Source organism: Fibrella aestuarina BUZ 2 (genome assembly GCF_000331105.1).
GTDB lineage: Bacteria > Bacteroidota > Bacteroidia > Cytophagales > Spirosomataceae > Fibrella > Fibrella aestuarina.
The window spans coordinates 3,090,137-3,205,479 of sequence record NC_020054.1; the positions used below are offsets into that span (position 1 = coordinate 3,090,137).

The window sequence follows — 115,343 nt, forward strand, 5'->3', positions numbered from 1 at the left end:
TGCAGGAAATCGAGCAGGTCAAGAAAGCCATCAACCCCTCGGAAACGCTGTTTGTGGTCGACTCGATGACGGGGCAGGATGCCGTCAATACGGCCAAAACATTCAACGACCGCCTCGACTTCGACGGTGTGGTGCTGACCAAGCTCGACGGCGATGCCCGCGGTGGGGCGGCGCTCTCGATTCGGGCGGTGGTGAGCAAGCCAATCAAGTTTATGAGCACGGGCGAGAAAATGGAAGCCCTCGACGTGTTCTACCCTGATCGGATGGCCAGCCGGATTCTGGGTATGGGCGACGTGATCTCGCTGGTTGAACGGGCGCAACAGGCGTTCGACGACGATGAAGCGCGCCGCATCAACGCCAAGATGCGGAAGAACCAGTTCGACTTCAACGACTTCCTGAGCCAGTTGCAGCAGATCAAGAAGATGGGGAACATCAAAGATCTGCTCGGCATGATCCCCGGCATGGGCAAGATGGTGAAAGACCTCGATCTGGACAACGCCTCGTTTGCGCCCATCGAAGCCATCATCAGCTCAATGACGCCCAAAGAGCGCGAACGCCCCGACATGATCGACAAGAGCCGTAAGCGCCGTATCGCGCTGGGTTCAGGTACGTCGGAGCAGCAGGTGACGAATCTGCTGAAGCAGTTCGATGAGATGCGCAAGATGATGAAGAAAATGAACCAGATGCAGGCGTCGGGCAAGCTGGCCAAAATGATGAAATAACGCGAACAGAGACTGTGAGCCAAACAGAGGCGCTGCCAGCTCGACAGAATCGGGCATTCGCAATGCCCCTGTTCGGCTCACAGTCTTTGTGCCTAACTCTTCTTCCATGAAACACCTTTTCTTTTTGGCCATGCTTGTCCTGCCGATGACGGCTTTTTCGCAGGCTTCCGTGGCGTACTATCCGTTCAACAGCTTCGGTTTATTTACGGTGAGTACCAACCCAAACAACCCCGTTTGGCTCGATGCCCGCCTGCAAACCAACTCGATCTTCGAGCAACTCAGCACTACGTTTTGTCCAATGGTCAACGTGAAGCGCACCGAGCGGGTCAATTACTACGTAGGTCCGGGCATTCGGATCAACGCGTTGAACGCCGTCAATGGGGATAAGGTCCTGGAAAATTACTCGCTGCACGTGGGGGTACGGGCTGCCCCGGTCGAAAGCCTGCCCAATCTGCGGGTCGCGTTCGAAATCTCTCCGTCAGCCGCGGCCAATTTCAAGTCGGGTGTTTTTTATACGTACCTGGGTTTTGCCTGGCAGTTCAACAAGAAAGAGTGAAACCATACTAACCTATAAGGACCAGGCGTCCCCGTCTCAAACCGTATAGGGTTATCGGTAACTACCATCTTTTAATTTATTTTTAGCCCGCTCGATGCCACGTTGAGCGGGCTTTTTGCGTTCTATTAACACCTCTATACAACAAACACTTATGCTCTGTAAAACGCGTTCGGTTCGCGCTTTGGCTATCGTGGCAACGGCCACTACGGCTCTCCTAAGTTCCTGCAAAAAAGACCCCGTCGAGGTTAACCCAACCGGTACGACCAGCACCGCCAGCACCAGTTACATCAACAACTGGATTCTGGCCAACATGCGGGATGCCTATTACTGGAACGACAAGATTCCGGCTAACCCTAATCTGGCGCTGGCCCCTGCCGACTTTTTCAAGTCGCTGCTCAATACGTATAATGCAACGACAAATCCGCAGGGAGACCGGTTTTCCTGGATCCAGGAAAGCGCCGCTGAACTGACGGCCTCGCTGAACGGCGAGACTAAAACCACAGGCATGGATTTTACGCTCATCCTGACCGCGCAGGGGTCGACCGATGTAGTGGGCGTGGTGACCTACGTACTGCCCGGCTCGCCCGCTGATCTGGCGGGAATCAAACGCAATGACCTGTTCTATTCCGTCAACGGGATTGCGCTGACGACCGATCAGGCCACGCTGAACAAAGCCTTTGCCGACGAGAGTGTGCCGCAGACGTATGGCTTTGCCGCCATACAGAACGGCGCCGTCGTGCGTACGACCACTACTAAAACCGTAACGCCCGTTGTGTTTCAGGAGAATCCGATTCTAAAAGATTCGGTCTACACTGTTGGTACTCGTAAGATCGGTTACTTGCTATATAACCAGTTTGTGCCTGGCCCTAATGGCTCAACGGCGGCTGCTTATGATAATCAGTTCAAAGCCATCTTCGGCAAGTTCAAGACGCAGGGGGTGAACGAGTTGATTCTCGATTTGCGCTACAATGGGGGTGGGTACGTTAGCTCATCCATCGAATTGGCCAGTTTGATTGCCAAGGGTATCAGCGGGCAATCGAAGGCCTTATACTACCGACAGGAAATGAACCCGACGCTTATGGCCCAACTCCAGAAAGACGCAGGCGGGCTGGAATCGCTCAATAAGTACTTTACCCCTCAGGCCAATAATATTGGTAATCAGCTAAACCGGGTTTACATCATTACGACGCATCGGACAGCATCGGCCAGCGAATTGGTTATCAACGGCCTACGGCCATACATGACGGTCAATACCATCGGGTCCACGTCTTACGGTAAGAATGTGGGCTCGATCACGATCAGTGACAAAACGAATACCCAGAACAAGTGGGGATTGCAGCCCATCGTGTTCCGGTCGTTCAACAAGAACAACGAATCGGATTACTGGACGGGCTTTACGCCGACGGTGGCGGTCAACGAGCCATACGGTGCACTGGTACCGCTGGGCGACCTTCGTGATCCCCTGCTGGCTACGGCGATCAACCACATGAACGGCCTCACAACGGGTGGTCGGCAGGCCGCTACCCCTGACCTGACGGTTGGGTCGTCGGATGATTTCAAGCCTGGTGCTAACAACATGTTTATCACTGACCCGATCCGGTAATCAGCGAATAACCAGTCGCCTCGTAAGGCGGTGTGTTGCATTGCTGACGGTGAGCAGATAAACGCCCGATGGCAGGGGATGTTGCGGTAGCAGCGTCGTCTCGCCATCGGGCGTTTGCTGTTGTTGGCAGGGAATAAATTGCCCTGAGAGGTTGGTCAGTAGGTACGTTGGGTTATCGAGCCCCTGGGTACGTACCTGAATAAGGCCGTCGGTGACTGGATTAGTAAGGAGCGTAAGCGTAGGTTGATTTGGCTCGTACCGAACCTCGATCGGTCGGCTCCACATCGCGGCGTTACCCGGACCGGTCTGGCGCAGACGGTAATAGTTCAGGCCGGGCAGCGGATGGGCATCGATAAATGAGTAGGTACGTTGCTCGCTGGGTACGTCGGTGACAGGCAACGTACCCAGCTCGACAAAAGCCCCCGATTCGGTGCGGCGCTCGACGGTCAGTGCATCGAGACCGAGCGGGTTTGGCGTTTGCCAGGTCAACAGAATCTGGTCATGGTGGGCCTCGCCCCGAAATTGAGTAAGCGTCAATGGTAAAGCCCCGCTGATGTCACGAATCAGGAAATTATCGAACTGAAAAATAGCGGCATAAATGTCGTCGTCGATGCGCAGTTTAAAATCGGTCATCGTCTGCGTGGGCGTGAGCACGGGTTGGTCGCTGAACACGCGGGTGCCCCCAACCCATAGATCATACTGGTCGTTGAGCAGTTGTTTGGTGCCACCGCCCGGTTGCAGGTACGTGACTGTATAGCCAGTGTTATTGAGCACAAACGTCAGTTGCTGCTTTCCCGTGAATGTCGCCGAATTGGTACCGCCACCCCCACTGGGGATGTTTCGTACGGCAAAGGCTTGCCCGGCCCCAGTGAAGCTGATGCCGAATCGAGCATACGTCTCGGCATTGGATGGGTTCCCTACGCCGTTGCTGAACGCCGTTCCCACATAGAACACCAGCGCGCTATTGCCAGCGACGGTGGTTGTTGATACCACTTCGAAATCGAACTGGATATAGAGCGATGTGGGAGTAGGCGAAAAGTCGGTCGTGCGCGAGAAATGGCCGGTCGTGCCGTTGACTAGCCGATCAAATTGAAGCGCTCCGTTTACGATTGAAACTGCTCCGTTCGGGCCATTAATGCCGTTAAACTGGTTGGCGTTTGGCGTGCTGCTCACGTAGTTGGTGGGTGTGCCGCCTGCGTTAAAATCTTGTTGAAACAGGACCGACTGACCGAACGTTTCATTGGCCAACGAGGCCACGAAGGCACAAAAAAGCAGTAGTTTCATGGTGGAACGGTAGAATTACGTGTCACCAAACTACTGCTTTTTAGCTAGTTGTCAATTGCTTAGTATGTAAACGTACCGAATTCGCTGGTTACTGTGACTTGTTTGGTAGAGGCCGCTTCGACGTGGCCAATTACCTGAGCATCGATACCAAATGAACGGGCGATGTCGATAACCGTCTGCGCGTGTTCAGGGGCAAGGTACACTTCCAGTCGGTGGCCCATATTGAAGACCTTGTACATCTCCTGCCAGGGCGTTTGGCTCTCCTGCTGAATCAACCGGAACAGCGGCGGAGCCGGGAAGAGGTTGTCTTTTATCACGTGCAGGTTGTCGATAAAGTGCAGCACCTTGGTTTGGGCGCCACCTGAGCAGTGCACCATGCCGTGAATTTGACCGCGCAGTTGGTCGATCAGCGTTTTTACCACGGGTGCGTAGGTCCGGGTTGGCGACAGAATCAGCTTCCCGGCCGGTACGTGCTGCCCGTTCCCGACGTCCACTAAATCCGTTAGTTGCTTACTGCCGCTATAGATCAGTGACTGGTCGACGGCCGGGTCGAAGCTTTCGGGATATCGGTCGGCGAGGTTATGTGCCAGCACGTCGTGGCGGGCCGAGGTCAGGCCGTTGCTGCCCATACCCCCGTTGTACTCGGTTTCGTAGGTCGCCTGCCCAAAAGAGGCCAGCCCCACAATCACGTCGCCGGGCCGTATCTGATCGTTGCTGATGACATCGGCGCGGGGCATGCGGGCAATAACCGTGCTGTCGACGATAATGGTGCGGACCAGATCGCCTACGTCGGCTGTCTCGCCGCCAGTGCTGTAGATGTCGATGCCGTGGTCGCGCAGCAATTGCAGCACTTCTTCGGTGCCGTTGATGATGGCGGCGATTACCTCGCCCGGAATAAGGTTTTTGTTGCGCCCGATGGTGCTTGAGAGCAGCATGGGACCCAGCGCGCCCACGCACAGCAGGTCGTCGGTATTCATCACGACGGCGTCCTGCGCAATGCCTTTCCAGACGCTCAGGTCACCGGTTTCGCGCCAGTAGAGGTAAGCCAGCGACGATTTAGTGCCGGCCCCGTCGGCATGCATGATGGTGCAGTAGGCGGGGTCGTTGGCCAGTATATCGGGGACGATTTTGCAGAACGCTTTCGGAAAGAGCCCTTTGTCGAGGCGGGCAATGGCGTTGTGGACGTCTTCTTTGTCGGCAGAAACGCCCCGTTGCGCATAACGGTCGGTCATGCCCGCAAAGATAGGGCGCGGGGCTACAAGCAGGCAACCAAAGTGGGGAATAAGCCAAAAGCCCATTCGATCATAACGACGAATGGGCTTTCAGGGCTGTGTATGAATGGATGGTGGTGATATAGTACAGAAAGCTAGTCGACTTTGGCGGCTTTCTTCGTGACTTCCTTGGCGTTGGCTTTCATGGTTTTGGCCACCGCCTTGCGTTCCTTCTTTACGGCTTTGTCCTCCTTACGTTCGGCATCTTTCATCCGCGTTTTAGGGTCTGACACACCAGCGATTTCGAGGCCTTTACCCGTACGGGCTTCCATGCGCTTCTCTTTCGCTTTGGCCATTTTCTTTTCGGCCTTCATCTCTTTTTTCGCCGCTTTTCCTTCCTGGATGGCCTGCGAAAAGCCCACCTGCGAAAGCATCAGCATGAACCCAGCGGCTGCGATCATTCCTTTTTTCATGGTAGTTGGTTGTTTGTTAATAAGTAGTTATTAACCAGCGAAATTGGTTTGCTTAACTGAACCGAATGGCGGTTATAAGGTTCAATGTATTCATAATGAGCATATTAAAATCTATAAAATTTATAGGATTAGTAATATAAGTATAACAGGCTGTTTGCCAGGGAGCTGAGGAAAAATCGTGGCTAGTTCCCTTTTTAATGCGACTTATTCAATGGTCCACTATTTGGTGGAGGGGCGCCTATCGACAAAGGGGATGGGCATGATACCGGCCAGCCGGGCTTCGGCGATGGGCGTGGCCGAATAATCACCTGTACCCGACTCGATGGCAATCCGGTTATCCGCAAAAAGCCGGTTGCCGGTCTGGATGGCGACCACAAACTGGTCAACGGCCGTCTGATCGGCGGCGGTGAGGCTGGGTACGTAGGATAGCAAGAGTTGAGTCAGGTCGGTAGGGGCGGCGGCAATCGAACCGGCCGGGGCGTTGAGCAGGGTTGTCTCCAGGTAGGCCTGCTCGCTGCTTTCGTCGTCCAGATCAAAGCCGACAAACATATGCCCCGGTATGGTTACCAGAATGGGTTCAATACCAACTTTACGCAGCACCGACGCGAGCAAAACCGAGCCATCCGTGCAGTTGGCCTGCGTGTGGGAGAGGCTTTCATCGACGAGCCGCACGTGTTGGCTCGCCACCTGATCCGGATCGGCCACGGTGGTGGTGCTGTTGCTGTAGCGAAGGCCACGATCCTGCAACACCCGCCAGATCGCCAGCACCTGTCGGTATACGTCGGCGGGGCCGCTTTGGTAGCCTACGAAAGCATCGACATAGTTTTTCTGAAGCGCTTCCTGCAAAATCCGGTCGAGTTGCGGGTGGTCTTCGTTCACGTAGGCGGCAAACAGGAAGGCATACGAGGTGTACTGCCCAGCATCGTCGCGCACCCCAAACGGGCAGACGTTGACTGACTGCACCCGCAGGGTTTCGGTGCGCGGCGGCTGCGCCTTGCCGTCGATGGTCACAGCGTACGTGATAAATACCGTCTGCACCTGCCGAATGCTGGCCAGCCGCGCCTGATTGAACGGAATGGTCGGGGTGATAATGTAGTCTTCCCGGGCGCGCGGCACGGTCACGTCGATGGTTGCCGAGTCGAACAGGGCCGGGCCGCCGGTACAGGTGAGCGTCAGCTGCACGCGGGCATTACGGCGCGGCACCTGTACGGAAATGCCTAACAGGCCGTTCAGATCGCCCAGATCGTGCGAATGATCTTCGGTGGGGTCATTGACGAAGTAAGTCATGGCCAGCGCCATCGACGGGTACAGGTCGGGCAGGGCGCTGTAGGGCGCCCATACCTGCGCCATCGCCCTTACTGATAGGGCAACAACACAAACGATTAAAAGGCAGTGGCGAAGCATGGACATAAACCGTTCGTCGAGAAAGTTAACACCGAACCTGCTAACGACGGTTACCCGCTGCTTCGCCAACTACTGAACTGCCGGTGCGCGTTATTCGTATACGATACCCGCTGCCCGGCGCACATCGTCGAGCAGGGTCATCAGGTTACGGCTGTCGGCATGGCTCCACAGCGGGCTTTCGGTGAGGCCTTCGTTGAGGCAGTCCATCACGTGCTGCGCTTCGTAATTGTAGCCATGCGTCTGCCGATCGAAGGTGATCGTCTGCAGTTCCTGGTCGGGTTTTTCGAGCGTAACCGCCGTCGACTCGTGGAATCGGCTATGGATGCGGATGGTGCCTTCGGTGCCGTAGATCAGCGCCGTGTTTTCGGTCGCAGCCAGCAATGTGCTGTTCAGGATGGCCATGGCGCCGTTGGGGTACGTCAGCACCATGCCGCATTGTTCGTCGGCGCCAGTAGGGGCGAGGGTGGCCGCCGCCTGCACGGTGGCGGGAACGCCGTTGATAAGGTAGCTGATAAACAGCGGATAAATGCCAATGTCGAGCAGGGAGCCCCCGCCGAGCGCTTTGTTGAACAACCGGTTGCCGGGATCATAATCGGCTTTGAAGCCGAAATCGGCCCGGATGGTGAGCACCTGCCCGATAGCCCCGTCGTCGAGCCACGTTTTGGCCTGCCGAACCGTGGGCATAAACCGGCTCCAGAGTGCCTCCATCAGAAACGTCTGCCGCGCTTCGGCCACATCGAGCATCTGGTTGACCTCGCCGATGTCCATCCCGAACGGTTTTTCGCAGAGCACCGCCAGCCCGCCGTTCAGGCACAGCAATGTGTTGGCGCGGTGGTAGACGTGCCGGGTGGCAATGTATACCACGTCGATCTGATCGGCCAGCTCAAGCAACCCTTCATACGTACCCAGCGCCTTGGGCAGCGATCCGTCGGGATGCGGGTAGCTGGCGGCAAAGTCGTTGGCCCGGGTTTGGTCGGTCGAGGCGACCGCAACGAGCTTGGCGTTGGGGAGGATGAGTAGGTCCTGGGCAAATTTGTGGGCAATTCGGCCACAGCCAAGAATGGCCCAGCGGGTAGGAGGTGTCGTATTCACTGGAGGTTTTGCTTTTCGCAAAGAACGGAAGGGTTTTTTAACGCAGAGCCACGGAGGGAGGGATTTTAGCGTCCCGATGGATGGAACCGCCGGTCGTTTGGTTGTTGTTGCCTTCGCTATTTATAAATGATGCCGAAATTTGGGCATGAAACGCTTTCTTTTCGCGGTTCTGCTGCTGGGTACGTTACCGGCACTGAGCCAAACTACAGAACAAACAGACCCGTTACGTCCCTCGGTGCCCGACAGCGCGCAGGTTGCTGCCGACAGCACCAAACGTGCCATCGACTCCACGGCAAGGGGACCAGCGGCAACGCGCGCCCGCCGATTCGACTTCAAGCCGGAATTACGCTACCGCCTCACCGTCGACGGCACCTTCACGACGGGCAACGTCAATCGCTCATTATTGCAGATGGCGGGGGCTTTTGATGTGAGTGTGAGTAAGCTGGCCAAGCTGTCGACCAACCCCTCGTTTGTTTACGGACGCCAGAACAGCCTGCTCAACGAACGCGAATACTTCGCCGACACCCGGCTGACGATGTTTTACGAAGAGCGACTCTATTACCTGGGCTTCGGCTCGTATGAACGGAGCAATCTGCGGCAGATTCTGAACCGCTACACGGCCGCCGCGGGGATTGGCTACAAACTGCTGAATCAAAAACGGGCCTACATCTCGCTCACCAATGTGGTGCTGCGCGAATTTACCGACTACGCCGAACTGGCCGATATCAATACCTGGCGGAACTCGGCCCGGCTGTTTGGTGAATATACATTTGGCAAAGACCGCTGGAGCATCGCGCATACGGTTTTCTACCAACCCGCTATCTTTCAGCCCGAAGGTGCCGCCCGCAACGTGCGCTGGAATGGCAGCGCCAGTGTGCAGTACAAGTTCAGCGCCAACCTCAGCTTTCGGGCTACCTTCGCCAATTCGTACGAGAGCATCGTGGTGCCGGGCCGCGTCAACAACGATACCCGCCTCACGCTAGGCATGACCTACGAACGCAAGTAGCGTCTGGGCGCGACCGCAGCGGACCGTGCTGGTGCGGTGATCCGTTGCGTCTCATCGATAATTCTTAAATACCTCATACCCTTGCATGATTAGACCAGACAACCCATCCAGGCAGGCCAAACCAGGCTGGCGCGGCCGGGCGGCACGGTGGTGCGGTCTGGTGGGGTTGCTGTTGGTATCGTTCGTGGCGCCGGCGCAGGATTTTGTCTGGACGCCCAATCTACAGCAAGCCTTTTCGGAACTGACCAAAGGCCGGCTCCAACCGGCCCGGCAGTTGCTGGCCGCTGAGCCCGATCGCCCCAACGGAATCCACATTTTTCTGGACGATTACGCGGATATGGTGACCCTGCTCGCCTCCGATGACGACCGGCTGTTTGCCCAACTGGCCCCCCGCGAAGCTACCCGCCTCGACCAACTTGATGCCCTCGACGACGGCTCGCCCTACCAGCGGATGTTACTGGCCGAAGTGCGGCTGCACTGGGCGTTTGTGAAACTGAAATTTGGCAAAGAGGTGGCGGCGAGCTGGCAGGTGATCAAGGCGTATAAACTGCTGGCCGAGAATCAGCGGCGTTTTCCCGGTTTTCTGCCGACCTACAAATCGTTGGGTGTGCTGCGGGTGATGATCGGTTCGGTGCCCGACAGCTATGCCTGGGTGGCGCGGTTGCTGGGGCTGCGGGGTGATATACAACAGGGGATCGCCGACCTGCAACGCGCGCAGCAAGACCCCACGTTTCGCACCGAAGCCCGCCTGGCCGAACTGCTGATTCGGGCCTATGTGCTGCGTTTTACGGCCGCCGACGAGGCTGCCCTGCGCCGCTTTGTGGAGGAAGGTCCTGACAACCTGCTGGTTCGTTTCTTCGCGGCTACTACCGCCATGAAAAATGCCCAGTCGGAGCAGGCGCTGGCCTGGCTCACCACGCGCCCTGCCGGCACGGCCTACGTGGCATTGCCGGTGATCGACAACCTGCTGGGCGATATTTACCTGCAAAAAGGCCACTACCCAACCGCGCTGACTCACTACCAGCATTTTCTGACGACTTACCGGGGCCAGAATTTCGTCAAAGACACGCACTATAAGCGGTTTCTGTGTCATTGGCTGGCGGGCGACGAGGCATTGGCCCGTACTGAGCTTCCTCGAGTGCTGGCGGCTGGCCGAACCACCGTAGAGGCCGACAAAGCCGCTCAGAAAATGGCCGAAACGTACCTGAAGACGTACCCAAACGCCCGGCAGCGCGTGCTGATGCAGGCTCGGCTGGCGTCGGATGGCGGCTTTCTGGAACAAGCCCTTGCTCAACTGAAACCGTATACGGAAGCCAGTTTCCAGACCGTGGCCGAACGCGCCGAATACCAGTATCGGCTGGGGCGCATCGTCCAGAAGCAGAATAACCTGCCCGCCGCCATCGCTGCTTTCGAGCGGGCCATTGCGCTTAGCCAGCCCGATCAGCTATCGTTTGGGGCCACGGCGGCGTTGCAACTTGGTTACGTCTACCAGCAACTCCGCAACGTACCCAAAGCCCGGCAGGCGTTCGAGCTAGCCCTGAGCTACAAACGCCACGAGTACAAAAACAGTGTCGACAACAAAGCCCGCGCCGCGCTGAGCAGTTTGTAGTTTTTGAGTTTCGAGTTTGGGAGTTTTCAGTTGGCTATCACTCAACACCTACGTATGCGCCAGCCAACTTTAAAACTGAAAACTCGAAACGCTATTAATACCCCTCGCGGCTTTTTTCGACGATCTCGCGGGCTTCTTCCAGATCATCACCTTCGGGTTCAGGGATATCGTCGGCCCGTTTGGGGTCGGGGTTATACGTCAGGCCAAGCAGAATGGGGAAATGGTCGGAGCCGCAGGCGGGCAGGCGGCGAAGAGTGCGCAGCCGGAAATGATGCGAGACAAAGACGTGGTCGAGGGGCCAGCGCAAAAAGAAATACTCGGCGTGAAACGTGCTGTATAGCCCGCGACCCACGCGCGGATCGAGCAGACCGCTGATGCGCTGGAACAGGCGGGTGGTGTGCGACCAGGCCACGTCGTTCAGATCGCCTGCTACCAGTACGGGGCCGGTCTGTTTGCGCGCCTCCCGACCAACCAGCACCAGTTCGGCGTCGCGCTCGGTCGACCGGTAATGTTCAGTTGGGCTGGGTGGCTGCGGGTGAACACCGTAAAAGTGCAGAATATGCCCCGAGCGCAGTTCCAGATCCACCCGGATCGACGGAATGTCATCTTCGACCAAAAACCGCAGTTCATGGTCTTTAAACGGCAGTTTGGAATAGAACAGCATGCCGTAGGTGTTTTCCAGCGGGCACAAAATGCGGTAGGGGTAATCGGCCTCCAGCGGCTCCAGCTGACGCTTCCAGGTCTCGTTGGTTTCCAGGAGCATAATCAGATCGGGTTTATGCTCGCGGGCCAGCGCCAGTACTTTTGGGCATTGCGTGTTGGTCATCAGCACGTTGGCCGTCATCAGCAGCAATGAGTTTGGGTCATCCTTCACAGGCTGACTCCCTTTGGGGTAGCGCTGCCGGATCACCTGCCGCCGGTGAAAGGGCGTATACGGCCAGAACAACCACGCCTGATAGAGCATTGCCGCCGTCACGCCTGCCGGTGCCAGCCAATGCGGCCAACGGTAGTCATGCACGAAAAAGAGCCAGCCGCTCAGCCCAATGGCTGCCAGGGCGGCGAGCTGCGTGTGTGGGAAATCCCAGATACGTACCCACCAATAGTCGATACGAAGCAGGTGAATGAAGGAGATGGTGGTGATGAGCAGGCAGTAGAGTAGCCAGCCCCATTCCGTGGTTGTCATAGTGGATGTAACTCACTTATTGGTCGGAAGGTTGAAAAGTAACAAAAGGTGATCAATGGGTTGCAAACCGAACGGCCAATACCGCCGAAGCCCGCTAAAAGTGCCGTTTAGGCGAACGGAGGGCTATTTCGCTTTTTCGTATGCTGATTTCAGCGTTCTATGCTGTTATTTCGCGTATAATGAAAGTAGGAATTATCATGGGAAGCCTCTCTGACCAACCGGTTATGCAGGAGGCCGCCGACGCGCTCACCGAACTGGGCGTCGAGTGGGAAATGGATGTTGTATCGGCGCACCGCACGCCCGAAAAAATGGTCGAGTACGCCAAAACCGCCCGCAGCCGGGGGCTTTGTGCCGTGGTAGCTGGCGCGGGCGGCGCGGCGCACCTGCCCGGTATGGTAGCCTCGCTGACGAGCCTGCCCGTCATTGGCGTCCCCGTCAAATCGAGCAACTCCATCGACGGCTGGGATTCGGTCCTGTCGATTCTGCAAATGCCGGCGGGCGTTCCCGTGGCGACGGTTGCCCTTAACGGCGCCAAAAATGCCGGTATCCTGGCCGCCCAGATTGCCGCCACCGCCGACCCCGCGCTGGCCGCCCGGCTCGACGCCTACAAAGAAGGGTTGAAAGAGAAGGTGGTGGTGATGAGCCAAGAGCTGAAGAAACGCTCGCAGTAAGCCTCCCCAAAAAATGGCCCGGTTCATGCATAAGCATGCGCAAACCCCGTATTTATTGAACCCCACTTGAGCGTTACTACCTAATGGAGGATTCTACGAAAAACCCCCGCCCAACGGCCAATACGTCGCTGCCCCTTATTACGCTGCTGGTGCTGGTGGGCCTCATTGGTGCGTTGTTGTACATTGGCTACGACAGCCTGGCCGACGATACCGGCAATGCCAAAGAACTGACCAACGTGCCGCTGGATACGACCGACCTGGCGTTAACGGGCCAAACCGATAACCCCGAAGACCTGCTACCCGATACCAGCAACACCCCCGCCCCCGTGGATCTGTCGCAGGCCCCGGCGCCCGTAGATAGCAGCGTGGCCGACCGCTCGGCGGGCAACGTACCTGATAACGACGAAGGCGATGCCGTCGACGAAGCTAAGCCCGAAAAGAAACCCGAGGCCCCGGCCAAGCCCAAAGGACCCACGTCGAACTACACGGTGGGTGATGGCGAAACGTTTTACGGCGTAGCCAACCGAATGAACATGAAAGTGGCCACGCTGAAAGCCCTGAATCCGGGCGTGTCGGAAAACGATATCAAATCGGGCGTCACGAAACTGAAGGTACGGGTAAAGGCCATCCACACGGTCGGGCCGGGCGACGTACTGCGCGTGGTTGCCGAGAAGTACGGTGTCAGCAAGGAAGCGATCATGAAGGCCAACCGCAAAACGAAGGACTTTGCCGCCCGGGGCGAAAAGCTCATCATCCCCCTACCCGAAAAAGAGTAGGCAACTCACCCCCCTTCGGTCAAACCGGCAGCCCCGTCATTGTCCATCGTACATTATACACTGTACATTAGAACGGGTAACCGATGCCGAAGTTGAGCACCACCGGATTCGGCCCCGAAGCGAGGTTCCCGAATGAAAACTTGGGCAGGATGAACCGCTCATCGACCAGCCTCCCATCGGAAGCTACGTAGCGGCGGGCCGGATCATACACTTTGACGGCCGCATCGAGGCGGAGAATAACGAAGCTGAAGTCGAACCGGATACCCACGCCCGTGCCTACGGCGAGCTGTTCCAGGAACGTACCTGGCTGGAAAACACCCCGGTCCAGGTTGGTGCTGGCCGTACTGCTGCTTTGACGGCGCAATAGCCAGACATTACCGACGTCGACAAAGGCGGCGCCGTCGAGGTTGAGGGCGCTGCCAAACTTGATTAGCCGCCCCCGTAACTCGGCCGACCCTTCGAGCAGTACATCGCCCGGTCGCTCAAACCGGTAATCAAAGGCACCGCCTTCCTCTTCGCGGAAGAGAGGAGTATCCTGCGTACCCGATTGCGGGTAGGCCGCTCCCCAGCCCAACCGCCGGGGCAACCACGCCCGCACGCTGTTGGCACCGCCCGCGAAAAAGCGTTTTTCATAGGGAGCCGTTCGGTCGGGGCCGTAGCCGACTACAAGACCTCCGTTAGCCCGAAACGCCAGCACCGAGTTGACGCCAACCGGGAGGTAGTGCCGGTAGTCGATGTTGGTGCGCAGGTATTTGAAATACCGCAGACCTGTCTGATCGGCAAGCCTTTCGATGGCTCTATTACTTATCAGGTTGAGCGTTGTTCCACCTGACTCGCCCGTGACTCGTAAAAAGTTGGCCCGTCTATTCTGGCCCACAACGTTGGTATTGTAGGTATACCCCGCGTTGATGCTGGAAAAGAAGGCGCTCTGAAAGCTGGTGCGAATGGGGTTACCTTGGGCATCCTGTTGTTTCAGGAATTCTTCGAACGTCGAAGCGATCCGACTGGCACGGAGGTAATTGATGTCGGCAGGGCTGAGCGTGAACTGTTGGGCCTGATTTTTTTGCCACAGGTACGTCATGGCCAGCCGCAGGTTCTGGCGGGAGTACTCAGGTCGACTGATACTGGTATAGCCCAGCGATACCTGGGTACGTGGGTTGAGTTCATTGAACCGAAACCGGAGCCGCCCCGGAAACAGAATTTGTGGGAAGGTGAGCGAATTTGTTAGGCCGAACTCGCGGGAGCTGTATACACTATCGATCTGAATGAAACCCGTCTGCGCCTCGATCCCGAACCGAACCGACGTTTCAAACGTCTCCAGCCCACCAAACAGGTTGCGCACCCGTAGCGACAGGTTGCCAAACCCGCCGGGGTACAGGCTTTGAGTCTGGTACAGGCCCGTAGCGCCGCCTTCCACCGTGGCGTCGTATTTGTCGAGTGGTGTGGCTGTAATCACCGTGCGCAGTCGCCGGTTGGTCGTGTCGGTGAAGTTGACGTTGGAAAACCGGAACTGGTTGAGCAGGAAGAGTTGCCGCTGTGTAGCGTTATAGGCGTTCTGCCGGTACAGGTCGCCGGGCCGCAGCGAAATTTTGGTATCGAGCAGCCGGGGGCGATACAGCCCCCGCTCCAGCAGGTAGGTAATCCTGTTGTAGGCTATCGTATCAAGGGGCTGCTTCGTGTCGCGCGCTACGGTCATCTGCACGTCGCCGATGCGATAGATCGGGTGGGCCGTCTGCCCCGGCGGGTTAGCTAGTTGCACCGTCAGGTCGACGGGCTGAGAGCCCACGAACGCCGAGTCGATAAAGGCCGAATCGCGGGCCACTTCGTAGCGGATATACTGGCGACTGAACCCGTAGTAGCCATTGTTGCGCAGGAGTTCTTCGATCCGAATTCGCTCGTTCTCGAGGTTATCGGCGTCGTAGCGAGCCCCCACCTTCAGCAAGGAGTTGGCCAGCGAATACCCAACCAGTGAGTCGATGCGGCGGTCGGGTATCTGGTAGCGGACTGTGGCGTAGGTGTACGGGAGGTCTTCCGTAATCAGGTAGTTGACCCGCACCCGCCGGTCAAGGAGCGTATCGACGCTGAAGCCCGTTTTGGCCCGAAAAAAACCTTTACTCTGCAAATACCGCTGCATTTTGAGCGTGTTGCTCTGCGCATCGGCGGCGGCGTAATAGACGGGCGGCTCGCCAAAGTTCCGCATGACCCAGTTGCCGCCTTCGATGTAACGTTGCAGGTGGCGGGCCTGTCGGCTGAAGCGACGGTTCAGTTTACGAAGTGCCTTGGGGTTGTTAATCAGGTTCTGGCTTTCCTGCTCAAACCGGGCCGTGCGCACTTCCAGCTCGCGCCGGGCCGAGTCGGGGCGGTAGTTGCCCGAGAAGGCCTGATAGATCCACAGGCTGATGGTAAACGGACTTTGCAAAAAGCGCTTGTTGGGCCGTTGTGGAATTAGTTCGAGCAGTTCGTCATCTTCGATAAGCTCGTTGCCTTTGACCGTCTGCGTATAGAGCAGGTACTGGTTGTCGGGCAGTCGGCGCGACGACAGACAGCTCGTCAGTAGCGTACAGTGTACAATGAAGCAAGCCCAATGGATGAATCGCCGGCGTAAATGGTGAACTTTGCCCCACCGACGGGTAACCCGCTGAACCCACGGGTCCGTCGTACATCGTACATCGTACATTCGTTCGTCAATTATGCTCTCCAAATCACTCGCCCAGTTGGTTCGTTCCCTGCATCAGAAAAAATACCGTCAACAGGAGCAGTTGTTTCTAGTCGAAAACGGGAAGAGTGTGCAGGAAGTACTGGCCTCTGATTTTCGGGTCGACCTGCTGCTTTGTACCGAGGCTTTCTACAAAGAAAACGCCGGGGGGGCAGACCGCCAACGTTGCCGCGTCGAAATGGTGACCGCCGACGAACTGACCCGCGTGGGAACGCTCGAAAGCAATAACGCCGCCATTGCCGTTGTGCGTATGCGTCCCAACGTACCCAGCCCAACTCCGCTATCCCGTTCGGCCAACTGGACGCTCGTGCTCGACGACGTGCGCGACCCCGGCAATCTGGGCACCATCCTGCGCATCGCCGATTGGTACGGGATCGACACGATTTTGTGCTCCGAAACGACCGCCGATGTCTATAACCCCAAGGTAATCTCGGCCAGCAAAGGCTCATTCACGCGCATCCAATGGTGGTACGGCGACGTGGTTACGGTGCTGAAGCCCACCAAGCTGCCCATCCTGGGTGCGTTTCTGGATGGGGATGACGTGCACACGCTCCCGGCTAGTCAGCTACCGGCTGGGTATGTAGTGATGGGCAATGAAGCCAACGGCATCGGCCCGGCGCTCGAACCCCTCGTAACCCAGCGCATTACCATTCCGCGCTACGGCGCTGCCGAGTCGCTCAACGTCGGCATTGCCACGGCCGTGATTCTGGATAACCTACGCCGGATTCAACCACCCCCCGGCTTTCTTCTTGCTAAGGAGGGGGTGTAGCCACCCGTAGAAATCGATTAGTGCAAGCTATGATTGCATGCCTATTACTCCCCCTCCTTGCCAAGGAGGGGGCCGGGGGGTGGTTGAAAATGCGCCAGAATCGTAGCCCGTACAGCGAGCCAGTTGTGCAGGATGGCCTCATTAGAGAAGCGCAATACACGAATGCCCAGGGTTTCGATGGCAGCCTGCCGCTCAAGGTCGTAGTCCCGAACGGCAGGGTGTGAATGGATGCCGCCGTCTAGTTCGATGGCGAGGCGTTCGGATGGGCAGTAGAAATCAAGAATGAAGTGCCCAACGCTATGTTGTCGTCGGAATTTCCGGCCCGCGAGCTGACTGCCTTTGCTATACTGCCAAAAACGCTGCTCGGCTTTCGTAGCCCCGTTGCGCAATGCCTGGCGGGCTTCTTTCAGGTAGGCGACGTTGTTTAATTCCGTCATGGGTGAGCGGAGCGGACGGGTTGCTACATAAAGCTCGACATCGCCGATTCGTTGGCCAGTTCTTCGGCGTGTTCTTTGCCCAAATACCGGTCGATCAGCGTGTGAGCGAGGTAGAGGAGGGGCGTCAGCAAAATGGCCGTGGTGGCTTTATAGAGGTAGTTTATGATGCCCACCGCAATCACCTGCCCCAGTGACCAGTTGCCAAACACGTAGAAGGCAATGCCCAGCACCACAAACGAGTCGATCAACTGGGAAACGAGCGTCGAACCCGTCGCCCGCAACCAGATTTTGCGGCTGCCCGTGATGCGGCGCAGGTACTGGAACACCGAGGCGTCGAGGATCTGCCCGATCAGGAAGGCCGTGAGCGAGCCGATAATGATGCCCAGCCCCTGCCGGAAAATCATCTGGAAGGCATTGTTGATGTTGATCGGGTTACCCGCGCCGTCTTTGCTGTTGACATCGAGCCAGAACTGGGCGGGTGGCAGCGTCGTAACGGCGTAGATGATCAGGAAGCTATAGGCTACGAAACCCGCCGTCAGGAAAGAGATCCGGCGCACGCCCGCTTTGCCAAAATACTCGTTGATGATGTCGGACGTGATAAAGACAAACGGCCAGATGACCGCCCCCGCCGTGAGGTTGAAATCGAGAATGAAGTCGCCGAAGAGGTGAATCTGGGCGGGTTTGAGCCCCAGCGTGGTTTCGCCCGAAAAGATTTTGACGCCGATGATTTCGGCAATAATGGCATTGACCAGAAAGACCGCACTCAGAAAGATATAGAGGTTTGTGCGCTTGTTGGTAAAGGTATACGAAGGCATTGGTGACCAGATTACAGGATGAACGGGATTCAAGCCCCGAACAAACTAAATAAATCCTGTTTATCCTGTAATCGGGCCGTAACTATTTACTCCGCGCGCTGCTCTGGCGACAATTCAAAGGAAAAACGTGTAGAGTACGGCCGCGAGGACCAGAAAATGGACCGCCGCTAGGATGAAGTACGTGTTATCGCGGCTGAAGCCCCAGACCACGTTGAGTACGGCCAGTATGAGAACGATACACGTGAAGGCCAGCAGAATCAGGTCACCAAGGCCGGGGCCGCCATCCTGCGCCGATGGCCCAAATTTCATGCCCACTACGGTGATGATCGTAGCGATGACATAGAAGAGAGCGGTGAGCGTGTACTTATCCATTGGTCAGGTCGTTGTACAGCGCGACGAAACGGCTTGTTTCCTCATCGGTCAGAAAGGCTAATTCGTGCTTGATGATGGCGGCGGCGCTGTCGTATTCGCCAAGCAATATATCTTCGGTCCGAATCGTCAGTTCATACCAGAAGTCATCCTTTTCGGGGTCGGCGTCAAGCACATACTTGCCGTGCAGGTACGTATAGTCGTCCTCGCTGATGAGGCGCCCTTCGTCAAGAACGAGTTTTCCGCAGGCGTCATCGTTTTCGCAGTCATACGCCACATCGACCCGAACGCCATACTGTGCGGAGAGCTTCAGGAAGAAACCTCCGGGCAGGCCCTTAAGCGTCTGGAAATTGCCGATGAGTTCGGTAGGCGAGTACAGACTGTAGTCGCAGCCCTGTTTGCTAACATCCTTCGACGAGCCGTAGAAAGTCATTGGGCTACTACCAGTTGGGGGAGCGCCAACCAAAGCCCCAAAAACGTCCTCTTTAGGTTTGAGGGCATTGAGCAGTGCGTGGAGGTGAGCAATGGTTCGCGGGGTGCCCGTGAGGCTGAATGCGCAATCATACAGATTCGTCATGGGATAGCTTGGGGTCTTCGCTTTTGGGTAAACCTATTGCGTTGCGCCCTGCAGCAGGGTCCGGGTGATTTTATCGCTCCAGCCGGGTACTTCCACGTAAGGCGAGGTGGTGATGGTAACGGCGCTGAAATCCGAATTCCACCGGGCGCCCAGATCTGCCTCTTTCGTGCCGGAGTTGATGGTAATGGCCAGGGTTTTGGCTTTTGGTTTCCAGCCCTTGCCGGTGCTCTGCATGTATTTGGACCCGTTGAGAAACTCATTGACCGTAGTCAGCATCACAAACAGCAACTTGTAGCTGTCCTCAGTCAGCCTGGTTTTTCCCGAGTTGAGCGTGATGCTTAGTTTGCCCCGATTTTCCCGAATCTGATCGTCGCAAAGCGGTTTGTTGCTGTTGAGCGTGGTGCCGTTGACGCCCAATCCACACATCTTGTTGAGCGTCGTTCCGGCGGTATTATCCAGGTATTCTGCGATGGCCATGCCCGTCCGATTGAGCGTTTTGACGCCCATTGGCCGGTCGGTTTCCTTCATCAGTTTGTCCCAAAACTCGTTGGAGAGATTGGTGGTGACGAAGGTTTGTACTAGTACACTGGGTAGCCACGAGTGCTTGGCGGCAATGGTTTCCGCCAGTTCGTTTTTATCGTTCTGGGCGACTGCCTGTCCCAACAGACAAAGCGTTAAAAGAAAGGGGAGTGCGTATGGCTTCATGTGGTTGTTCTTGTTTGGCGTATATATGTGACATAGTTACACCAAAAAGCGATACTGGTATTTTGGTAAGTTAGGTAGCGGTAGGCGTCGCTCGGCCTGATTCGCCCGTAGCCAGACGGCGCCTCAAACCGACAGCGCTCATCAACGAAAAGAGGCTGCCCGGCCTAGCGCCAGACAGCCTCGTCGGAAAACTCGTTGACCAGATCAGGTACGTTACTCGGCGCGCAGTACTTCCAGCGGGGGGCGGGTCAGCACGTCGCGGCTGTTGAGCAGGCCAATCAGCATGGTTAGTGTCGTGACCACCACCACGACGATCAGCATCGGCCAGCCACTTGGCGCGTAGGGCATCTCGAACACATACCTGGCCAGCCCCCACGTACCCAGCACCGATAACGCGATGCCCGACAGCGACGCCAGCCCGCCTAGCAGGCCGTATTCGATGAGGGTGATGTAAAGAATCTGCTGCCGGTTGGCCCCCAGCGTGCGCAGCAACACGCTTTCCTGCATCCGCTGGTACTTGCTGATCACCACCGAACTGCCCAGCACCACCAGCCCCGTGACGATGCTGAAGAGGGCCATGAACTGAATAACGAACGAAATTTTGTCCAGAATGTCGTCCAGCGTTTTCAGGATGAGCCCAAGGTCGATAGCCGACACGTTGGGAAACTGACTCACCAGTGCCCGCTGAAACCGCGCCGACGTTTGGGTATCGGGCACGCGCGTCATGAGTACGCTAAACTGAGGAGCCTGCTCCAGCACCCCATTCGGGAACACAACCAGAAAATTGGTCTGGACCCGGTTCCAGTCGACGGTGCGGGTGCCACCCACGACAGTTTCGACCGGCGCGCCCTGCACGTTGAATACCAGTTTATCGCCCAGTTTCAGGTGCAGCCGTTTCATGAAATCGTCTTCAAAGGTCACGGCGGGCATACCGTTGGCCAGCGCCTGTGGCTTGCCCGAACTCAACTTTTCCGACTCGATGAGCGAGTCGCGGTACGTAACGCGGTATTCGCGGTTCAGCGCCCATTCGGGAATGTGCAGGGCCGTATCTTTCCGAATCTGAGCCAGCCCGCGCCCGTTGATGCTTTCCAGCCGCATGGTCACGATGGGCACCTGCTGCACCACCGGCAACCCCGACTGTTGCACCAACTGGCGGACGCCCGCTGTTTGTTCGCGCTGAATATCGAACAGCACCATATTGGGCCGGGGTGCGCCGCCCTCCCCGCCGCTAGCCGAAAACTGCACCCGGCCCAGCAACAGCGTTTGGGTGAGGTAAAGTGTTGTGATCAGAAACGCGCCCAGCCCAATGGAAATGAGCAGGATCAGCGTCTGGTTCTGGGGCCGGTACAGGTTGGCCAGGCTCTGCCGCCACACGAAACTCCAGCCCGTCGGGAAGAAGCGCCGCACCGCGGCCATCAGTAATTGCCCCATACCCGCCAGAATACCAAAGCTAAGGGCAATGCCGCCTGCGAAGCCAAGCGCCAGTTTCCAGTCGTGCGTTTGCCACCAGGCAAAACCCGTCACGAACACACCGATCAGCACCACCACGACGGCCTGCAACGGGTCGCGCCCACTGATGTCGGCGTCGTACGATGAACGCAGCGTGCGCAACGGCGACACGTTGCGGATCAGCAGCAGGGGCAGGGCGGCAAACAGCAGCGCGATCAGCAACCCCGTGGCTACGCCCTGTAGGATGGACGACCACGACAGGGTAGTGGTGACCGCAACGGGCAGAAACGAGCCGAACACGACGGGTAGTAGCCACTGCACCACCGAGCCGACGGCCGCCCCCAACACGGCCCCAAACAAGCCCATCAGGGCCGTCTGGGTTAGGAAAATCAGAAACGACTGCCAGCCACTCGCACCGAGCGTACGCAAAATGGCGACCGACGTGATCTTCTCCCGCACGTAGAGCTGCACCGCACTGGCCACGCCCACGCAGCCGAGCAGCAACGCAATGAAGGCTACCAGATTCAGGAAGCGGTTGAGGTCGGTGAAGGCCCGGCCCGTCTGCCGTTTGCGTTCGGCGACGGTATCGGTGGTCAGGCCGGCTTTGTCGAGGGTGGGTTCGAGCCGTTTGATGAGGGCTGGTACGTCGGTGCCTTTGGCGAATTTGTAGTAAAACTTGTAGTTGACGCGGCTGCCTTTCTGCAACAGGTTGGTTTGGTTCAGGTACGTTGCCGGCACGAACACGGTAGGGGCAACGGCGGCGGTAGCGGCGGTCGCACCGGGCGTTTTCAGCACCCGACCCGCTACCAGAAACGACACCTCACCCACCCGGACCGAGTCGCCCACGTTGGCCCCAAACTGCACCAGCAGGGCATCGTCGACCAGCGCCACGCGTGGTGTGTTTGTCTGCCGAAACTGCGCCACGGCCGCGGCCGGTTCGACCTCCCAGGTGCCGTAGTAGGGAAAGCGGCCTTCGAGGGCTTTCACCTGCGCCAGCCGCACTCCGCCCGAGCGCGGAAACAGCACCATCGAGGCAAACGCCGTTTCGCTGCTGCGCTCATTGCCAATGCCCTGTAGCAGATTCAGCGTTTTTTGGGTAGGCCGCTGATTGGCCGTAACCGTGAGGTCGGCTCCGAGCAGTTCCTGCGCTTGCTCGTCGATGCTGCGGGCGAGGTTATCGCCAAACGAGTTGATGGCCACCAGCGCCGCGATGCCCAGCACAATGGCTGAGATAAATAGCAACAGCCGTTGCCGACTGCGCCGACTATCGCGCCAGGCCATGTTTAAGATGAATGACATAAGATGAAAAGGGTTGGGGGCATTAAGCTTCGCGTCATTGGTGGTCATTCGTAGTCATTGATAGGCATTGGTTGTTTTACAATGAATCACAACCAATGACAATGAATGACGCCGTAGGCAAATGACCATTAATGACAACGAATGACCACTAATGACCACTAATTGAATACCGTATCTTCCACAACGTGCCCGCCCCGGATGCGGATCATGCGGCCGGTTTTGGCGGCCAGCTCCAGGTCGTGCGTGACCACGACGAGGGTCGTGCCGGCTTCGCGGTTCAGCTCGAAGAGTAAGTTCTCGACGGTGGCGCTCGTGTCTTCGTCGAGGTTGCCGGTGGGTTCATCGGCAAATAGAATGGCAGGCCGGTTGGAGAACGCCCGGGCGAGCGACACCCGCTGCTGCTCCCCGCCGCTCAGTTGCAGCGGGTAGTGGTGGCTCCGGTTGCCCAGCCCCACGCGGTCGAGCAAATCGCGGGCGATGCGCTCGGCCCCGCGCTGCCCGCGTAGCTCAAGCGGTACCATCACGTTTTCGAGCGCCGTTAGGGTAGGCAGTAGCTGGAAATTCTGAAAAATAAAGCCGACATGCTGGTTACGCACCGCCGCCCGCTGATCCTCGTTGAGGGTATCGAGTTGCACGCCATTGAGCCAGACGCTGCCCGATGTGGCCCGGTCGAGGCCCGCGCAGAGGCCCAATAGAGTGGTTTTGCCGCTACCGCTGGGACCAACGATGGCAAACGTATCGCCCGGCTGTAAACTGAAACTAACGTCGTGTAGAACGGTAAGCGTCTGACCGGCACTCTGATAGGTCTTGGTCAGGTTATCAACGCGTAAACTCATAAGTCAGGTTGTCTGGAAACACAGCGCCTACTGCCCGGTGTTGTTTGGGTATAACTGTATTGACTTTATTTTCGTCGCGGCCAACCCACAGAATTGGGCTGATCGGTCAGAATGCGGTACAAACTGCTTCGCAGAAGCGGCAAACCCGTGTTTACGCGCCCAATCCACAATACGTACTGCTTATGCATGAAACCGTACTCTTGGCCCTGGGCCTGCTGCTCACCATGTCGTTGCTAGCGACGTTGGCACACCGGCTGCGGGTGCCCACCCCCATTTTTCTGGTCGTGGGTGGGCTACTTATCAGTCTGCTGCCCGGCGTTCCGCGCATTGTGCTCGAACCAGACCTGATCTTTCTGGTCTTTCTACCGCCACTGCTTTACGAAGCCGCCTGGTTTGCTTCGTGGCGCGAACTCTGGCGCTGGCGCCGTATCGTGCTGGTGCTGGCGTTTGGGCTGGTGATACTGACGGCAACGGCTGTGGCCTATACGGCCGTCTGGGTTATTCCCGGCTTTACGCTGGCGCTGGGTTTTCTGCTGGGGGGCATTATTTCGCCGCCCGATGCGGTGGCGGCTACCTCCGTGCTCCGCGACGTCGACGTACCCAAAAGCAGCGTTAGTATCCTCGAAGGGGAAAGCCTCATCAACGACGCGGCCAGCCTGATCGTGTTCCGGTTTGCGCTGAGTGGCGTCGAGACCGGCACCTTCGACTGGCAGGCGATTGCGCTTTCGTTTGTCTCGGTTACGCTAATCGGCGTGGCAGTCGGGCTGGGTGTGGCTGGTGTATTCTACTGTTTGTACCGCTGGCTTAACCTGCAACTGCGCATTAGCATCTTGTTTACGTTTATTGCGCCCTATATCATGTACCTGCTTGCCGAAGAGTTGCACGGGTCGGGCGTCATTGCCGTGGTGAGCGGGGGGCTTTTTCTGTCTACACAGAGCCATCAGTTGTTCAACCACTCGATGCGGCTGCAAAACTCATCCATGTGGGCCACCATTATTTTCGTGATCAATGGCATTGTCTTTACGCTCATTGGCCTGGAGCTCCCCGTCATTCTCGACGAACTGAAGCAATACAGCTACCCGTTGTCTACGTCGCTCGGATACGGCCTGCTGATGGCCGCTCTGGTTATTGTCGTGCGGCTGGTGTTTTCGCTCTTCGCGTCCGTTTTTACCGACATCGCCGGACGGTTTATCACCGTGGCGGTACGTAACGTGGGCTGGCGGGGACCAATTGTGCTGGGCTGGGCAGGCATGCGGGGCGTGGTGTCGCTGGCGGCGGCCCTGTCGGTGCCGTTGACGCTGCCCAACGGAGTCGATTTTCCGCAACGGCCCCTGCTGTTGCTCATCACGTTTGTCGTGATCCTGGTCACGCTGGTGTTGCAGGGCCTGACGCTGCCGATGCTCGCCCGCTGGGTACGTCCCCAGGAACTCATCGACCGCCTGCCCGAAGACGTACAGGAAAAACTGATCAAACAGCAATTGCAGGAAGCTGCCCTTCGGGAGCTGAACCAGCACTACCAGGATAAGGTAGCAGATAACCCGCTGATGGCCGATCTGAAACGCCGCCTGGAGACCTTTTTGTTTGCGGCGAAGCTGACCAACTCGCCCGAAGACCGGCAGTTGCTCACTACTTACAAAGAGGCCACGGAGCGGCTGCATCAGGCCAAACGGGCGGAACTGACGCGGTTGGGGAAGGAGCAAAAAATGGATAAGGAAGTGCTGATGAAAGCGGAAGCCCAGCTTGATCTGGAGGAAGAAAAACGCGATCATCCGATTCGCTAGCGTTTCCGTTTGCCTGAGTCGATCAAGCTCGGACGGTCGCACGCAAACGGAAACGCGTATTCGTGGGTTAACTAAAGCGAAACGGTCGTTTGCCCTTCGACCAACCTGAATCTATGCAAGTCATTACCCGCGTTACGGCGCTACTCCTGCTGGCTGGCTTTTTGAGCTGCCAGACCAAAACCGATACGGCTACCCAAACCACCACGGCCACCGATTCTACGGGGACCACCGCCTCAACGGCTTCGACCAAAAAAGTAATTGTTTTCTTCGGGAACAGCCTGGCTGCCGGGTATGGCCTCGACAACACCGCCGACGCCTTCCCGAACCGGATTGGCGCGCGGATCGACTCGTTGGGCTTGCCCTACCGGGTGGTCAACGCCGGACTAAGCGGCGAAACCACCGCCGGTGGCCGTAGCCGCGTAGGCTGGATTCTGCGGCAGGCCGGACGTGGCACCGCCGTCGACGTTTTCGTGCTCGAACTGGGCGGCAACGATGGCCTGCGCGGCATTCCGCTCAAGTCGTCGCGGGAGAACTTGCAGGCCATTATCGATACCGTCCGGCTACAAAACCCGCAGGCCCGGGTCGTGATTGCCGGGATGCAGATTCCGCCCAACCTGGGCCGTACCTACACCACCGAATTCCGCGAGCTGTTCAAAGAGCTGGCGACCAAAAACAAGGCCGTGCTGATTCCCTTTCTGCTCGAAGGAGTGGGCGGTAACCCCAAACTGAATCAGCCCGATGGTATTCACCCCAACGTACAGGGCCACCGCATCGTGGCTGAAACCGTCTGGCAGGTGATTGGCCCCATGCTCCAGGCGAGCTAAGGAAATTGGGAGCCGTGGCGTAGGGCTAATGCCCTGCCCGTCGACTTGGCGTCAGCTATACGCCCGCATTTATAATGCGCATGGCTAGTGATGCTCGCTTCACAATAAAATGAGGGAAAAACAGTACCCTTATTAGTATCCCTTCGGTCCTCATGCAAAAGCTATTCATTACCCTACTCGGCCTGTTTGTGGGCGGGCAAGCCGTATTGGCTCAGTCTACGTCGCCCGATTACCGGCCGCAGTACCATTTTACACCGCCTCAAAACTGGATCAACGACCCCAATGGCTTGGTCTATTACGACGGCGAATACCATTTGTTTTACCAACATAACCCGTTCGGCAACGAATGGGGACATATGAGCTGGGGGCATGCCGTCAGTCCCGATCTGCTGCACTGGGAGCACCTGCCCGTAGCGATTCCCGAGTTTACCAACCCCGACACCAAAGCGCAGACGGCCATTTTTTCGGGCAGTTCGATGATTGATAAAGGTAACAAAAACGGCCTCTGCCCAACCGGCACCAAAGACTGCATGATCGCGGTGTATACCGGCAATGTGACGAAGGGCGATCAGCAACTGGCGCAGTACCAGAATCTGGCCTACAGCGCCGACAAGGGACGTACCTGGACGCAGTACGCCAAGAACCCCATCGTCGACATTGGCAGCAAGGAGTTTCGTGACCCAAACGTGTTCTGGTATGCGCCGCAGCAGAAATGGGTGATGGCCACCGTGAAGGCCACCGAGCACCGGGTCGCGCTGTACGAGTCGAAAGACCTGAAAAACTGGCAGTTCATGAGCCATTTCGGGAACGTGGGCGATACCACCAAGGTATGGGAATGCCCCGCGCTGATGCCGGTACCCATTCAGAACGAAAAAGGCAAAAGCCGCTGGGTGCTGTTCATCTCGGCGGGCCATCCGCAGGCCGATTACGTGGGCATGCAATACTTTGTGGGTACGTTCAACGGCAAAGAGTTCAAGCTCGACCCGGCTAACCCCCGGCCCATTGCGCCCAGCGTCATGAACGTGGTCGATTGGGGAAAAGACTATTACGCAGCGATTCAATACAACAACCTGCCGACCGAACAACGCGGCCCGGTGATGATTGGCTGGCTCAACAACTGGGCCTACGCTAACCACCTGCCCACTACGCCGTTCAAGGGAGCGATGTCGCTGCCCCGGCAAATCAGCCTGAAGCGAACCCGGACGGGCCTTCAACTGATTCAGCAGCCCATCGAGGGCGTGACGCGCCTGCGCGGCGACCGGCGGATTCAGAAGATTCTGCGCCTGACCAACCAGAGCCAGCCGCTCGATCAAACGACGAGCAATGCCTACGAACTGGAACTGGAAATTGTACCCGGCGCGGCCAAAACCGTGGGGCTGAAACTGGCCAAAGGGCCCAAGTCAGAAACCATCCTGCAATACACCGACGGTCTGTTGCAACTGGATCGCCGCCGCTCGGGTAACGTGTCGTTCGATAAACGATTCCCAAGCATTGAAGAAGCCCCGGTCGCCTTGCAGAATGGTGTGCTTAAGCTGCGCATCTTCATCGACAAGTCGATCATCGAAGTGTTTGCCAACAACGGCGAACGCGTCATTACGGATCAGATTTTCCCCAATCCGGCCACCGGCGACACACCCTCGGGCGGCATTGAGCTCTTTGTCGATGGGGGCAGCGCCGTGTTCAGAAACATCACCCGTTGGACGTACAAGAAGCCGTGAAGTAGTCCAATGTTCAAGGTCCAATGTCCAAGTCTTAACGTTGGACCTTGAACATTGGACTACAAACTAACCTCCTGCTTGCCGGGTACCAGGTTCAGGCTGCGGCCCTGCCAGCGGAGGGTGCCGCGCAGACCGGGCGGGAGGGTTACGTTGCCTCGTAGCGTGCCGGTCGGGGTTTTCTCAAATCGGACCGAAATATCGCCGCTGGGGTGGGGGAGGGTGCCTTCGGCGCTCGCCAACGTACCCAGATAGGGCTCAATCTTCACCGACCGGAAACCAGGCTCGGCGGGATTGATCCCGCAGACCGTCGACAGGAATTCGTAAACGGGCGAGGCACTCCAGGCGTGGCAGTCGGAGCGGGTCGGTTCGGGGTTCTCGGCGAAGGTGGTCAGGCCGTTGGCGATCATCGTGTGCCAGGGCTGTAGCTGCGGGATAAACTCGTCGCCCAGGCCGTTCTTCTTCAGCGCCTGAAACAGGTAGAATTTGAAGTAATAAGTGGCGGGTCGGAGGCTATCTGTGGGGGCGCTGGCGAGTACTTTCTTCAGTACGTCGCGCTGTTGGCCCGCCGGAATGGCGTTGGTCAGTACGGCGAAAATGTTGGCGTGCTGGCTGAATTTGGTCTTCGCGGGCGTATCGGCCAACAACCCTTTGGCGGGTACCCAACACCGATCCATCACGGCTTTGTTGAGGCGGCGGGCCAGTTCGCGGTAATGCTCGGCGCGTTCGTTGCGGCCGTAATGGGCAAACAGATCGGCGGCGCGCAGGTACGTATACGCCTGTTGCAGGGTCAGCACGCTCGACCCGCCAAACTTGGCTCCGTCGGGTACGCCACCCAGTCGCTCGCTTTCGTTCCAGGGCCACGACCAATCGACGAAATTCCACCACATCAGCGGCCCATTGAGGCTGGTCTGGCGGTCGAGGCGGTTTTCGTGCCAGGTCATAACGGCCTCAATGCCCGCCAGCCGTTCGCTCACGAAGGCGTCGTCGCGGCGGTGCATCCAGTAGTCGTGCACCATGCACACCCAGAACAGTGAGAACGTCGGAATCACCTGCGGATCGGCGCAGGGGTAGCGGCTTTGGGTGAGACCGTCGGCGATGCGGCTCTGATCGTAGTCCAGAATGGCGTTGCGCATGAGCCGGTCGTCGCCCGCTACGTAGAGCGAAATCAAGGCCTGAATGCGGGTGTCACCCACGTATTGCAACTGTTCGTAGTAGGGGCAGTCGTAGTAGGTTTCGCCCGCGCAGAGCCGCGCCGTGCGCCAGCCCACCTCCCAAACGCGGGCGAGGCTGCTGTCGGACGAGGCGAAGCGACCTTTCTGCTCGAACGGATAGCCCGTGAAATCGCCCTGTAGGTTATTGATCGTCAGCGGTTCGTCTTTGGTATCAATAGTTAGTTGCAGGTAGCGGTACGTCCGGAACCAGAGCGGCCGGAACAATCGCCGCGCTCCGCCATCGGTGATGAACACGTCTTCAATGCCTGCAATCTGCTTGCCCTCGACCTCGTTACGGTTGCCCTTTTGCCGGTTGGCATCGAACAGCCCTTCGGCATAGGTCAGCGTCAACGAGGCGCCTTTTCCGGCCGATACCGTCAGCTCGGGGTAGGCGTTGGTCAATGTTTTCTGGTCGAACAGAAGCACCGCTCGCGTGTTAGCTGGCACTGTCAGTTCGCTTTTACCCTGCACAAACCCGTCCGGTACGGTCACGCCGGTGGCCCGCCGCACGGCGTTGAGCCGAATGGGCTGGCTTTCCATCGCGGGAATGGTGCGCGGTAGTAGCGCCCAGTTGCCGTCGGTGCCCATACCCCGCGGTTTGGCCGGAAACCCATAGGGTTTGGCGGCGGGCCATCGGCTGTCGTCGAAAGTCGGCTGTTCCCAGCCCCACGGATACTGGCCCGCATCGACCCGCTCGCCATCGCCCACAACGATGTACGTTCTGAGTTTAGCGCCGTCGACTTTGACGGGCGCGTAGGCGGCATTCTGCATCACTTTCCAGCTCGCGTTCGTATTGACAGCCGCTTCGGCTGGACTGTCGCCCTGCACCACAAATCCCAGTTGGTAGCTCATCTGCGCCAGCGGGGCCGACTCGGCCAGGTGCCAGACCTGCGCAGCCAGCGTGTTGTTGCCTGCCTGCAGAAACGGGGCCAGATCGAGCGTTTCGTAGTGCCAGTGCTGCGTATCGCCACGGGCCGGACCCATCGCTACGTACCGACCGTTGACATACAGCCGGTAGCGGTTATCGGCCGAAACGTGCACAATAAACCGGCCTGGTTTCTGGGGCAGGCTGATGGTCTTGCGGAAATGATAAACGCCGTACTGCCGGGCCAGGGCCGTGGGGTGCGTGAGCCATTTGGCCTCCCACGGAATCGTTTGCCACGTACCCGGCGATTCGGCTGGCTGCGACGACTGATAGACCGGTTGGGCGTGAAGCGACACACCGGTAAGGAACAGGAGTAGGAATACGAGACGCATGGACCAAAGATAACAGTCGGTCGGATGCGTTGCTGTTTGTTGGTGTCGGTGTGCCCGGCCCTAGCTGCTTTTCAGTAACCCTTCGGGGACACTGAGCTCGCCGGTTTGGGGGTCGATGAGGCCGTTGCGTTCGTCTTCGATATCGGTGGCCTGCGTGTAGATGTCGCCGGCAATGGGTCGGGCGCGGAGTTCCTGCTTAAACTGCCGGATGCGATCCGTGCGGCTGGCCGAGTCGTCCGGGCCACCATAGTTAGCAAAGCCGAAACCGCCCCACTCACTCACGATCAGTGGCACCTGCTTGCGGAAGAAAAACGGGTCGCCCACCACCAGCGGAAAGGCCGCCGTGGCCTCAAGTTCACCGTTCACCAGCCGGTCCAGCACATACCGCCAGTGGCCGAGGTCGGGCGTATAAAGGTGGGCCGTGAGCAGATCCGATTTCAGGCGTCCTTCCTGCGAAATATGGTGCCAGCCATCGTTGTCGACCACCAGGAACTGCGGATGATGAATCTGCATGTAATGGTAGGTGTCGGTGATATACTGCCGGGTTTCGGGGTTGGTGGCGATGTCTTCGGCCCCCCAGTCTTCGTTGTACAAACTCCAGATAATCACCGACGGGTGCGTTTCGATCAGCGCCAACATCCGATCCAACTCGGCGCGGTGGTTCTGTCGGCTTTTTTTGTTGGAACGGTGCGGGCTCGGCACTTCCACCCAAAGCAGCAGCCCCAACTCATCGGCGAGGTTGTAAATGCGTGGATCAATACCGGCGATGTGTACCCGCACGAGGTTGCAGCCTACGGCCTGCATGGCGTAGAAGTGGCGCTTCATCTCCTCGTAGGTGGCCTGCCCCGGCTGGTAGAGAATCCCATCCAGGTACGTTGCCTGCCCATTGAGGTACACGCAGCAGCCCCGTGCTTCGGCTTTTCGCAGGCCAAAATGGGCTTCAATCTGCGCTTTGTTACCCTGGCTGTCGATCAGTTGCGCCGTGAGTCGGTACAGGTGCGGATCCTGCGGCGCCCAGAGCCGGGCGTTGGGCAATTCAGCCACGACGCGCTGGTTTTTCTGGCCAAATTCGAGGTGCAGCGGAAATTCTTCAACGGCGAGCGGGGCGGTGTTGCTGCCATCCTGCTCGTCGATTTGAAGCCGGATCACATAGTCGCCGGGGTCGTGGATACGCGTAGTCAGGTTGAACCGAACCAGGTTGTCTTCGATGATGCTCACTACCCCCACCCGCGACCGCAGCCGGTTTCGTTCGACGGTTTCGAGCCATACGCTACGGACCGCGCCGGTGTAGGTCTGGTACCAGATGCCGCCCCGTTTATAGACGCTCGACTCCTGCTTGCCGCGCGGAATGTCGGCGTCCATGGTGTCGGCAATCCGCACCGTGAGGCGGTTGGTGGGCTGAAGCAGTTTTTCGCCCAGCTCATACGAAAATGAGGTGTATTCGCCGTAGTGAATCGCTTCGCCCTCGATGGTCTGGAGGCGTTTGCCGTTGAGCCACACCTGCGTTTCGTAGCCGCAGGCCCCAAAGGTGAGCTGAAACATCGGCAGGGGCGCGTCGCCCTGGGTACGTTCGGGCAACTGAAACTCACGCTCATACCAGACGACCACCTTATCCTGCCAGCCCAGCGCGGGCCAGCTGGGTACGTTGCCGCCCTCATGCGCCCGCGCAATGTGCTCTTCAACCGAGCCGGGCCAGTGGGCTATCTGCGAATAGGTGTGGCCCGCCTGCCAGTTCTGCGCCAGCCCTTCGTCGGCCAGGTCCCACTCGAAATGCCAGTCGCCGTCGAGTAGCAGGTAATTATTGGAACGCAGGACCGCCCGCGGCAGCGGGTTGATCGGGATGGGCGTTTGAGCAGGGGTGGGGTGGCTTTCGGTGGCGTTGCGGTTGGCAAAGGCTGGTTGCATCAGTAGAGAGGGGTTACCTCTGCCTAACCCCGTAGCCCCTAATGCGTTTGTGAATATGAGCGTAAGGGCGGGGGAGGGGCCGGGATGGCCGGGTTAACGGTGAGCGCTCCCGGCTAACCCGCAACCCCGGCCTCTCCCTGCCCCAGCCCCGCGCCTTACTTCATTTCCCGCAGGCAAAAGCCGTACATCACGGCGAAGAGGACGCTGAAAAACGCGCCGAACGAGGTGTTGAAACCGGCCAGGCCGACAAAGTAGAGGGGGAGCGCGATGCCCAGCACGACGCCCGCTACGTAGATGTAGAAACCCACTTTGCGCAGCCGAAACATGAGCACCACACCCACGAGCGTAATGAGTGAATACACCAGCTGCGACAGGCTAAGCTGCCGCACGACGCTCGGGTTTTCGGGCGTGGGGTTGTCGGCGTTGGCGCCCCGGTCCTCGTAAAATGCTTTGGGGTCGGCGCGATCGGCAGCGGGGGCGCTGGCGGGCTGGCGGGAGGTCTGTACCGTATTGGCTACCCGCTCGGGGTCGGCCAGGGCAATACCGCTTTCGATCAGGCCCCACCCGCAGCTCAGGAAGGAAAACACGCAAAGAATGGTCAGGAACTGAGAACGCATGAAGCAGATGAGGTTGATGGCGAATGACAAGAAGGCGGGGCAATTGGTTTAACAACCAGCTGACGTTGGACTTTGATCGTTTGATCTTGGACTTTGCCCGTTGACGCTTAGCTTTACCCCCAAACAAACGACAATATTAACCACAGTTTTGACCCGATTATGACACTTCAGGAACTGACCGACAACATCCGCTCGCGCGTGGCTAACGCCGACTCACTCGATGCCACTGCCAAACTCGTTACGGATCAGGGGGTTGTTTTCATCAACGCCAAACAGTCGCCGGCTACGGTCTCCAACGACGACGCCCCCGCCGACTGCGAAATGCACGTGAGTGTGAACGACCTCGAAAAAATGGGAACGGGCGATCTGAACCCCATGATGGCCTTCATGACCGGCAAGCTCAAAGTAAAAGGCGACATGGGCGTAGCCATGAAGCTGGGGCAGGTGATGGGGTAGATTGCGGCCCGAACGAGTGAATAAACCAAAGAGTGATTATCTTGTACAGGGAAAAAGTGCATTACTGTCGCTTTGGTAAGGTACTTGGTCCCGCCCCCACTCGCTGGCTTATTCACTCATTCACGCTTCAGAACCCTTGACCTCTCGCAGAACCTTTATCAAATCGGGCGCGCTGGCGGCCGCCGCTTTCAGCATTGTGCCCCGGCACGTGCTGGGGAAAGGCTACATCGCGCCCTCCGACAAGCTGAATATTGCCGCCGTTGGCTGTGGCGGAAAAGCCGATTACAATATTCAGCAGGCATACAACGGCGGTACCGACAATATTGTAGCCCTCTGCGATGTCGATGACCGGCAGGCTAAAAAATACCGCGAAAAGTTTTCGTCGGCCCCCTATTTCCGCGACTACCGCGAGATGCTCGATAAGGTGGGTAAAACCATCGATGCGGTGATCGTAACGACGCCCGACCACATGCACGCCCCGATCGCGATGGCGGCCATGAACCTGGGCAAACACGTCTACGTCGAAAAACCCCTCACACACGACATCTACGAAGCCCGGATGCTCACCGAGGCCGCCCGGCGCAACAAAGTAGTTACGCAGATGGGCAATCAGGGCAGCAGCGGCGACGCCACCCGCTACGTTGAAGCCCTCATTCAGAACAAGGTAATCGGCCACGTGCACACGGTCTACTGCTGGACCAACCGCCCCACCTGGCCGCAGGGCGTACAGTCGCCCAAAGACAAGAACGAATCGCAGCCTGTGCCGAGTGAAGTCGACTGGAACAAATGGCTGGGAACAGCACCCTACCGCGACTATCACCCGGCCTACATGCCCTTCCGCTGGCGGGGCTACTGGGACTTCGGCACCGGCGCCCTGGGCGACATGGGTTGTCACTTCATCGACGTGCCGTTCCGGGCGCTCAAGCTCAAATACCCTGCCTCGGTGGAGTGTAGCGTCGGCTCAGTCTATGCCGATTTCTTTCAGGAAGCCTTCTTCGACGATGTGTGCCCGCCTTCGTCGACGGTGCACATGACGTTTCCGTCGGAAGACCGCAAGGTGAAGGATATCAAATTTTCGTGGTTTGATGGTGGCATCCGGCCCCCGCTGCCCGACGGCGTCACCTACGAACAGGTCTTTTCCGACATCGACGGCGGCATGCTGTTCATGGGCACCAAAGGCATGCTGTCAGCGGGGTTGTTCGGCAATAACTACAAGCTGCTGCCTGTCGAAAAATTCGAGGGGCAGGCTATGCCCGCCCCCATCCGGCCGCTGGTCGACGGCAAAACGGAGGGGCATCAGCAGCAGTGGGTCAACGCCTGCAAGCAGGGGTTTGGTGCCTATACCTCGTCGGGCTTCGATTCGGCCGGGCCACTCACCGAAATGGTGCTGATGGGAAACCTCGCCACGCGCAGCTACATGGCGCGGGAGGGCAATCAATTTCCAGGCCGAAAAAAGCTGCTGTGGGATGGTGATTCGATGCGAGTTACCAATTTCGATTATGCGAACCAATTTGTAAAACGAACCTACGCAAACGGATACACTTTATAGCATAAAACTACGTCTACTTAAGTAGAAAGAGGCGGTAAAAACCTGTGGTTTTTACCGCCTCTTTCTTTTTCGAAAAAAAGTGTGCTGAAACGGGCCTTTTAGTGTGGCCAAATCAGCCTCACACAGTCTTTAGTGTTACCTAAAAGTCAGTCGATAAATTTTAGGCTAATTTTTAATAGAAAGTTTTGTACTAAATGGTGAATTTATAATGAGCGATGCTTACTAAACATAGTACACTTTTGACATGTATTTGATTGATTGTCAAGGCGAAGAAATAGCCGATTTTCCGTATAAATACGTATGTCAGCTTGAGCGAGTCGACATGGCTGGTGACTTACAATGGCGCTCAATGAACAGCATTTAGGCGTAATTTTTGTCTGAATTTGTACACTTATGAGAACACTTTTATCCATCTATGTTTATCTACTGTTCGTGTCCTTTTGTAAGGCACAAACGCCGCCGTCCAACCGCTACACGATAAGTGGCTATGTTCGGGAAATGGGCAGCCATGAAGCCCTGCTTGGTGCTACCGTCCGCGTCGCCGATAAACAACTGGGCACTCAGTCCAATACGTTTGGCTTTTATTCAATAACCTTGCCCGAAGCTGACTCGGTTTCGCTCATTTTTTCGCTCGTAGGTTACCAGCCTCAGGTACGTACCGTTTCGTTGCATGAAGCGCAGACGTTCACCGTTGAGCTGATGGCGGGCGAACAACTGCGGGAGGTGGTTGTGAGCGGTGAAAAACAGCATGAACGGGTGAGCGAAACGGCGCAGATGAGCCAGATCGAGCTGCCCATCGCCCAGATCAAGAAGGTGCCCGCCCTGCTGGGGGAGAAAGACGTGCTCAAGGTGCTGCAACTGATGCCCGGAGTGCAGAAAGGCTCCGAGGGGCAGAGTGGGTTGTATGTGCGGGGGGGCGGCCCCGACCAGAACCTGATCGTGCTGGATGATGCGGTGGTGTACAACGCCAGCCACTTGTTTGGTTTTTTCTCGGTCTTCAACGGGGATGCCCTGAAGAGTGTGGAGCTGACCAAGGGTGGTTTCCCGGCCCGGTACGGGGGTCGGCTCTCCTCGGTCATTGACCTGACGATGAAAGACGGGGCCCGCGATCAACTGCATGGCGAGGTAGGCGTTGGCATCATTGCGGCCCGGGCGACCCTGGAAGGGCCCTTGCTGTCGCCCAAAAATGGCAAACGGGCACCGGCTTCCTTCATTATCTCGGCCCGCCGAACGTACCTGGATGCACTGGCGGCCCCCCTCATCAAACGGCAGACCAACGGCGAAAGCAGCGCTGGCTACTTTTTCTACGACCTGAACGCCAAGCTTAATTTTGACCTTGGCCCTCGTGATAAAATCTATGTAAGTGGCTATTTCGGCCGCGACAAGTTCAACTCGGCCAACAACGTCGAGAAGACAAGCATTGGCCTGGGCTGGGGCAACGCTACGGCAACCATGCGCTGGAACCACCAGTTCAGCCAAAAACTATTCGCCAATACATCGCTGATTTTCAGTGATTACGGTTTCCATATCGACGCCGACCAACTGGTGGGCGACCAGAGCCGGTTTATTCTGAACTACTCGTCGGGTATTCGGGATTATGGGTTCAAACACGACCTCGACTATTACCCCCTGCCCAACCACGCCATGCGGTTCGGGTTGCAGGTGACCGACCACCAGTTTACGCCCAGTGCCATTGTGCTCGAAAACCAGGCGCTGGCGTCGATCAAGCGGGAAGTGGAACGGATCGACGTGCTGGAAGCGGGTGTCTACGCCGAAGATACCTGGCAGCCGGGGCGGCACTGGCGGTTCAATGGCGGGTTACGGTTAAGCTCGTTCAGTACAAAAAACGTCCGCTACATACAGCCTGAGCCGCGCCTGTCAACTGCCTACTCATTTGGCGCCAACTGGGCCGCCAAGGCTTCGTATGCGCTTATGAACCAGTATGTGCATCTGCTCAGCAACACCGGCGTTGGGCTGCCCACCGACCTGTGGGTGCCTACTACGGATCGGGTGAAACCGCAGCAGTCGCAGCAGTGGGCGGTGGGTCTGGCCAAGGATGTCCCGAAGGCTGACCTGGCGATCACGGTTGAAGGCTACTATAAGCGGATGAACAACATCATCAACTACAAGGAAGGCGCCAGTTTCCTGCTGATCAACGATCCGGGTTCGGCTCAGCAGGTCCGTTGGGAAGACAATGTGACGGCGGGCCGGGGCTGGAGCTACGGCGGCGAGGTGTTGCTGCAAAAGAAAGAGGGGCGGTTTAGCGGCTGGGTAGGCTACACACTGTCCTGGACGCAATGGCAGTTTGCCGACCTGAACAATGGGCAGCCGTTCTTCCCCCGCTACGATCGGCGCCACGACATATCGGTAGTCGGCATGTATGATTTTACGCCCAACCTCACGGTATCGGCTACCTGGGTGTATGGCACCGGGCAGGCCCTGACGATCCCCAACTCGCGTTACCGGTCGTTCGGGCTGGGTAATAGTTTCGACTATATCCGCGACAGTCAGGGTACGATTACGGGTCTCAAACCCCGGCCCTTTGAGAATGACCTGGGCGTGCGTGATTTTGGCGAAAGCAAAAACACATTCCGGGCCGAACCGTACCATCGCCTCGACGTGAGTGTGCAGCTGCGCCGTCGTCGTCGGCAACATCAGAGCACCTGGGAGTTCAGCGCCTATAACGCCTACAATCGCCAGAATCCGTTCTTCTACAACATCGAAAGTGTGCGGGCCGCCCCCGATAAACCCAGCACCAGCGTACTTTATAAATACTCGGTGTTCCCGGTTGTACCGTCGATCAACTACACCTATAAGTTTTAAACGTGTTAAACGTGGTGCACTTGCTCATTCGTTAACACCATCAACAACCAATCGTGACTCTAGTTTATTCAACCTTGAGACTGCTGTTTGCCGGTTCGCTCGCGGCTGTTGCGTTGAGTGCCTGCACAAACCTGCGCACCGAAATTGACCCGTCTGAACTACCCGGCGAGCCCGAAAAAATAGTGGTGTACGGCTATATTTCGCCGCAGGACACCATTCTGTCGGTGCGGGTGGGCCGGTCGAAACCCGTATTGGGTGATGGGGCCGAAGCCGTTCCTTTCAACATCAACAACGCCACCGTATCCATTAACAACGGCACCCAAACGGTCAGACTGACCTATAATTCGACCGACCAGGTGTATCGGGTCAAGGCAAGCACCCTGCCTATTCGCGCTGGACAAACCTACACACTCGACGTAAGCACCCCCGATGGCAAGCGCGTAACTGCTCAAGCCAACGTACCCAAGCCAATTGCCATCCAGTCGGTGCGTATCGATTCCTCCATCGTCGATGCGGGAACGGCCTGGAAGAAGTCGTATCTGATGACCATCAGCTGGCAGGATCCCGTCGGAGAGGAGAATTTTTATCGCTATGGCGGCACGTTCAACTGGAACCCCAACCAGGCGTACCCGATCAATGGGCAACCGAAGCCCTCGCCCGTGACCCTGCGAACCATTCCGTTCCAGCGCGAAAACACAACGGGTAATCTGGTTACCGACAAGAACCAGGATGGAGTGGTACTCAGCAGCCAGTCGTCGAGCGAGATTGTGAATGTGAGCCTGGATGATAAAGTGCCCAACGCACAAACGCAGGTCGCGAAAATTCGCCTCGGAAGTGTTTATCCGGGAGCTACCGTCACGGCCCAACTGCTGCACCTCGACAAACTCTATTACCGCTACGCCAATGCGGTTATCAATCAGCGTCGTAACCGCGACAATCCCTTTGCCGAACCTGTGCTCATTCCTACTAACATAGTAGGTGGTTTAGGCTGTTTTGTTGGCTATAATCGCACCGATAAGGCCATTCTGTTGCGTTGAGCCGTATTGTTTGTCTAATAAATAAGCGGATGTATTGAATTAGATGGTGTTATTTTCGTGAATGAGTCAACGGTACACAACGAACAGTTGCCAAATGGGCTCATTCACGAAAACACTGTTTGATGAAAACACGCCTACTTGTCGCCTGGCTGGGTTGCCTTTGGGTATCCGGTGCTTACAGTCAGTCGAAATCAACACTCAACGTACCCACCGTCACGATCAGCGGCTACGTCCGCGAAGCGGGCTCGCAGGAAGCCCTTATCGGGGTTAATGTCTACCAGTCGAACGACCCAACCGACCGATCGCGGCCCGACCGATCGCGGCCCGACCGAACGCGGCCCGGAACGACAACCAACACCTACGGCTTTTATTCGTTGACCGTACCCGCGCAGGATAGCCTGCAACTGACCTATTCGATGGTGGGTTATGCGGTCGAGCAGCCGCGCATCGGTGCGCAGAAAAGCCAGACCGTCAACGTGTTTCTGGTTGCCGGTAAGCAATTGAGCGAAGTGGTCGTGCGCTCATCACGGGCCGATGAGAAAGTAAGCGAAACGGCGCAGATGAGCCAGATTGAGCTGCCCATCGCCCAGATCAAGAAAGTGCCCGCCCTGCTGGGGGAGAAAGACGTGCTCAAGGTGCTGCAACTGATGCCCGGGGTGCAGAAAGGCTCCGAGGGGCAGAGCGGGCTGTATGTGCGGGGGGGCGGTCCCGACCAGAACCTGATCGTGCTCGACGATGCGGTGGTGTACAACGCCAGCCATTTGTTTGGCTTCTTTTCGGTCTTCAACGGGGATGCCCTGAAGAGTGTGGAGCTGACCAAGGGCGGTTTTCCGGCGCGGTATGGGGGGCGGCTCTCCTCGGTCATCGATCTGAACATGAAAGATGGCAACAAGGAAAAGCTGCACGGTGAAGGTGGCATTGGGCTGATTGCCAGCCGACTGACGCTGGAAGGGCCGCTGACCAAAAAGAAATCGGGGCCGGGCTCTACTTCATTTCTGTTATCAGGTCGGCGAACGTACCTGGACGTAATTGCCGCGCCGCTTATCGCCGCCGAAAGCAACGGGCGCAATACCGCCGGCTATTATTTCTACGACCTCAACGCCAAAGTCAATACCGAGCTAGGCCCCAAAGACAAACTGTACCTGAGCGGCTACTTCGGGCGGGATAAATTCTACGCCATCGATAAGTCGAGTAACAGCAACAGCAAAAGCGACATCGGCCTGGGTTGGGGCAATGCCACCGGTACGCTGCGCTGGAATCACCTGTTCTCCGACAAAGTGTTCGGCAATGCGTCGTTCATCTACAGCAATTATGATTTCTCGATCAGTTCCGATGAAACCACCACGTCGCAACAGTCGGTCGATGAGTTTTCGCTCCGATACACCTCGGGTATTCGTGATCTGGGCGCGAAATATGATCTGGACATCTACCCCAATCCGCAGCATTCAATCCGGGTTGGTGTGCAGGCAACGGCGCATCAGTTTACGCCCAGTGCTATCGTCGTCAAGAATACGGATATAAAGGAAAACCGGCGCGATGTAGAAACAATCGATGTAACGGAGGCAGGGGTGTACGCCGAAGATACCTGGAAACCCACTGACGCCTGGCGCGTCAATGCAGGGCTGCGTCTGAGTGCGTTTGTTCATAAAGCGGTAACGTACCTACGACCCGAACCCCGCTTGTCGGTCGCTTACATTATCAAACCCGACCTGTCGGTGAAAGCCTCCTATGCGCTGATGAACCAGTATGTGCATCTGTTGAGCAACACGGGCATCGGGTTGCCGACCGACCTGTGGGTGCCCACCACGGACCGCATCCGACCGCAGCAATCGCAGCAGTGGGCGGTGGGGTTGGCCAAAGATTTCTCCGAACGGGGCCTCACACTGACCATTGAAGGCTATTACAAGCGGATGGACAACATCGTCAACTACAAGGAGGGCGCTAGCTTTCTGCTCATCGAAGATCCTACCCGCGCCGATCGAGTCCGTTGGGAAGACAACGTAACGGCGGGCCGGGGCTGGAGTTATGGGGCTGAAGTGCTGCTGCAAAAGAAAGTGGGGCGCTTCAGCGGTTGGATTGGCTACACCTGGTCGCGCACGGAATGGCAGTTTGCCGATCTGAATAACGGGGAGCCGTTTTTTCCCCGGTACGACCGCCGCCACGACGCCTCGCTGGTGGGTATTTACGAACTCAGCCCCCGAGTTACGCTGGCTGGCACCTGGGTCTATGGCACTGGTCAGGCGCTAACGTTACCGCAGATCAGTTACAACGCGTTTGAGCAGGGCAATCCTTATTTAACCAACCTTGGCTATAACAACAACCTGCCCCTGATCAACCAGTTGTTTGGGTTCCCCCGGCAGGTCGACGAGTATGGGCCGAAAAACAGTTTCCGCGCCGAAGCCTACCATCGGTTCGATGTAAGCGTCCAGTTTCACAAGAAAAAGAAGCGCCACGAACGTACCTGGGAATTCAGTGCCTACAATGCCTACAACCGACGAAATCCGTTTTTCTACACCCTGACCAGCCGTCCGGTTGACGGGCCGTCCAACACATCGGAGACTGTCTTGCAGCGATACTCGGTCTTCCCCATCGTGCCTTCCGTAAGCTATAATTTTAAATTCTGATGAAAGCGATTTTCCTCTCTGGAGTCGGCCTGTTCGTAATGCTCCTGACGCTGACGGGCTGTGATAGCCTGGTGCAGGACGTCGACTCGAAAAACCTGCCGGTTGTAAGCCGTAAATTAGTGGTTCACAGCTATATATCACCTCAGGATACGGTTTTGACGGTCATCGTCACCGAACCGCGTGCTGTGTTGGGTGGTCAGGCGTCCCAGGATTATTATGGCACGCCAGTCACTAACGCTACCGTCGAGCTGTCGGATGGCACTCGCCCGGTGCGGCTTGTGTATAGTGCCTATGATCGGTTGTACCGGGCTACTCCACAGGCGCTGCCCATCCGGGCGGGGACTACCTACACACTAACTATTGCGGCGCCCGGATACCCAACGGCCACCTCGCAGTGTACGGTCCCGGCTGTTGTGCTGCCAAGCCAGATCAGTGCAGATTCAGTAACCGAAACGAACTTTTACGATCGGCTGCTCTATCGGGCCCGGCTCGACTGGCAAGACCCGGCCGGACAAACCAACTATTACCGTGTCTCGGGTGTAGGCCTGGCGCTTGTCAAAGTTAGCTATGCGCCTCGTCCCAACGCGCCCCTGCGTGACACCTCGTATGTGGTCAGCACCAGCCTGGGCTTTGCGTCGACAACGCTTTTGAGCGATGACAATCGGGATGGCGGTGCATTTAGTTCGGTCAGGGGGACGGTGTGGAAAGGGGCTTTCCCCTATACACCGCAGACCATCGATATGCGGCTCGACCTGAACCATATCGATGTGAACTATTACCGGTATCAGGAGGCGCTGGAACGGCAGCGGTCTGTAGGCGATAATCCATTTGCGGAGCCTGTGCTCATCCCATCGAACATTCAAAATGGACTCGGCTGTTTTGGGGCTTACACTAAGTCGTCGTTAACCGTCAAGATCAAGTAAGGAGGGACGTAACGCCGGGCCGGGATTCGCGACGAAGCGGAAAGCCCGGCTCGATCAAAGCGATTTGACCACTTTGGCGGGAATACCGGCTACCACCGTGTTTGGGGGAACGTCGCGGCTCACTACCGCCCCAGCGGCGACCACCGCGTTCTCGCCGATGGTAACGCCCGGCAAAATGGTGGCTCCAGCCCCAATCCAGGCGTTGCGTTTGATTACAATGGGCCGGGGAATCAGGGTTTGCCGGTCGGCCGGGTCTAGTGGGTGATTCTCGGAAGTGAGGTTGACACGTGGACCAATCTGAACGTCGTCGTCGATAGTGATGCCACCAATGTCCAGAAACGAGCAGGCGTGGTTGATAAACACGTTCTTGCCGAGCCGGATATGCCGTCCGAAGTTGGTATGAAACGGCGGAAAAACGACGGTCGTCGGGGCGATCTCCATCCCGATGATGGCGCTGAGTTGGGAACGTACCTGATCGACGCTGGTGGCCGTGGCGTTCATTTCGACACAGAGGCGGATGGTGCGCGCTACGACCTCGCCAAACCGGTCATACTCTGGGTCATCCTTGCGCAGGAACTCACCCGCCTGTAGTCGTTGAAAAATGGTCGTTGGGGATTGATCGGGAGACATACGTTCACTTTCACTCAATTGGTTTTAGTCAAGTAGGGCCGGGCATATCATTTGCCCGGCCCTACGTTTCTATCTGATAATAGTGACTAGGCTAGTTTCTGCATAACCTTATCCGGCGTAATGGGTAGATCACGTACCCGCTGCCCGGTAGCGTTAAAGACCGCGTTGGCTACCGCACCGGCGAAGCCGATCAGGGCAATTTCGCCCATACCTTTAGCGCCCATCGGGTTAATGATCGGGTCGGGTTTGTCGATCATGATCGTTTCGATGGCTGGTACGTCGGCGTGAACAGCCACGTGGTAATCGCCGAGGTTGTTGTTCACGAATCGCCCAAACCGGTGGTCGATGAGGGCCTCTTCCGTCAGCGCCATGCCGATACCACCCGCTACGCCACCAATCATCTGGCTCGCCGCCGTCTTGGGACTCACAATCCGGCCTGAATCGGCCACGCTCACGGCTTTGGCTACGCGCACCACCCCCGTCAGCGGGTTGACACGTACCTGCACGAAATGCACCGAAAACGAGTACATCGAATACTTGCCCAGTTCAGGCCCGCCTTTCGAGTCGGCGCTCTTGTCGATCACCGTCAGGTTATTAGCGCGCAGCAAGTCGCTCAGGGCCACTTTTCTGCGGGGCTCCTTTTCCACCGACAGCATACCGTCCGCGATGGCTAGTTCATCGTCCTGCCGCCCCGCCAGTGGCCCCCCAGCTTTAGTCGCCAACTCGATCAGTTGTTTTTTGATCGTCGTGCAGGCGTCGAACACAGCCGACCCCACCGCCGATACAATGGCCGAGCCGCCCTGCGTGGGGGCTTTCGGCAGCGACGTATCGCCGTATTCGACCTTGATCTGGTTGAGTGGTACGCCCAGTACGTTGTGCGCAATCATCGTCAGCGCCGTGCCGGTGCCCGGCCCGATGTCGGTCACGGCGCTTTGGATCGTCAGGGAGCCATCGGCTTTCAGTAAAGCGCGGGCCGACGCCTCCCAGCGGAAGGCGTTGAACGTACCTGTGCTCATGCCGTAGCCGATGAGCCAGTCGCCGTCGCGTTGGCTGCCCGGCTCGTTGGTGCGTTTGTTCCAGCCAATGGCCTCGGCGCCGCGCTGATAGGCTTCCCGCAGGTGTTTGCTCGAATAAGGCCGGTTATGCTCGGGGTCGGTTTCAGTGTAGTTGCGCAGGCGGAACTCGATGGGGTCGAGGTTCAGCTTGTGCGCCATTTCGTCCATCGCCGATTCGAGCGCAAAAGCACCCGTGGCCTCACCGGGTCCGCGCATCCAGATGGGCACGCTCCGGTCGAGCCGCACGATGCGGTAGCGCGTGCTGACGTTCGGGCAGTCGTACATGAACTTGGTCATGTTGACGGTCGCTTCCGTAAAATCTTCGTAGCTCGCCGTTTCGGCCGTAGCCGCGTGCGCAATGCCAATCAGCTTGCCGTTGGTGTCGGCGCCCATGTTGATGGTCTGCACCGTGTAGGGGCGGTGGCCCACCAGCGTAAACATCTGCGAACGCGTCACCACCAGTTTCAGCGGCCGGCCGATCTTCCGGGCCACCGCCACCACCGCCGTTTCCTGCGGCCAGGTACGTAGGCCCATGCCAAAGCCACCGCCCATGAATTCGGTATGCACGTGCACCTTCTTCGGGTCGATTTTGAACGCCTGTGCCATCGCCTGCTGCGTCGCGTTGACACCCTGCGTTTTGGCGTATAACATCAGCGTATCAGTGCCCGTCCAGTGCGCCAGAATCCCGTGCAGTTCCATCGGGTTGTGCACCTCGATGGGGATGGTATAGTTGGCTTCCAGCGTAACGGGCGCCGACTGATAGCCATCGGCCTTACCCCGCAGGTAGTCGCTTGAGCCGGGTCTGCCGGGAGCAATGCCATCGGCCAGGTGTTTTTCCACCTCGGTCCGGGCGGTTTGTTTGGCATACGTTGCCTTCACCAGCGAGGCCGCGTAGGTAGCCCGCTCGAAACTGTCGGCTACGACCAACGCAATGGGTTGCCCGTCGAACAGGATTTTGGGGCTGCTCAGAATCCGGTACGTCTCCTCGGTTTTTGGCTTGGGGGCCGGTCCGTCGGCTTCGCCACCTACGGGGGCGTCCCAACCCGGAATCGGGGGCATGTTCTGGTGCGTAAATACGCCGAGTACCCCTGGTGCTCCCTGCGCTTTTTTAGTATCCAGGTTCGTAATCGTGCCCCGGCCAATCTCACTGCCAACCAGCACGCAATAAGCCATGTTGGGCAGTTCAAAATCGGCGAAGTACTGAGCCGCGCCCGTTACCTTCATCCGTCCGTCAACCCGATCAATGGGTGGGTTGGTCAATTGCTTTTCCATGATCAGGCGGTTTTGGTAGCGGTTTTGAGCGCGTCAATAATCGAGTTGGGCGCGAGCGTGAGTTTAAAATCGTTTTCGCCGTAGCCCTTGGCACCGTTCATGGCGAGCTGGGCAGCCTGCCTGAAATTGGCTTCCGTGGCGGGTTTGCCGCGCAGGAACTGCTCGGCTTCGGTCAGCCGCCAGGGTTTGTGCGCCACGCCGCCCATCGCCAGCCGGATCTCCTGGATGGTACCCCGTTTCATGTCGGCTGCAACGCCCACCGATACCAGCGCAAAGGCATACGACGCCCGGTCGCGCACTTTCAGGTAGTGCGAATGATCGGCAAAGGGGTTCGTGGGTACGTCGACCGACAGGATCAGTTCGCCGGGCAGCAGCGTGTTGTCTTTCTGGGGCGAATCGCCGGGCAGCCGGTGAAAATCACCGAACGGAATTTTACGGTCGCCCTTGGGTCCCGACACGTTCACCGTGGCATCCAGCGCCGCCAGCGCAATGCACATGTCGCTGGGATGCACGGCAATGCACTTGTTCGAGGCACCAAAAATGGCGTGCATCCGGTTAATACCGCCGATAGCACCGCAGCCCGCCGGTCCGTTGGGTTGCCCTTTGTCGGGACCGGCCTGCACCGGACTCCGTTTGTTGCAGGGCATGGATGGGTCGTAGAAGTAGGGGCAGCGGGTACGTTGCATCATATTGCCGCCCACCGTCGCCATGTTCCGAAGCTGCGCCGACGCCCCCGCGTTGAGGGCCATGGCCAGCAGCGGAAAATGCTTCTTCACCAGCGCATGATCGGCCACGGCCGAGTTTTTGGCCATCGCCCCGATGCGCAGGCCGGTGGCCGTTTTTTCGATGGTGGCCAGCGGTAGTTTGTTAATGTCGATCAGCCGCTCGGGCACCACGACTTCGCGCTTCATCAGGTCGATGAGGTTGGTGCCGCCCGCCAGAAAGTACGCACCACTTTCCTGGCTCAGCGCCATGACGGCCGCTTTGGGGGTTGTTACCCGCGTGTAGTGAAACTGGTTCATACCCTGGCTCCCGATTGTTTTACGTCCATAATTGCGTCGACAATGTTGGCGTAAGCGCCGCACCGGCAGATATTGCCGCTCATGTACTCCCGAACTTCGTCGGGGCTGCTGGCGTGCCCTTCCCGAATGCAGGCCACCGCCGACATGATCTGGCCGGGCGTGCAGTAGCCGCACTGAAAGCCGTCGTGTTTAACGAAGGCTTCCTGCATAGGGTGCAGGTTATCTCCGCTGGCCAGCCCTTCGATGGTCGTGATTTTACTGCCTTCGGTGGTCATTGCCAAGGTGAGGCAGGCGTTAACCCGTTGCCCGTCGATGTGCACGGTGCAGGCGCCGCATTGGCCGTGGTCGCAGCCTTTTTTGGTGCCGGTCAGGTGAAGTTGTTCGCGGAGCAGGTCGAGCAGGGTAACGCGCGGTTCGATGGCGAGTTTGCGCACCGTTCCGTTGATCTCGACCTGAAGCGGCATCTGCTCGATGGCGGCGGCTACTTTTTCATCCAGTCCGTTGTCGATGGCCGCGCTGGCAGCGGCAGGCGTGAGGGCCAACGCAGCCAGGGCGGAGGATTGCTTTAAGAAAGTCCGCCGCGAGGAGTCCGTTTTGTCAAACTCGTCGTCAAGGTGTTCATGATCAGTCATATAGATCTGTTTAGTCGCGTTGAGAAGCGATGTTGCCGACGTACCCAGTGCCCGACTCACTTGCGTTCGAAAGTGACTGTAGCGCTGCCCGAACCCAGCGCCGCCGCCAGGCCCGCCGGATTATCGACACGCCCCAGCTTGGTATAACTGTAGGACGTTGGAAACGTTTTATAGAACAGCACCAGTGTGGTCGAACCGTACAGCATCAGGTCCCCTTGCCGGATCGTGCCGGGGCTCGAAGCGTTGGTGGGCAAGCTGGCAGGCAACTGGGCAAACGTCTCGTTGCCATTCAGTTCCTGCATGGATAAGGTCAGGGGCAACCGGGCCTTGAAGGCCGTTGCGGCCGCATTGTCGAGCAGCGTGGCCGCCAACGAAACCGAGCCAACCTTGACGGTAATCGCCCCGCCACTTGGCGGCAAGCTGCTGGTGTCTCCGCCAATCGGAGGCGTTGTTGGCGTATCCATAGTGCAGGCCGTGATACCAATAAAAAGGAGGCTAAGTGGGAGCAAGGCGCTGAACGAGTTTGTCATAAACGCACGGGTTTAGTGCGCCGCCCGATAGTCTTCCTCCGTTACGGCCTGTAACCAGTTGACGGCCCCGCCCTTGCTCACATTCGGGTTGATGGCGATGTGCGTAAACGAACCGCCCGGTCCGGCACCGTGCCAGTGTTCAACCATCGGCGGAACGGTCACCGACTCGCCTTCCCGAATCACCCGCGCAGGCTTTCCCTTTTCCTGATAATAGCCAACGCCCCGCGTCACCACCAGCAGTTGCCCATTGGGGTGCGTGTGCCAGAACGTGCGCGCCTTGGCGTCAAAAGCGACGCTGCTCACGATACAGTCGGTTTCGGTGTTGGGGCCAACCAGCGTAGTCACCCAGACGGTGCCGCTAAAGCTGGTGGCGGGTCCCCGGGTTGGTGCGGGTGAGCCAGTTGGTATTGTTTGCTGAGCCATGATCGACGGTGCTGCTCCCAGAACAAGCCCGCCCCAAAGAATACAGGTAAGCCGCCAGGTTCGCGTGTTGATAGGGAGTTTCATAAGGGATGCGTTTTACTGCAAACGTACCTGGAATACCCCCTCGACTTTATAGCAAAAGCAGTGTACTTTTTATGAAAATCACGGATTGTGCGAAAACATAGCTTTTTACTCTTTTCCAGTAGGTCTATTGTGTATTGCCGGTATATTGTTGACTGTTAGCCCTTTAATGAGATTTTCTGCCGCCATCTGTTCTCGACGACACTTTTCTCCAGAAGACGTTGTCTATAGCCATTATGAAAACACGCCAGACCCGTACCAGCGAAGCGCAGCCGATTACGATGGTATACGACATGCCATCCGTGTTACCCCCCGGCACGACGCCCGTAAGCCGGCTCTACTATGAAGATTGGAATATCAAGGTGGTCGATCGGGAAAAAACCGGTTGTGACAACTACCTGACGCCTAACCGCCGTGACTTTTACAAGATCATGTTCATGACCAGCGGCACGGGGGTTAAGACCATGGGTAAGAACAACTATTACATCGACGAGCGCACGATTCTGTTTCTGCACCCCAACGAAATCGTCTGCTGGCGCAATACCTCGCCGAAGGCGGGTGGGGGTATCTTCTGCATGTTCAAGAAGCGCTACCTGGACCAACACCCCTCGCTGAAACTCATCATTGACCGCTACAAATTTTTTACGGAAAAAAAGATTCTTCGCCTCTCGGAGGAATCGGCCCGGATGGTGCACAGTCTGTTAACCCAGATGAAAGCGGAAGCCACGACGGGCAACCCGTTGGCCGAGGAGGCCATGCAGGCCTATGTGCAACTCATTTTGATCGAAAGCCTGAAAGGTACCGATTATGCCCCCGTGGGCGAGATCACCAACGACTACCGGCATGTCTACGATTTCTTTGAGCTGCTGGAAAAAGAAACCAATCTGGCCAACCCGGATAACCCGATCCGGATGCGCACGGCGAAAGAGTATGCGGAAAAACTGAACCTGAACCCGAATTACCTGAATGGACTGGTGAAGAAGCATACCGGGCAACCCGTCAGCACGCTGATCAAGAATCGGTTGCTGGAGGAAAGTAAAGCCCTGCTCGTGCAGACTAATTGGACGCTTCAGGAAATCAGTCAGATCATCGGTTTTGCCGACCAGCCGAATTTCAGCCAGTTTTTCAAACGCTACGTGGGCGTTACACCCAACGACTTCCGGCGATCGCCCATCTCGCCCGATTATGAAGGTTAGGGCTAGTCAGGAACAGCGTACCTACAATAGACGAAGGCCGCTCAACACCAGGTGTCGAACGGCCTTCGTCTATTGTAGGTACGTTATGCGCTTAAGCGACCGGCGTGTTGTTCATCACCTCGGTTTGCTTGCGAATCGACTCCATGTGGATGATCTTGTAGATCTCTTCCACCAGTTCGGGGTACAGGTTCAGCTTGGTGCTGAGCTGCTTGCGTGATTCCAGAATCTCCTTCCAGCGGTCGGGCTGGAACAGCGATACGTTGTTGTCGCGCTTGTATTCGGCCAGTTTTTCGACCAGTGACATCCGGGCGGCGAGCATTTCCACGATCTGCCGGTCGACGCTGTCGATGTTGTTCCGAAGCTGCTCCATCGCGCCCTTGAAGGTCACGTCCGACGAAGCCAGCTGCCGGATTTGCAGGTGGTCGAGCATCTCACCGAAGGCGGCGGGCGTCAGCTGCTGGGCGGCATCGCTCCACGCTTTGTCGGGGTCGATGTGCGACTCCACGATCAGCCCGTCGTACTTGAGGTCCATCGCCATCTGCGCCAGCTCATTGAGGTAGGCGCGCTTGCCGGCCATGTGGCTGGGGTCGCCGATGATGGGCAACTGCGGGAACATCGTACGAAGTTCGATCGCCATCTGCCACATCGGAATGTTGCGGTATTTGCTGGCTTCACCCGTCGAGAAACCCCGGTGGATGGCACCCAGCTTGGTGATGCCGGCTCCGGCGATGCGTTCAAACGCACCTACCCACAGGGCCAGATCCGGGTTGACGGGGTTCTTCACCAGTACAGGTACGTCGACACCCTTCAGCGCATCGGCAATTTCCTGCACGTTGAAGGGGTTCACCGTGGTGCGGGCGCCAACCCACAGAACGTCGACGCCATATTTCAGGGCCAGTTCGATGTGTTGGGGGGTGGCTACTTCGACGGCAAAAGGCAGGCCGGTTTCGGCCTTGGCGCGCTGAATCCAGGGCAGGGCCGTTTCGCCCATTCCTTCAAACGAGCCGGGACGGGTGCGAGGTTTCCAAACACCAGCCCGAATGACGTGTACAGACCCTAATTGGGCCAGCTGACGGGCAGTTTCTACAAGTTGTTCCTCGGTCTCGGCACTGCAAGGCCCGGCGATAATCAGCGGCTTGCCGTCGGTCTTAATCCACGAATCGAGCGGCTCTACGGCTAAATCTGGTTTCATGATCGGTACGCGTATTCAGGTGAAAAATGATCCTTGTGGGATAAAAAGCAATCGTGCAAAATGACAGTACTGTTGGGTTTGCGTGTTAACCCCCTGATTATGAGAAGTGTAATTACCGATGCTGAAACAATACTGAAACACTTTCTTGTATCGCCCTGTAAAATTAAGCAAAAAAAATGGCCCCTGCCGATAAGTATTGGGGCCATCGTCAAAACAGTTTCAGTTGATCATCAGAAGGATTCAGTTCTTCGTGGCGCTTCCTAGCCCGCTAGTGATCGGCAAGTACCCACCACTCGCTGCCATCAGCCAGCCGTGCTAGCGGCTGACCATCAGCTCGGAAACCCTGCATCGTTACGCCGTGCTGTTGCCGCCATTCATCTACGATTCGACGGTGATGGCTGTTGGTTGGCTCTAAAGGGCCAGCCGCTACTGGTGGCCTCATGAGTGTTTAACGGATATTTGTAGCCGATAATTATATTGACATACGTTACATACAAGATCCTTATGACAATGTATTATAAAAAGCGTAAATTGTGTGATCCTTCATAGTGATTCTAACGATTGTTGTATGCAATGAAGCTGGTTGTAAAACGTTCTTCTGGACGATTGCTCCAAATCATCAGACATCCTGTGTAAGTGAAATGAAAGTATTTGACGAATAACTTTCTTGAGTCATAACGCGTATAATACCGTAATTAGGGGAAATGGAACGCTTCGGAGTTGGAATTACCAGAACCATAGATAATCAGCAGGAACTAATATTCAAATGCGCCATTTCTGAGGATACGTACAAAGATTATTCCAAGCATTATTTAAATATAAGTAAATTTTTTAATCAGCAAGAATTATTTCAAATGCTAGCTGTTAATTATCTAGAGCTTAATGAATATTTTGAGAGCGTATTGGGACAGTTTATACAGAAAGCAAGTGCTAATATGTTAAACGATGATGATGGTGTAATCTACCTTGTCTCAAGAAATTCTAATAGATTGCTCTTGAATCTGCTTTCTTCTGTTAGAACATATTTAGATCACACAACTACATATCTAAAAAGAAAATATCCAAAAGATTCAGATCAAGTTAAAGTATTCATAAAAAAAACAAATGAATTGTATGATAATAATTTCGAATATAGATTTATAGGCAAGTTAAGGAACTATGCTCAGCATTGTGGATTGCCTATGAATGGTATTGATATTTCTATAGTATTGAGTGCTGAAAACAAAAGGCAATTAGTTATTGCCCCGTTGTTTAAGATGAATGCACTCATTAATGATTTTGATGAATGGGGTTCTCGGCTTAAAGAGGATTTTAAAGTTATTAATTATGATTTGAAAGCATTAAAAATAATGGCTGTCTATTATGACTTAATGATGGAATTGAATCAGACAGTAATTGAAATTGAAAGCAAAGCACTTGGTGATAGTATAAGTTTCTTGGAGAATTTTAAGCATGAATATTTTTCTGCTGAAGAAATAGGAGATTCAAATAATACAACAAAGTGTTGTGTTCTTTCTGAGATTGTTCGTGGAGACCCGAATACACGTGAGATTACATTTTCAGCTCAGGTCTACCCATCTCTAATAATTGAAATTATCAAGACTGTGTTGTAATGACGCATTATTTTATGAATAACATGGAGATCAATGACAAGGGTAAAGCAGGGGAGGAGTTTGTTAATAATTTAGCTTACGACACGTACTTAAAATATTGGTGTTACCCAGGTCCGATAGATCTAAACGGCGACAGCAAAGAGATTTGTGATCTGTTAGTCTTGTTTCAAGATGTGTGTATCATCGTCTCAGTTAAGAATTATGATTTTCCTGATGCTTCAATTGAAGTTAAGAAACAAAGATATGAGAAGAAAGTAGTTGCGAAGTCATCAAGTCAATTGTATGGAGCTGAGAGAAAGCTTTTCGATTCGAAGTATGAGATATTTATAAAGCACCCAGAACGAGAGCCAGAAAAATTTAATAAAGAAAAATTTCGACGTGTATACAGGATAACTATAAATGTAGGTGAGCAAATAGAAGATTATGCATTAGCAAGTTCTAATAAAAAAGGATTTGTTTCTATTTTAAATAGGGACAGTTTTACTAAGATATTGCAGGAACTCGACACAGTTAAAGACTTGATTGATTATTTAGATGAAAGAGAAAAGTTTCTTACTTTAAATAAATGTAGTATATGGTACGGTGAAGAGAAAAATATTTTATCTGTTTATCTTAGAAATGCAAGAGAATTTCCGGAAGAGTATTTTCAGGAGCAAGAAAATCAAAAAGTAATTGATTTGCTTGGAAATTGGGAATTTTACGATAATCATTCAAGCGTAGCTGCAAAGCGATATGCTAATCGAAATAGTTACTTTATAGATAGACTCGTTAATGAGTACGTTTTGCCTCTCCCAAACGGCGCTGATACTCTTGCCTTAGAGCTTATGAGTCTTGATAGATTAGAACGTCGTGCAGTGGTAGAAGCACTATTGGGAATTGTTGCACAATGCGTTGAGAACGATCCTGACGAAGTTGGTCGAAGATTCTTTGAATGTAATTCGATAGGATATTTAATGTTATATTTTCCTAACGAACTATCAGACAGTGAAGTGGATAAATTGATGAATGCAGCAAGTATGATGTATTCGTATAAAAAACGATATGATCGTATTGTTTGCTTGGCTGCTAACTACAATATAGAGCGATATAGATTTGGAATGTTTGAATGGCCTGCGTATCCATTTGATAGTGGATATGCAGAATATGTTGAAAAGCTCATTAAGTTTGTTGGGTGGTTCATAAATGAGCAGTCGTTCTTATACTCTGCTACCGAATACCCCGATGAGTAATTGCCCACGGCCGCTTTAATGTAATTGGCGTAGGCAATTACATATCGGAGTAATCTGCTATCGATTAATAGTTGTAATGCATGGCGGTCGTTCTATAACCTCTACATCTCCTAGCATCTGGTACGTTTCGGTGTAATATGGCTGGGTACGTTTACGACGTTTGACGCATCCGCATTTGGTGCATCTAGTCGATTGCCCCCAGCAAGGCTTACCGTTCCATTTGTGGCGCTCGTTGCCCGGTACAACCCGCGCGGGCTTGACTTCTTGTAGGTGCACCAGCTTGCCGGTGTGCCAGATACAGTATTGTATGGCGAAATCGGTAAGCTGGTTTATCAGTCCAATGGTCGTGTATGTGTCGAGCATGGAGTCAATCGGCATATTGACCGACTCTGCATCGTAATACCGTTGCTGCTGGCCCTGTAGGTAAGGCTTGAGCATCTACATTATGGCATCGCTCATGAGTAGGCTTAGGATACGCCCAGCAGTCAGCAGGCCCGTTGTGTTGTTGATCAGCTACAGGCCAATGTTGTTAGGTGCGGGTAGGTAGGGTTGTATGTCCAGAAGGGGGGAGGGGCAACCGGGTAGCTCCAGGTTTTGAAACTAGTAGTCCTACACAGTTCTAATAGTATAGTTTTATAGTATATTTGCGGGAGAAAAAGCCGTATACGTGGCTGATACTCACCCAAATTTTGTACGATTATTAGTCTGTTGAAAAAGTAGAGGACAGCCTGAAAAACCTTTTTGTGCCGAAATTTCGTTTATATTTCGGCCACTATTTAAACAGGCTACCGAACGACCTAAGGACGAACGCACCGGCAACGGCGCATTGACTATGTCGAACCGAAGTAATCTAATGTCTCCCCCTCCTCAGCCGGTCGCCACTGCCACCCTGAGCAATGCTCAACCGGTCTCATTCGAGGATACGTCGATATCCTTCTCTTCCCAGTCCGATTTCAAGTTACGAAAAACGTACTGGCTCTTTGCGTTGATGAATAAAGGTTGGCTGGTAAAATTAGGGACTTTTTTCATAAAACTGGCCCTAAACCTGCAACTGCCCATCAAAGGGCTCATCAAAAACACGATTTTCGAGCAGTTCTGCGGCGGCGAAACCATCCGCGACTGTGAGAAGACGATTCAGTACCTGCACAACGCACACGTGGGCACCATCCTCGATTATTCGGTTGAGGGGGAAGAAAACGAGAAGTGTTTTGACAGCACGGTACTTGAAATCCTCCGCACCATCGAGCGGGCCAGCGAATCGCAGGACATCCCGTTTTCGGTATTTAAAGTAACCGGCGTGGCCGAAACCGAGCTGCTCGAAGCCGTTCAGCGCGGCGACGAACTGAGCGAAGCCGATCAGGCTGCCTTTGCCCGGGTTCGCGAGCGGGTGCAGACTCTCTGCCAGCGCGCCCACGATAAGAACGTACGCATCTTCATCGATGCCGAAGAAAGCTGGATTCAGGACACGATCGACTGCCTGGCCTACGAGATGATGGACCGCTTTAACCACGAGCGTTGCGTTGTCTACAACACCTACCAGATGTACCGCTGGGAGATGTATGACCAGCTGACGAAAGCCACCGAACAGGCGCGTCTGAAAGGGTATTTCCTGGGTGCCAAGCTGGTGCGCGGGGCCTATCTGGAAAAGGAACGCATCCGGTCGCACGAAGACGAGTATCAGGATCCTATCCAGGCTACGAAGGAAGATACCGACCGCGATTTTAACCGCGCCATCGATTTCTGCCTGACCAACCGCGATGTGGTGTCGATCTGTCTGGGTACGCACAACGAGTACAGCTGCCAGTACACCATCGGGCAGATGAAGCGGATGGGCATCGAGCCCAACGACCCGCACATCTACTTTGCGCAGTTGCTGGGTATGAGCGACAACATCTCGTATAACCTGGCCAATGCCGGGTACAACGTAGCGAAGTATGTGCCCTATGGCCCCGTTGAAGCCGTGATGCCGTATCTGTTCCGGCGGGCCGAAGAAAATAAATCCATTGCTGGCCAAAGCAGCCGCGAGTTCAACCTCGTCAAGAGCGAACTCGAACGCCGGAAGGGTTGTAAAAAATAACGGTTTGACGTTTGAGGTCTGATCGCTACTGTTGAGCGTCCATCGTGCGCGCCACCGGTAGCCGTCAGACTTCGAACGTCAAACGCTTTTTGTAGATGATTCAGAAAAACCCCATTCGTTTTTTCCTGCTGGCCCTGTTGCTGATTGGCATTGATCAGGCTTCCAAGCTCTGGATTCTGCACTACATGCAGGAACACCTGTATATGCCTATCCACGTTATCGGCGACTGGCTGAAGTTTCAGTATGTGCTGAATCCCGGCATGGCCTTCGGAATGGAGCTGAATCACCAATACGGCAAGCTATTCTTGAGTGTGTTCCGCTTGTTTGCGATGGCGGGAATTGGCTGGTATCTGGTTTATCTGGCCAAACGCGGTGCACCCAATGGCCTGCTCTACGCCATGGCGCTGATTCTGGCGGGGGCTATCGGGAACGTCATCGACAGCACGTTTTATGGCGTTTATCTGAACAATGCGCCCTATGGTGCCCCCACGCCCTGGTTTCACGGGCAGGTGATCGACTTTATTTTTGTAGACGCCTGGGAAGGTATTTTGCCCCGCTGGATTCCAATCTGGGGTGGTCAATACTTCTCGATGCCCATCTTCAATTTTGCCGACTCGTGCATCTTCGTGGGCGTCTGCCTGATTCTGTTCTTCCAGCGCCGCTTCTACCAGGAGCAGGCGCAACACGATAATCTGCTCCCTGACGCCCCCGATGCCACCAACGCGGCTGTGCTCCCAACGGCCGAGGTGTTCGACGAAACCGAACGGACGGAACGTAACCAGCCGGATGAGGTGACCAATGCCACTGACCAACAGGACTTAGAGCAAGCCGACGCTGACGAAACCAGCGTACCTGCGGCTGAGACACTGCCTGACAACGTACCTGACTCAGCCCCCAGCCGATTCGAGCCAGCTCCGGTTCACACGGAGGAGCCGGTAACAACACCCGTCCTGAACGAATCCGACGAGCAGAAGAAATAAGGCGTAAGATCGCAGTAAAATAAGGCCTGATGGCTAAGCAGTTTGCCGCTTAGCCATCAGGCCTTATTTCATTTCAGCACCGTTACCGTAATGCCTGAGGCGTCGGTGAAAAGGCGGATGGTCGCTTTCTGGTAATCGGCTTCGGTGACGTCGTTAGCGGCTTTGAACGTCTGCGGATTGCGGTCCACCAGTGGAAACCACGAGCTCTGCACCTGCACCATCAGCCGGTGTCCTTTTTTGATGGTGTGCAGCGCGTCATTTAACGTAAACGAGACCGTCGTAGGTACGTTCAGGTTGGGTGTAAACGCGGTTGGCCGCTCCATCGACTGCCGGAATTTACCCCGCATCACATCAGCGCGAATCAGGCGCTGATAACCACCCATCGTCGCAACTCGGGCACCCGCTACGGTTGGGCGTGGGCTTTGGGCCGTATCAGGCAGCACGTCGATGACTTTAACAATAAAATCGGCGTCGGTACCTGTGGTGGCTACGCGCAGATTGACACCAATCGGGCCGGCCAGCGTGAGGTCTTCCGTGAGCGGCTCTGTCTGAAATACCAGCACGTCGGGGCGGCGGGCCGCAAACCGCTGATCTTCGATCAGGTAGGCATTGTTGCGCCGCGACCAAGTGCCATCCGTGTAGGGCACGGGCTTGGCCGGATCACTGATGTATTCCACCGAATTGGACGCCGTGCCTGATGAGGTCGATTTAAAGCTTGTCGACGTCAGCTTGCCGTTCTGGTTGAGCGAAAACACAATACGCTGGCTGTTGGTCGTCGGCCATTTATCGAAACTTTGCCACTGGTTCGTGCCTGTGTTAAACAGCCGCGCTTCGTCTTTCCCGAATGTGCCTTTGTCTTTCAGGTAGTACGTAAAAAAAGGCGTTTCCAACTCATCGCGGTAGGTTTGGGCGGTGTTGCTCCCAAACTGAAAATCGCCCAGCCCCAGCCACTCGCGGCGTGCCCAGGCTCCGTGCGTCCATGGCCCCATCACCAGTTGGTTTTTGTTCTGCGGACGCTTTTCAAGCGCTTCGTACGTTTTCAGCGCCCCAAACAAATCTTCAGCGTCGTACCAGCCGCCTACCACCAGCGTGGCCACCCCCGTCGGTACCCGGCCCAACGCGCGGCGGATGTCGCGGCTTTGCCAGTAGGCATCGTAGGTATCATGCTGCACATACTCGTTCCAGATTTTGCCTTTGTTGTTGAAATAGGCCGCTCCGTTGGCATTTTTGACCGGACCAAGGTTCAGAAAAAACTGATAGACGTCGGGCGTACGGTTCGAAAACAGAACGTCGTAATTGGCAACCGGACCGGAACGCGGCGCGTCGAAATAATTCATGAACGAGAAATTGTCGAGCAGGAAAAACGCCCCGTTGTGGCGGGCATCGTCGCCCATAAACTCGTCGGTGACGGGAGCCTGCGGCGACACCGCCCGGATGGCCGGGTGCGCGTTGGGCAGCGCCGCTGTGGCGTAAAAACCGGGGTAGGAGATGCCCGTAATACCCACACGGCCGTTGTTGTTCGGGATGTTCTTGAGCAGCCACTCTACCGTGTCGTAGGTGTCGGTACTTTCGTTGATAGTGCCGCCCGCAGGTGTCATCTCCTCAAAATCGCCCTCGCTCATGTAGCGGCCGCGCACGTCCTGATACACGAAAATAAACTTTTCGCGCGACAGCTCTACTGACGGGCCAGGGCCGCTTTTGGGGTAGTTCCCCTCGCCGTAAGGGCCCGCCGAGTAGGGGGTTCGCTCCATCAGAAACGGGTATTTAGCGCTGCCCGACGCATCCTTGGGAACGTAGATGACCGTGTACAGTTTCTTGCCGTCGCGCATGGCAATCTGCCGGTCGAGCTTGGTGTAGTTGTCGCGCACGAAGGCCGAGTCGGTGGGCGTTTGGGCCAGACCGGGCAGGGCTATTAGTAAGCTAATGAGGGTGATGAAAAGCCGCATGGATGAAAACAGATAAATTGGGGTAAAGCTATTGACGAGTGACGAAGCCGCCACGGCCCAGGGTAACCAATTTTCGGACAACGGTCTGGTTACTGCCTTGTCCCTGCTCAAATACGACGTCGGGCGGTAGCGGCACCCGAACGAGCGAGGCGGGCAGGGTCATAGTTTCGTCGTAAAGCAGGAGTTGCAGCGGCACACCCGGTTTGGCCGTAATCGTCAGCGTCAGTTCGCGGTTCAGGGGCAGCCCGTTGCAACCGGTAAAGAACTGGTAAGCGGGCGAGCCTAGTAGGGGCGACCGTGAAAACCGCGCCGGTTCGCCATTGATGCTCATCGTCTGGACGGCATTCGAATCAGCACTGATCAACCCAATCTCGAACCCCGCCGCGCCCCGCACCGATTTGATGCGCAGCCGTACGTGGCGCCCAGTGGCCGTGCTGCTATCGCTCACAACCGTTGCCGTGGGGGCGGGTAGCGGCAGGACCGGCGCGCCGTTTGTAAGCCGTTGCCGGGGCGAGGCGGGGTAAAAGTCGGTGAACAGCCCCTGCGTGCTTTTCGGGAAAAACTGCTTTTTCCAATGATCCATCGCGGGCGACTGCGATGACCAGTAGGCCCGGCCTGAGTCGGCATCGAGGTAATAGCTCACCATACTGTGCAGGGGTTGCTCGGCGCTGGGCCGCTCGGCGTAAATGGCCCAACCCGTCAGGAGCAGGCCCAGCCCCAACGTACCCAGCGCCACCGTCGGGCCGTTGCGCCAGCGTAGGGGCTGGTCGATGGGCAGCAGCACCGGCAGCAGCAAACTCAGCGTAAGCAGAAACAGCACCATCGCCACAATGATCGGCATTTGCAGATCGAAGGTGACGAACAGCAGCCGCACCAGCGGAATCAGCAACAACGTAGGCAGCGCCGCCACCAGCCCAACAACCAACTGCCGCTGGGTACGTTGATGAAGGTCCCAGCGAAGTACAACCCACGTACCTACCGTGCTGAACAACAACGGAAAGAGCAGCTGAAACGTGGCCGACGGCACGCGGACAAACGTGAACAGCACCAGCGCATACACCAGCCAATAAACGCCCATCACGAGCGAAAACGGCCTGATCCAGCGCAGGAATAGCCGGGTGAGCAGCCCAAACAGCCCCGTGGCCAGCAGCGCGTAGGCCACCAGAAACCGATCGGAGCCGTAGATCCCATTGATGTAATACGAAAACAGCAGGGGCCGACCATCGAGCCCGTTACGGAAATAATAGGCCGGGGGCAGTAGTTGCCGAACCCCCACGGTGATCGGCCAGAACAACCCCGTGATCAACAGGATAATCAGCAGAACCGCCCCGGCGCCAGCCAGACTTTGCCCGATCGTCAGCACGCGCTTGCGCAGCCCTACGATCAACGTACCCAGCAGCGCCAGCGTCAGCAGGGCTACGAGCCAGCCGTTCAGCGTCATTGGGTACTGCACAAAGTGAAAGCCGACGGTATTGAAAAAGACTTTATCGGGTGCTTTGGTCTGTTCAAGTGGCTGGCTTGCCAGGTAGCGCGTCAGGGCTAGCAGGTTACTGCCGTGGTGCTGCAACGTACCCAGGTCGAGGTTTTCGGGCGAATCAGTGAGTTTGTGGTAATGCACGAACCCGTCGATGTAGGCCGAGTTGAGGCCAGTATAGCCCGCCAGCCGGAAGACCGTGAAATCGGTATTGTTGGGCAGGCTGCTGTACACTTCATACATGAGCGACGAAGCGAGCGGGTAGGGGGCCGCTTTGCCAAAGGCCTCGACCGCCCAGCCGTTTTGCGGGCTGATCTCAAACGTCAGGCTGGGGCCGCGCACGCCCCGCGCTTCCAGGTTCATCACAAAGCCCACGTCTTTGGCCCAGGGATGCCGCACGAACGCCTGCGCGCCGAACAGCCCGTATTCCTCGCCGTCGGTGAGCAGGAAAATGACATCGCGTTCCGGGGGCGGGCCGGTCTGTAGGGCGCGGGCCGTTTCCAGAATGGCAGCTACGCTCGAAGCGTCGTCGGCAGCACCACGGGCGTTGGGCTGCGAATCATAATGGGCCAGCATCAGCACCGCTTTGCCAGAGGACTGCCGGCCTTTCAGCCGGGCCATCACGTTGAAGACGTACCCGACCTTGTTGCCGCTGCGGTGGGCCACGGTCGTTTCCTGCACCTGAGGATTCAGGTTGAGCTGACGCAACGCATTGAGCAGGTAACTACGTACCTGTATATGCGCCGGAGTACCCATCGCGTGCGGCTCGTTCCCGATGGCCCGGACGTGCGTAAAAGCCCGCTGCGCCGAAAACTCGCCCGACGGGGCCGTAGCGGGCAGCGGTGCCGGGGGCTGCATCGCCCGGATAAACCAAACCGACAGCCCAATGAGGAGACCGATTGACAGCAGGGCAGCAGGAGCAGAGCGAAGCATACAGAGGCGGGGTAGGAGAGAGCATCGGGTGGGTTACCGCAGCCTTCCGAATGTAGCATTAATTAGTGGCACCGGGGTGGGTTTTGCAACGACTTTTGCCTTTTTGATTAAAAATGGGGCCGTTTATCTTGGGTGAATCCAATTTTTTCGTTAGTTGGAGAATCGAATCAACCTGTTCACGTTTGACACCTGATGACGTATTGCTGATCGACCTTCACTACCTCCCATGCCTTGATGTGATGCGGGGCATGGCCCAGGCAACGGAGGTGCAGATCGAAGCCCACGAAAACTACCACAAACAAAGCTATCGTAACCGCTGCTACGTGCTGACCGCCAATGGCGTCGATTGCCTCACCGTCCCGGTGCTGAACGGTACCCACCGGCAACGTACCCGTGACGTTCGGATCGATTACAGTCAGAAGTGGATCGACCGGCACTTGCGCTGCCTGCAATCCGCTTACGCCAAAGCGCCGTATTTTGAGTACCTGATGCCGGATCTGGAGGCCATCCTGGCCCAGCGTCTTCCGCTGTTGTTCGACCTCAACTGGTCGCTGCTGACATTCTGTCGTAAATGGGCGCGTATCACCACGCCCGTAAACCTGACAGAATGGTACGAACGAGATACCCCCGTCGGCGTTTTTGACGCCCGTTCGAGGGTAATACCCGCAAAACGGGGCGAAACCGGGTTATTTGGCCCACAACGCCCCTACCTGCAAAATTTTGGAACTGTATTTGAGCCTAACCTGAGCATCTTGGATGCCTTGTTTATGGGGGTAGCCAATGCATGAAAGAAATAAAGAGCGAACGAGTGAAGCCCTGGCTCAGGTACGTTCTTGAGCCGTTTGTACCGCCCGTTCGCTCTTTATTTCTTTCCCGCATTGCCCCTGAACATTCCCAAATTAAATTACGTTATTTCAATAAGGACGCTAATACGATTGGACCCTAAGCGAATGGAAGCAAAATTTTCAAACCGCGTTAAAGAAGTCATTTCCCTCAGCCGGGAAGAGGCTTTGCGGCTCGGGCACGATTACATCGGCACCGAACACTTGCTACTGGGCATGATTCGCGAGGGCGAAGGCGTGGCGGTAGGGCTGCTGAAGAAGCTACAGATCTCACTCGATGAGCTTCGGATCACTATCGAACAAGCCACGAAAGGAACCGCAACCAACAACGTTAAGAATCTGGCCAATATCCCCCTGACCCGTCAGTCGGAAAAGACCCTGAAGATTACGTATTTAGAAGCGAAGATTTTCAAAAGCCCTCTGATCGGCACAGAACATCTGTTGCTGTCGATTCTGCGCGACGAAGACAACGTTGCGACGCAGATTCTGCACAAATTCAATGTCAATTACGAAGTCATTAAGGAGATGCTGGAATACCAATCGACTGGAAGTAAACCCACGATGGCCCACGATACCGACGACGACGACAATGATCGCGGCATGTTTGGTGGCAGCGGCGGTACCAGCCAGGGTAAAGAGAAAGGCTCAGAAAAATCGCGTACGCCTGTACTCGACAATTTTGGCCGTGACCTGACCAAGCTGGCTGAGCTGGGCAAGCTCGACCCCATTGTGGGCCGTGAAAAAGAAATTGAGCGCGTGGCCCAGATCCTGAGCCGCCGTAAGAAAAACAACCCGATTCTGATTGGTGAGCCGGGCGTTGGTAAAACGGCTATCGCCGAAGGCCTCGCGCTGCGCATCGTTCAGAAGAAAGTATCACGCGTGCTGTTTGGCAAGCGCGTCGTTACGCTCGATCTCGCCTCCTTGGTGGCCGGTACCAAATACCGCGGTCAGTTTGAAGAGCGCATGAAGGCCGTGATGAACGAGCTGGAAAAATCGCCCGAAGTGATTCTGTTCATCGATGAGCTGCACACGATCGTGGGTGCGGGTGGGGCCTCTGGCTCGCTCGATGCCTCGAACATGTTCAAGCCAGCCCTGGCCCGCGGCGACATTCAATGCATCGGGGCCACTACGCTGGACGAATACCGCCAGTACATCGAGAAAGATGGTGCCCTGGCCCGTCGTTTCCAGATGGTGATGGTCGATGCGACGTCGATCGACGAAACCATCGAGATCTTGAACAACATCAAGGATAAGTACGAAGATCACCACCACGTCAACTACACGCCGGAAGCCGTTGAGGCCGCGGTGAAACTGTCGGAGCGGTATATCTCTGACCGCTTCCTGCCCGATAAGGCGATCGACGTGCTGGATGAAGTAGGTGCCCGCGTGCACATCAGTAACATCACCGTTCCCGAAGATATTCTGAAGCTCGAAGAGTCGATCGAGAATATCAAGAAGGAGAAAAACCAGGTGGTGAAGAGCCAGAAATACGAAGAGGCTGCCCAACTCCGCGACAAGGAGAAACGCCTGATCGATCAGCTCGAACGCGCCAAGCAGGCGTGGGAGGAAGATACCAAGAAGCGCCGCTACACCGTCAACGAAGAAAACGTGGCCGAAGTCGTAGCGATGATGACGGGCATCCCCGTGACGAGCGTATCGAACGACGAAGGCAAGAAACTCGTGTCGATGGGCACCGAGCTGAAAGGCAAGGTAATCGGGCAGGATGCCGCGATCGAGAAGCTGGTGAAAGCCATCCAACGGACCCGCGTCGGCCTGAAAGATCCGAAGAAACCAATCGGTTCGTTTATCTTCCTCGGCCCAACCGGGGTTGGTAAAACCGAGTTGGCGAAGGTGCTGGCCACGTACCTGTTCGACAAGGACGACGCCCTGGTGCGGATCGATATGTCGGAGTACATGGAGAAATTCAGCGTATCGCGGCTGGTTGGTGCCCCTCCGGGCTACGTCGGTTACGAAGAAGGCGGTCAGCTGACCGAGAAGATTCGTCGCAAGCCGTACTCGGTTGTGCTGCTCGATGAGATCGAAAAAGCCCACCCGGATGTGTTCAACATCCTGTTGCAGGTGCTCGACGATGGTATCCTGACCGATGGGCTGGGCCGCCGGGTCGACTTCCGTAACACCATCATCATCATGACCTCAAACATCGGGGTACGTGACCTGAAAGATTTTGGTGCGGGTATCGGTTTCTCGACGAAAGCCAAGAGCGAAAATCAGGACGAACTGATGAAGAGCACCATCCAAAGCGCGCTGCGGAAGGCCTTCTCGCCGGAGTTCCTGAACCGTCTTGATGACGTGATCGTGTTTAACTCGCTGCAACGCGAAGACATCCACAAGATCATCGACCTGATGCTGAACAAGCTCCTCGGCCGTGTGCTCAATTTGGGTTACAACGTGGAGCTGACCGAGAAAGCCAAAGATTTCCTGGCCGAGAAAGGCTACGATCAGCAGTATGGTGCCCGCCCATTGGCTCGCGCCATCCAACGCTACCTCGAAGACCCCGTCGCGGAGGAAATCCTGAAAGGCGAACTGAAAGAAGGCGACGTGATCCAGGCCGATTATAGCGGTGAGGGCGAGTCGCTGACGATCACCGTCAAAAAGCCGGAAGCTGTTACCGAGTAACGCGCATTCCGTTAGCTAAAACAAACCCCGGATGGCCCGCTGCTGTCCGGGGTTTTTCGTTTATAGGTGTACCAACTACCACCGTTATGAAAAAACTGTTACTACTGAGTGCCCTTTTGCTGGTGGTTAACCAACTGGCGTGGGCACAAACCGAACGCGGCGTAGGCTGGTGGTCGGGTGGGATCAATGCTGCGAGCAGCCGCAGCACGCTGTTTCAGCAACACAACGAGGCTAGTGCGTTGGACCTGCGCTTCACGCAGGGCACGTTCATTCAAACGGATTTGTTGCTGGGTGCCGACCTGCGCCTGTCGCGCTCGAAAACCCTTACCCGTGAAGGTTTTACCCTCGAAGCCGTTACTGATGATCGCCTGACAACCGTAGCGGCGGCTCCCTTCATTCGTCGGTTTTGGGGAAAAGAAGCCTTGCGTGGGTACGTTGGCGGCGGAGTGCTGGTTGAATTGAACCGCGATCGCCTGCTGACGGCCAACACCAAAACACGCAATGCCGAAGACCTGACCACCCGCTGGCGCATTCGCCCCGAGCTACAGGCGGGTTTGTTTTATGCCATCAGTCCACGGTGGGGTGTCGATCTACAAGCTCGGTCGAGTGTAGCCCCCATTGCCTTCACCGACCTGAACTTGAGCCTTGTTATGCTGACTGGCGTGAAGACGGTCCCAATAGCCGCCGACGCGAAGAAAACCCCAACCCAACTGCTGACGGGCAATTGGGTGGTGAGTGGCACGTTCGATTTGGGTACGGATCGGCAGCAGCTTACCTCGGCAGCGGGCGAACTGGCCACCAATGTAGAAACACGACAGACAGAGCGATTTACCATCAGCCCCAGCCTGGGTCTCTTTACGGGCCGTCGCTGGTTGCTGGGTGTAAGCGTACCCATCAGCCATGCGGTGCAGCGTAGCGAGTTTGTGCGGTCGGCTACGCAGACCGTCAGCGGCATCACATCCGACATTACCACCAATGGCGTTGGTCTGGCCCCATTTGCCAAAAAATACCTGACCAAAGGTCGCTTTGGTCCCTTCCTGACAGCGCGTGTGGGCTGGCAACGCGAACGTACCTACGGCCTGAGCGCCACCGCCGATACGCGTACGACCACCTACTCATGGCGGGTCGCGGGCGGCCTCGCCTACCTGCTTGGCAAACGGTTCATTGTCGAGGGCGAACTGGTGGGTGTAGGCAGTCAATGGGCCAGTAGCCAACCCGGTGGCGAATCGAGCCGTCAGATCGACGTGAGCGCTACGTTGCGCCCGGCATTTACCATGAGCTACGTCTTTCTGTAAACGGTCTGGTTGTTAACATACATTAATGGTGAAGGTTTGTCGTATACTTGTTGAGTTTAGTAGCTTTAGGAGTTGCTAAACTTGATGCTTATGAAATACCTCTTCGCCCTTGGCCTTACTGTAGCCAGTAGCTCGCCACTCGTCGCCCAGATTCAAAAGGGCCAATCTATTACCTCGGGAACAGCCGGGCTCAGTTATAGCAATCTGAAGAGCATTGTTCCATCGGGGATTGGAGCCAGTACGTATGGTAATCGACTGCAGTCGTTTGGGGTCAGTACGGCGCTCAATCGGGCGGTGTTTGTGAAAGACGGCTGGGCACTCACCTACAGAGTCAACGCGGACTTTACGCGAACCACATTCGACGACAAAGGGGGTACGTTACCAGCCGTGTCTACTATTAGGGTGAATGTACATGCCCTCGGCGCAGCCCTTGGGGTGCGTCGTTATTGGGCGCCTACCGGCCTGCTTCTGGTTTATGCAGGTGGTGGGCTGTCGGCTAGCGGGCAGCAGAGCAGAATCACCGTTGAAAGGCTTTCGCCTCCGACTGAGCCGGAAACGCAAATACCGATCAGAAACTGGTCTTTTTCACCAGTCGGTGAGGCCGGGTTGCTTTATCGGCTGACCAATCGGGTAGCTCTGGAAGCCACTTTGCGGAGTGAGGGGTTCCCGATCAGCGCGGGTAGTGCCGGACTGGGCCTGGCCATTCTCACCGGCGACGCCAACTCAACAATAACGAATGATCCTTTTGAGGCGGGTCAGACCAAACGTGGACGCTGGTTGTTGGGCGCTTCGGCTTCGGTGTTGGGTAACGAACACACGGAGAACGGGGTGAACAGCAAAAATTCGTCGGCCACCGCTTCGGTGCAGGCTGGGCAGTTCGTCGCCGATAACGTCCTGGTCGGGGCCAGTATCGATTATTCAGCCTCGCGTTCGGGAAATGGAGATGCCCCCGGAGCCGTCAATTACTCGGTTGGTATCAACGGCTTTGTCCGGTCGTACATCGGTCCGAACCGGTTACGGCCTTTCATTGAAGGCAGCGTTGGTTACGGGTTTACCAAAAATCCGGGCAGCGACGTCTCCCAACGCTACGCCGCTCTGGCGCTACGGGGAGGGCTTGCTTATATGTTGGGTGAGCGGGTTATTATCCAGACAACGTTGGGTACGCTGGACGGCCGCTACGCGTGGTCTCCAAACACGGCCAATTTGCGGTCTACTTCATCGATCAACGTAAGCGCTACGGCCACCACACTCTCTAACTTTGCGATTTACTACGCACTTTAAGGCTGGTTCAGGTACGTTGCCGCGGCCAATCGTCAGGCCAGGGGCAACACCGTTTTGCTCAGAAAATCGTTGCGGAACTTGCCCTTGGGGTCATACTGGGCCGTGAGTTTCTGGAAATCGGGCAGGCGATCGTAGAGCTTGGTAAACTGCGCCGGTGCCATTTTGAACAGCTTGCCCCAGTGAGGACGTGCGGCAAACGGGGCCAACTCGCGTTCGATGACGGGGAGCAACTGCCGGACGGCGGCCCACTCGGGTTTCCAGGTGAAGTGGATGGCCACGCTCGGACGTTTGTAAGCCGTGCTGAGCCAGAGATCGTCGGCGGCGATGGTTCTGATCTCCGAAATGAACAGGTGGGGTGTAATGCGGTCTTTCAGCTTTTCTATCGCCAATATAGCGTCGACGGCGTTTTCCTGTCCCACAAAATACTCCGACTGTAGCTCTTTGCCACTGCTCGGCGTGAAGCCCATCCGGAAGTGCGGCAGGCGTTCATACCAGGGGCCGGGTACACCCAGTTGCGCCGTGCAGTTCTCGGCCGATAGCGCGGCGATGGGGTGGAGGTTTTTGGTCGCAGCTTTGGCCCCGAAATAGTCCGTTGGTGCCTCGGTTGGTTTACCCGGCTCTACGCGGCGTTTTACCCACACTTCGCTGATGGTTTGGTTTTGCCAGTCGGTAAAGAGGCTGACGCTGTAGCCGCCCGACATGATCTGGTCAAAGTGGGGTTTAAGTTGAGCCAGGGGTAGGTTTTCGTACACATGTTGTGTGGCGTCAAACGTCGGCTGAATATCAAGGGTCACTTTCGTGACTACGCCCAGCGCACCCAGATGCACAACGGCTCCCTTGAACAGGTCGCCATCGGCGGCCCGGCTCAACGTTTTGACGTCGCCCGCTGCCGTAACCAGTTCGAAGCCCGACACCGCCGTGGCCAGATTGCCATTGCCCACGCCCGAGCCGTGTGTAGCCGTTGCACAGGCGCCCGCCACCGAAATGTGCGGCAACGACGCCAGGTTGTGCAGCGCGAAGCCTTTCTCATGCAACAGTGGTGCTAGCTGACCGTATTTCATGCCTGCGCCCACGGTAACAGTGCGGGCCGATGGGTTGAGGTCGATGACGTCATCGAGTGGCAGCACCGACAGCAGGTTGTGGGCGCTGTCGGCGATGCCGTTGAAGCAATGGCGCGTGCCCAGCACCTTCACCCGGCTACATTGTTGTACCAGCTTAGGGACCTGTTCCGCTGCTTTGGCCGAATGCAGCCGGTCGGTACTGTATTGGTAATTGCCAGCCCAATTGCGAAGCTTTTCGCCGGGGAGGGATTGCGCAGCTAAACGGGTCAATGGCGACACGAAAGGACCAGCCAGAAGGGCCGATGACAGTTTGAGAAATGTACGCTTCTTCATGGTGGGTAAAGGAGGGAAGGGAGGCGGGATACAGCGCTAGCGCACGGCTTCCACGCACTCGGTCACGTGGTCGGTATTGATGACATCGACGCCCAGCTTGCGGAGTTGTTTCCAGGCATTGGGGGTATCGGGGGCATTCCAGAACCGGATGGGACAACCTGCTTCGTGGGCGCGTTTGATGATCCGCTTGAGTTTGGCTTTGTCTTCGTCGCTGATCTCGCCGTTACCATCCCAGCGGGCGTAGGACCGGAAATTGTCCGAAATCAGGGCGACCCGCTTGACGGTTTCGTCGTCGTAGAGTTCGCTTGGGCGCCCGTCGAAAAACAGGTACAGCGGAAAATCGAGGTAGTTTTCGACGCGGGGCCGGTTGCCGCTCACCACCACCCGAACCGCCTGCGCCGAACTGTGGCGGCTAAACACGATAATCTGCTTTTCGATCAGCGTCCGTAGAATGGGCAGCACCTCGTCGGCCTTGTCTTTCACGTCGATCATCAGCGTGGGGGCATAGCGGCGGTCTGGGCTCACCCGGCCATTGTATTGGGTAAACAACGTACCCAGCGGAGTCAGGTACGTTGCCTCAAGCGTACGTTTGGCCGTGTCGGCTTCGGCGGGCGTATGCGCCAGCACCAGCTGCCCATTGCGCAAAAACACGTCGGCTTCGATAAAGTCGGCGCGGGCGGCGAGGGCGTTGGCCAGCGGCTGTGGTTTTTCGTAATCGTTATGCGCAAAGACCAGCGGTTGCCCAATGCCGACGAGCGGACTCGCCATGATGCCGGTGAGCAGAATCAGGAAAACATCCAGAAACAGGTTACGTGTCATGCATTAAATGTACTGGTAAAAAATGACAGAAATCAACCTCCAGGTATGAGTGGGTAAATTACCTTTGGTAACCATTAATGAAAAAAGATGCGACTTGTTACCCCTTGCTTCGTGAGTGCCTTGCTGCTCGGTACATTGACCTCGTTCGCCCAACAGACAACTCCAGCCGGTCGGGGTGAGCGCACGGGCATGACCTATCGATACACGATTCCCGACGATGCCGTTATTTACGATGATTCGACAGGGAAACGAATGACACTGGCCGAATTTGCGGCGTTGAACCGAGCCGATCCGCGCGGCCACCGTCTGAGGCCCGCTTATAACGAATATGGCAAGCCCGACCAGTATCGGTACCGGCGGGCAACCCGGGAGGAACGGGAAACGGGCCATTTTAACGACCGTGACCCAGCTTACGCGCCCAAGCCGGGCCAGCAAATGCCACGTTTTGTCATGAAGGGCACCAATGGCCACGAATACAGACTGACCGATCTGGCTGGTAAACCAATCATCCTTTCGTTCTGGGTGACGTTACGCCCACCATTCATGAGCAAGGCTCAACTGGAAGCACTGGCTAAACAGATCACGCCCGCCATGGAGGCGGGGAAACTCGTTTCGCTGGGTGTCACTGGCGACGCACCCGATCAGATAGCGAACCTCCTGGGCGCGCAGCCGGTGCCCTTTGTGCCTGTGGGCGATGGGCGAGGCTTTCTGGAGAAATTCCACGTGGTTTCATTCCCCTCCGTGATCCTCATCGACAAAACCGGCAAGGTCGTCGCAAACCTAAGTGGGTCCGAAACGCAGCAACTGGCTGATAGCCTGAAAGCATTAAACTAAGAATGGCCCCTACGAGTAGGGGCCATTCCTGCGTTGGGCAACTCGATTAGGCCAGTTTCCAGCCGTCGCGGTAATTACGCGAAACAAACTGGTTGGCTTCGTCGTAGTTGGTGATCTTCATGTTCTTACCATCCCACAACAGCTTTTTCCGACCGGGGTAATCAAACCCACGGCCATCACCTTTCGCGGTGCGGAGGTTGTAGCTGCGGATAGCAAGGTTGCCCATCAGCACCGTTTCGGTGAGCGGACCCGCGAAGTCAAACGACGAGCTGAGCGCTTTGTGCTCCTTACTGTTAAAGCCGGCTTTGCAGGCGTCGGCCCAGAGCACCTGATGGCCAAACTCGGGCAGTTTGCTGGCCTCCGCTTTCGGCGCGTCGATCTTATCACCTTTCTTGGTGTAGATCTTCGGGTTCTGCCCATACATGCCGCAGGTCAGTAGGCCTTTATCGCCGATCATCAGCATCCCGTTCTGGCCACCGTCTTCGCTGAGCGGTTCGCTGTCGGGCAGCATCTCGGGCCGCAGGGGCTTGATACCACCGTCAGACCAGGTCATCGTGATGGGCGTCTTGTTGGTGCGGGTTGGCTCGAACTGGAGCATCACCTGCGACGACGGCGGGCAGCCTTCGGGGATGTATTCGGGTGTCCAGTCTTTCAGGAACACGGCCCCCACGCTGCACTCCACCGAGGTGGGCGAACCCAGCCCCAGCGTACGGAACGGCACGTCCATGATGTGGCACCCGATGTCGCCCAGCGCGCCGGCTCCGAAGTTCCACCAGCCGCGCCATTTGAACGGATGATAGCTGGGCGAATACCCCACTTTTTGCGCTGGCCCGATCCACAGGTCCCAGTCTACGTCGTCGGGCGGGGTCGTGGTTTGCGGTACCGGAATACCCTGCGGCCATACGGGGCGGTTGGTCCAGAAGTTAATGGTATGTACGTTGCCAATCAGGCCCTTCTTCACCCAATCCACCATCACCTGCTGCATGGGGTTCGACGACCCCTGGTTGCCCATCTGCGTGACCACGTTGTATTTGCGGGCCGCTTCGGTGAGCATCCGGGCTTCGTAGATATTGTGCGTCAGGGGTTTCTGCACGTACACGTGCTTACCCAATTGCATGGCGGCCATTGCCACGACGGCGTGCGTATGGTCGGCAGTTGAGACCGTTACGGCGTCGATGTTCTTGCCCTCCTTTTCCAGCATCTTCCGGAAATCCTTGTACTTCGCCGCTTTGGGGTGGTTCTCGAAATTCTTTTTAACCTGATCGCGGCCCCAGTCGATATCACAGAGGGCTACAATATTGTTAGCCCCGTTGTTAAAGGCGTTGTTGGTGTCGGAATAGCCTTTCCCGGCAATGCCTACCCCGGCGATGTTGAGTTTATCAGACGGGGCGATAAAACCTTTGCCCAGCACGTGACGGGGTACAATGAAGAAAGACCCGGCGGCCAGCGCCCCGGTTTGCAAAAATTGCCGCCGCGAAGGCTGCGACGAAGGCTGCGGTGAAGGCTGGTTCGACGCTTCGTTTGATTGGTTTGTCTGACTCATAAACGGGCAAGTTGGGTTGACGTTGCAGAAAATGAACTTGCTTTCTGGTAAAAGGCGAAAGTGGGCCAACTTACCGCTTGGGTCCGCAAAAAAGGTAGTGGCCCGCCTGTCGGTATCTAACCGGCTACCAACGGCCGGGCGGGCTGCTCGGCAACGTACCTGGACCGGGCGGTTTTCAGGCCTAAATAGAGCCAGGGTGAGGGGCGTTGGTCAGCGAGTACCTATGCGCTCCACCTGTAGGCAACTGACCCGTTTTTGCCCCGAAAAGAGGGGGATAGCCGAATCAAACCGGGCGCTACAGAATCCGCCGTGCAGGGCTTTTTTTGTCTGGTCCCTACTGTACTTTTGCTGACAGCACATATTCAGTTAACAAACGCCTGCATGGAGTCCATGACTAAACCATCGAAGACCGAAGCCCTCGACCGAAAAAATGCCGAAGCCCTGCTGGGTGGTGGCCAGAAACGAATCGACGCCCAACATACCAAAGGCAAGCTGACGGCCCGCGAGCGCATCGCCCTGCTGGTCGATGAGGGGTCTTTCGAAGAGATCGGTAAGTTTGTCATGCACCGAACCAAAGATTTTGGCCTCGATAAAGAATACTACCTTGGCGACGGCGTCGTAACGGGCTACGGCACCATCGACGGGCGGTTGGTCTACGTGTTTGCGCAGGATTTTACGGTATTTGGCGGAGCGTTGTCGGAAACCCATGCCGAAAAGATCTGCAAGCTGATGGACCTAGCCATGCAAAATGGTGCGCCGCTCATTGGCCTCAACGATTCGGGCGGGGCCCGTATTCAGGAGGGTGTGCTGTCGCTGGCGGGCTATGCCGATATTTTTTACCGGAACACGCTGGCGTCGGGCGTAATCCCGCAACTGTCGGCCATCATGGGCCCCTGCGCCGGTGGGGCGGTCTATAGCCCGGCCATCACCGATTTTATTTTCATGGTCGAAAACACGAGCTACATGTTCGTGACCGGCCCCAACGTTGTAAAGACCGTTACACACGAGGAAGTGACCGCCGAAGAACTGGGCGGAGCTAGCACACACAGCACCAAATCGGGCGTAACACACTTCGCCTGTGCCAACGAACTGGCCTGCATCCAGCATATCAAGCAGTTGTTAAGCTACATCCCGCAAAACTGTGAGGATCAGCCGCCCATGCTGCCGTATGAATCGACCGGCGACGAAAGCCGCCCGGCACTGGATAGTATCATTCCCGAAAACCCCAATCAGCCCTACGACATGCGCGAGGTGATCGAGGCTATTGTTGATACTGGTTCGTTTCTGGAAGTCCACAAAAACTTTGCGGAGAACATCGTGGTCGGGTTTGCGCGTATCGGCGGGCGGAGTATCGGCGTAGTGGGCAACCAGCCCGCCGTGCTGGCCGGGGTGCTCGACATTAACGCCAGCACCAAAGCGGCCCGGTTTGTGCGCTTCTGCGACAGTTTCAACGTACCCCTGCTGGTGCTGGAAGACGTACCTGGCTTCTTGCCCGGCACCGATCAGGAGTGGAACGGCATCATCACTAACGGGGCCAAGCTGCTCTACGCCTTCTGCGAAGCAACCGTGCCGCGCGTAACGGTGATTACGCGCAAGGCCTACGGCGGGGCCTACGATGTGATGAACTCGAAACACATCGGTGCCGATATGAACTACGCCTGGCCAACGGCCGAGATTGCGGTGATGGGTGCCAGCGGGGCCGCTGAGATTATCTTCAAACGCGAAATTGCCACCGCCGATGACCCGCAGGCCAAGTTGCAGGAGAAGGTGCAGGAGTATACCGAAAAGTTTGCCAACCCGTACCGCGCCGCTCACCGGGGCTATATCGACGAGGTGATCTACCCGACCGAAACCCGGCAGAAGCTGATGCGGGCGTTTCAGATGCTCGAAAACAAAGTGGCGACGCTCCCCCGCAAAAAACACGGCAACATTCCGCTGTAAAGGCTATGCAACAGGCTGTTGCGGGCTGCCGAGCTCGCCAGCAACGGCAGCCAGCCTGCTGAGCCGATCGGGTATGAAACACCTGCTGACTTGTTGGTTGCTGGTCGGTCCGGCGCTACTGCTGGCTCAGTCGACGACCCAGTTGAAGACCCCGCTTGTTACGGCAGTGGCCATACGGTTCAACGCGGGTATTGGCATCGGCAACAAACCAAATGTGCTGTTTGGAGCCCCTTTCGCGTTGTCGGGTGAACTATCCGTTCTGTTTCAGGATCAATGGCGCATTGCTGTTGAGGGTGGCGCACTTGACTTTCGGGATGCTAAATATCCCACTCAGCCCATCGGTTGGAGTCTCCTGGGTGGGTACTCAAGGTATAGTCATCAGTATGTTGGTTTGCTGGTTGGACGGTCAATTCTCAACACGGTACATTCGCAAAAACTGACGCTGTCGAGTGGTGCCGACTATTTGCTGGTAGTTGACCCTAATGTCAAAAGCTCTTCCGGCTTTTTTAGCGGGACTCACTATGATTACCGCTACGAGCGGTATCTGAACGTACCGATTCAGCTTGACTATTCGATTGCACCGTTCGCGCGGAAACGTACCCGGGTTGCAGTTGTCGGGCGATGGAATTATAATGCGTACCACTCGTTCCCGATGGTGAGTATAGGCGTTGACCTGCCAATGTATCCGCTACCCGGCCAGTGAACGTACCTGATAGAACTAGACGGAGAGAGCGAGCCGCTTCGTCAGTTGCCGGTTAGTCGCGTCGTTCCGGTAAAAACAGGCGCGCTGATACCCTTTTCGCCTTTTTCATATCTATTTGCATCGCTGAAACGTTGATAACAAAACGACTACTTTCTGCTCTATGAGATCAATATACATGGGTTGGCTGCTGGCGTTGCTGGTAGGCGTAGGTATCCTTTGCCCCACCACCTTGCAGGCTACGCACGTGCGGGCGGGCGAGATCACAACCCGGCGGTTGCCCAGTTCGGGCTCGGGTTCGGCCCTGACCTACGAGATTACCCTGACGGCTTACTATGACGTGCAGAACGGACAAACCGCTGCCGCCGCCGCCGATCAGGTGCTGTTCTGTTTGGGCGATGGCACCCAGCAGAACGTACCCCGGTTACGGCCAATTCGCTTTCTGAACAACGCCACCACGATCAATATCTACCGGTTTGTGTACACCTACGCCGGGGGAGGCGTCTATACCATCTCGGCACGGGTTATCAACCGTAACGACAACACCCGCAACATCAACAACGGCAACTCGCTTAACGTCAACTTCTTCGTGTCGACAACGATTTTTGCCAATGCATCGCTGGGGTTGAATTCGAACCCCGTGCTGCTCAACGCACCTGTCGATTCGGCCAAAATCGGCCAGCGCTACTGCCACAACCCCGCCGCCTTCGACCCCGATGGCGACAGCCTTTCCTATCGTATCGCCACGCCTCAACGGGCGCAGGGGGAAGATGATGTGAGCCCCGCTGCCTGCCGCTCCTTGCCTGTGCCTGCCTACCAGTTGCCTAATGTGATTGGGGCACCGGGTCGGACCGAGGCGGGGGGCTCGCCAGCCACCTTCACCGTCGACCCCCGCACCGGCGACGTCTGCTGGGACGCCCCCGTCGAGGCCGGCCAGTACAACTACGCCTTCGTCATCCAGGAGTGGCGACAGGGCGTCTTGATCGGGGAGATCACCCGCGACGTGCAGGTCATCGTCCTCGACGGACCCAACAAACGACCCCTCATCGACCCCATCGCCGACATCTGCGCCGAGGCGGGCAGCCTCATCACCCAGGCCATCCGCGCTACCGATCCCGATGGCAACCGCATCCTGTTGCAGGGCTACGGCGGGCCCTTCAACCGCACCCCCGAGGGCACCCAGTATGCCCCCGCCCTGCTGCCCCCCGCCTACGCCACCCTCACCCCGGCGGCCTCCCAGCCTTCGCCCGCTACAGGCACCTTCTCCTGGCAGACCAACTGCAGCCAGCTGCGGCAGGACCCCTACCAGATCACCATCAAGGCCACCGACCAGCCCCCCCGGGGCACGGCCTTCTCGCTCAACTCCTACGAGACCTTCGGGGTGCGGCTCATCGCCCCCCGCCCCCAGAACCTGACGGCCCGCCCCCTGGCCGGGGTGGGCACCAGCGGGCGGGCCATCCAGCTCAACTGGAGCGGCTACAGCTGCCTGCCCCCCACACCCCCCGCCGATCAGCAGCCCTCGCAGATGATCGTGTATCGTCAGGAAGGCTGCGACACGCGCAACCCGCCCTCTTGCACCACGGGCATCCTCTCGGGCTACACCCGCATCGGCAGCGTGCCCTTGACGGCGACTACCTTCACCGACACCACCAACCTTAGGCGGGGTGTGAGCTACACCTACCGCATCGTGGCCCAATTCGCCCTGCCCACCGGGGGGGAGAGCGTCGTCTCGGCAGGCGTGTGCCTAAGCCTGCCGCTGCTGGCCCCGGTCCTCACCCAGGTCACCGTCGATAGCACCGGACCGGCCACCGGCGCGGGCCGCGGGGTGATCACCGTGCGCTGGAGCCGGCCCATCGGGCTCAACCCCGCCGACGGGGGCGGTCCCTTCCAGTACCGGCTGCTGCGGGCCGAGGGGGCCACCAGCACGGCCTTCACCCAGCTGACGGCGGTCAACACGGGGCTGCTGCCCTCGGTGGTGGACACCGTTTATGTGGACCGGGGGGTGAACACCGCCGGGGCCGTCTACCGCTACCGGCTGGAGTTCTACACCACCGTCAACGGCCAGTTGCTGCGCCAGGAGACCACCGAGATCGCCAACAGCGTGCGGCTGAGCGCCACGGGCGGCATCCGCCTCATCGAGCTGAGCTGGGCGGCCGCTGTGCCCTGGAGCAACGACAATCAGACGCACCTGGTGTATCGGAGTCGCACGGGCCCGGCGGGCCCCTTCAACCTGATCGCCCAGGTGGCCGTGCAGGGCCCGGCCACCTACCGCTACGTGGACAGCGGGGCCGACCTGGTGGCCTCCGACGGCAACACCAGTGGGGCCCTCTCGCTGGACAGCAGCTATTGCTACCGGGTGCAGACGGTGGGCCAGTATGCCGACCCCACCATCCGGGCTCGCACGGGGCGGTTGCTCAACTACAGTCAGATCCAGTGCGCCTCGCCGGGCGACACCACCCGGCCCTGTGCCCCGGCCCTGACGGTGGATCAGCTCAACTGCGCCAGTCTGGCCCCCGACGCCTTCTGCAACCAGACGAGCTTTGCCAACACCTTAAGCTGGAGCTACCCCACCCAGGTGGGGGGGCAGGCCTGCGACGCGCGCATCGCCTCCTACAACCTGTACTATGCCCGCTATGAGGGTGACAGCCTGCGGCTGCTGGCCAACATCCCGGCCCCGACCACCACGTTTGTGCATCAGAATCTGACCACGGTGGCGGGCTGTTATGAGGTGCGGGCGGTGAACAACCGGGGTCTGGAGAGCGGGCCCAGCAACCGGGTGTGCAAGGACATCTGCCCGTTGTTTGCCTTGCCGAACCTGTTCACCCCCAACGGGGACGGCAAGAACGATGTGTTTACGCCGTTGCGGTGTCCTCGGTTTGTGGAGCGAGTGGAGGTGGTGATCTACAACCGCTGGGGCGTGAAGGTCTACGAATCGGCCGGGCCGGTGCTGGGCTGGAACGGGCAGACCACGAGTGGTAAAGACCTGCCCGGTGGGTTGTACTACTACGAGGTGCGGGTGGTGTATGCGGGCTTGCAGCGAAACGCCGCCCCGCAGTTGCAGAAGGGTTATGTGCAACTCATCCGCGACGCCATTGGTATGCGATAAGGCGTTTTTTCAAGTTAATCGACAGAAGCGCGGTCAGCCAACCAGTACGGGTGGTGACCGCGCTTCTTTTTAATTGGTAGGTAGGCTGTTAAAATTCGGCCGTTTGTCTCTTTGTGTAGAAACAGACTGTTCAAACTACTAGATGGCTTTGCTGCACACCAGACAATCAATTCGGCGCACGGCGGTGGCAACCGTAACGGCCGGGGTTCTTTTCGCCGGCGCGTATCAGAATCGGGATATAAGCCGGGCATCGGTTTCCTTTCTGGACCGCTTCTTCTCGACCCTGTCCGACGACGATAAACACGATCCGAAAAACGCCGTCGCCAGCCTCAGTGTAGCCGCTGGCCTGCAGGCGTCGCTGGTTGCCGCCGAACCCATGCTCAAAAACCCAACCAACATCGACGTGGATGCGCGGGGGCGGGTATGGGTGTGTGAAGCCTACAACTACCGCCCTGCCATCAATGGTAATCCGACCCATCAGGAAGGCGACCGCATCGTGATTCTGGAAGATCAGAACGGTGATGGCACCGCCGACGTGAGCAAGGTCTTTTACCAGGGTAAAGAACTTCAGTCGCCGCTGGGCATCTGGGTGCAGGGCAACAAAGTGATTGTGTCCAACAGCCCTAACGTCTGGGTCTTTACCGACGATAACGGCGACGATAAAGCCGACCGAAAAGAACTGCTCTTCACGGGTATCGACGGTGATCAGCACGATCACGGCATGCACGCGTTTGTCTTCGGACCCGACGGAAAATGGTATTTCAATTTCGGCAACGAAGGCAAGCAACTGAAAGACAAAACGGGCAAACCAGTCATCGACGTAACGACCGGCCGCCCCATCGATGCCCAGAACTATCGGCAGGGGATGGTGTTGCGCTGCAACCCCGATGGCTCGGGCGTAGAAGTGCTGGGCCAGAATTTTCGGAACAACTTCGAAGTGGCGGTCGACTCCTACGGCACGCTCTGGCAGAGTGACAACGACGACGACGGCAACAAGAGCGTTCGGATCAACTACATGATGGAGTATGGCAACTACGGCTATACCGACGAACTCACCGGCGCCGGCTGGCGCGCCAACCGGACCAACATGGAGGCCGAGATTCCGTTCCGTCACTGGCACCTCAACGACCCCGGCGTTGTGCCCAATCTGTTGCAGACGGGCGCCGGGTCACCCACGGGCATCGTCGTTTACGAAGGCTCGCTGTTACCCGTCCAGTTCCAGAATCAGGTCATTCACTGCGATGCGGGGCCAAACGTGGTGCGGTCGTATCCGGTCACGCCCAATGGTGCGGGTTACAAAGCTACCATCGCTAACCTCGTTGAAGGCGTGCGCGACCAGTGGTTCCGCCCGTCGGACGTGTGCGTGGCGCCCGATGGCTCGTTGCTGATTGCCGACTGGTATGACCCCGGCGTGGGCGGGCACCAGGCGGGCGATCAGGATCGGGGTCGCATCTTCCGCATTGCCCCACCCAACACGCCCTGGAACGTACCCAGCACCGACGTGTCGACCGTCGATGGGGCGATCAACGCGCTTCAGAGCCCCAATATGTCGGCGCGCTATCTGGGCTGGACCGCCCTGCATACCCTCGGCCTCAAGGCTGAGCAGCCACTGGCCAAACTGTACGCCACTGCCAGCAACCCGCGCATGAAAGCCCGGGCGCTCTGGCTGCTGAGCCAATTACCGGGCAAAGGCACGCAGTATATCGAAAAAGCCCTGACCGACGCCGACCCAAATATCCGTATTACGGCGCTACGGGCTGCCCGGGAACAAAAAGGGGACGTACCCAGGTACGTTAAACAACTCGTAAAGGACGCCGACGCGCAGGTACGTCGGGAATGCGCCATTGCGCTACACCGCAGCCAATCGCCCGAAGCCCCGGCGCTGTGGGCCCAACTGGCCGCGCAGCACGACGGCAAGGATCGCTGGTACCTGGAAGCGCTCGGGATTGGAGCTGATAACCAGTGGGATAGTTACTACGCCGCTTACCTCAATCAGGTAAATGATCCGCTGGCCAATGCCGGTGGCCGCGATATTGTCTGGCGGGCGCGCACCAAAGCGTCGGTGCCCCTGCTGGCCCGGCTGGCGGGCGAAACCACCGTGCCGCTCAACGACCGGCTGCGCTACTTCCGGGCGTTTGATTTCAACCCCGGCAAAACGGAGAAATCAGCGGCGCTGCTGGCGCTGCTTCAGGCCCAGAAAAGCGAAGAAATTACCCGGCTGGCCCTGCGCCACCTCGACCCGGCTTTCGTTACGGGTAATGCCGCGGCCAAGCAGGCCCTTCAGGCGCTGCTCGACCAGACGTATGGCACACCCGAGTACATCGAACTGGTGCAGCGGTACGAACCCGCTACCGAGAATAAACGCCTGTGGCAGCTTGCCCTGCAAAAACCGGCCGATAACGTGGGGAACGACGCGACCCGGCAGTTGCTCAAGCAGAAAGGCAGCGCGCTGGTCTGGCAGAGTATCAACGGCACGGATGCAGAGGCCACCAACAACATGCTGACCGCCCTACGCCGTGTGGGGACCAAAGAGTCGTTGTCGATGCTGAAAACCGTAGCCACCGATGCCAAACGCCCGATGGCGATCCGGCGGCAGGCGGCGCGGATGATCGGCGGTAGCTGGGATGGTGAAGAACTGGTAATTGACCTTCTCAAGACTGGTCAATTGAAAGGCGAGCTGAAGGGAGCGGCCTATCAGGGCGTAGCAACGGCCTGGCGCAAAAGCGTACGCACCGAAGCCGCCAAATACCTGGATGGGGCACAAACGGCGTCGACCAAAAAACTGCCCGGCGTAACTGAATTGCTGGCGATGAACGGCGACGCCACGCGTGGCCTGACGGTCTACAAAACCAATTGCTCGGTTTGTCATCAGATCAACGGTGACGGGCAGGATTTTGGTCCAAAGCTCTCTGAAATCGGTAGTAAGTTGGGTAAAGACGGGCAGTATCTGGCCATCCTGTACCCCGACGCGGGCATCAGCTTCGGCTATGAAGGTTACGAGGTAAAATTCAAAGACGGCAGTACGCAGATGGGCATTGTATCGAGCAAAACCGAGACCGATTTGCAGATGAAATTTCCCGGTGGCATGGTGCAAAACTTCAAAATGGCCGATGTCGTCAAGATGAAGCAAATCGATTCGTCGATGATGCCGTCGGGCCTGCAAGAGGCGATGGCCACCCAGGAACTGGTCGATCTGGTCGAATACCTGAGCACCTTGAAGCGGAAGCAGTAATTGGTCATAAGCGTTTCCGAGAAAATGACACTAGTCTATAAGCCGGAAAATGACATCTGCTTCAAGCCGGGTGAAGCACTCGGTAGAAACGAAGCAGAAGACCAGCGCATCGGTAGTATGCTTCAAAAAGGCCTGCTGACGCATGAGCAACTAGCTGAGATTGCCGAAGTACCAGTTGATCGCGTCAAGGCCATGGCGCACCAATTGGCTAACCAGTAATAAATAGTCTTAAATCCTGAATTTCTCCAATGACCCAACGTCGCGATTTTCTGAAGCTGGCTCTCGGTGCCACAGGCGCTGTTCTGGCTGGACGTACCTACCCCGCCACAGCAGGCCCCGTCTCACAGGCCGCTTCTGCCGCCAAAAACAAGTTTAAGCTGGATTATGCCCCTCACTTTGGCATGTTTGAGAACAGCGCGGGCAAAGACCCTATTGATCAGCTTAAATTCATGGCCGATCAGGGATTCACCGCCCTCGAAGACAACGGCATGATGGGGCGCGAGCCCGCCATGCAGGAAAAGATAGGCAAAGAGTTGGACCGGCTCGGCATGAAGATGGGCGTGTTTGTCGTCGATAAAGGCGGCAACGGACAAAACTCGCTGGCGGCCGGTAAGAAGGAATACATCGATATCTTCCTGAATGGCTGCCGCCGTGCTGTTGATACGGCCAAGCGGTGCAATGCCAAGTTCATGACCGTTGTACCGGGCGATTTCGAACGAAATCTGCCCATCGGGATTCAGACGGGGCACGTGATCGATGCGCTGCGGCGGGGTGCCGACATCCTGGCGCCGGCGGGTCTGACGATGGTGCTGGAACCCCTCAGTGACACACCCAACCTGTTTCTGCGCACCTCCGACCAGACCTATGAGATTTGCCGGGCCGTAAACAGCCCCGCCTGCAAGGTGCTGTTCGACATCTATCACATGCAGAAGAATGAAGGGCACATCATCCCGCACATCGATTGGGCCTGGGACGAGATCGGCTACTTCCAGATGGGTGACAACCCCGGCCGGAAAGAACCAACTACCGGCGAGATCAATTACAAGAATATTTTCAAGCACATCTACGACAAAGCCAAAGTGACCAACCGCACGTTCATTTTTGGGATGGAGCACGGCAACTCCCGCCCCGGTAAGGAAGGCGAAGAGGCCTTAATCAGGGCGTACGTAGAGTCGGATAATTTTCAGATTTAGTAAAAAAGGGAGTAAACAGCGCGGCACGGAATGCATCCAGAATTTACGTTTTCTGGATGCATTCCGTGCCGCGCTGTTTACTCCCTTTTTCTTACAGTACGACGACTGAATTCTCGTCGGCCGAAATGCCGCTGGCTACGTATTTATCGGCAGCCCAGTCGTTCTCCCAAGTTTGGCCATCGATAACGAAACGGTATTGATATTCAGTGCCGATGGGAAGTTCTACCGTTGTTTTGAACGAACCGTCTTTTTGCTTTTTCAGCGGTTGTGCGGTCACGTCCCAATCGTTGAACTCGCCAACGAGCGAAACCACCTTCGCGCCGTTAACCGCTTCGGCGGGAAGTTCAAACGTTACTTTGGCAACAGGCTTACTTTTCAAAAATTGTTTGGCAGTGGCCATGACGTAAATGTTTTGATGTGGTGCAAAATTATATCGGTACATTTTTAAAATGCTAATTATTAGTCTTTTACAAGATTATATTCTTTATATAGTTCAATTTGTTATCGTACAGTTTCAATCTGCGCATCATTTTTTTAGCGTTATTATAGGCAGGGAGACAGGCAAAAGCATTTTTCCGTCTGGCTCAATTTGTAATCGGCTTGCTTGCTTTGCTTACCATAAGAGTACCGACTGATTTGATTTGTAAACACGACAAGCCAGCTCGTTTTCTGAAGGCACGCCTGCGGAGAGCGGTAATCGGGGCATTGCGGCAATGGCGCAAAATTTGGTCGGTAAGCCGGCTAATTGCTTATAGAAAATAACGAAGCCTGATGCTTGGTTAAAAACTTCATTTTAACAAGATATCGCTTGCGATTTCGCTGGGAAATGATCAATTATTTTTGTATTTTTACAAGCTGAATACGGGGAACTCACGTGCTGCTTTATCGCCTTTCCGGCGGTTGTCCCGCGCCCCGATTTTTGCCTAACTACATACACAAATACCGCATGACAAACGAAGTTGTTGACGCAGACATTCAGGAAGTAGCCGACCCCTCGCGGGCCAACTACGGGGCCGATAATATTCAGGTACTTGAAGGTCTTGAAGCCGTTCGGAAACGTCCGGCCATGTACATCGGCGACGTAGGGGTTAAAGGCCTGCACCACCTGATCTGGGAAGTAGTCGATAATTCGATCGACGAAGCGATGGCCGGTTATTGCGACACCATTCAGGTCACGATTAACGAAGATAATTCCATTACCGTCAGAGACAACGGCCGGGGTATTCCGGTCGGCATGAACCGGCAAACGGGCCGTAACTCACTCGAAGTGGTGATGACGGTGCTGCACGCCGGGGGCAAGTTTGACAAAGACACATATAAAGTATCGGGTGGTCTGCACGGCGTGGGTGTTTCCTGCGTGAATGCCCTCTCGACCCGCCTGCGCGTGGAAGTGCACCGCGACGGCAAAGCCTACGAACAGGAGTACCACATCGGCCATCCGCAGTACGACGTGCGGGAGATCGGTACGGCCGACGACACCGGCACGACGGTTCACTTCAAGCCCGACGAAACCATCTTTACCGAGTCGACGGTATACCGCTTCGACACGGTAGCGGGTCGCCTGCGCGAACTGGCGTATCTGAACAAAGGCATCCGCATTGTCCTCACCGACATGCGCGAACTCGACGAGCAGGGGAACCCCATCAATCAGCAGGAATTCCATTCGGAAGGCGGGCTGATCGAGTTTGTAAAATACCTCGACGAAACCCGCGCGGCCCTCGATGGCATGGAACCCATCTACATGGAAAGCGACAAGGGCAGCACGCCCGTACAGGTGTCGATGGTGTACAACATGGAGGCTGGCGAGAACGTACAGTCGTATGTAAACAACATCAATACCCACGAGGGCGGCACGCACGTGCAGGGCTTCCGCTCGGCCATCACGCGGGTGTTTGGTAAATACCTGGAGCGTAACCCCGGTCTGGTGCCCAAGAACGCCACGAAGGTGAAGTTCGAAGGCGGTGATTTCCGCAAGGGCCTCACAGCCGTGGTATCGGTGAAAGTGCAGGAGCCGCAGTTTGAAGGGCAGACCAAAGGCAAACTGGGTAACCAGGATGTGGTGAGCGCCGTGAGCCAGGTAGTGGGCGAAATGCTCGAACAGTGGCTCGAAGAGAACCCCAAGAAAGCACAGGCCATTGTGCGGAAAGTGCTGATCTCGGCGCAGGCCCGGATTGCCGCCGATCTGGCCTACTCGCGCATCATGACTGAGCGCAAGGATTTCATGGGTGGCGCCGGCCTGCCGGGTAAACTCGCCGACTGCTCGGATACCGATCCCGAAAAATGCGAACTCTATCTGGTGGAAGGTGACTCGGCCGGTGGTTCGGCCAAGCAGGGCCGTAACCGGGCGTTCCAGGCGATTCTGCCGCTGCGTGGTAAGATCCTGAACGTGGAGAAAGCCATGGAGCACAAGATCTACGAGAACGAAGAGATCAAAAATATCTGGACGGCCCTGGGGGTACGTCTGGAAAAGCAGGGCGACGAAACGGTGATGAACCTCGACAAGCTCCGCTACCACAAGATCATCATCATGACCGATGCCGACGTCGACGGTAGCCACATCCGGACACTGCTGCTGACGTTGTTCTTCCGTAACATGCGCCTGCTGATCGAAAGTGGGTACGTATACATTGCCCAACCGCCGCTTTATCTGGTGAAGAAAGGCAAGGATCAGCGCTATTGCTGGACCGAAGCGCAGCGCGAAACGGCCGTGCGCGAACTGGCCGGTAGCGGCCGTGAAGAAGCGGTGCACATCCAGCGGTACAAGGGGCTTGGCGAGATGAACGCCGAGCAACTCTGGGAAACGACGATGGACCCCACGAGTCGAAGTCTGAAGCTGGTGACCATCGAGTCGGCCGCTGATGCTGACCACGTCTTTTCGATGCTCATGGGCGACGAAGTCGCCCCCCGACGCGATTTCATCGAGCGAAACGCCAAGTACGCCAAGATTGATATTTAGTAAAAAAAACCGGGTCAGTTAGCCCGGTTTTTTGTTAATAAACACAACGCGGATTGAGCAGATCAGATGGATTGGCGCGGCTTAGTGGTGCCCATACTAATGGACCCGAAAGGCTCAGGAGCTTTCACGGACAGGCGCATTACAATAATTTAATACGCGAAAATCTGCTTGAATCCGATCAATCCGCGTTGCCTTACAAACCACCCACTTTTCTGAACTCATGCGATATCCGAATCAATCCCGGGGCCGCAACCTAATCGGTAACCTTGTCTCCCGCCTGACTCAGCGTGCCGAGACGACCGCAGGTCGCGCCGACACGAGTACTGACCGCACCCCCGACAAGGTGACTGACCGGGCGAGTAGTGTCATTGACCAAAGTGACTACCTCAGCCGTGACCTGAGCTGGATCAAATTCAACGAGCGGGTGCTTGATCAGGCCCGGCACCCGAACCGCACCCTGATGGAGCGGTTCAAGTTTCTAGCCATTACCGACTCCAACAACGACGAATTCTTCAGTATTCGGGTTGGGAGTCTGTATAACTACATCGACTACCATAAAGAGCGCGTCGATTATTCGGGGCTGCGCGAGGGACCGTTTCGGAAAATGCTGTTCCGGGCGTTGCAACAGTTCAACACCGATCAGCAGGCGGTCTTCATGAATGACCTCATGCCGCTGTTTGCCGAGAATGGGCTGGCCCTGATCAAGTACAGCGACCTGAGTGAGGCTGAACGGCAACAGGCGTCGTCGTATTTCGACCGAACGATCTACCCGACGCTCACGCCCATGCTCTACGACTACACGCACACCTTCCCGGTGCTGCTGGCCAAGGTGCTCATCTTCGGCGTAGTGACGTACACACCCTCGGGTGATTTTCACGATCCTACGCCCGACGATGACAGCGATAACCAACGGCTGTCATTTGTGCAGATACCGGCCAACCTGCCCCGCTTCATGGTGTTTGAGCGCGACGAGCAGATCGCGTTTCTGCCCATCGAAGAGATTGTTCGGCAGCACATCAGCAAGCTCTACCGCAACGTCGAAATCTGGTCGGTAAACCTGTTCCGCATTTCGCGTAACGGTGATTTCACCCTGGAAGAAAACGACGACGTCGAAGCCGATTTTCTGGATGAAATCAAGCAAAAGATCAAAAACCGTCGGCTGGGTCGCGTGGTGCGGGTCGAAGTCGAGGCGGGCGCTACGCAGTCGTCGGCCTCGGAATGGATGATCAACCTGTTGAAAAAGCGCTGGGAGATCGACGATTACAACATCTTCCCGGTCGACACGCTCATCGATTTCACGAGTTTGTGGCAGATTATCCGCCACCCGGAGTTCAAAAATGATATGCCCGCGCCGCATCCGTCGGTGCCACCCGTCGGGCTGGAACGCGAACGAATCGGGGACATTTTCGAGGCGGTGCGGGAGCGTGATATCCTGATGCACCACCCGTACAACAACTTCGAGCCGGTGCTGCAACTGCTGGAACAGGCCGCCGAAGATCCACAGGTGCTGGCGATCAAGCTGACGGTGTACCGGCTGGCTAAGCGGTCGCGCATTACGGAAGCCTTGCTGAAAGCCGCCGAAAACGGAAAGCACGTGTCGGTGTTGTTTGAAGTGAAAGCGCGTTTCGATGAGGAAAACAACATCCGCGAAGCGCAACGGCTGCAAAAGGCGGGCTGCTTCGTGATTTATGGCATCAGCCGGTTCAAAACGCACACCAAACTGCTACTGGTGGTCCGTAACGAAGGCAGTAAAGTGGTGCGTTACGCCCACCTGTCGAGCGGTAACTACAACGAAGACACCGCCCGGATGTATACTGACATTGGGCTGATTACGACGAGTGAAACGTACACCAACGACATCTCGGAGTTTTTCAACGTCATCACGGGGCATTCATTGCCGAGTCGGTATGATTACCTGATCACCGCCCCGCGTGACATGCGCAACCAGTTGATTGACCTGATCCGCACGGAGGCCGACCTCGCCCGGCGTGGGTTGCCCAGCGGCATCTGCATCAAGATCAACTCGCTGGAAGATAAAACGGTCATTGATGAGCTGTATGCGGCTTCGCAGGCAGGTGTACCCATCCGGCTGATCGTGCGCGGAATCTGCTGCCTGCGTCCGGGGCGCAAAGGGCTGAGCGAAAACATCACCCTCCGGTCGATCGTGGGCGATTACCTGGAGCATACGCGGCTCTTTTACTTCCACAACGCGGGTGAGCCGAAGATCTACGGCGGCAGCGCCGACGTGATGGTGCGGAGCTTCGACCGCCGGATCGAATCGCTGTTTTACCTCGCCGATGTGCGGGTGCGGCAACAGGCCATCCTGATTCTGGAATACAACCTGCACGATACGGTGAACGCCTACGAGCTTCAGGAAGATGGCACCTACAAAAAGTGTGAACCGGCCGAAGGCGAAGCCCCTTTCAACATGCAGGAGGCCTTTTTCAACGTAACAGAGGCCGATGTGATGCAGGCCCAACTGTTCGATGAAATCATTGAGCCGCCCGTCGACGTACCTGCCAATCTGGTTGAAGGCAGCGAACGCACCATTGCCACGATTTAAGGGATATCGGTATTGGTTGTCATTAATGGTCACTGGTTGTCATTCGTAGTCATTCATTGTGATCATCAATGACAACCAAGCCAATGGCTTGAAGCCTGATGACTCGGAATGGAGCTATTTCTTCGATTCACCAACGGCCTTCCGGTCGGATACATCGGTGCCGTCGCCGGACGTGGCGGGTACGTTGGGAGGCGCTGACCGACGAAGAACGCCGCCGGTTTGTGCCCCTCTGCCCGGATTTCGCGCTGGAATTGACATTGCCTTCTGACCACCTGCCCGACCTCGATTGGCTGAGTAACGGCGTGCAACTGGGCTGGCTCATCGATCCTGACGCGCGCACGGCCTGTGTCTACCGTCACAATGGGCCGGTCGAGGAAATCACAAACGTAACGACGTTGCCGGGTTAGCCGGTGCTGTCTGGGCTTGCCTTAACGCTGTTTTAGTACCAATGGTCCGTGGCAAACGGGAATAGCTCCCGGTTTGGCTTCGGCAGCGGGCGGCTGATACAACCCACGGCCAAGCAGCAACAGGCCGAGGCCAACGGTGAAAAAGGGCATGAGCCGGGTGAAGCGCTGACGTACCTGACTCGGAAACAGCGTCGGTAACGCGCGAATAGCCAGGAGCGCTGGCAACGTACCCAGCCCAAAAGCCAGCATGTAGAAGGCACTGGGCACCGCCTGCCCCGTAGTGATGGCACCCGCCATCGCTACGTATACAAAGCCACAGGGCAAAAAACCGTTGAGCAAGCCCAGGCCCGCAAATGATAGTAGCGAAGGCCGTTGCAGCCAGCGCGCCATCGGGCCCATGAGCCACCGCGACGACAGGCGCGCCGTCAGACTGCCCCAATGCCCCCGTTGCAGCACCGTCAGCGACAGCAAAAAGACGCCCGCCCCCACCGATACCGAGCGCTGCCAGCCGAGCCAGTGCAACCCTTGCCCCAGCCCGCCAATCGCCGCGCCCAGACTCGCGTAGGCTATGAGCCGGGCAGCGTGGTAAACCAACGTACCCAGCCATCGCTGATGGTAGGGGAGTCGGCCCAGGGGCAGGGCCATGGCCAGCGGACCGCACATACCCACGCAGTGCAGACTACCCACCAGGCCCGTTGTGAGGGCTGCCAGAAGCCAGGCCATACTCATAAAAAGAGTTCCTGCTCGGTGTAGTAGTCACGCTGCCCGTCGGACCACGTGAACTGCACGCGCCAATGGCCTTTCAACAGCCCCTTGGTCGATACAAGCTGACGAGCGGTGTGGTCCTGCGGAATTTTGACTTTGAAATCCTGGACCCGGTCGGCGGGGCGGTAAAACAGGAGGGTCCCTTTGCGAAGTGAAGCGGGCAGGAAAACCGCTACTTCCTGGGTGTCGGCAAGGTACGTCATGGGAACCTTGTTGGTTAAGCGAGCCGCGTTGGCAACGCGGTCGATGTGTTGTTGATACGCGATCTCGTCCTGATAGTAGTCGTCGCGGACCAGATCGATACGCTGACGGCTCATGCTAACGACCATCGTGCCAATGAATCCGGCAAACAAAACGAAGACGAGCACAATGGATTTTCCCCAGTTCATAAGTCAAAGTAGAAGCACTAAACACGCGAACGAGTGATGATTTGGCAGATGGCTGACTGAAATCACTCGTTCGTGCTTTCAGTCGTTGGCCGTTACTGTGCGGGTCCTAAAAAGCGGGTATCTAGCTCGTCGATGACCGCGTCGCCACTCAATACGTCGATATGCAGGTCGGTGGAGGCATCGTGCAGTGTCGCTTCGGGCAGGCTGATGAAGAACATCGTTTTAGCCAGTTCGCCGGGCTGTACGGTGCTGAGCGGCTGGACGAATCGCAACTGCGCATCGGGTTGACTGATGCGTAACCGCACGGGCAGGGCACCGTAGGTTTTGTTAATGACTTCCAGCGAATACAGGTTGGCGATTCGGCCGTTGGCTTCGCGCTGGTACAGCTGCCCCGGCGCGCGCAACACCGTAACGTCGAGCGCCGGGCGGGTCATAAGCAGGCTAGCCAAAATGATCAGCAACCCCAACAGCACCGCCGAATACGCCGCAATGCGCGTGGTAAACCGAAACGGCTGGCGCGATTCAATGCCCTTCTGCGAGTCGTACCGAATCAGGCCGGTTGGCCGGTCGATTTTGGTCATCACCTCGTCGCAAACGTCGATGCAGGCTGTGCAGCCGATGCATTCCATCTGTGTGCCGTTCCGAATGTCGATACCCGTCGGGCACACATGAACACACAGTTTACAGTCAATGCAATCGCCTTTGGGCGCCGGGGTGGTAGGGATGTGCTGGCTGGGATTGTTCGGTATCGCTTCACGAATGGCGATCCCGGCGTCGGAAACGGCCCCGCCCCCCCCGCGCTGAAGGCGCCCCCTTGGTTCGCCGCGGATGTAGTCGTAGGCGACGATCAGCGAATTTTTGTCGAGCATTACGCTTTGCAGCCGCCCATACGGGCAGATGGTCGTGCAGACGATCTCGCGCAGGTAGGCAAACACGCCGTAGAAAACACCCGTAAAGACCAGCATCGCCGTCAGGCCTGCCAGGTGCTGATTGGGGTTGTCGGTGATCAGGCTCAGCCAGGCGTCACGGCCAATCAGGTACGCCAGAAACGTATTGCTGATCAGGAACGAAAGCAGGAAGAAAACCAGGTGCTTGCCCGTCTTTTTCAGCATCTTCTCCGTTGTCCAGGGGGCCGCATCGAGGCGGCGGCGGGCGGTGAAGTCGCCTTCAATCCACGTTTCGATTTTCCGAAAGACCCCTTCCATGAAAATCGTTTGCGGGCAGGCCCAGCCGCACCACACCCGCCCGTAGATCACCGTAAAAAAGGCGATGAACACCGTAAACGTGATCAGCCCGATCGCGACGAGGTAGAAATCCTGCGGCCAGAACGTAACCCCGAACACGATAAACCGGCGCTCCAGCACATTGAACAGGAACAGCGGGTGCCCATCGACCCACACAAACGGCCCAGCAAACAGGCAAGCCAGCAATTCCAGACCAACCACCGTCCGCCAGCGGGTAAACGCCCCCGAAGTGGCTTTGGGGTACAGCCATTTACGGCCGCCGTTCTCAAGCTGATTAGGCAGGTGGGTCCGGAAATAGTCATCGACCGGGCTGGGTTCGTGAACGTCGAGGTTCATAGCGAGTGATTGAGTTAAAGAAGCTGGCACGCGACGTGCCAGCAACGTACCTACTTAAGCGCGACCATTTTTTCGCCCTGTGGTTCTTTGGCACCAACGGGTTTCGAGCCTTGTAGCGACAGGATGTAGCTGGCGACCTGTTGCACCTGCAACGGGTTGAGCTGGCTCTTCCACGACATCATGCCTTTTTCGGGCACACCTTCGTTGATGGTGTGGTAGACCGCTTTTACCGATCCGCCGTGCAGCCAGTACTCGTCGGTCAGGTTGGGGCCAACGCCGCCCTGCGCCTGCTGGCCATGACAGGCCACGCATTTTTGCGTAAACAGCACCTTGCCGGCGTCGAGCGATTTGGCGTCACCCACCAGCTTGACCGTGTTCTCGTTGATCGACCCGGCCACTTTCTGGATGTAGGCCTCACGGGCTACTTCGGCTATCTGTACTTCTTCGGAGTACTCGGCCAGCGACGACTGCCCAACCCCCACCACGTGGAAAAGCAGCAGGTAGATGACCGCAAATCCAATGGAGCCGTAGAAGAGACCCATGAACCAGGGCGGCGTGGGGTTGTCGAGTTCGTGGATGCCGTCGTAGGCGTGTTCCATCACCAGCTCTTTCTCCTGGGCCAGCGGCCGTAACCCCGTAACGTACTGCCAAAAGGTGCGTTTCTCTGCAGCCTGACCCGCCGGTGCCAGAATGGCCTTGAGCATGATTAGCAGGTAGACGCACAGGAAACCCACCAGCACCATGCCCACCAGTAACGTGATCAGCGCAATCAGGAGCACCAACTCCTCGCCCGATTCAATGGCCCAGATCGATTTGCCGGGGGCATTGCCGGAGGCGGTGGCCAAACCGGCGTTTACAAACAGTGTCGAAAAGTACATGGCAGGACGGTTTAAGGCAACGTAGAATCATCGAGAGGAAGGCGGCTCATCTGACCCATATGGTTCTTGTCGGCCAGCCAGAGATAGAGACCCACCAGCAGAAAAAACGCGAAGAAGGTCAGGAAGGAACTGATCATGTAGAGGTCGGCTCCGGGGATTTTTGAGATGAATTGCTTGAACATAAGAGCAGGGATGGCTAATGACTAATGCACGATGTATAGTGTACAAGGCGCGTTGAGGCACAATGGTGTTTGGTGGGCCCAACTGGCCTTCGCCATTGTCCATCGTGCATTATTCATTGTACATTATCTACTAGCGGTTTCCATTTTTTTGATGTCGGTGCCGAGGCGTTGCAGGTAGGCGATAAGGGCCACAATCTCCCGGTCGGGTTGCACCTTGATGCCGTCCTGCGCCAGCCGTTGGCTGATCGTCGTAGCCTGCTTTTGCAGATCGCCGCCCGCCGTCGCGATGGTCTGATCATCGTAGGGCACGCCCACCTTGCGCAGGGCGCTCATCTTGGCGCTCGTCTTGTCGGTGTCGAGTTTGCGCTCCAGCAGCCAGGCATAGGCGGGCATAATCGAACCGGGCGACATCGAGCCGGGGTCACGCATGTGGTAGTAGTGCCACGAGTCGGGGTATTTGCCGCCTTCGCGTTGCAGGTCGGGGCCGGTGCGCTTGCTCCCCCACAGGAACGGGTGGTCGTAGACATATTCGCCCGCTTTGGAGTATTCACCATAGCGCTCGGTTTCCGACCGGAACGGCCGTACCATCTGGCTGTGGCAGCCTACGCAGCCTTCGCGGATGTAGAGGTCGCGGCCTTCCAGCTCCAGGGCCGTGTAGGGTTGGACGGCGGCAATCGTGGGTACGTTGCTGCGTACCATGAAGGTCGGAATGAGCTCAACCAGCGAGCCAATCAGGATCATCACCAGCGAGCCGATCAGCAGCGGAATGGGCTTGCGCTCAAACCAGCGGTGCCAGAACGTATCGCCACCCGTGGCCACGAAGGTTTTGGCCAGCGCCGGGGCTTCGGCGGGTTCGTTGGCGGTCAGCGAGCCAGCGGCCATCGTTTTGAAGAGGTTGTAGGCCATCAGGATAGCCCCCGCCAGGTACAGGGTGCCGCCAATAGCCCGCATCTGATGCATAGGCAGCAGGCGCAGCGTGGTTTCGAGGAAGTTGCCGTAATGCAGCGTGCCTTCGGGTGTAAACTCTTTCCACATCATCCCCTGCGTGAACCCCGAGATATACATCGGGATGGCGTAGAACAGAATGCCCAACGTACCCAGCCAGAAGTGGACGCTCATCAGCTTGGGCGAGAACAGAGGCGTGTGGTAGAGGCGCGGCATGAGCCAGTAAAGCATGGCAAACGTCAGGAAGCCGTTCCAGCCTAGGGCGCCCACGTGCACGTGCGCCACGATCCAGTCGGTGAAGTGGGCAATGGCGTTGACGTTCTTGAGCGACAGCATCGGGCCTTCAAACGTCGCCATGCCGTAGGCCGTCAGGCCCACCACCATAAACTTGAGAATGGTGTCTTCGCGCACTTTGTCCCAGGCACCGCGCAGCGTGAGCAGGCCGTTGATCATACCGCCCCACGACGGCGCGATGAGCATGATCGAGAACACCACCCCCAGCGACTGCGCCCAGTCGGGCAGCGAGGTGTAGAGCAGGTGGTGCGGACCGGCCCAGATGTAAATGAAAATCAGGGCCCAGAAGTGCAGAATCGACAGCCGATAGGAGTACACGGGGCGGTTAGCCATCTTGGGCAGGAAGTAATACATCATACCCAGATACGGCGTGGTCAGGAAGAAGGCTACGGCATTGTGGCCATACCACCACTGCACGAGGGCATCCTGCACCCCAGCATAGAGCGAATAGCTTTTGAGGAAGCTGACGGGGATCGCCATCGAGTTGACGATGTGCAGCACGGCCACCGTCACGAACGTGGCGATGTAAAACCAGATGGCTACATAGAGGTGCCGTTCGCGCCGTTTGAAAATCGTCCCGAACATATTCACCCCGAAAACAACCCAGATCAGCGTAATGGCGATGTCGATAGGCCATTCGAGTTCGGCGTATTCTTTCGAGCTGGTAATGCCAAAGGGTAGCGTCGCCACGGCCGACAGGATAATCAGCTGCCAGCCCCAGAAGTGCACCCGGCTCAGCAGATCGGAAAACATCCGGGCCTTGCAAAGCCGCTGAAGCGAGTAGTACACGCCCATGAAAATGGCGTTGCCCACAAAGGCAAAAATGACGGCGTTGGTGTGGAGCGGCCGGATGCGCCCAAACGTGGTTTCGGGGGTGTTCAGGTTGGCGACCGGGGCAAACAGCTGGGTGGCGGCAATCACCCCCACGAGCATCCCGATAACCCCCCAGATGATGGTCGCTACGCCAAAATCACGCACAATGCGGTTGTCGTAGGTAAACTGCTCAGCGGGGAGCTGGCTGATGGGGGGCTGATAACCCGGCGGCTGCCCAAGGGTTTCGCGGTCCGACGAAACCAAGGTAACGGGGGTGTTTGATACAGTAGACATAAGCAACGAAACGGAGGTTAGTAATTAAGCAGGATCGGTTGGCGGCGGGCTGAGCGTAGCGGTGTCGTCGTCGAACAGCATGCGCAGGGAAGGGGTGTAGAGGTCGTCGTGCTGGCCGGTTCGCATCGACCAGATGAACGCGCCCAGAAAACCCAGGGCCATAACGAGACTGACGCCGATCATAAAAAAGAGGATAGCCATACGCAGGGAGGTTTAACACCCCAAAAGTGAGTGGCTGTCGGTCGGGCACCGATGAGTTCGGTCAGGTAGCTGCCTGATAAAATTCAGCCGCCTGAAAAGCTGATAAGTATCAGTTTCGGAGCTGACGGCCGTCAGGTAGCCGGGCAGGGGGAAGGGCTACTTTTACGTACCGAAACACCCCTATGTCCAGTACACTATGCAACTCGTTGCCATCACCCCAACTCTCGACGAGGCACTGCCCACCCTGCTCACCTGCCGCACTCAGAACCAGCACTGGGCGGCTACGCTACGCCACAACGAAGCGGAGATCGACGGGCTGCTGAGCCTGTTCGATGACCTGAAAGACCGGCCTAATCCGCAGGGACTACACCACCGGCTGATGAGCTACTATACGAGCCTGAGCCGGCTGAAAAACCGGATCGATCAGCTCCGCGAGCTTTACCTGTGTGGCTGCACCACCTGTGGCAGCGCGCCCTGCCAGGACCCGAAGTATAATCGCTATCAGGCGCTCACCGGTACGTTCGCCCAGTTGGGTGACGAGCTGACCCGCCTCCGCGAAATCTGCTACCAGTTTCTGTCGGGGCTGGTGAGGCTGAATTTGATTTAACCCCGTCGCGGGTTTGAACCGGACGGGGCCGGATGTCGATTACTAGAGCAGGCGGTGGCGATGGCCCCGCCGGTCAACATCCGTCCAATCCGTTTCTGGCCCCGCGCCACGTACCGCATGCATACACCCCTTCGCGACATCGAAACCGAAGCTGACATTGCTTACTTTCTGGACCGTTTTTACGCCCGCGTGCGGCAGAATCCGGAGCTGGGTTACCTCTTCGACGGGGTAGCGCAGGTCGATTGGCCCACCCACCTGCCCAAAATCCAGGCGTTCTGGTCGAGCCTGCTGCTGGGCACCAACAGCTATCAGGGGCAACCCATGCGCCCCCATTTCGAACTGGCGCAAAAAGCACCCATCCGGCCCGGCCACTTCGACCAATGGCTGGCCTTGTTCAGCCAGACCCTGGCCGAGTGTTTTGCGGGCGAGCGCGCCAACGAAGCCTGCCTGCGTGCTCAGTCGATTGCGGCCGTCATGCAAAGCCGCCTGCACCTGACAGGGTTGCTTCAGACGGAGTAAAGGGCTGTCAATCAAGTCTATTTCATCGTTCACTACCCAATGGTTATTCCCATTTTCTTCCTGGCGCACTGGTACTCCTCGGTACTGATGCAAACGTTTTTTCTCCACCGCTACGCCGCCCACCAGATGTTCACCATGAGCAAAGGCTGGGAGAAATTCTTCTACACGCTCACGTTCATTACGCAGGGGTCGTCGTTTCTGAGCCCGCGCGCTTATGGCATCATGCACCGCCTGCACCACGCACATGCCGACACCGAGCACGACCCGCATTCGCCGGACTTCTCCAAAAACCTGTTCGACATGATGTGGAAGACCCGCACCTACTACAACGACATCGTGAACAACCGCGACCAGATTCCGGCCAAGTTCAAAAAGAACGTACCCAACTGGGCGTTTATGGAATGGCTCGGCGACCGGTGGTTGGTGCGCCTGGGCTGGGTGGCGGTATATACGCTCATCTACGTGGTCTTTTCACCCTCGCCCTGGTGGTTTTTGCTATTGCCCGTCCATTTCCTGATGGGGCCGGTACACGGAGCCATCATCAATTGGTATGCCCACCGCTACGGCTACACCAATTTTGTCGTTAACGACACGGCGAAAAATCTGCTGCCGTTCGATTTTCTGATGATGGGCGAATCGTACCACAACAACCACCATAAATGGGGGGGGCGGGTCAACTTCGGCGGGTTTCGCTGGCATGAACTCGATCCGGCCTACCCGCTGATTCGGCTGCTCAACAAGGCTGGCGTGATTCGGGTACGTTGGGGCCGCGACGAAGCGTATATGTAAGCCCGTTATCCTGATGTTAACCAGTCGGAGGCGGGCTAAAAATCAAGGTTTGGGCTGATGGCTATCATACTTTTTGGTTAGTAATAGCCGTATCTTCACCCATAAATCCCAAGCATCTATGTAAGTGGGCCCAATCGCCTTTTTGTGATGGAAGTCAACACACTATCGCCACCCGCCGTTCCGGTCAAGAAAGCCGTACTCCTCTGCTTTCTGCCGCCCGCTACCTCGCGGGAAGCCGTTCAGGAACGCACCTTCATGACAACGTTCAGTCAGGGGTTACAGCAGCGCCTGCCCGATCTGGTGCGGGTGCTCAACGTCGACCAAATGGCCCATCCTGACGTGGTAAGCAGCTTCAACCTGACCCAACTGCCTGCCCTGGTACTGGTGCACCATGGCGTCGAACGCTGGCGGCAGGAGGGGGTTCGGGCCTGGGAAGAACGCACCTTACTGCCGCACCTGCTGGAGCGGATCAAAGAACTTTGAGTATCGGTAAATAGGGGAGTGCAGATCCCGGTGTGCCATAGGGGTTAGGCGCATCGGGATTTTTTTGTGGTTGGGTTTGCCAGGAATAGCGTGAGTTGGAGCGCCTTACTGATAGCATAAACAGGACTGCCGCACAGTTGAAGACCCGTGCGACAGTCCTGTTTATCAATAACTTAGCGTATTTATACCGTCTGCGAAAAGAGACGTTCGGTGCGTTGGCTGCGGGCGAGGTGGCGGTCAAACACCATGCAAATGTTGCGCAGAAAAGGGCGGCCTTCGGGCGTTACCCATAAGTGAGTTTCGTCGAAATCGATCAGGCCGTCGGCGCGAAACTCACTCAATTGCATCAGCAACTGGGTACGTTCGCCAACCGACAGCTCATTCGTAGCCCAGACGGTGCCAAACCGACACATGATGTCGAGGATTTGCTGCCGTACCTGGCTGTCTTCGTCGGTCAGCAAATGGCCGCGGTTAATGGGAAACTGCCCGGCCAGTACGCGCTCCTGATACCTGCGCAAGTCTTTGTCGTTCTGCATAAACGCCGTGCCGATGTCGCTGATGGCCGACACGCCCAGCCCGATCAGCATGTCGGTACGGGTGGTGGTGTAGCCCATGAAATTGCGGTGCAGCGTTCCGTTTTGCAGCGCCACGTGCAGCGAATCGTGGGGAAGCGCAAAATGATCCATGCCGATCTCAACGTACCCAGCCGCGAGCAGCAATTCACGCCCGATTTCGTAGAGTTCGCGTTTGGCCTCGCCCGTAGGCAGGTCGGCGTCCTGAAAACCCCGCTGCCCAAAGGCCCCGCTGCTGTTTCCGATCCAGGGCACGTGGGCATACGAATAAAAGGCGATGCGGTCGGGGCGCAGCGTCAGGGTCTGGGCAACCGTCTGCCGGATAGAGTCGGGTCGTTGAAAGGGTAACCCAAACACCAGATCGTGGCTGATCGACGTGTAGCCGATGGCGCGGGCCTCCTCGGTAACGCGGCGCACATTCTCGAACGGCTGCACGCGGTGAATGGCCCGCTGCACCACGGGGTCGTAGTCCTGCACGCCGAAACTAACCCGCCGACAGCCCCCGTCGAAGAGCGTTTGCAGGTGCGCGGCGGTCGTGTTGTTGGGGTGACCTTCCCACCCAAAATCGGGCCCACCACTCGATGACGCTTCTACCGGATCGGCCAGCTCAAAGAGGCCCGTCAGCAGCCGTTGGAGTTCCTGCGGCGAGAAGAAACTGGGTGTACCGCCACCAAAGTGTAGTTCGGCAAGGCGCGGGCGTTCGGGGAGCCAGTCGCAGTAGAGCGCCCACTCAGCCAGCAGGGCGTCGATGTACGGCTTCTCAACGGCGTGGTTGCGGGTGATGTGCTTATGGCAGGCACAAAACGTACAGAGGCTTTCGCAGTACGGCAGGTGAATATACAGGCTGATCCCGTCGGCGTAATTGTCCATGGCAAAGGCCGTGGTGAGCCGATCCTGCCAGACCGTATGGTCAAAAGCGGCTGTGTTCCAGAAGGGTACGGTCGGGTAGCTGGTGTAGCGAGGACCAGGTACGTTGTATTTGGCGATGAGCGCGTTATGCATGGAAAAGCCCGCCCCAGGTACGTTGTCAGGCCGCAGGATCAGACAAAAATCGCGGGGCGGGCGGGTCGTCAACCCAACGCCAATCAGCCGCCGGGCTGATCTTCGTCAGGTTTTGGTGGGGGCGGGGCGATCAATTTTGACCAAACGATTCAGGATGATGACGCCTACGGCCAGCCCCACCAAAACGGTCTGTTACCACTGCGGTACCGACTGCCCCAGCCCTACCGCGACGCTATATTACGACGACAAACCGTTTTGCTGTACGGGTTGCGAGACTGTTTATCAGGTGTTGCAGCAGCACCAGTTGTGTCGCTATTACGACCTGAATACCACGCCCGGTACGTTCATCCCCAGCCAGACGCCTTCGCTCGACCGGCTGGCGTTTCTGGACCACCCCGACATTGCCGCGCAACTGATCGACTTCCAGAACGACAAGGTGGCCCATGCCACGTTTTACGTACCGGCCATCCACTGCTCGTCGTGTTTGTGGCTGCTCGAACACCTGTACCGCATCGAACCGGCGGTGGAACAGACCCGCGTCGATTTCCTCAAGAAGCAGGTGCATCTGGTCTTCAATCCGGGGCAGTTGTCGCTGCGGCGGGTAGCCGAATTGCTCACCTCGCTGGGCTACGAACCGCTGATCAGTCTGAACGACGTGGTGAAAGAAGGACAAAAACAGACCTACCGGCCGCTGCTGTACCGGCTGGCGGTGGCGGGGTTCAGCGCGGGTAATATCATGCTGTTCAGCTTTCCCGAATACCTTGGCCTCGACGATTCGCTTTTTAAGCACTGGTTCGGGATTATCAACCTGCTACTGGCCACCCCCGTCGTGTTCTACTCGGGATCGGGCTATTTCGAATCGGTCTGGAAGAGCCTGCGCAGGGGTATTATCAACATCGACTTTCCTATTCTGCTGGGTATTCTGGTAGCTTATTTCCGGGGTACGTATGAAGTCTTTGCGCTGGGTGGTGCCGGGTATTATGACTCGGTTACGGGACTGATTTTCTTTTTGTTATGTGGCAAATGGTTTCAGCAACGTACCTACGATTTCCTGTCGTTCGAGCGCGATTACAAGTCGTATTTTCCGCTGGCGGCGCGTCGGCTGGTGGGTGATCAGGAAACCTTCGCGCCCGTGGCCGAGCTGCAAAAAGGCGACCGGATTCGGGTCCGTCACGGCGACCTGATTCCCGCCGACAGTCTACTGTATCGGGGGGAAGGCATCATCGATTATGCGTTCGTGACGGGCGAATCGACGCCGGAAAACCGCGATCCGGGGGCACTGCTCTACGCGGGTGGTCGGCAACTCGGCGGGGCTATCGACCTCGAAATCGTGCGAAACGTATCGCAGAGCTACCTGACACAGCTTTGGAATAACGAGGCGTTCAAAAAAGAGCAAACCACTGGTGCACAGACTTTTGCCGACGCCGTGGGTACGTACTTTACCATCACCGTATTGACCCTCGCTACGCTCATTGGTGCCTACTGGTATGGCTGGGCCGGGCAGCCCACCACGGCGGTCAACGCGTTTACGGCGGTGCTGATCGTGGCTTGCCCGTGCGTGCTGTCGCTGTCGTATCCGGTGGCGCTGGGGCATGGGCTGCGGCTGCTGGGCAAACGGGGGCTCTACCTGAAGAATGCCGAAACCATCGAACAACTCTCCCGCTGCGACACCATCGTTTTCGACAAAACCGGTACGCTCACGACGCCCATTACCGAGTCGGTTACGGAGGTATTTACTCCGCCGCTGTCGCCCATCGAGCGGGCGATGGTCGCCACGTTGGCCGGGCAGTCGGCGCACCCGTTGAGCCGTCGACTGCGGCAGTTTCTGGCCGAAGAACCGCCCGTTGCTATTGCTCACTTCACCGAAATGCCGGGACAGGGCCTGATTGGCCTGGTAAACGAAGCGATAGTGAAACTGGGCAGTGCCGCGTTTGTCGATGCACCTTCCACCGCAACGGTCAGTGGCTCGGTGGTACACGTCCGTATCGACAACCAGTATCGGGGCTACTTCCGGCTGGCCGGGCAATTGCGCGATGGCGTCGTGGATATGCTGACGGCGCTGAAGGGGAGCGGCAAGGACCTGTACCTGCTATCGGGCGACGGCGATGCTGCCCGCAAGAACCTGCGCGCCTGGTTTGCCGACGAGGCGATGACGTTCGGCTGTAGTCCCGACGATAAACTGCGCCTGATCCGGGACTTGCAGGCGGCGGGCCGGAGGGTGCTGATGATCGGCGATGGTCTCAACGATGCCGGTGCCCTGCGACAAGCTAACGTGGGTCTTGCCGTCACCGATGATACGCTTCAGTTTACGCCCGCGAGCGATGCCATTCTGGAAAGTCGTTCGTTACGGCAACTGCCTCGCTTTCTGCGTTATAGCCGCTTTGCCATGCGCCTGATCCGGGGCAGCTTCGGCATATCGTTGTTATACAATTTCGTCGGGCTGTCGTTTGCGGCTACCGGCCACCTCTCGCCTGTTGTGGCGGCGGTGCTGATGCCGCTTAGTTCAGCCACGATGGTCCTCATCGCTACCATCGGCATGCGCAACTGGCGGGGGATGAAACGCGGATGATATGGATTTTTGGGATGGTCGCAGATCTGGAAAATGGCTTGTAAGGCTGAGTAGATAGGAGGAGGCGTTTTTGTCATCCCGACGACAGGAGGGATCTCAACCTTTCTCACTTGAGCCTCAAGACGCTTCAAGATCCCTCCTGTCGTCGGGATGACAAAAAAGTAGAATAGCTCTCTTTCTGTCTAAAAACTTCATTTTACAAATCCGCGATCATCCCAAAAATCCGTGTCATCCGCGTCCAAGCCGGTTTAGCCACGCCAGTGTCACGTCCAGAAAGGGCCGGATGCCTTTGTAATCGAGCATGGCGGGCGGGGTGGTTTCCAGTACGGCCAATAGGCGCGGGGCGGCGTCGGGGCGGGCGCGGCACTCGTCGGCAAGGCGGTTCAGGTACGTGCGGATACCGAATAAAATGGCGCCGGAGCGGGGGAGGCGGGTAAGCGTCTGTCGTTCAATACGAATGAACAGGTGTTCGCCGGCGTTGGCGGCGGTCAGCGTTGGCAGCAGGTTGGCGAGTTGGGCGTTTAGATCCGGCATCCGGTGGGTCGTCATGTCGAGTTGATCGCTCGCCTTCAGGCTCCAGTTGAGTCGCCAGAGCGGTTTGCCTACGGGAAGCCGGGCCATAATCGTCTGCGCGGCCTGCATCATCGGCGGCACAATCGGGTTAATCGGCGCGTGAATGGCCGTAAACGGCAGGCCTATCTTCTCGTCGAGACTCCAGCCATTGCCGAAGCAGAGTTGACCCGCCACCAGCGTTGCGTCGGGGCCGTCGAGGATGAGCAAATCGTCCTGCACTTGCCGACCTACCCAATCGAGCGGAGCCAGCGGTGCGTCAGGTACGTTGTTGCCCTCCTGAACACTGCCCGACGGCAACGTACCTGACGCACCAAATGTGAAGGTCTGCGAAAGGCCAAGCCGATGGTTTTGCCAGTGCCACTGATTCCCGTCTTTCTGTAAATTAAACTGATCGGGTCGATGTCGGGACAGGTCGGTCAGCACGGCCTCCAGCACGTCCCACTGCGCGGCTTCGGTGCCGGGTGAGGCCTGGAAGTAGTAACCAGGTACAGCCTGCCCCGCTCCACTACGATCTGAGGGGTTGTCATGGGTCAGCAACGAGTTCTTCAGCGCGATCTCAGCCTCATAGTGCGCATCGACCTCGATCAGGGCATCGGCGGGTTTGAGCGGCAACGTACCCGGCCGTTCGTTGAACTGCTGCTGAAAAGGAAAATAGGGTAACACGCTCGCCTAAATTATTCGAAACAAGATTTTCCGATCGGCTTTTTATTACGTCCAGATGTCATTCATCTCGGTCAGGATAAGTGGTTTACCGTCGGTGACCACGATCGTATGTTCGTGTTGCGCCATAAAACCACCTTTGTCGCCCACCATTGTCCAGCCGTCTTTCAAGGTTTCGGCATAGGTCGAGGTGGTTGAGATGAACGTCTCGATGGCGACGACCGAGTTCTTTCGAAATCGGGCCGTATTGGCGCGGTCCCGGAAATTTGCGATCTCGCTGGGTTCTTCGTGCAGGCTTTTGCCGATGCCGTGCCCGGTCAGGTTTTTGATGACTTTGTAGCCTCGTTTTTTGGCTTCTGTTTCAATCAAATGACCAATCTCTGAAATACGAACCCCGCCTTTTATATTCTGAATGGCTCTGTATAAAATCTGCTTCGAGGCATCGACTAATTTCTGGTGGCGGTTGATGTCGGCGCCCAGCACAAAGGAGCCACCATTGTCGGACCAGAAACCATTCAGTTCAGCCGACACATCGATATTTATCAGATCACCTTCTTTCAGAACGCGATGATCAGACGGGATACCGTGGCAGAATTCGTTGTTCACGCTGATGCACGTCCAGCCGGGAAAGCGATACGTTAAGTAGGGAGCCGATTTTGCCCCGAAATCAGCCAGGATGGTGGCCCCGTAGGTATCCAGTTGCTTGGTGGTCATACCGGGTTTCGCATAGTTTCGCATGGCCTTTAAGGTATACGCAACGGCTTCACTGGCTTTCTGCATCCCGAGCAGTTCTGCTTCTCTGGTTATTGACATAATCGCTTTTGGTTAATGGTTGCCCATTGCCTGTTCTGCCGGATTTATGACCGATCAAGCTGACAACTTAGCACACAGACACGTCGAAAAAATAGCCGGTCAACTCGCTTTTTCAGGAGCGTCTAAAAACAGGTGTAATGATTGAATGAGGTCATTTTCGACAACCGCTATATCCATACCGCTTGCTACTGGCTCAGCGCCCTGTGGACCCAGCTCCCAGGAAATAAATTGCAATTGATGATTGACCTGCGACGGCTTGTTCAAGACAAATTGGAAGTCGATCGGCCACTCGGCCTGCAATGTTGAAATGAGTTCATTAATTGCCTGGTGACCAACAATGGCCTCGCCTGCGTTGCTTTCGTAGAAATGAATGGCTGGCGCGTAGATTTTTTTCATGGCGTCCAGCCGTCGATCCGCATCACGGTCATTCCAAACGACAAGTAGACTATCTTCCAAAAGTTGTGCTGTATGCATTACCTGATCTGCTGTGTGTTTACGTAGTACGTTTCCGTTTCGCGTTGATGGCATACCTGTCGCATCGGACACGCGGCGGGTTGTGGCGTTGGTTGTAGGCGTAGCGCCAACATAACGATTGACGCATTTTTGGGCGTTGAGTAAAAGTAGACCTCAGCCGTTTACTGATCAAATTAAGTTGTTGGTACTGAATTAATTGCTTAACTATCAGTGTATTGACTGCCGGTGAATTGGCCTTCTCTACCACTGACTTGCCCGTTGAAGAGTTGACCGCTCAGGCTGACTAGGCCTTTGCTGCGCCGATTAAGCTGCTCGCCAATCTCAACCTCTTGGCTGCTTGTGCTTGTTACCAACGCGGTCAGTGTACACATAGACTATCGTTGGGCACAGGCAAAACAGCCCGGGCGTAGGTACGTTGCCTTGGGGGCGGTTTCAGGCCTGGCTGGGCCTGCTGATGCGGCGTATTTTGGTCAGATTAGTACGGTAAATCGACTGAATTCGGCGGATAGATCGCAGGTGACTAGTTGTGGGGCAACTTTAGCTGGTCAACGTCAAACCTTAGACCCTCGTCTCTTATCTTCGCAGGTTCTTTTTTCACCACCGCATTTCATCGAACCGCATGGAGCGTTTTACCGGCCTGCTCGGCATCGTACTGATTTTAGGCATTGCCTTTGCCATGTCGAACAACCGTAAGGCTATCAATTACCGCACCGTTGGTGTGGGGCTGGGGCTGCAATTTGGCCTCGCCGTCTTCGTCCTTAAAACCGATCTGGGGCAGAATGTCTTCAACTACCTCGGATTTCTGGTCAATAAAACCCTCGAAAACGCGGATAAGGGCGCCGCCTTCGTCTTCGGGACGCTCGTCAACCGCGACCTGATGGTGCGCGCGTTTGGGAGCGGCAACGATTTCGTTTTCTTCTTCAAGGTGATTCCCACCATCATCTTTGTGGCGGTGCTGGTCAACATCTTTTATTACCTGGGCATCATGCAGCGGATTGTGGCCGTGATGGCGCGGGTGATGAAATGGCTGATGGGCGTGAGTGGTGCCGAAGCCCTTTCCAACGTCGCCAGTACGTTTGTGGGGCAGGTCGAGGCGCAGATTATGATCAAGCCGTATCTGGGCACCATGACGAACTCCGAACTGCTGGCCTCGATGGCGGGCAGCTTCGCCTGTATTGCCGGGGGCGTGCTGGCCGTGTATATCTCGCTGGGTGTGCCGGCGCCGTATCTGCTCGCGGCCAGTATCATGGCGGCACCGGGGGCGCTGGTCATTTCGAAAATTGTCTTTCCCGAAACGGAGGCGTCGACCACGCAGGGTACGGTGAAGCTGGAAATCAAGAAAGCGCACGCCAACCTGGTCGATGCCATTGCCAGCGGCGCCAGCGAAGGGCTGAAAGTGGGCCTTAACGTGGTGGCTATGCTGATCGGCTTTATCGCGCTGATTTCGCTCATCGATATGATTCTGGGCAAAGTGGGTAGCCTGTCGGGCTTCTCGCAACTGAGCCTCAATTACCTGCTGGGCAAGCTCTTTTCGGTGTTTGCCTGGGCAATGGGCGTACCGGGGAAAGATGTGGAAGCGGCCGGCGCCCTGATGGGTACCAAAATGGTGGTGAATGAGTTTGTTGCCTACATCGATCTGGTGAAACTTAAGCCAACGCTCGACCCCAAAACCATCGCTATCACCAGCTTTGCCCTCTGTGGGTTTGCCAATTTCTCGTCGATTGCTATTCAGATCGGTGGTATTGGCGAACTGGCTCCCAACCGCCGCACCGATCTGGCCAAGCTTGGCTTCAAAGCCCTGATCTGCGGCACGTTGGCCAGCTACATGTCGGCCACTTTGGCGGGACTTTTATTGTAAATGAGCGAAAGAGTGACTGAGTGAACGAGCGAATAGGTTTCGCATCCGTCAATAGTACAGCCGATGCGGAGCCTACTCGCTCGTTCACTCAGTCACTCTTTCACAATTCACTCTTTCCATGCGTATCGGAATTTTCTTTGGCGGGCCTTCGCGGGAGCGCGACGTATCTTTTTCTGGCGGGCGCACGGCGCTGGCCAACCTGAATAAAGCCCTGTTTGAGCCCGTGCTGGTGTTTGTCAGCGGGTTGGGTGACTTCTACATTGTCGAGCCCGATTTTCTGGAGAACGAGTCGATCCGGGCGGCGCTGCCCGAGCAGGAGGGCTTCTCGGTCTACGATGAATCATTACCCGATGGCGACGAATTCATTCCGGGGCAACCCATCGGTCCCGAGTTTTTCGAAGCCTACTTCGACCTGGCGTTTCTGGCCATGCACGGTCCCGATTGCGAAGACGGCGCCATTCAGGGGCTGCTCGAATGGCACAAGATGCCCTACACCGGGCCGGGGATTATGGGTTCTGGGCTGGGTATCAACAAGATCCTGCAAAACCACCTGATTGCGCTGGTCACCGGGCAGCAGAAAAAGACGGCCACCATTGGCCGTGATGCCTGGCTTCTGGCGGACCAGGGGGCGTATTTCTCGTCGTTGATCGAGCACCTGGGGCTGCCCATCGTGGTCAAGGCACCGCATCAGGGGTCGAGCATCGGCGTAGCCATTGTGCGCGAAAACGACCTGGGTACGTTCCAGAAGGCCGTTAACCAGTGTTTCTTCACGGCGCAGCTATCACTGGCGGAATGGGAGGGGATGGACGACGTCGCCAAGCGCGAATACGCCCAGCGCATGGCCAACCTCAGCGCGACGATTGGTTACCCGATGGTGATCGAAGAAACGGGCGAGTATATTGGCGGGCCGGTCGAGCTCATCCAGACGCTGAATGATTACGCCGACAGCTCGGAGACCGAAACGCTGACGCTGGCTTCGATCAACGCGGAAGACGAACTGCTCTTCGAAGAGTTTATTAACGGACAGGAGTTCTCCTGTGGCGTGATTCAGGACGACGACGGACGGGCCATTGCCCTGCCGCCCACCGAGATCTACAACGCTACGGCCTTCGACTACGAGACCAAATACCTCAGCAGCGAAGCTAAAAAGCGGATTCCGGTCGCCACGAGCCTGGAAAACAACCGAGCCATCCAACTGGCGGTCGAAACGGTGTTTTCTAAATTGGGGATCAACGTCTATTCGCGCATCGACGGCTTCCTGACGCCCGACCGCGACGGCGAGCCGGGCCGCGTGTTGCTGCACGACCCCAATACGATTCCGGGTATGTCGCCGACATCGCTGATTTTCAAGCAAATGGCCGAAATCGGCATGAACCTGAGCGACTCGCTCACGTACCTGATCCGGCAGTCGTTGCGCGAACGTATCCGCACGGGTAAAGACACCTTCCGCCTGAAGCAGATGCTCGCCGATCTCGACGAACGCCTTGCCGATCGGAAAGCCGCCGATTTGCCCGAACAGGCGATTCCGTTTGGCCCGTCGGACGACGAGTGGACAATGGCCCGTGCCCGCTATAATGATGCCGTCGCCCTGGGCGAAACCCGGCCGCAACTGGTCTACGCCAAATCGGATACTGAGACATACAACGTACCCGTTTACTGCCTCTTCAAAGACAGCATCGCCGAATTGGAGCAGGCGCTGGCAGGCCCCCGGCATCCGCTACTCGACGAAACCACCGAACGTACCCGGCATATCACAGGAAAATACGTATAAATCGGTTCTAATCCGCCTTTAATCTGCCCTAAATGAGCCAGAAAACGCTGTTTCTGATTCATTTAGGGCATTTTTGCTTTGTAACCAGTTGCCAATTGTCTATAAGTACAAGAAGTGTATCGTTGGTAAAATAGAGTACTTTTTTGATAAAATATTGAGATAAATACGGGAATGTTGATTAGTAGATAGCTATGAGGAGGAGACTTTGAAGGTAAGTATCATTATTCCCCCAATATTATGCCAAACAAATCTATTCGAAACGTGCCAGGCTATAAGCGGCAGGAGGCATTCACACCAGGATGGCCCCAGACACGCAGCTTATATGTGCTGTGCCTTGCTCTGCTACTCTGCACGACAAGCGCTCTCGCGCAAGTTCGGGTCACGGGTCGCGTCATCGACGATCAACAGCAGGGAATCCCCGGCGTGAGTGTCGTTGTGAAAGGGACGACTGCCGGCTCTGTTACCGATGCTACGGGCGCCTACACGGTGAACGTACAGAATACCAAGGGATCCCTGGTGTTCTCCTACATCGGGTACGTTACACAAGAAATTCCGCTCAACGGGCAAACGTCGCTCAACGTTACGCTGGCAACCGATACCAAATCACTGAATGAAGTCGTGGTCGTTGGTTATGGCACGCAGCGGAAAGAAACAATCACGGGCTCGGTCGTAGCCGTGAAGGGGGGGGATCTGGTTAAATCGCCAACCACCAACCTGTCTAACTCACTGGCGGGTCGTCTGCCGGGTGTAACGGCCGTAAACCGCAGCGGTGAGCCGGGTTATGATGGCTCGACCATCCGGATCCGCGGTACGAACACGCTGGGTAACAACAGCGCCCTGGTTGTTGTCGATGGTATTCCTGATCGGGCAGGTGGCCTGGACCGGATCAACCCGGCCGACATCGAGACTATCTCGGTACTGAAAGATGCTTCGGCGGCCATCTACGGGTCGCGGGCCGCCAACGGCGTTATCCTGATCACGACCAAGCGGGGCAAAACCGGCAAACCGCAACTGTCGTACACCTTCAACCAGGGTTGGGCGCAGCCCACGGTGGTGCCTAAGCTAGCCAATGCGGCGGAATACGCTACCATGTTGAATGACCTGAACATTTATGAACTCCCGGTAGGGGAGTGGGGTGCTGCTACCCAGGCCTACAAAACGACCGGTTCATACACCCGTCCCGATGGCTCGGTGCGTACGGCGCCTTACTCGCCGACCGACATTCAGAAATACAACGATGGTTCGGATCCCTGGGGTCACCCCAACACCGACTGGTACAAGTCGACCCTGAAAACGTGGTCGCCGCAGTCGCGCCACAACCTGCAACTGACGGGTGGTACCGAAGATTTCAAGTACCTGGCTTCGCTGGGCTACCAGAATCAGGACGCGTTTTACAAAAACTCGGCCACGGGCTATCAGCAGTATGATATTCGTCTGAACCTCGACGCCAACATCAGCAAGAACCTGCACGTGGCGTTGGGTATCCTGGGTCGCGAAGAATTCCGGTATTACCCGACGCGCGGTGCCGGTGCCATTTTCCGGATGCAGATGCGGGGTAAACCCAACCAGCCGGCTTTCTGGCCCGACGGTCGTCCCGGTCCTGACATCGAAAACGGGGAAAACCCGGTTGTCATCACGACCAACGCCACTGGCTACGACCGCGACAAGCGCGATTACATCCAGACCAACGGGCAGCTTGATTTCAAAGTGCCGGGTGTTGAAGGCCTGAAACTGTCGGCTACGGCAGCTATCGATAAGCTGAACCAGAACAACCGGCGTTGGGAAACACCCTGGACGCTGTATGAGCGCGGCGCCGGCGTAGATGCCAACGGCAACCCGAACCTGACGGCCAGCGTACGTGGTCCGGCAGAACCCCGCCTGACACTGGGCAACAATACGCAGCTGAACATCCTGCTGGGTGCCATCGGTACGTATGAGCGCAAGTTTGGCGACCACGGCCTAACCGTACTGGCGGGGGTAAACCGGGAAACCATCACCGGTGATAACTTCAACGCCTATCGTCGTTACTTCATCTCGCCCGCGATCGATCAGCTGTTTGCCGGTGGTGCACTCGAGCAGAACAACGGCGGTGGCGCCTTCAACCGGGCACGTCTGAACTACTTCGGACGGGTTGCGTATAACTACAAAGACAAGTACCTGTTTGAATTCCTGAGCCGCTACGACGGATCGGATATCTTCCCGGAGGCGACGCGCTACGGTTTCTTCCCCGGTTTCATGGCGGGTTGGGTAATTTCAGAAGAAAACTTCTGGAAATCGGCCGCACCAGTGATGAACTACTTCAAGGTGCGGGCTTCGTGGGGACAGTTGGGTAACGACCAGATTTATCTGCCGGGCACCACTACCCTGGCTACGTATCAGTACCTGGCTACCTACGGCTTCAACACGTACATTATCAACAACGCACAACAGCAGACGCTAGGCGAAGCCCGGATTCCGAACCCCAACATTACCTGGGAGGTGGCCAACAACGCCGACATCGGTCTGGAAGGGCAGTTGTTCAACGGTAAGATCAGCTTCGAGTTCGACTACTTCAACAACCTGCGTACGTCGATCCTCTATCCGCGTAACGCCTCAGTACCCCGCACAACGGGCCTGACGCTGCCTCCGGAAAACATTGGCCGGGTACGTAACAGCGGTTTCGACGGCCAGATTACGTACAACGGACAGGCCGGTGGGCTGCGCTTCAACGTAGGTATAAACGGTGGCTACGCGCAGAACAAAATTCTGTTCTGGGACGAAGCACCCGGTGCGCCTGATTGGCAGCGGACGACGGGCCGACCCATCAACTCGTACCTGGCGTACCAATATGATGGTGTCTTTGCTACCCAAGAAGAGATTGCCGCCAACAAGCTCGACTACTCGGCGATCGTGAAGACGCTCCGCCCCGGCGACATGAAGTACAAAGACATTGGTGGGCCAAACGGTTCGGGTCCAGATGGCAAAATCACGCCGGATGATCAGGTACGTAACAACCGGACGAACCTGCCCCTGTTCCAGGGTGGTCTGAACATGACGGCCTCGTACAAAAACTTCGACCTGACGATCCTCTTCCAGGGGGCGGCTGGCGCGCAGCAGTACATCAGCCTAGGTGAGTCGGGTAACATCGGTAACTACCTGAAAGAGTTCTACACCGACCGTTGGACAGTCGAAAACCCCAGCAGCGTACACCCGCGTATCGCTAACCGTAGCGATCAGTATTATTCGGGTGGCAATACCTACTGGCTGCGTTCGGCCGATTACATCCGCCTGAAGAACTTCGAGCTTGGCTACACCATCCCCGAAACAGTAGGCAGAAAAATAGGCATCAGCAGCCTGCGGGTTTACGTAAACGCGCTGAACCTGGCTACGCTCTACAATGGACTGGGTTCATTTGACCCCGAAGCCGATAATGCCACCGGGCAGTACTACCCGCAGTCGCGCATCATCAACACTGGTCTATCGCTTCGCTTCTAACTCATTGATTTTAAGTTATGACACGTTTTAAAACTATCGTACTGACCTTGATTGCGGCTTCATTGACCGTGACAAGCTGTAACGACGATTTTGTGAATACGCAGCCGCTCGATCAGGTATCGGGAACGGCGGTGTGGTCCGATGCCGCGTTGGCAGAGGCCTTCGTGACCGGGATTTATGGAGGATTGGGCCAGGGCGGTTTCAATGAGCAGCAGCTCGCTTCGCTGACGGACGAAACCATCTTCACGCACCCCGGTCGTGATATTACGACCATTACCGAAGCGCGCTCGAACCCGGCCAGCCCAGGCTGGATCAACGAGACGATCAACTGGAACAACATGTACCTGCGTATCCGGGCCTGTAACCTGGCGCTGGAGAATCTGGCCAAGCCGGGCTTCCCGAATAACAACAACATCGTGGAGCGGTTGACGGGTGAGACCAAATTCCTGCGGGCTTACTACTACCACCAGCTGGTGCGTTACTACGGTGGGGTGCCCATCGTGGATCGGGCCTATCTGTTGGGTGAAGCCGATTATTCGCTGCCGCGCAATACCATGGAGGAGTGTATCAACTTCATCGTGAAAGATTGTGACGACGCCGCTGCCTTGCTGAAAGGAAAATCGCTGGCGAAAGGCCGGGCCAACGACGTAAGCGCCCTGGCGCTGAAGTCGCGGATCCTGACCTATGCCGCCAGTGACCTGTATGACGCGGCTACGGCCAAGTCGAAATCAACGGCCCACGCCTCGTTTGCCAATCCGGCTCTGCTCGGCTACACGTCGGGCAGCCGCACGGAGCGCTGGCAAAAAGCCAAAGCGGCCTCGAAAGCGGTGCTGGACATGACGGCCTATGGCTACCAGATGAACCTGTCGGCTCCCGTGTCGAAAGACGCCGGTACCACCAACTACATGAACATCGCGCTGTCGCGGGGCGGCGGTGAGCAGGATGTACTGTTCTCGCGCTTGTTCATCAACCAGAAGCCCGAAGCCGGTGGGCAACAAGGTCTGTTCAACGGACCTAACGGCTACCACAACTGGGCGGGCAACACGCCGGTATCCTTGCTGGTCGACGACTACGAAATGATGGACGGGTCTAAGTTTAGCTGGAGTGATCCCGCCAAAGCAACGACTCCCTACGCCAACCGTGACCCCCGGTTCTACGCGTCGATCCTGTATGACGGAGCGCCCTGGAAACCCCGCACGGCCGACGTAGCGGCGAAAGATCCGGCCAACCAGATTCAGACGGGTCAGTACGAAATCACGAGCGGCAGCGGCAAAGTGTCGGTGGCAGGTCTTGATACGCGTAAGAGCACGGTAGAAGACTGGAACGGTAGCTACACGGGCTACTACATGCGGAAATTTATCGATCCGAACCCGGCTATCGTCGACCAGAACACCTACCAGCAGATTCCCTGGCCGTTCTTCCGTTACACGGAAGCCGCGTTCAACTACGCCGAGGCCTGCATTGAACTGGGTGAAGATGCCGAAGCGAAAACGTGGCTGAACAAGATCCGCTTCCGGGCGGGGATGCCTGCCCTGACCGAAACCGGCGATGCCCTGCGCCAGCGCTACCGGAACGAGCGGCGGATTGAGATGGTGTTTGAAGAGCAACGCTACCATGATGCCCGGCGCTGGATGATTGCCCCCACCACACTGGGGCGCAAAGCCAACACCATCAGCATCACCGGTACGTTGAAACCGGGCAAGAGCGTGTCCCTGTACCGCTACGACCCGACCAGCTACGATTATACCTACCGCGTAGTCGAGATCGACCCCGGTAAGGAAAACCGGGCCTGGCTCGACAAAATGTACTACCTGCCCATCAGCCGTGACGAGAGCAACCGGAACGCTAAGCTGGTGCAGAACCCAGGCTATTAATCGCCTGTACGAACGTTCATAAGTTAACCGATGCCAGTTCAAACCGAGCTGGCATCGGTTGTTTTAAGCCCTATGCTTGATGAAAACGAGGTGGTTACTACTTGGGATTGGGTGGCTGGCCTGCCACACCCTGCGCGCTCAAACGACGATCCGGGTGCCGGGTGGTCCTAACTGGCAAAAGACGGTTCCCGCTGCTCAGCGGTACCGGTACAGTACGTTTCAGCCCGGCACCCTAACGTTCGTCAACGGTACGTCGGCGACGGGGCAACTCAACTACAACCTGCTGCTTGGCGAAATGCAGTTCATCAACCCAGCAGGCGATACCTTGTCGCTGGCCGATGAATACAACATACAGGCTATTCAGTTGGGCGAATCGATGTATGTCTACGACGTCAGGCATGGCTACCTTGAGGTGCTGGCCGAATACGGTACGCTGAAACTGACGAGCAGGCTGCTCTTTAAACCAGTGCAGGCCGACAAAACGGGCGGCTACGGGCAGTCGTCAGGTACGTCGTCGATCGCTCAGTACCGATCCTTTGCGGGGGGCAATGGGCAACTGACTCGGCTTGAACAGTCGGGCGATCTGTTGCTGAAAAAGGTGGAAGACTACTTACTCGTTGATGCCAACAAACGCGTTCATAAAACGAACGAATCGGCTATTCTGAGCCTGTTTTCCCAGCACAAGCCGGCGCTTCGCGCTTACATCAAAGCGCAAAACATTGATTTTCGGAGTGAAGAAGATTTAAGGAAACTGCTCACCTATGCGAGCAGTAAGTTGTAATTTTGATAGATACGTTATTCCCCTTGTATGTCATTTCGACCGGTTTCTGCCTTTTCTCTCCTTCTATTCATTGCTGTTGTCAGTACCAGTTGCAAAGACGCTTCGAATAGCGACCAAAAAACGGCTCAACAGCCCGCAGGTCCACCCTTATTTACCCTGCTTTCGCCCGATCAGACCGGCGTTACCTTCGCCAATAACCTGACCGAAGGCCCCAACACCAACGTGCTGATGTATGAATATTTCTACAACGGCGGCGGCGTGGCCGTGGGCGATCTGAACGGCGACGGGCTCGACGACATTTATTTTAGCGGCAACATGGTGCCCAACCAGTTGTACCTCAACAAGGGCAGTATGAAATTCCAGGACGTCACGGCGGCAGCGGGCGTGGCTGGGCGCGAAGGTCCCTGGCGCACGGGCGTGAGCATGGCTGATGTCAACGGCGACGGGCGCCTCGATCTGTTTGTTTGTTATTCGGGGAGTTTGCCCGCGCCCAAGCGCATGCCGCAACTCTTCATCAACGAGGGGCCTGACGCGGAGGGTGTGCCGCGCTTCACCGATCAGACGGCGCAGTATGGGCTGGCTAACCCCGCGCAAAGCACCCAGGCAACGTTTTTCGATTACGACCTCGACGGCGACCTCGACCTGTTTCTGCTCAACCATAACCCCCGGCTGTTGCCCGTGCTCGAACCATCGGCAACGGCGGCCCTGATGAAACAGCCCGCCCCGGAAATTGGCGTTCGCCTGTACCAGAACACGGGTAAACGATTTACGGACGTGACCGGCAAAGCGGGCCTGAGCAGTTCGGCGCTGACCTACGGGCTGGGCGTGGGCGTGTCGGACCTGAACGCCGATGGCTGGCCCGACCTGTATATCTCCAACGACTACGGCGTTCCCGACTACCTGTACCTCAATAAGCAGAACGGCACGTTCCAGGACGCGCTGAAAACCAGCGTCGGGCACACGTCGAATTTTTCGATGGGGAATGCCGTCGCCGACGTGAACAACGACGCCCTGCCCGATATTCTGACGCTCGACATGCTGCCCGAAGACAACCGGCGGCAGAAGCTGCTGATGGCGCCCGACAACTACGAGAAATACGCCATGAGCGTGGCGTCGGGCTTTCACCACCAGAACATGCGGAACATGCTGCAACTGAACAACGGCAACGGCACGTTCCGCGAAGTGGGCCAACTGGCGGGGGTGTCCAACACCGACTGGAGCTGGTCGCCGCTGCTGGCCGATTTCGATAACGATGGCTGGAAAGACCTCTACATTACCAACGGGTACGTCCGCGACTATACGAATCAGGACTACATCAAGTACCTGAACGATTTCATGCAGAACCGCCCCACCAACCCCAGTCGGGACGAGATTCTGAAGCTGGTGTACCAGATGCCCGCTTCGAACGTGTCGAACTACATGTTTCAGAACCGGGGCCGGGCCGACGATGCCCTCTTTACCAACGTCGGGCAAGCGTGGGGCCTCACGCAGACGGCCAACAGCACCGGCGCGGCCTACGCCGATCTGGATAATGACGGCGACCTGGACCTGGTTGTCAACAATACCAATCAGCCCGCTTTTATCTACCAGAACGACGCCAACAAGGGAGGCGGCGCTGGGCAACGTACCCACCATTACCTGACCCTGCAACTCAACGGTGCCAAGGCCAACACGCAGGGAATCGGCGCCAAACTGACGCTGTACCAAAAAAACGGTCAGCAGTATGCCGAACAAATGCCAACCGGCGGTTACCAGTCGAGCATGTCGCCCAGGGTGCATTTTGGGCTGGGGACCAATGCGACCATCGACTCGCTGCGGGTGGTGTGGCCGGGTGGTAAACAGCAACTGCTCACCAACGTCAAAGCCGATCAGGTGCTGACACTTCGCGAAGCCGAGGCTACTGGCAAAGTCCGCGCCAACAGTCCCACCGCTACCCTGTTTGCCGAACAGCCCTCGCCCATCAAGCAAACGTACCCAGCGTTGCCTGTCAACGATTTCAAACGGCAGCCGTTGCTGGTCAATGCGCAGTCATTCAATGGGCCGTGCCTGGCTAAAGCCGACGTCAATGGCGACGGTCGCGAGGATATATACGCGGGCGGGAGCGTCGGGCAGGCGGGGGGCTTGTTCATTCAGGCGGCCAACGGAACCTTCAGCCGCAAGCCGCAACCGGCGTTCGAGACCACCAAAACGAGCGACGACGTTGACGCTATTTTCTTCGACGCCAATGGCGATGGCAAACCCGATCTGTATGTGTGTGCGGGTGGCTACGCCGATTTCGCCCCCGATGATCCGCGCTTGCAGGACCGGCTTTACCTCAACGACGGCACCGGTACGTTCGCGCAACAGCCGCTGCCCGCTATGCGCACGAGCACGAGTTGTGCGCGCGTGGCCGACGTCAACGGCGATGGTAAACCCGATCTGTTTGTGGGCGGGCGAGTGGTGCCGGGCCGGTACCCGGAAGCCCCCCGGTCGTATCTGCTCGTGAACGACGGGCGGGGTACGTTCACCGATCAGACAAGCCGGCTGGCTCCGACGCTGCAACAGATCGGGATGGTTAGCGATGCGGCCTGGGCCGACCTCAATGGCGACCGAAAGCCAGAACTGATTCTGGTGGGGGAGTGGATGCCCGTGACGATACTGGGCTGGGCGGGTAATCAGCTGGCCGACCAAACCGCCACGTACCTGCCTGAAAAACAAGCTGGTGGCTACCGCGGCTGGTGGAACAAACTGCTCGTGGATGATCTAAACGGAGACGGCCGCCCCGACATCGTAGTGGGTGGGCAGGGCCTCAACACCCAATGCCGGGCCACCAACGACCAACCCGCCGAACTAGTCTACAAAGATTTCGACAACAACGGCAAAATCGAC

The 115,343-nt window shown here is 56.9% G+C and carries 88 protein-coding genes (2 of these 88 running past the window's edge); 47 read left to right on the forward strand and 41 right to left on the reverse strand.

The annotated features are described in order from the left end of the window. The 3 genes from ffh to FAES_RS12605 form a co-directional block, all read left to right on the forward strand. Positions 1-722, forward strand: the 3' portion of a protein-coding gene (gene ffh, locus FAES_RS12595; protein ID WP_015331598.1) for a signal recognition particle protein. The gene continues 598 nt to the left of window position 1, outside the view; the window shows 722 of its 1,320 coding nt (coding positions 599-1,320); its start codon lies off the left edge, out of view; the stop codon is at positions 720-722. A 106-nt stretch (positions 723-828) separates the two neighbouring features. Further along, complete coding sequence (locus tag FAES_RS12600; protein WP_051054119.1) at positions 829-1,278, forward strand: hypothetical protein; 450 nt, start codon at positions 829-831, stop codon at positions 1,276-1,278. A gap of 151 nt (positions 1,279-1,429) precedes the next feature. Further along, complete coding sequence (locus tag FAES_RS12605; protein WP_015331600.1) at positions 1,430-2,881, forward strand: S41 family peptidase; 1,452 nt, start codon at positions 1,430-1,432, stop codon at positions 2,879-2,881. Here FAES_RS12605 and FAES_RS12610 read toward each other — a convergent pair whose 3' ends face one another. The 5 genes from FAES_RS12610 to FAES_RS12630 form a co-directional block, all read right to left on the reverse strand. Next, positions 2,882-4,165 (reverse strand): T9SS type A sorting domain-containing protein, encoded by a 1,284-nt coding sequence (locus FAES_RS12610; RefSeq protein ID WP_015331601.1) that lies wholly within the window; start codon positions 4,163-4,165, stop codon positions 2,882-2,884. A gap of 59 nt (positions 4,166-4,224) precedes the next feature. Next, complete coding sequence (locus FAES_RS12615) at positions 4,225-5,397, reverse strand: AIR synthase-related protein (protein WP_041258895.1); 1,173 nt, start codon at positions 5,395-5,397, stop codon at positions 4,225-4,227. 134 nt (positions 5,398-5,531) lie between these two features. Next, positions 5,532-5,849: a hypothetical protein gene (locus FAES_RS12620; protein WP_041257826.1), complete on the reverse strand. Its 318-nt coding sequence runs from the start codon at positions 5,847-5,849 to the stop codon at positions 5,532-5,534. Positions 5,850-6,068: 219 nt separating this feature from the next. Further along, entirely contained in the window at positions 6,069-7,199 is a 1,131-nt protein-coding gene (locus tag FAES_RS12625) for a hypothetical protein (protein WP_051054121.1), read from the reverse strand. A gap of 144 nt (positions 7,200-7,343) precedes the next feature. Then, a complete protein-coding gene (locus FAES_RS12630; RefSeq protein ID WP_041257827.1) occupies positions 7,344-8,345 on the reverse strand; it encodes a Gfo/Idh/MocA family protein in 1,002 nt (333 codons plus the stop codon). Positions 8,346-8,490: 145 nt separating this feature from the next. Here FAES_RS12630 and FAES_RS12635 point away from each other — a divergent pair, with 145 nt between their 5' ends. Beyond that, entirely contained in the window at positions 8,491-9,351 is an 861-nt protein-coding gene (locus FAES_RS12635; protein ID WP_015331606.1) for a DUF481 domain-containing protein, read from the forward strand. An 85-nt stretch (positions 9,352-9,436) separates the two neighbouring features. Further along, positions 9,437-10,960 (forward strand): tetratricopeptide repeat protein, encoded by a 1,524-nt coding sequence (locus tag FAES_RS12640; RefSeq protein WP_015331607.1) that lies wholly within the window; start codon positions 9,437-9,439, stop codon positions 10,958-10,960. A 94-nt stretch (positions 10,961-11,054) separates the two neighbouring features. On the opposite strand, the gene FAES_RS12645 is transcribed toward FAES_RS12640, so the two are convergent. After that, a complete protein-coding gene (locus FAES_RS12645) occupies positions 11,055-12,143 on the reverse strand; it encodes an endonuclease/exonuclease/phosphatase family protein (RefSeq protein ID WP_015331608.1) in 1,089 nt (362 codons plus the stop codon). 179 nt (positions 12,144-12,322) lie between these two features. On the opposite strand from FAES_RS12645, the gene purE reads away from it, so the two are divergent. Together purE and FAES_RS12655 are read left to right on the forward strand one after the other, a co-directional pair. Next, positions 12,323-12,814 carry a 5-(carboxyamino)imidazole ribonucleotide mutase gene (gene purE / locus FAES_RS12650; RefSeq protein ID WP_041257828.1) on the forward strand — a complete coding sequence of 164 codons (492 nt, stop codon included), beginning with the start codon at positions 12,323-12,325 and terminating at the stop codon, positions 12,812-12,814. 83 nt (positions 12,815-12,897) lie between these two features. Further along, positions 12,898-13,590 (forward strand): LysM peptidoglycan-binding domain-containing protein, encoded by a 693-nt coding sequence (locus FAES_RS12655; protein ID WP_015331610.1) that lies wholly within the window; start codon positions 12,898-12,900, stop codon positions 13,588-13,590. A gap of 67 nt (positions 13,591-13,657) precedes the next feature. Here FAES_RS12655 and tamL read toward each other — a convergent pair whose 3' ends face one another. Continuing rightward, on the reverse strand, positions 13,658-16,267 hold the full coding sequence (gene tamL, locus FAES_RS12660) for a translocation and assembly module lipoprotein TamL (protein ID WP_015331611.1): 2,610 nt from the start codon (positions 16,265-16,267) through the stop codon (positions 13,658-13,660). A gap of 13 nt (positions 16,268-16,280) precedes the next feature. Between tamL and FAES_RS12665 the strand changes: the two genes are divergently transcribed. Continuing rightward, complete coding sequence (locus FAES_RS12665) at positions 16,281-17,075, forward strand: TrmH family RNA methyltransferase (protein ID WP_015331612.1); 795 nt, start codon at positions 16,281-16,283, stop codon at positions 17,073-17,075. A 44-nt stretch (positions 17,076-17,119) separates the two neighbouring features. On the opposite strand, the gene FAES_RS12670 is transcribed toward FAES_RS12665, so the two are convergent. The 7 genes from FAES_RS12670 to FAES_RS12700 form a co-directional block, all read right to left on the reverse strand. After that, entirely contained in the window at positions 17,120-17,512 is a 393-nt protein-coding gene (locus FAES_RS12670) for an endonuclease domain-containing protein (protein WP_015331613.1), read from the reverse strand. A gap of 23 nt (positions 17,513-17,535) precedes the next feature. Continuing rightward, positions 17,536-18,327 (reverse strand): queuosine precursor transporter, encoded by a 792-nt coding sequence (locus FAES_RS12675; protein WP_015331614.1) that lies wholly within the window; start codon positions 18,325-18,327, stop codon positions 17,536-17,538. Between the two features lie 114 nt (positions 18,328-18,441). After that, positions 18,442-18,699, reverse strand: a complete 258-nt coding sequence (locus tag FAES_RS12680; protein WP_015331615.1) for a hypothetical protein — start codon at positions 18,697-18,699, stop codon at positions 18,442-18,444. Beyond that, a complete protein-coding gene (locus tag FAES_RS12685; protein ID WP_015331616.1) occupies positions 18,692-19,273 on the reverse strand; it encodes a hypothetical protein in 582 nt (193 codons plus the stop codon). Before FAES_RS12685 ends, FAES_RS12680 begins: the two co-directional genes overlap by 8 nt. Positions 19,274-19,306: 33 nt before the next feature. Continuing rightward, positions 19,307-19,978 (reverse strand): hypothetical protein, encoded by a 672-nt coding sequence (locus FAES_RS12690; RefSeq protein ID WP_015331617.1) that lies wholly within the window; start codon positions 19,976-19,978, stop codon positions 19,307-19,309. Between the two features lie 213 nt (positions 19,979-20,191). Further along, complete coding sequence (locus FAES_RS12695; RefSeq protein ID WP_051054405.1) at positions 20,192-22,726, reverse strand: ABC transporter permease; 2,535 nt, start codon at positions 22,724-22,726, stop codon at positions 20,192-20,194. A 158-nt stretch (positions 22,727-22,884) separates the two neighbouring features. After that, complete coding sequence (locus FAES_RS12700) at positions 22,885-23,562, reverse strand: ABC transporter ATP-binding protein (RefSeq protein WP_015331619.1); 678 nt, start codon at positions 23,560-23,562, stop codon at positions 22,885-22,887. A 182-nt stretch (positions 23,563-23,744) separates the two neighbouring features. On the opposite strand from FAES_RS12700, the gene FAES_RS12705 reads away from it, so the two are divergent. The 3 genes from FAES_RS12705 (at position 23,745) to FAES_RS12715 (ending at position 27,885) form a co-directional block, all read left to right on the forward strand. After that, positions 23,745-25,343 (forward strand): Na+/H+ antiporter, encoded by a 1,599-nt coding sequence (locus FAES_RS12705; protein WP_041257832.1) that lies wholly within the window; start codon positions 23,745-23,747, stop codon positions 25,341-25,343. Between the two features lie 113 nt (positions 25,344-25,456). Continuing rightward, complete coding sequence (locus tag FAES_RS12710; protein ID WP_015331621.1) at positions 25,457-26,167, forward strand: arylesterase; 711 nt, start codon at positions 25,457-25,459, stop codon at positions 26,165-26,167. A gap of 152 nt (positions 26,168-26,319) precedes the next feature. Beyond that, positions 26,320-27,885, forward strand: a complete 1,566-nt coding sequence (locus FAES_RS12715) for a glycoside hydrolase family 32 protein (RefSeq protein WP_015331622.1) — start codon at positions 26,320-26,322, stop codon at positions 27,883-27,885. Positions 27,886-27,944: 59 nt separating this feature from the next. Here the strand turns inward: FAES_RS12715 and FAES_RS12720 are convergent, their stop codons facing one another. The 3 genes from FAES_RS12720 to FAES_RS12730 form a co-directional block, all read right to left on the reverse strand. After that, on the reverse strand, positions 27,945-30,353 hold the full coding sequence (locus tag FAES_RS12720) for an alpha-L-rhamnosidase-related protein (protein ID WP_015331623.1): 2,409 nt from the start codon (positions 30,351-30,353) through the stop codon (positions 27,945-27,947). Between the two features lie 60 nt (positions 30,354-30,413). After that, on the reverse strand, positions 30,414-32,258 hold the full coding sequence (locus FAES_RS12725; RefSeq protein ID WP_015331624.1) for a glycoside hydrolase family 2: 1,845 nt from the start codon (positions 32,256-32,258) through the stop codon (positions 30,414-30,416). Positions 32,259-32,413: 155 nt separating this feature from the next. Then, a complete protein-coding gene (locus FAES_RS12730; RefSeq protein ID WP_015331625.1) occupies positions 32,414-32,875 on the reverse strand; it encodes a hypothetical protein in 462 nt (153 codons plus the stop codon). Positions 32,876-33,034: 159 nt separating this feature from the next. On the opposite strand from FAES_RS12730, the gene FAES_RS12735 reads away from it, so the two are divergent. From FAES_RS12735 to FAES_RS12760, 6 genes are all read left to right on the forward strand, one after another. Continuing rightward, the gene (locus tag FAES_RS12735) at positions 33,035-33,331 is read left to right on the forward strand and encodes an SCP2 sterol-binding domain-containing protein (RefSeq protein ID WP_015331626.1); all 297 of its coding nucleotides are present in this window, start codon (positions 33,035-33,037) and stop codon (positions 33,329-33,331) included. 136 nt (positions 33,332-33,467) lie between these two features. Continuing rightward, on the forward strand, positions 33,468-34,880 hold the full coding sequence (locus tag FAES_RS12740) for a Gfo/Idh/MocA family protein (protein ID WP_015331627.1): 1,413 nt from the start codon (positions 33,468-33,470) through the stop codon (positions 34,878-34,880). A 393-nt stretch (positions 34,881-35,273) separates the two neighbouring features. Beyond that, a complete protein-coding gene (locus tag FAES_RS12745) occupies positions 35,274-37,703 on the forward strand; it encodes a TonB-dependent receptor (RefSeq protein ID WP_015331628.1) in 2,430 nt (809 codons plus the stop codon). Positions 37,704-37,756: 53 nt separating this feature from the next. After that, entirely contained in the window at positions 37,757-38,740 is a 984-nt protein-coding gene (locus FAES_RS12750; protein ID WP_158408777.1) for a DUF4249 domain-containing protein, read from the forward strand. A gap of 122 nt (positions 38,741-38,862) precedes the next feature. Continuing rightward, positions 38,863-41,364, forward strand: a complete 2,502-nt coding sequence (locus FAES_RS12755) for a TonB-dependent receptor (RefSeq protein WP_015331630.1) — start codon at positions 38,863-38,865, stop codon at positions 41,362-41,364. Then, on the forward strand, positions 41,364-42,287 hold the full coding sequence (locus FAES_RS12760) for a DUF4249 domain-containing protein (protein WP_015331631.1): 924 nt from the start codon (positions 41,364-41,366) through the stop codon (positions 42,285-42,287). Before FAES_RS12755 ends, FAES_RS12760 begins: the two co-directional genes overlap by 1 nt. A gap of 54 nt (positions 42,288-42,341) precedes the next feature. On the opposite strand, the gene FAES_RS12765 is transcribed toward FAES_RS12760, so the two are convergent. The 6 genes from FAES_RS12765 to FAES_RS12790 form a co-directional block, all read right to left on the reverse strand. Beyond that, the gene (locus tag FAES_RS12765) at positions 42,342-42,917 is read right to left on the reverse strand and encodes a DapH/DapD/GlmU-related protein (RefSeq protein ID WP_015331632.1); all 576 of its coding nucleotides are present in this window, start codon (positions 42,915-42,917) and stop codon (positions 42,342-42,344) included. 86 nt (positions 42,918-43,003) lie between these two features. Beyond that, positions 43,004-45,244: a xanthine dehydrogenase family protein molybdopterin-binding subunit gene (locus tag FAES_RS12770; RefSeq protein WP_015331633.1), complete on the reverse strand. Its 2,241-nt coding sequence runs from the start codon at positions 45,242-45,244 to the stop codon at positions 43,004-43,006. A gap of 2 nt (positions 45,245-45,246) precedes the next feature. After that, positions 45,247-46,266, reverse strand: coding sequence for an FAD binding domain-containing protein (locus tag FAES_RS12775; RefSeq protein WP_015331634.1), 1,020 nt, complete (start codon positions 46,264-46,266; stop codon positions 45,247-45,249). Beyond that, the gene (locus FAES_RS12780) at positions 46,263-46,898 is read right to left on the reverse strand and encodes a (2Fe-2S)-binding protein (protein WP_015331635.1); all 636 of its coding nucleotides are present in this window, start codon (positions 46,896-46,898) and stop codon (positions 46,263-46,265) included. The genes FAES_RS12775 and FAES_RS12780 overlap by 4 nt, the downstream gene beginning before the upstream one ends. Positions 46,899-46,954: 56 nt before the next feature. After that, positions 46,955-47,428 (reverse strand): cyclophilin-like fold protein, encoded by a 474-nt coding sequence (locus FAES_RS12785; RefSeq protein WP_015331636.1) that lies wholly within the window; start codon positions 47,426-47,428, stop codon positions 46,955-46,957. A 12-nt stretch (positions 47,429-47,440) separates the two neighbouring features. Continuing rightward, positions 47,441-47,935, reverse strand: a complete 495-nt coding sequence (locus tag FAES_RS12790) for a cupin domain-containing protein (RefSeq protein ID WP_015331637.1) — start codon at positions 47,933-47,935, stop codon at positions 47,441-47,443. 233 nt (positions 47,936-48,168) lie between these two features. Between FAES_RS12790 and FAES_RS12795 the strand changes: the two genes are divergently transcribed. Further along, on the forward strand, positions 48,169-49,128 hold the full coding sequence (locus tag FAES_RS12795) for an AraC family transcriptional regulator (protein ID WP_015331638.1): 960 nt from the start codon (positions 48,169-48,171) through the stop codon (positions 49,126-49,128). 91 nt (positions 49,129-49,219) lie between these two features. Here FAES_RS12795 and FAES_RS12800 read toward each other — a convergent pair whose 3' ends face one another. Beyond that, positions 49,220-50,320: a chorismate mutase gene (locus FAES_RS12800; protein ID WP_015331639.1), complete on the reverse strand. Its 1,101-nt coding sequence runs from the start codon at positions 50,318-50,320 to the stop codon at positions 49,220-49,222. Between the two features lie 704 nt (positions 50,321-51,024). Between FAES_RS12800 and FAES_RS12805 the strand changes: the two genes are divergently transcribed. The 4 genes from FAES_RS12805 to FAES_RS12825 all read left to right on the forward strand — a co-directional run bounded on the left by FAES_RS12805 (position 51,025) and on the right by FAES_RS12825 (position 56,219). Next, a complete protein-coding gene (locus FAES_RS12805; RefSeq protein ID WP_015331640.1) occupies positions 51,025-51,933 on the forward strand; it encodes a hypothetical protein in 909 nt (302 codons plus the stop codon). Positions 51,934-51,956: 23 nt separating this feature from the next. Then, the gene (locus FAES_RS12810) at positions 51,957-53,162 is read left to right on the forward strand and encodes a hypothetical protein (RefSeq protein ID WP_158408778.1); all 1,206 of its coding nucleotides are present in this window, start codon (positions 51,957-51,959) and stop codon (positions 53,160-53,162) included. Positions 53,163-54,015: 853 nt separating this feature from the next. Then, on the forward strand, positions 54,016-55,239 hold the full coding sequence (locus FAES_RS12820) for a proline dehydrogenase family protein (RefSeq protein ID WP_051054123.1): 1,224 nt from the start codon (positions 54,016-54,018) through the stop codon (positions 55,237-55,239). Between the two features lie 95 nt (positions 55,240-55,334). Beyond that, a complete protein-coding gene (locus FAES_RS12825; RefSeq protein ID WP_015331643.1) occupies positions 55,335-56,219 on the forward strand; it encodes a lipoprotein signal peptidase in 885 nt (294 codons plus the stop codon). 68 nt (positions 56,220-56,287) lie between these two features. Here FAES_RS12825 and FAES_RS12830 read toward each other — a convergent pair whose 3' ends face one another. After that, positions 56,288-58,165, reverse strand: coding sequence for a CocE/NonD family hydrolase (locus FAES_RS12830; protein ID WP_015331644.1), 1,878 nt, complete (start codon positions 58,163-58,165; stop codon positions 56,288-56,290). Positions 58,166-58,193: 28 nt separating this feature from the next. Continuing rightward, positions 58,194-60,572, reverse strand: coding sequence for a M20/M25/M40 family metallo-hydrolase (locus FAES_RS12835; RefSeq protein ID WP_015331645.1), 2,379 nt, complete (start codon positions 60,570-60,572; stop codon positions 58,194-58,196). Positions 60,573-60,754: 182 nt separating this feature from the next. Here FAES_RS12835 and FAES_RS12840 point away from each other — a divergent pair, with 182 nt between their 5' ends. The 4 genes from FAES_RS12840 (at position 60,755) to FAES_RS30045 (ending at position 66,627) form a co-directional block, all read left to right on the forward strand. Further along, positions 60,755-61,360 carry a WbqC family protein gene (locus tag FAES_RS12840; RefSeq protein ID WP_041257836.1) on the forward strand — a complete coding sequence of 202 codons (606 nt, stop codon included), beginning with the start codon at positions 60,755-60,757 and terminating at the stop codon, positions 61,358-61,360. Positions 61,361-61,522: 162 nt separating this feature from the next. Continuing rightward, on the forward strand, positions 61,523-64,051 hold the full coding sequence (locus tag FAES_RS12845; protein WP_015331647.1) for an ATP-dependent Clp protease ATP-binding subunit: 2,529 nt from the start codon (positions 61,523-61,525) through the stop codon (positions 64,049-64,051). 86 nt (positions 64,052-64,137) lie between these two features. After that, the gene (locus FAES_RS12850) at positions 64,138-65,346 is read left to right on the forward strand and encodes a hypothetical protein (protein ID WP_015331648.1); all 1,209 of its coding nucleotides are present in this window, start codon (positions 64,138-64,140) and stop codon (positions 65,344-65,346) included. Between the two features lie 90 nt (positions 65,347-65,436). Beyond that, a complete protein-coding gene (locus tag FAES_RS30045; protein WP_148289355.1) occupies positions 65,437-66,627 on the forward strand; it encodes a hypothetical protein in 1,191 nt (396 codons plus the stop codon). Between the two features lie 32 nt (positions 66,628-66,659). Here the strand turns inward: FAES_RS30045 and FAES_RS12860 are convergent, their stop codons facing one another. After that, positions 66,660-68,021, reverse strand: coding sequence for a D-arabinono-1,4-lactone oxidase (locus FAES_RS12860; protein WP_015331650.1), 1,362 nt, complete (start codon positions 68,019-68,021; stop codon positions 66,660-66,662). A gap of 36 nt (positions 68,022-68,057) precedes the next feature. Beyond that, a complete protein-coding gene (locus FAES_RS12865; RefSeq protein ID WP_015331651.1) occupies positions 68,058-68,840 on the reverse strand; it encodes a PI-PLC domain-containing protein in 783 nt (260 codons plus the stop codon). A gap of 87 nt (positions 68,841-68,927) precedes the next feature. Here FAES_RS12865 and FAES_RS12870 point away from each other — a divergent pair, with 87 nt between their 5' ends. Continuing rightward, positions 68,928-69,674 (forward strand): peroxiredoxin family protein, encoded by a 747-nt coding sequence (locus FAES_RS12870; RefSeq protein ID WP_015331652.1) that lies wholly within the window; start codon positions 68,928-68,930, stop codon positions 69,672-69,674. A gap of 46 nt (positions 69,675-69,720) precedes the next feature. On the opposite strand, the gene FAES_RS12875 is transcribed toward FAES_RS12870, so the two are convergent. Next, a complete protein-coding gene (locus FAES_RS12875; protein WP_015331653.1) occupies positions 69,721-71,217 on the reverse strand; it encodes a Gfo/Idh/MocA family protein in 1,497 nt (498 codons plus the stop codon). 381 nt (positions 71,218-71,598) lie between these two features. Between FAES_RS12875 and FAES_RS12880 the strand changes: the two genes are divergently transcribed. The 6 genes from FAES_RS12880 (at position 71,599) to FAES_RS12905 (ending at position 81,389) form a co-directional block, all read left to right on the forward strand. Then, positions 71,599-73,158 (forward strand): acyl-CoA carboxylase subunit beta, encoded by a 1,560-nt coding sequence (locus tag FAES_RS12880; protein WP_015331654.1) that lies wholly within the window; start codon positions 71,599-71,601, stop codon positions 73,156-73,158. 73 nt (positions 73,159-73,231) lie between these two features. Next, the gene (locus FAES_RS12885) at positions 73,232-73,861 is read left to right on the forward strand and encodes a hypothetical protein (RefSeq protein ID WP_015331655.1); all 630 of its coding nucleotides are present in this window, start codon (positions 73,232-73,234) and stop codon (positions 73,859-73,861) included. A gap of 160 nt (positions 73,862-74,021) precedes the next feature. Further along, positions 74,022-76,964, forward strand: coding sequence for a T9SS C-terminal target domain-containing protein (locus tag FAES_RS12890; protein WP_015331656.1), 2,943 nt, complete (start codon positions 74,022-74,024; stop codon positions 76,962-76,964). 142 nt (positions 76,965-77,106) lie between these two features. Beyond that, a complete protein-coding gene (locus FAES_RS12895) occupies positions 77,107-80,196 on the forward strand; it encodes a PVC-type heme-binding CxxCH protein (RefSeq protein WP_015331657.1) in 3,090 nt (1,029 codons plus the stop codon). A 24-nt stretch (positions 80,197-80,220) separates the two neighbouring features. After that, positions 80,221-80,415, forward strand: coding sequence for a hypothetical protein (locus FAES_RS12900; protein ID WP_148289356.1), 195 nt, complete (start codon positions 80,221-80,223; stop codon positions 80,413-80,415). 29 nt (positions 80,416-80,444) lie between these two features. After that, positions 80,445-81,389: a hydroxypyruvate isomerase family protein gene (locus FAES_RS12905; protein WP_015331659.1), complete on the forward strand. Its 945-nt coding sequence runs from the start codon at positions 80,445-80,447 to the stop codon at positions 81,387-81,389. Between the two features lie 91 nt (positions 81,390-81,480). On the opposite strand, the gene FAES_RS12910 is transcribed toward FAES_RS12905, so the two are convergent. After that, on the reverse strand, positions 81,481-81,789 hold the full coding sequence (locus tag FAES_RS12910; RefSeq protein ID WP_041257840.1) for an isoamylase early set domain-containing protein: 309 nt from the start codon (positions 81,787-81,789) through the stop codon (positions 81,481-81,483). Positions 81,790-82,335: 546 nt separating this feature from the next. Here FAES_RS12910 and gyrB point away from each other — a divergent pair. From gyrB to FAES_RS12925, 3 genes are all read left to right on the forward strand, one after another. Continuing rightward, a complete protein-coding gene (gene gyrB / locus FAES_RS12915) occupies positions 82,336-84,345 on the forward strand; it encodes a DNA topoisomerase (ATP-hydrolyzing) subunit B (protein ID WP_015331661.1) in 2,010 nt (669 codons plus the stop codon). A gap of 220 nt (positions 84,346-84,565) precedes the next feature. Then, positions 84,566-86,908: a polyphosphate kinase 1 gene (gene ppk1 / locus FAES_RS12920; protein WP_015331662.1), complete on the forward strand. Its 2,343-nt coding sequence runs from the start codon at positions 84,566-84,568 to the stop codon at positions 86,906-86,908. 98 nt (positions 86,909-87,006) lie between these two features. Beyond that, entirely contained in the window at positions 87,007-87,315 is a 309-nt protein-coding gene (locus FAES_RS12925; RefSeq protein ID WP_015331663.1) for a Uma2 family endonuclease, read from the forward strand. Between the two features lie 21 nt (positions 87,316-87,336). On the opposite strand, the gene FAES_RS12930 is transcribed toward FAES_RS12925, so the two are convergent. From FAES_RS12930 to ccoS, 7 genes are all read right to left on the reverse strand, one after another. Next, positions 87,337-88,038 carry a sulfite exporter TauE/SafE family protein gene (locus FAES_RS12930; RefSeq protein ID WP_229364470.1) on the reverse strand — a complete coding sequence of 234 codons (702 nt, stop codon included), beginning with the start codon at positions 88,036-88,038 and terminating at the stop codon, positions 87,337-87,339. Between the two features lie 2 nt (positions 88,039-88,040). After that, on the reverse strand, positions 88,041-88,469 hold the full coding sequence (locus FAES_RS12935; protein ID WP_015331665.1) for a FixH family protein: 429 nt from the start codon (positions 88,467-88,469) through the stop codon (positions 88,041-88,043). A gap of 92 nt (positions 88,470-88,561) precedes the next feature. Continuing rightward, positions 88,562-90,049 (reverse strand): cytochrome c oxidase accessory protein CcoG, encoded by a 1,488-nt coding sequence (gene ccoG, locus FAES_RS12940; protein WP_015331666.1) that lies wholly within the window; start codon positions 90,047-90,049, stop codon positions 88,562-88,564. A gap of 50 nt (positions 90,050-90,099) precedes the next feature. Next, the gene (locus FAES_RS12945; protein ID WP_015331667.1) at positions 90,100-90,927 is read right to left on the reverse strand and encodes a cbb3-type cytochrome c oxidase N-terminal domain-containing protein; all 828 of its coding nucleotides are present in this window, start codon (positions 90,925-90,927) and stop codon (positions 90,100-90,102) included. 11 nt (positions 90,928-90,938) lie between these two features. Then, entirely contained in the window at positions 90,939-91,109 is a 171-nt protein-coding gene (locus FAES_RS30500; RefSeq protein ID WP_015331668.1) for a hypothetical protein, read from the reverse strand. Positions 91,110-91,232: 123 nt separating this feature from the next. Next, on the reverse strand, positions 91,233-93,455 hold the full coding sequence (gene ccoN / locus FAES_RS12950; protein WP_015331669.1) for a cytochrome-c oxidase, cbb3-type subunit I: 2,223 nt from the start codon (positions 93,453-93,455) through the stop codon (positions 91,233-91,235). A gap of 24 nt (positions 93,456-93,479) precedes the next feature. After that, positions 93,480-93,656, reverse strand: coding sequence for a cbb3-type cytochrome oxidase assembly protein CcoS (gene ccoS / locus FAES_RS12955; RefSeq protein ID WP_015331670.1), 177 nt, complete (start codon positions 93,654-93,656; stop codon positions 93,480-93,482). Positions 93,657-93,852: 196 nt separating this feature from the next. Between ccoS and FAES_RS12960 the strand changes: the two genes are divergently transcribed. From FAES_RS12960 to FAES_RS12975, 4 genes are all read left to right on the forward strand, one after another. After that, positions 93,853-94,263: a hypothetical protein gene (locus FAES_RS12960; protein ID WP_015331671.1), complete on the forward strand. Its 411-nt coding sequence runs from the start codon at positions 93,853-93,855 to the stop codon at positions 94,261-94,263. Between the two features lie 117 nt (positions 94,264-94,380). Beyond that, the gene (locus FAES_RS12965; protein ID WP_041258910.1) at positions 94,381-94,782 is read left to right on the forward strand and encodes a group III truncated hemoglobin; all 402 of its coding nucleotides are present in this window, start codon (positions 94,381-94,383) and stop codon (positions 94,780-94,782) included. A 39-nt stretch (positions 94,783-94,821) separates the two neighbouring features. After that, positions 94,822-95,571, forward strand: a complete 750-nt coding sequence (locus FAES_RS12970) for an acyl-CoA desaturase (RefSeq protein ID WP_015331673.1) — start codon at positions 94,822-94,824, stop codon at positions 95,569-95,571. A gap of 147 nt (positions 95,572-95,718) precedes the next feature. After that, entirely contained in the window at positions 95,719-96,054 is a 336-nt protein-coding gene (locus FAES_RS12975) for a thioredoxin domain-containing protein (protein ID WP_015331674.1), read from the forward strand. 182 nt (positions 96,055-96,236) lie between these two features. Here the strand turns inward: FAES_RS12975 and hemN are convergent, their stop codons facing one another. Continuing rightward, entirely contained in the window at positions 96,237-97,628 is a 1,392-nt protein-coding gene (gene hemN, locus FAES_RS12980; RefSeq protein WP_015331675.1) for an oxygen-independent coproporphyrinogen III oxidase, read from the reverse strand. Between hemN and FAES_RS12985 the strand changes: the two genes are divergently transcribed. Further along, entirely contained in the window at positions 97,627-100,197 is a 2,571-nt protein-coding gene (locus FAES_RS12985; protein WP_229364471.1) for a heavy metal translocating P-type ATPase, read from the forward strand. The two genes, hemN and FAES_RS12985, sit on opposite strands and share 2 nt — an antisense overlap. Positions 100,198-100,425: 228 nt before the next feature. Here the strand turns inward: FAES_RS12985 and FAES_RS12990 are convergent, their stop codons facing one another. The 3 genes from FAES_RS12990 to FAES_RS13000 all read right to left on the reverse strand — a co-directional run bounded on the left by FAES_RS12990 (position 100,426) and on the right by FAES_RS13000 (position 102,717). Then, the gene (locus FAES_RS12990; protein WP_015331677.1) at positions 100,426-101,433 is read right to left on the reverse strand and encodes a heme-dependent oxidative N-demethylase family protein; all 1,008 of its coding nucleotides are present in this window, start codon (positions 101,431-101,433) and stop codon (positions 100,426-100,428) included. A gap of 45 nt (positions 101,434-101,478) precedes the next feature. Then, positions 101,479-102,243, reverse strand: a complete 765-nt coding sequence (gene map / locus FAES_RS12995; protein ID WP_015331678.1) for a type I methionyl aminopeptidase — start codon at positions 102,241-102,243, stop codon at positions 101,479-101,481. Positions 102,244-102,342: 99 nt separating this feature from the next. After that, positions 102,343-102,717, reverse strand: a complete 375-nt coding sequence (locus tag FAES_RS13000) for a hypothetical protein (RefSeq protein ID WP_229364472.1) — start codon at positions 102,715-102,717, stop codon at positions 102,343-102,345. A 619-nt stretch (positions 102,718-103,336) separates the two neighbouring features. Between FAES_RS13000 and FAES_RS13005 the strand changes: the two genes are divergently transcribed. The 6 genes from FAES_RS13005 to FAES_RS13030 form a co-directional block, all read left to right on the forward strand. Then, entirely contained in the window at positions 103,337-104,575 is a 1,239-nt protein-coding gene (locus FAES_RS13005) for a NupC/NupG family nucleoside CNT transporter (RefSeq protein ID WP_015331680.1), read from the forward strand. 118 nt (positions 104,576-104,693) lie between these two features. Beyond that, positions 104,694-106,346, forward strand: coding sequence for a D-alanine--D-alanine ligase family protein (locus tag FAES_RS13010; protein ID WP_015331681.1), 1,653 nt, complete (start codon positions 104,694-104,696; stop codon positions 106,344-106,346). A gap of 237 nt (positions 106,347-106,583) precedes the next feature. Further along, positions 106,584-109,820 (forward strand): SusC/RagA family TonB-linked outer membrane protein, encoded by a 3,237-nt coding sequence (locus FAES_RS13015; protein ID WP_015331682.1) that lies wholly within the window; start codon positions 106,584-106,586, stop codon positions 109,818-109,820. A gap of 17 nt (positions 109,821-109,837) precedes the next feature. Further along, positions 109,838-111,694 (forward strand): RagB/SusD family nutrient uptake outer membrane protein, encoded by a 1,857-nt coding sequence (locus FAES_RS13020; RefSeq protein WP_015331683.1) that lies wholly within the window; start codon positions 109,838-109,840, stop codon positions 111,692-111,694. 79 nt (positions 111,695-111,773) lie between these two features. Continuing rightward, positions 111,774-112,475 (forward strand): hypothetical protein, encoded by a 702-nt coding sequence (locus tag FAES_RS13025; RefSeq protein WP_015331684.1) that lies wholly within the window; start codon positions 111,774-111,776, stop codon positions 112,473-112,475. A gap of 27 nt (positions 112,476-112,502) precedes the next feature. Beyond that, a protein-coding gene (locus FAES_RS13030; RefSeq protein ID WP_015331685.1) for a VCBS repeat-containing protein crosses the window boundary here: on the forward strand, positions 112,503-115,343 show its 5' portion. 537 nt of this gene lie beyond the right edge of the window; only the first 2,841 of its 3,378 coding nucleotides appear in the window; the start codon lies at positions 112,503-112,505; the stop codon falls past the right edge of the window.

What these genes read in the sequence shown, in the direction of transcription:
- FAES_RS12600 (WP_051054119.1), top strand. Translation starts at nt 829, where the DNA reads ATGAAACACCTTTTCTTTTTGGCCATGCTTGTCCTGCCGATGACGGCT.
- FAES_RS12605 (WP_015331600.1), top strand. Translation starts at nt 1,430, where the DNA reads ATGCTCTGTAAAACGCGTTCGGTTCGCGCTTTGGCTATCGTGGCAACG.
- FAES_RS12610 (WP_015331601.1), bottom strand. Translation starts at nt 4,165, where the DNA reads ATGAAACTACTGCTTTTTTGTGCCTTCGTGGCCTCGTTGGCCAATGAA.
- FAES_RS12615 (WP_041258895.1), bottom strand. Translation starts at nt 5,397, where the DNA reads ATGACCGACCGTTATGCGCAACGGGGCGTTTCTGCCGACAAAGAAGAC.
- FAES_RS12620 (WP_041257826.1), bottom strand. Translation starts at nt 5,849, where the DNA reads ATGAAAAAAGGAATGATCGCAGCCGCTGGGTTCATGCTGATGCTTTCG.
- FAES_RS12625 (WP_051054121.1), bottom strand. Translation starts at nt 7,199, where the DNA reads ATGGCGCAGGTATGGGCGCCCTACAGCGCCCTGCCCGACCTGTACCCG.
- FAES_RS12635 (WP_015331606.1), top strand. Translation starts at nt 8,491, where the DNA reads ATGAAACGCTTTCTTTTCGCGGTTCTGCTGCTGGGTACGTTACCGGCA.
- FAES_RS12640 (WP_015331607.1), top strand. Translation starts at nt 9,437, where the DNA reads ATGATTAGACCAGACAACCCATCCAGGCAGGCCAAACCAGGCTGGCGC.
- FAES_RS12645 (WP_015331608.1), bottom strand. Translation starts at nt 12,143, where the DNA reads ATGACAACCACGGAATGGGGCTGGCTACTCTACTGCCTGCTCATCACC.
- purE (WP_041257828.1), top strand. Translation starts at nt 12,323, where the DNA reads ATGAAAGTAGGAATTATCATGGGAAGCCTCTCTGACCAACCGGTTATG.
- FAES_RS12655 (WP_015331610.1), top strand. Translation starts at nt 12,898, where the DNA reads ATGGAGGATTCTACGAAAAACCCCCGCCCAACGGCCAATACGTCGCTG.
- tamL (WP_015331611.1), bottom strand. Translation starts at nt 16,267, where the DNA reads ATGTACGATGTACGATGTACGACGGACCCGTGGGTTCAGCGGGTTACC.
- FAES_RS12665 (WP_015331612.1), top strand. Translation starts at nt 16,281, where the DNA reads ATGCTCTCCAAATCACTCGCCCAGTTGGTTCGTTCCCTGCATCAGAAA.
- FAES_RS12670 (WP_015331613.1), bottom strand. Translation starts at nt 17,512, where the DNA reads ATGACGGAATTAAACAACGTCGCCTACCTGAAAGAAGCCCGCCAGGCA.
- FAES_RS12675 (WP_015331614.1), bottom strand. Translation starts at nt 18,327, where the DNA reads ATGCCTTCGTATACCTTTACCAACAAGCGCACAAACCTCTATATCTTT.
- FAES_RS12680 (WP_015331615.1), bottom strand. Translation starts at nt 18,699, where the DNA reads ATGGATAAGTACACGCTCACCGCTCTCTTCTATGTCATCGCTACGATC.
- FAES_RS12685 (WP_015331616.1), bottom strand. Translation starts at nt 19,273, where the DNA reads ATGACGAATCTGTATGATTGCGCATTCAGCCTCACGGGCACCCCGCGA.
- FAES_RS12690 (WP_015331617.1), bottom strand. Translation starts at nt 19,978, where the DNA reads ATGAAGCCATACGCACTCCCCTTTCTTTTAACGCTTTGTCTGTTGGGA.
- FAES_RS12695 (WP_051054405.1), bottom strand. Translation starts at nt 22,726, where the DNA reads ATGTCATTCATCTTAAACATGGCCTGGCGCGATAGTCGGCGCAGTCGG.
- FAES_RS12700 (WP_015331619.1), bottom strand. Translation starts at nt 23,562, where the DNA reads ATGAGTTTACGCGTTGATAACCTGACCAAGACCTATCAGAGTGCCGGT.
- FAES_RS12705 (WP_041257832.1), top strand. Translation starts at nt 23,745, where the DNA reads ATGCATGAAACCGTACTCTTGGCCCTGGGCCTGCTGCTCACCATGTCG.
- FAES_RS12710 (WP_015331621.1), top strand. Translation starts at nt 25,457, where the DNA reads ATGCAAGTCATTACCCGCGTTACGGCGCTACTCCTGCTGGCTGGCTTT.
- FAES_RS12715 (WP_015331622.1), top strand. Translation starts at nt 26,320, where the DNA reads ATGCAAAAGCTATTCATTACCCTACTCGGCCTGTTTGTGGGCGGGCAA.
- FAES_RS12720 (WP_015331623.1), bottom strand. Translation starts at nt 30,353, where the DNA reads ATGCGTCTCGTATTCCTACTCCTGTTCCTTACCGGTGTGTCGCTTCAC.
- FAES_RS12725 (WP_015331624.1), bottom strand. Translation starts at nt 32,258, where the DNA reads ATGCAACCAGCCTTTGCCAACCGCAACGCCACCGAAAGCCACCCCACC.
- FAES_RS12730 (WP_015331625.1), bottom strand. Translation starts at nt 32,875, where the DNA reads ATGCGTTCTCAGTTCCTGACCATTCTTTGCGTGTTTTCCTTCCTGAGC.
- FAES_RS12735 (WP_015331626.1), top strand. Translation starts at nt 33,035, where the DNA reads ATGACACTTCAGGAACTGACCGACAACATCCGCTCGCGCGTGGCTAAC.
- FAES_RS12745 (WP_015331628.1), top strand. Translation starts at nt 35,274, where the DNA reads ATGAGAACACTTTTATCCATCTATGTTTATCTACTGTTCGTGTCCTTT.
- FAES_RS12755 (WP_015331630.1), top strand. Translation starts at nt 38,863, where the DNA reads ATGAAAACACGCCTACTTGTCGCCTGGCTGGGTTGCCTTTGGGTATCC.
- FAES_RS12760 (WP_015331631.1), top strand. Translation starts at nt 41,364, where the DNA reads ATGAAAGCGATTTTCCTCTCTGGAGTCGGCCTGTTCGTAATGCTCCTG.
- FAES_RS12765 (WP_015331632.1), bottom strand. Translation starts at nt 42,917, where the DNA reads ATGTCTCCCGATCAATCCCCAACGACCATTTTTCAACGACTACAGGCG.
- FAES_RS12770 (WP_015331633.1), bottom strand. Translation starts at nt 45,244, where the DNA reads ATGGAAAAGCAATTGACCAACCCACCCATTGATCGGGTTGACGGACGG.
- FAES_RS12775 (WP_015331634.1), bottom strand. Translation starts at nt 46,266, where the DNA reads ATGAACCAGTTTCACTACACGCGGGTAACAACCCCCAAAGCGGCCGTC.
- FAES_RS12780 (WP_015331635.1), bottom strand. Translation starts at nt 46,898, where the DNA reads ATGACTGATCATGAACACCTTGACGACGAGTTTGACAAAACGGACTCC.
- FAES_RS12785 (WP_015331636.1), bottom strand. Translation starts at nt 47,428, where the DNA reads ATGACAAACTCGTTCAGCGCCTTGCTCCCACTTAGCCTCCTTTTTATT.
- FAES_RS12790 (WP_015331637.1), bottom strand. Translation starts at nt 47,935, where the DNA reads ATGAAACTCCCTATCAACACGCGAACCTGGCGGCTTACCTGTATTCTT.
- FAES_RS12795 (WP_015331638.1), top strand. Translation starts at nt 48,169, where the DNA reads ATGAAAACACGCCAGACCCGTACCAGCGAAGCGCAGCCGATTACGATG.
- FAES_RS12800 (WP_015331639.1), bottom strand. Translation starts at nt 50,320, where the DNA reads ATGAAACCAGATTTAGCCGTAGAGCCGCTCGATTCGTGGATTAAGACC.
- FAES_RS12805 (WP_015331640.1), top strand. Translation starts at nt 51,025, where the DNA reads ATGGAACGCTTCGGAGTTGGAATTACCAGAACCATAGATAATCAGCAG.
- FAES_RS12810 (WP_158408778.1), top strand. Translation starts at nt 51,957, where the DNA reads ATGGAGATCAATGACAAGGGTAAAGCAGGGGAGGAGTTTGTTAATAAT.
- FAES_RS12820 (WP_051054123.1), top strand. Translation starts at nt 54,016, where the DNA reads ATGTCTCCCCCTCCTCAGCCGGTCGCCACTGCCACCCTGAGCAATGCT.
- FAES_RS12825 (WP_015331643.1), top strand. Translation starts at nt 55,335, where the DNA reads ATGATTCAGAAAAACCCCATTCGTTTTTTCCTGCTGGCCCTGTTGCTG.
- FAES_RS12830 (WP_015331644.1), bottom strand. Translation starts at nt 58,165, where the DNA reads ATGCGGCTTTTCATCACCCTCATTAGCTTACTAATAGCCCTGCCCGGT.
- FAES_RS12835 (WP_015331645.1), bottom strand. Translation starts at nt 60,572, where the DNA reads ATGCTTCGCTCTGCTCCTGCTGCCCTGCTGTCAATCGGTCTCCTCATT.
- FAES_RS12845 (WP_015331647.1), top strand. Translation starts at nt 61,523, where the DNA reads ATGGAAGCAAAATTTTCAAACCGCGTTAAAGAAGTCATTTCCCTCAGC.
- FAES_RS12850 (WP_015331648.1), top strand. Translation starts at nt 64,138, where the DNA reads ATGAAAAAACTGTTACTACTGAGTGCCCTTTTGCTGGTGGTTAACCAA.
- FAES_RS30045 (WP_148289355.1), top strand. Translation starts at nt 65,437, where the DNA reads ATGAAATACCTCTTCGCCCTTGGCCTTACTGTAGCCAGTAGCTCGCCA.
- FAES_RS12860 (WP_015331650.1), bottom strand. Translation starts at nt 68,021, where the DNA reads ATGAAGAAGCGTACATTTCTCAAACTGTCATCGGCCCTTCTGGCTGGT.
- FAES_RS12865 (WP_015331651.1), bottom strand. Translation starts at nt 68,840, where the DNA reads ATGACACGTAACCTGTTTCTGGATGTTTTCCTGATTCTGCTCACCGGC.
- FAES_RS12870 (WP_015331652.1), top strand. Translation starts at nt 68,928, where the DNA reads ATGCGACTTGTTACCCCTTGCTTCGTGAGTGCCTTGCTGCTCGGTACA.
- FAES_RS12875 (WP_015331653.1), bottom strand. Translation starts at nt 71,217, where the DNA reads ATGAGTCAGACAAACCAATCAAACGAAGCGTCGAACCAGCCTTCACCG.
- FAES_RS12880 (WP_015331654.1), top strand. Translation starts at nt 71,599, where the DNA reads ATGGAGTCCATGACTAAACCATCGAAGACCGAAGCCCTCGACCGAAAA.
- FAES_RS12885 (WP_015331655.1), top strand. Translation starts at nt 73,232, where the DNA reads ATGAAACACCTGCTGACTTGTTGGTTGCTGGTCGGTCCGGCGCTACTG.
- FAES_RS12890 (WP_015331656.1), top strand. Translation starts at nt 74,022, where the DNA reads ATGAGATCAATATACATGGGTTGGCTGCTGGCGTTGCTGGTAGGCGTA.
- FAES_RS12895 (WP_015331657.1), top strand. Translation starts at nt 77,107, where the DNA reads ATGGCTTTGCTGCACACCAGACAATCAATTCGGCGCACGGCGGTGGCA.
- FAES_RS12900 (WP_148289356.1), top strand. Translation starts at nt 80,221, where the DNA reads ATGACACTAGTCTATAAGCCGGAAAATGACATCTGCTTCAAGCCGGGT.
- FAES_RS12905 (WP_015331659.1), top strand. Translation starts at nt 80,445, where the DNA reads ATGACCCAACGTCGCGATTTTCTGAAGCTGGCTCTCGGTGCCACAGGC.
- FAES_RS12910 (WP_041257840.1), bottom strand. Translation starts at nt 81,789, where the DNA reads ATGGCCACTGCCAAACAATTTTTGAAAAGTAAGCCTGTTGCCAAAGTA.
- gyrB (WP_015331661.1), top strand. Translation starts at nt 82,336, where the DNA reads ATGACAAACGAAGTTGTTGACGCAGACATTCAGGAAGTAGCCGACCCC.
- ppk1 (WP_015331662.1), top strand. Translation starts at nt 84,566, where the DNA reads ATGCGATATCCGAATCAATCCCGGGGCCGCAACCTAATCGGTAACCTT.
- FAES_RS12925 (WP_015331663.1), top strand. Translation starts at nt 87,007, where the DNA reads ATGACTCGGAATGGAGCTATTTCTTCGATTCACCAACGGCCTTCCGGT.
- FAES_RS12930 (WP_229364470.1), bottom strand. Translation starts at nt 88,038, where the DNA reads ATGGCCTGGCTTCTGGCAGCCCTCACAACGGGCCTGGTGGGTAGTCTG.
- FAES_RS12935 (WP_015331665.1), bottom strand. Translation starts at nt 88,469, where the DNA reads ATGAACTGGGGAAAATCCATTGTGCTCGTCTTCGTTTTGTTTGCCGGA.
- ccoG (WP_015331666.1), bottom strand. Translation starts at nt 90,049, where the DNA reads ATGAACCTCGACGTTCACGAACCCAGCCCGGTCGATGACTATTTCCGG.
- FAES_RS12945 (WP_015331667.1), bottom strand. Translation starts at nt 90,927, where the DNA reads ATGTACTTTTCGACACTGTTTGTAAACGCCGGTTTGGCCACCGCCTCC.
- FAES_RS30500 (WP_015331668.1), bottom strand. Translation starts at nt 91,109, where the DNA reads ATGTTCAAGCAATTCATCTCAAAAATCCCCGGAGCCGACCTCTACATG.
- ccoN (WP_015331669.1), bottom strand. Translation starts at nt 93,455, where the DNA reads ATGTCTACTGTATCAAACACCCCCGTTACCTTGGTTTCGTCGGACCGC.
- ccoS (WP_015331670.1), bottom strand. Translation starts at nt 93,656, where the DNA reads ATGGCTATCCTCTTTTTTATGATCGGCGTCAGTCTCGTTATGGCCCTG.
- FAES_RS12960 (WP_015331671.1), top strand. Translation starts at nt 93,853, where the DNA reads ATGCAACTCGTTGCCATCACCCCAACTCTCGACGAGGCACTGCCCACC.
- FAES_RS12965 (WP_041258910.1), top strand. Translation starts at nt 94,381, where the DNA reads ATGCATACACCCCTTCGCGACATCGAAACCGAAGCTGACATTGCTTAC.
- FAES_RS12970 (WP_015331673.1), top strand. Translation starts at nt 94,822, where the DNA reads ATGGTTATTCCCATTTTCTTCCTGGCGCACTGGTACTCCTCGGTACTG.
- FAES_RS12975 (WP_015331674.1), top strand. Translation starts at nt 95,719, where the DNA reads ATGGAAGTCAACACACTATCGCCACCCGCCGTTCCGGTCAAGAAAGCC.
- FAES_RS12985 (WP_229364471.1), top strand. Translation starts at nt 97,627, where the DNA reads ATGGAAAAGCCCGCCCCAGGTACGTTGTCAGGCCGCAGGATCAGACAA.
- hemN (WP_015331675.1), bottom strand. Translation starts at nt 97,628, where the DNA reads ATGCATAACGCGCTCATCGCCAAATACAACGTACCTGGTCCTCGCTAC.
- map (WP_015331678.1), bottom strand. Translation starts at nt 102,243, where the DNA reads ATGTCAATAACCAGAGAAGCAGAACTGCTCGGGATGCAGAAAGCCAGT.
- FAES_RS13000 (WP_229364472.1), bottom strand. Translation starts at nt 102,717, where the DNA reads ATGCATACAGCACAACTTTTGGAAGATAGTCTACTTGTCGTTTGGAAT.
- FAES_RS13005 (WP_015331680.1), top strand. Translation starts at nt 103,337, where the DNA reads ATGGAGCGTTTTACCGGCCTGCTCGGCATCGTACTGATTTTAGGCATT.
- FAES_RS13010 (WP_015331681.1), top strand. Translation starts at nt 104,694, where the DNA reads ATGCGTATCGGAATTTTCTTTGGCGGGCCTTCGCGGGAGCGCGACGTA.
- FAES_RS13015 (WP_015331682.1), top strand. Translation starts at nt 106,584, where the DNA reads ATGCCAAACAAATCTATTCGAAACGTGCCAGGCTATAAGCGGCAGGAG.
- FAES_RS13020 (WP_015331683.1), top strand. Translation starts at nt 109,838, where the DNA reads ATGACACGTTTTAAAACTATCGTACTGACCTTGATTGCGGCTTCATTG.
- FAES_RS13025 (WP_015331684.1), top strand. Translation starts at nt 111,774, where the DNA reads ATGAAAACGAGGTGGTTACTACTTGGGATTGGGTGGCTGGCCTGCCAC.